General features: G+C 70.3%; 98 protein-coding genes and 2 pseudogenes (2 of these 100 cut by a window edge). 57 read left to right on the top strand and 43 right to left on the bottom strand.

Translation table 11 applies throughout. The features are described 5' to 3' along the window. From ACIBNE_RS38200 to ACIBNE_RS38155, 10 genes are all read left to right on the top strand, one after another. Positions 1–145 carry the end of a 4Fe-4S dicluster domain-containing protein gene (locus ACIBNE_RS38200; protein WP_399280122.1) on the top strand. 1,004 nt of this gene lie to the left of the window's left edge, so the window shows 145 of its 1,149 coding nt (coding positions 1,005–1,149); the start codon falls outside the window, past its left edge; it ends in the stop codon at positions 143–145. Next, positions 142–606 (top strand): Crp/Fnr family transcriptional regulator, encoded by a 465-nt coding sequence (locus ACIBNE_RS38195; RefSeq protein ID WP_399280120.1) that lies wholly within the window; start codon positions 142–144, stop codon positions 604–606. Before ACIBNE_RS38200 ends, ACIBNE_RS38195 begins: the two co-directional genes overlap by 4 nt. After that, positions 603–1,409 carry an FAD/NAD(P)-binding protein gene (locus ACIBNE_RS38190; RefSeq protein ID WP_399280118.1) on the top strand — a complete coding sequence of 269 codons (807 nt, stop codon included), beginning with the start codon at positions 603–605 and terminating at the stop codon, positions 1,407–1,409. Before ACIBNE_RS38195 ends, ACIBNE_RS38190 begins: the two co-directional genes overlap by 4 nt. A 1-nt stretch (position 1,410) precedes the next feature. Further along, on the top strand, positions 1,411–2,175 hold the full coding sequence (locus tag ACIBNE_RS38185) for an oxidoreductase (protein WP_399280116.1): 765 nt from the start codon (positions 1,411–1,413) through the stop codon (positions 2,173–2,175). Next, positions 2,172–3,503: a Ni/Fe hydrogenase subunit alpha gene (locus ACIBNE_RS38180; RefSeq protein ID WP_399280115.1), complete on the top strand. Its 1,332-nt coding sequence runs from the start codon at positions 2,172–2,174 to the stop codon at positions 3,501–3,503. Before ACIBNE_RS38185 ends, ACIBNE_RS38180 begins: the two co-directional genes overlap by 4 nt. Positions 3,504–3,581: 78 nt before the next feature. Then, complete coding sequence (locus tag ACIBNE_RS38175; protein ID WP_399280114.1) at positions 3,582–4,259, top strand: CBS domain-containing protein; 678 nt, start codon at positions 3,582–3,584, stop codon at positions 4,257–4,259. Then, positions 4,256–5,350 (top strand): hydrogenase formation protein HypD, encoded by a 1,095-nt coding sequence (gene hypD / locus ACIBNE_RS38170; RefSeq protein ID WP_399280112.1) that lies wholly within the window; start codon positions 4,256–4,258, stop codon positions 5,348–5,350. The genes ACIBNE_RS38175 and hypD overlap by 4 nt, the downstream gene beginning before the upstream one ends. Further along, complete coding sequence (hypE, locus tag ACIBNE_RS38165; RefSeq protein WP_399280110.1) at positions 5,347–6,381, top strand: hydrogenase expression/formation protein HypE; 1,035 nt, start codon at positions 5,347–5,349, stop codon at positions 6,379–6,381. The genes hypD and hypE overlap by 4 nt, the downstream gene beginning before the upstream one ends. Positions 6,382–6,500: 119 nt before the next feature. Beyond that, positions 6,501–7,190, top strand: coding sequence for a response regulator (locus ACIBNE_RS38160; protein WP_399280108.1), 690 nt, complete (start codon positions 6,501–6,503; stop codon positions 7,188–7,190). Between the two features lie 272 nt (positions 7,191–7,462). Beyond that, positions 7,463–10,855, top strand: a complete 3,393-nt coding sequence (locus ACIBNE_RS38155; protein WP_399280106.1) for a S8 family serine peptidase — start codon at positions 7,463–7,465, stop codon at positions 10,853–10,855. 43 nt (positions 10,856–10,898) lie between these two features. Here ACIBNE_RS38155 and fxsT read toward each other — a convergent pair whose 3' ends face one another. Together fxsT and ACIBNE_RS38145 are read right to left on the bottom strand one after the other, a co-directional pair. Then, positions 10,899–13,232 (bottom strand): FxSxx-COOH system tetratricopeptide repeat protein, encoded by a 2,334-nt coding sequence (gene fxsT, locus ACIBNE_RS38150; protein ID WP_399280104.1) that lies wholly within the window; start codon positions 13,230–13,232, stop codon positions 10,899–10,901. Between the two features lie 647 nt (positions 13,233–13,879). Further along, positions 13,880–17,395 (bottom strand): NB-ARC domain-containing protein, encoded by a 3,516-nt coding sequence (locus tag ACIBNE_RS38145; protein ID WP_399280102.1) that lies wholly within the window; start codon positions 17,393–17,395, stop codon positions 13,880–13,882. A gap of 372 nt (positions 17,396–17,767) precedes the next feature. On the opposite strand from ACIBNE_RS38145, the gene ACIBNE_RS38140 reads away from it, so the two are divergent. After that, positions 17,768–18,100: a hypothetical protein gene (locus ACIBNE_RS38140; protein ID WP_399280101.1), complete on the top strand. Its 333-nt coding sequence runs from the start codon at positions 17,768–17,770 to the stop codon at positions 18,098–18,100. A 319-nt stretch (positions 18,101–18,419) separates the two neighbouring features. Here the strand turns inward: ACIBNE_RS38140 and ACIBNE_RS38135 are convergent, their stop codons facing one another. Continuing rightward, a complete protein-coding gene (locus ACIBNE_RS38135; protein WP_399280099.1) occupies positions 18,420–19,253 on the bottom strand; it encodes a helix-turn-helix transcriptional regulator in 834 nt (277 codons plus the stop codon). 117 nt (positions 19,254–19,370) lie between these two features. Between ACIBNE_RS38135 and ACIBNE_RS38130 the strand changes: the two genes are divergently transcribed. Next, entirely contained in the window at positions 19,371–20,435 is a 1,065-nt protein-coding gene (locus ACIBNE_RS38130; protein ID WP_399280097.1) for an aldo/keto reductase, read from the top strand. A gap of 25 nt (positions 20,436–20,460) precedes the next feature. On the opposite strand, the gene ACIBNE_RS38125 is transcribed toward ACIBNE_RS38130, so the two are convergent. After that, positions 20,461–20,883 (bottom strand): hypothetical protein, encoded by a 423-nt coding sequence (locus ACIBNE_RS38125; RefSeq protein WP_399280095.1) that lies wholly within the window; start codon positions 20,881–20,883, stop codon positions 20,461–20,463. A gap of 435 nt (positions 20,884–21,318) precedes the next feature. On the opposite strand from ACIBNE_RS38125, the gene ACIBNE_RS38120 reads away from it, so the two are divergent. The 4 genes from ACIBNE_RS38120 to ACIBNE_RS38105 all read left to right on the top strand — a co-directional run bounded on the left by ACIBNE_RS38120 (position 21,319) and on the right by ACIBNE_RS38105 (position 23,155). Beyond that, positions 21,319–21,723: a hypothetical protein gene (locus ACIBNE_RS38120; RefSeq protein ID WP_399280093.1), complete on the top strand. Its 405-nt coding sequence runs from the start codon at positions 21,319–21,321 to the stop codon at positions 21,721–21,723. Between the two features lie 149 nt (positions 21,724–21,872). Continuing rightward, entirely contained in the window at positions 21,873–22,649 is a 777-nt protein-coding gene (locus ACIBNE_RS38115; protein ID WP_399280091.1) for a hypothetical protein, read from the top strand. A gap of 8 nt (positions 22,650–22,657) precedes the next feature. Continuing rightward, a complete protein-coding gene (locus ACIBNE_RS38110; RefSeq protein WP_399280154.1) occupies positions 22,658–22,960 on the top strand; it encodes a hypothetical protein in 303 nt (100 codons plus the stop codon). Between the two features lie 39 nt (positions 22,961–22,999). Then, positions 23,000–23,155, top strand: a complete 156-nt coding sequence (locus ACIBNE_RS38105; protein WP_399280156.1) for a hypothetical protein — start codon at positions 23,000–23,002, stop codon at positions 23,153–23,155. A gap of 128 nt (positions 23,156–23,283) precedes the next feature. Here ACIBNE_RS38105 and ACIBNE_RS38100 read toward each other — a convergent pair whose 3' ends face one another. Then, positions 23,284–25,383, bottom strand: a complete 2,100-nt coding sequence (locus ACIBNE_RS38100) for an NACHT domain-containing protein (protein ID WP_399280089.1) — start codon at positions 25,381–25,383, stop codon at positions 23,284–23,286. 416 nt (positions 25,384–25,799) lie between these two features. Between ACIBNE_RS38100 and ACIBNE_RS38095 the strand changes: the two genes are divergently transcribed. From ACIBNE_RS38095 to ACIBNE_RS38070, 6 genes are all read left to right on the top strand, one after another. Then, positions 25,800–26,540, top strand: a complete 741-nt coding sequence (locus ACIBNE_RS38095; protein WP_399280087.1) for an alpha/beta hydrolase — start codon at positions 25,800–25,802, stop codon at positions 26,538–26,540. 379 nt (positions 26,541–26,919) lie between these two features. Next, positions 26,920–27,075, top strand: a complete 156-nt coding sequence (locus ACIBNE_RS38090) for a hypothetical protein (protein WP_399280085.1) — start codon at positions 26,920–26,922, stop codon at positions 27,073–27,075. A gap of 245 nt (positions 27,076–27,320) precedes the next feature. Further along, a complete protein-coding gene (locus ACIBNE_RS38085; RefSeq protein WP_399280083.1) occupies positions 27,321–28,694 on the top strand; it encodes an aspartate aminotransferase family protein in 1,374 nt (457 codons plus the stop codon). A gap of 89 nt (positions 28,695–28,783) precedes the next feature. Continuing rightward, on the top strand, positions 28,784–29,428 hold the full coding sequence (locus ACIBNE_RS38080) for a nitroreductase family protein (protein ID WP_399280081.1): 645 nt from the start codon (positions 28,784–28,786) through the stop codon (positions 29,426–29,428). Positions 29,429–29,444: 16 nt separating this feature from the next. Continuing rightward, positions 29,445–30,452: an aldo/keto reductase gene (locus tag ACIBNE_RS38075; RefSeq protein ID WP_399280079.1), complete on the top strand. Its 1,008-nt coding sequence runs from the start codon at positions 29,445–29,447 to the stop codon at positions 30,450–30,452. A gap of 60 nt (positions 30,453–30,512) precedes the next feature. After that, positions 30,513–31,688: an acyl-CoA dehydrogenase family protein gene (locus ACIBNE_RS38070; RefSeq protein WP_399280077.1), complete on the top strand. Its 1,176-nt coding sequence runs from the start codon at positions 30,513–30,515 to the stop codon at positions 31,686–31,688. Between the two features lie 79 nt (positions 31,689–31,767). Here ACIBNE_RS38070 and cs1 read toward each other — a convergent pair whose 3' ends face one another. From cs1 to ACIBNE_RS38050, 4 genes are all read right to left on the bottom strand, one after another. After that, entirely contained in the window at positions 31,768–32,742 is a 975-nt protein-coding gene (gene cs1, locus ACIBNE_RS38065) for a clavaminate synthase Cs1 (protein ID WP_399280075.1), read from the bottom strand. Positions 32,743–32,744: 2 nt separating this feature from the next. Next, complete coding sequence (gene speB, locus ACIBNE_RS38060) at positions 32,745–33,695, bottom strand: agmatinase (RefSeq protein WP_399280073.1); 951 nt, start codon at positions 33,693–33,695, stop codon at positions 32,745–32,747. A 92-nt stretch (positions 33,696–33,787) separates the two neighbouring features. Beyond that, the gene (locus tag ACIBNE_RS38055; protein WP_399280071.1) at positions 33,788–35,335 is read right to left on the bottom strand and encodes an asparagine synthase-related protein; all 1,548 of its coding nucleotides are present in this window, start codon (positions 35,333–35,335) and stop codon (positions 33,788–33,790) included. A 3-nt stretch (positions 35,336–35,338) separates the two neighbouring features. Next, positions 35,339–37,054: a thiamine pyrophosphate-binding protein gene (locus ACIBNE_RS38050; RefSeq protein WP_399280069.1), complete on the bottom strand. Its 1,716-nt coding sequence runs from the start codon at positions 37,052–37,054 to the stop codon at positions 35,339–35,341. 487 nt (positions 37,055–37,541) lie between these two features. On the opposite strand from ACIBNE_RS38050, the gene ACIBNE_RS38045 reads away from it, so the two are divergent. The 3 genes from ACIBNE_RS38045 (at position 37,542) to ACIBNE_RS38035 (ending at position 41,618) form a co-directional block, all read left to right on the top strand. Continuing rightward, positions 37,542–39,650 (top strand): BTAD domain-containing putative transcriptional regulator, encoded by a 2,109-nt coding sequence (locus ACIBNE_RS38045; RefSeq protein WP_399280067.1) that lies wholly within the window; start codon positions 37,542–37,544, stop codon positions 39,648–39,650. 246 nt (positions 39,651–39,896) lie between these two features. Further along, complete coding sequence (gene argJ / locus ACIBNE_RS38040) at positions 39,897–41,060, top strand: bifunctional glutamate N-acetyltransferase/amino-acid acetyltransferase ArgJ (RefSeq protein WP_399280065.1); 1,164 nt, start codon at positions 39,897–39,899, stop codon at positions 41,058–41,060. A gap of 21 nt (positions 41,061–41,081) precedes the next feature. Next, positions 41,082–41,618, top strand: a complete 537-nt coding sequence (locus ACIBNE_RS38035; RefSeq protein WP_399280063.1) for a flavin reductase family protein — start codon at positions 41,082–41,084, stop codon at positions 41,616–41,618. A 103-nt stretch (positions 41,619–41,721) separates the two neighbouring features. On the opposite strand, the gene ACIBNE_RS38030 is transcribed toward ACIBNE_RS38035, so the two are convergent. After that, positions 41,722–44,619, bottom strand: a complete 2,898-nt coding sequence (locus tag ACIBNE_RS38030; protein ID WP_399280061.1) for an AfsR/SARP family transcriptional regulator — start codon at positions 44,617–44,619, stop codon at positions 41,722–41,724. Between the two features lie 266 nt (positions 44,620–44,885). Between ACIBNE_RS38030 and ACIBNE_RS38025 the strand changes: the two genes are divergently transcribed. Both ACIBNE_RS38025 and ACIBNE_RS38020 read left to right on the top strand, forming a co-directional pair. Beyond that, entirely contained in the window at positions 44,886–45,680 is a 795-nt protein-coding gene (locus ACIBNE_RS38025) for a DeoR/GlpR family DNA-binding transcription regulator (RefSeq protein WP_399280059.1), read from the top strand. 539 nt (positions 45,681–46,219) lie between these two features. Then, positions 46,220–48,145, top strand: a complete 1,926-nt coding sequence (locus tag ACIBNE_RS38020; RefSeq protein WP_399280057.1) for a hypothetical protein — start codon at positions 46,220–46,222, stop codon at positions 48,143–48,145. 523 nt (positions 48,146–48,668) lie between these two features. Here ACIBNE_RS38020 and ACIBNE_RS38015 read toward each other — a convergent pair. The 10 genes from ACIBNE_RS38015 to ACIBNE_RS37970 form a co-directional block, all read right to left on the bottom strand. After that, positions 48,669–49,085 (bottom strand): CBS domain-containing protein, encoded by a 417-nt coding sequence (locus ACIBNE_RS38015; protein WP_399280055.1) that lies wholly within the window; start codon positions 49,083–49,085, stop codon positions 48,669–48,671. After that, the gene (locus ACIBNE_RS38010; RefSeq protein ID WP_399280152.1) at positions 49,061–49,612 is read right to left on the bottom strand and encodes a hypothetical protein; all 552 of its coding nucleotides are present in this window, start codon (positions 49,610–49,612) and stop codon (positions 49,061–49,063) included. Before ACIBNE_RS38010 ends, ACIBNE_RS38015 begins: the two co-directional genes overlap by 25 nt. Before the next feature lie 40 nt (positions 49,613–49,652). Then, positions 49,653–49,829 carry a hypothetical protein gene (locus ACIBNE_RS38005; protein ID WP_399280053.1) on the bottom strand — a complete coding sequence of 59 codons (177 nt, stop codon included), beginning with the start codon at positions 49,827–49,829 and terminating at the stop codon, positions 49,653–49,655. A 522-nt stretch (positions 49,830–50,351) separates the two neighbouring features. Then, complete coding sequence (locus tag ACIBNE_RS38000; RefSeq protein ID WP_399280051.1) at positions 50,352–50,618, bottom strand: DUF4235 domain-containing protein; 267 nt, start codon at positions 50,616–50,618, stop codon at positions 50,352–50,354. Further along, on the bottom strand, positions 50,615–51,055 hold the full coding sequence (locus ACIBNE_RS37995; protein ID WP_399280049.1) for a DUF3618 domain-containing protein: 441 nt from the start codon (positions 51,053–51,055) through the stop codon (positions 50,615–50,617). Before ACIBNE_RS37995 ends, ACIBNE_RS38000 begins: the two co-directional genes overlap by 4 nt. Beyond that, positions 51,052–51,471, bottom strand: a complete 420-nt coding sequence (locus ACIBNE_RS37990) for a phage holin family protein (RefSeq protein ID WP_399280047.1) — start codon at positions 51,469–51,471, stop codon at positions 51,052–51,054. Before ACIBNE_RS37990 ends, ACIBNE_RS37995 begins: the two co-directional genes overlap by 4 nt. Positions 51,472–51,518: 47 nt before the next feature. Next, positions 51,519–52,589 (bottom strand): YihY/virulence factor BrkB family protein, encoded by a 1,071-nt coding sequence (locus ACIBNE_RS37985; protein ID WP_399280045.1) that lies wholly within the window; start codon positions 52,587–52,589, stop codon positions 51,519–51,521. Positions 52,590–52,949: 360 nt separating this feature from the next. Beyond that, positions 52,950–53,207, bottom strand: coding sequence for a hypothetical protein (locus tag ACIBNE_RS37980; protein ID WP_399280043.1), 258 nt, complete (start codon positions 53,205–53,207; stop codon positions 52,950–52,952). A gap of 162 nt (positions 53,208–53,369) precedes the next feature. Continuing rightward, a complete protein-coding gene (locus ACIBNE_RS37975) occupies positions 53,370–53,927 on the bottom strand; it encodes a hemerythrin domain-containing protein (protein WP_399280041.1) in 558 nt (185 codons plus the stop codon). 134 nt (positions 53,928–54,061) lie between these two features. Further along, the gene (locus ACIBNE_RS37970; protein WP_399280150.1) at positions 54,062–55,879 is read right to left on the bottom strand and encodes a thiamine pyrophosphate-requiring protein; all 1,818 of its coding nucleotides are present in this window, start codon (positions 55,877–55,879) and stop codon (positions 54,062–54,064) included. A 1,184-nt stretch (positions 55,880–57,063) separates the two neighbouring features. Here ACIBNE_RS37970 and ACIBNE_RS37965 point away from each other — a divergent pair. Together ACIBNE_RS37965 and ACIBNE_RS37960 are read left to right on the top strand one after the other, a co-directional pair. Next, entirely contained in the window at positions 57,064–58,359 is a 1,296-nt protein-coding gene (locus ACIBNE_RS37965) for an NAD(P)/FAD-dependent oxidoreductase (RefSeq protein ID WP_399280148.1), read from the top strand. Positions 58,360–58,541: 182 nt separating this feature from the next. After that, the gene (locus ACIBNE_RS37960; RefSeq protein WP_399280039.1) at positions 58,542–58,970 is read left to right on the top strand and encodes a hypothetical protein; all 429 of its coding nucleotides are present in this window, start codon (positions 58,542–58,544) and stop codon (positions 58,968–58,970) included. Positions 58,971–59,252: 282 nt separating this feature from the next. Here ACIBNE_RS37960 and ACIBNE_RS37955 read toward each other — a convergent pair whose 3' ends face one another. From ACIBNE_RS37955 to ACIBNE_RS37945, 3 genes are all read right to left on the bottom strand, one after another. Next, the gene (locus ACIBNE_RS37955; RefSeq protein ID WP_399280037.1) at positions 59,253–59,780 is read right to left on the bottom strand and encodes a 2'-5' RNA ligase family protein; all 528 of its coding nucleotides are present in this window, start codon (positions 59,778–59,780) and stop codon (positions 59,253–59,255) included. A gap of 90 nt (positions 59,781–59,870) precedes the next feature. Then, positions 59,871–60,443, bottom strand: a complete 573-nt coding sequence (locus ACIBNE_RS37950) for a hypothetical protein (RefSeq protein WP_399280035.1) — start codon at positions 60,441–60,443, stop codon at positions 59,871–59,873. A gap of 118 nt (positions 60,444–60,561) precedes the next feature. After that, positions 60,562–60,717, bottom strand: coding sequence for a hypothetical protein (locus ACIBNE_RS37945; protein WP_399280033.1), 156 nt, complete (start codon positions 60,715–60,717; stop codon positions 60,562–60,564). A 394-nt stretch (positions 60,718–61,111) separates the two neighbouring features. Between ACIBNE_RS37945 and ACIBNE_RS37940 the strand changes: the two genes are divergently transcribed. After that, the gene (locus ACIBNE_RS37940) at positions 61,112–65,239 is read left to right on the top strand and encodes a GDSL-type esterase/lipase family protein (RefSeq protein WP_399280031.1); all 4,128 of its coding nucleotides are present in this window, start codon (positions 61,112–61,114) and stop codon (positions 65,237–65,239) included. Between the two features lie 339 nt (positions 65,240–65,578). Further along, positions 65,579–66,061, top strand: a complete 483-nt coding sequence (locus ACIBNE_RS37935) for a cupin domain-containing protein (RefSeq protein WP_399280029.1) — start codon at positions 65,579–65,581, stop codon at positions 66,059–66,061. Here the strand turns inward: ACIBNE_RS37935 and ACIBNE_RS37930 are convergent. Beyond that, the gene (locus tag ACIBNE_RS37930; RefSeq protein WP_399280027.1) at positions 66,031–66,435 is read right to left on the bottom strand and encodes an SsgA family sporulation/cell division regulator; all 405 of its coding nucleotides are present in this window, start codon (positions 66,433–66,435) and stop codon (positions 66,031–66,033) included. The genes ACIBNE_RS37935 and ACIBNE_RS37930 overlap by 31 nt on opposite strands. A gap of 301 nt (positions 66,436–66,736) precedes the next feature. Here ACIBNE_RS37930 and ACIBNE_RS37925 point away from each other — a divergent pair, with 301 nt between their 5' ends. Beyond that, positions 66,737–67,537, top strand: a complete 801-nt coding sequence (locus ACIBNE_RS37925) for an alpha/beta hydrolase (protein WP_399280025.1) — start codon at positions 66,737–66,739, stop codon at positions 67,535–67,537. A 15-nt stretch (positions 67,538–67,552) separates the two neighbouring features. Here the strand turns inward: ACIBNE_RS37925 and ACIBNE_RS37920 are convergent, their stop codons facing one another. The 4 genes from ACIBNE_RS37920 to ACIBNE_RS37905 form a co-directional block, all read right to left on the bottom strand. Next, positions 67,553–70,321 (bottom strand): AAA family ATPase, encoded by a 2,769-nt coding sequence (locus tag ACIBNE_RS37920; RefSeq protein ID WP_399280023.1) that lies wholly within the window; start codon positions 70,319–70,321, stop codon positions 67,553–67,555. Between the two features lie 153 nt (positions 70,322–70,474). Next, on the bottom strand, positions 70,475–70,963 hold the full coding sequence (locus tag ACIBNE_RS37915) for a TetR/AcrR family transcriptional regulator (RefSeq protein WP_399280146.1): 489 nt from the start codon (positions 70,961–70,963) through the stop codon (positions 70,475–70,477). A 219-nt stretch (positions 70,964–71,182) separates the two neighbouring features. Then, positions 71,183–71,761, bottom strand: coding sequence for a maleylpyruvate isomerase N-terminal domain-containing protein (locus tag ACIBNE_RS37910; RefSeq protein WP_399280021.1), 579 nt, complete (start codon positions 71,759–71,761; stop codon positions 71,183–71,185). A 333-nt stretch (positions 71,762–72,094) separates the two neighbouring features. Continuing rightward, positions 72,095–73,153 (bottom strand): alpha/beta fold hydrolase, encoded by a 1,059-nt coding sequence (locus ACIBNE_RS37905; protein WP_399280019.1) that lies wholly within the window; start codon positions 73,151–73,153, stop codon positions 72,095–72,097. Positions 73,154–73,417: 264 nt separating this feature from the next. On the opposite strand from ACIBNE_RS37905, the gene ACIBNE_RS37900 reads away from it, so the two are divergent. Then, positions 73,418–74,860: an aldehyde dehydrogenase gene (locus ACIBNE_RS37900; protein ID WP_399280017.1), complete on the top strand. Its 1,443-nt coding sequence runs from the start codon at positions 73,418–73,420 to the stop codon at positions 74,858–74,860. A gap of 247 nt (positions 74,861–75,107) precedes the next feature. Then, positions 75,108–75,557, top strand: coding sequence for a peptidase inhibitor family I36 protein (locus ACIBNE_RS37895; protein WP_399280015.1), 450 nt, complete (start codon positions 75,108–75,110; stop codon positions 75,555–75,557). Positions 75,558–75,850: 293 nt separating this feature from the next. On the opposite strand, the gene ACIBNE_RS37890 is transcribed toward ACIBNE_RS37895, so the two are convergent. Together ACIBNE_RS37890 and ACIBNE_RS37885 are read right to left on the bottom strand one after the other, a co-directional pair. Continuing rightward, positions 75,851–76,519 (bottom strand): response regulator, encoded by a 669-nt coding sequence (locus tag ACIBNE_RS37890; protein ID WP_399280013.1) that lies wholly within the window; start codon positions 76,517–76,519, stop codon positions 75,851–75,853. Then, positions 76,516–77,694: a sensor histidine kinase gene (locus ACIBNE_RS37885; protein WP_399280011.1), complete on the bottom strand. Its 1,179-nt coding sequence runs from the start codon at positions 77,692–77,694 to the stop codon at positions 76,516–76,518. Before ACIBNE_RS37885 ends, ACIBNE_RS37890 begins: the two co-directional genes overlap by 4 nt. Positions 77,695–77,958: 264 nt before the next feature. On the opposite strand from ACIBNE_RS37885, the gene ACIBNE_RS37880 reads away from it, so the two are divergent. Beyond that, entirely contained in the window at positions 77,959–79,233 is a 1,275-nt protein-coding gene (locus tag ACIBNE_RS37880) for an alpha/beta hydrolase family protein (RefSeq protein WP_399280009.1), read from the top strand. A 93-nt stretch (positions 79,234–79,326) separates the two neighbouring features. Here ACIBNE_RS37880 and ACIBNE_RS37875 read toward each other — a convergent pair whose 3' ends face one another. After that, on the bottom strand, positions 79,327–79,935 hold the full coding sequence (locus ACIBNE_RS37875) for a phosphoribosylanthranilate isomerase (RefSeq protein WP_399280007.1): 609 nt from the start codon (positions 79,933–79,935) through the stop codon (positions 79,327–79,329). A gap of 121 nt (positions 79,936–80,056) precedes the next feature. Between ACIBNE_RS37875 and ACIBNE_RS37870 the strand changes: the two genes are divergently transcribed. The 6 genes from ACIBNE_RS37870 to ACIBNE_RS37845 all read left to right on the top strand — a co-directional run bounded on the left by ACIBNE_RS37870 (position 80,057) and on the right by ACIBNE_RS37845 (position 84,604). After that, positions 80,057–80,758 (top strand): ribonuclease H, encoded by a 702-nt coding sequence (locus ACIBNE_RS37870; protein WP_399280005.1) that lies wholly within the window; start codon positions 80,057–80,059, stop codon positions 80,756–80,758. A gap of 303 nt (positions 80,759–81,061) precedes the next feature. Further along, positions 81,062–82,081 carry an MDR family NADP-dependent oxidoreductase gene (locus tag ACIBNE_RS37865; protein ID WP_399280003.1) on the top strand — a complete coding sequence of 340 codons (1,020 nt, stop codon included), beginning with the start codon at positions 81,062–81,064 and terminating at the stop codon, positions 82,079–82,081. 71 nt (positions 82,082–82,152) lie between these two features. Further along, positions 82,153–82,563 carry a MerR family transcriptional regulator gene (locus ACIBNE_RS37860; RefSeq protein ID WP_399280144.1) on the top strand — a complete coding sequence of 137 codons (411 nt, stop codon included), beginning with the start codon at positions 82,153–82,155 and terminating at the stop codon, positions 82,561–82,563. Between the two features lie 504 nt (positions 82,564–83,067). Beyond that, positions 83,068–83,652 (top strand): sigma-70 family RNA polymerase sigma factor, encoded by a 585-nt coding sequence (locus ACIBNE_RS37855; protein WP_399280001.1) that lies wholly within the window; start codon positions 83,068–83,070, stop codon positions 83,650–83,652. Then, positions 83,649–84,404 carry an anti-sigma factor domain-containing protein gene (locus ACIBNE_RS37850; RefSeq protein ID WP_399279999.1) on the top strand — a complete coding sequence of 252 codons (756 nt, stop codon included), beginning with the start codon at positions 83,649–83,651 and terminating at the stop codon, positions 84,402–84,404. The genes ACIBNE_RS37855 and ACIBNE_RS37850 overlap by 4 nt, the downstream gene beginning before the upstream one ends. Positions 84,405–84,451: 47 nt before the next feature. Then, a complete protein-coding gene (locus ACIBNE_RS37845; RefSeq protein ID WP_399279997.1) occupies positions 84,452–84,604 on the top strand; it encodes a hypothetical protein in 153 nt (50 codons plus the stop codon). Between the two features lie 540 nt (positions 84,605–85,144). Here ACIBNE_RS37845 and ACIBNE_RS37840 read toward each other — a convergent pair. Then, entirely contained in the window at positions 85,145–85,795 is a 651-nt protein-coding gene (locus tag ACIBNE_RS37840; protein ID WP_399279995.1) for a fasciclin domain-containing protein, read from the bottom strand. A gap of 228 nt (positions 85,796–86,023) precedes the next feature. Here ACIBNE_RS37840 and ACIBNE_RS37835 point away from each other — a divergent pair, with 228 nt between their 5' ends. Beyond that, the gene (locus ACIBNE_RS37835) at positions 86,024–87,679 is read left to right on the top strand and encodes a sulfite oxidase (RefSeq protein WP_399279993.1); all 1,656 of its coding nucleotides are present in this window, start codon (positions 86,024–86,026) and stop codon (positions 87,677–87,679) included. Between the two features lie 132 nt (positions 87,680–87,811). On the opposite strand, the gene ACIBNE_RS37830 is transcribed toward ACIBNE_RS37835, so the two are convergent. The 3 genes and pseudogenes from ACIBNE_RS37830 to ACIBNE_RS37820 form a co-directional block, all read right to left on the bottom strand. Continuing rightward, positions 87,812–88,507 (bottom strand): hypothetical protein, encoded by a 696-nt coding sequence (locus ACIBNE_RS37830; protein ID WP_399279991.1) that lies wholly within the window; start codon positions 88,505–88,507, stop codon positions 87,812–87,814. Positions 88,508–89,065: 558 nt separating this feature from the next. Beyond that, positions 89,066–89,356: pseudogene (locus ACIBNE_RS37825) on the bottom strand (transposase); the annotation flags it as partial. 16 nt (positions 89,357–89,372) lie between these two features. After that, positions 89,373–89,518: pseudogene (locus ACIBNE_RS37820) on the bottom strand (IS701 family transposase); the annotation flags it as partial. 154 nt (positions 89,519–89,672) lie between these two features. On the opposite strand from ACIBNE_RS37820, the gene ACIBNE_RS37815 reads away from it, so the two are divergent. Continuing rightward, the gene (locus tag ACIBNE_RS37815; RefSeq protein ID WP_399279989.1) at positions 89,673–90,242 is read left to right on the top strand and encodes a hypothetical protein; all 570 of its coding nucleotides are present in this window, start codon (positions 89,673–89,675) and stop codon (positions 90,240–90,242) included. 174 nt (positions 90,243–90,416) lie between these two features. Here the strand turns inward: ACIBNE_RS37815 and ACIBNE_RS37810 are convergent, their stop codons facing one another. Continuing rightward, positions 90,417–90,548 (bottom strand): hypothetical protein, encoded by a 132-nt coding sequence (locus ACIBNE_RS37810; protein WP_399279987.1) that lies wholly within the window; start codon positions 90,546–90,548, stop codon positions 90,417–90,419. Between the two features lie 1,335 nt (positions 90,549–91,883). Here ACIBNE_RS37810 and ACIBNE_RS37805 point away from each other — a divergent pair. Next, positions 91,884–92,747, top strand: coding sequence for a hypothetical protein (locus tag ACIBNE_RS37805; RefSeq protein ID WP_399279985.1), 864 nt, complete (start codon positions 91,884–91,886; stop codon positions 92,745–92,747). A gap of 353 nt (positions 92,748–93,100) precedes the next feature. Further along, entirely contained in the window at positions 93,101–93,739 is a 639-nt protein-coding gene (locus ACIBNE_RS37800; protein WP_399279983.1) for a DUF6518 family protein, read from the top strand. Positions 93,740–93,936: 197 nt separating this feature from the next. On the opposite strand, the gene ACIBNE_RS37795 is transcribed toward ACIBNE_RS37800, so the two are convergent. Next, positions 93,937–94,320 (bottom strand): tetratricopeptide repeat protein, encoded by a 384-nt coding sequence (locus tag ACIBNE_RS37795; RefSeq protein ID WP_399279981.1) that lies wholly within the window; start codon positions 94,318–94,320, stop codon positions 93,937–93,939. A 515-nt stretch (positions 94,321–94,835) separates the two neighbouring features. Here ACIBNE_RS37795 and ACIBNE_RS37790 point away from each other — a divergent pair. From ACIBNE_RS37790 to ACIBNE_RS37775, 4 genes are all read left to right on the top strand, one after another. Beyond that, entirely contained in the window at positions 94,836–95,531 is a 696-nt protein-coding gene (locus tag ACIBNE_RS37790; RefSeq protein WP_399279979.1) for an RNA polymerase sigma factor, read from the top strand. Between the two features lie 3 nt (positions 95,532–95,534). Next, positions 95,535–96,848 carry a M48 family metallopeptidase gene (locus ACIBNE_RS37785; protein WP_399279977.1) on the top strand — a complete coding sequence of 438 codons (1,314 nt, stop codon included), beginning with the start codon at positions 95,535–95,537 and terminating at the stop codon, positions 96,846–96,848. Between the two features lie 200 nt (positions 96,849–97,048). Beyond that, positions 97,049–98,302 carry an IS256 family transposase gene (locus tag ACIBNE_RS37780; RefSeq protein ID WP_399279975.1) on the top strand — a complete coding sequence of 418 codons (1,254 nt, stop codon included), beginning with the start codon at positions 97,049–97,051 and terminating at the stop codon, positions 98,300–98,302. Positions 98,303–98,370: 68 nt separating this feature from the next. Then, on the top strand, positions 98,371–98,931 hold the full coding sequence (locus tag ACIBNE_RS37775; protein ID WP_399279973.1) for a GNAT family N-acetyltransferase: 561 nt from the start codon (positions 98,371–98,373) through the stop codon (positions 98,929–98,931). 868 nt (positions 98,932–99,799) lie between these two features. Here the strand turns inward: ACIBNE_RS37775 and ACIBNE_RS37770 are convergent. Beyond that, positions 99,800–100,393, bottom strand: a complete 594-nt coding sequence (locus ACIBNE_RS37770) for a TetR/AcrR family transcriptional regulator C-terminal domain-containing protein (RefSeq protein ID WP_399280142.1) — start codon at positions 100,391–100,393, stop codon at positions 99,800–99,802. Between the two features lie 79 nt (positions 100,394–100,472). Between ACIBNE_RS37770 and ACIBNE_RS37765 the strand changes: the two genes are divergently transcribed. Then, positions 100,473–101,720, top strand: a complete 1,248-nt coding sequence (locus tag ACIBNE_RS37765; protein WP_399279971.1) for an FAD-dependent monooxygenase — start codon at positions 100,473–100,475, stop codon at positions 101,718–101,720. A 343-nt stretch (positions 101,721–102,063) separates the two neighbouring features. Here the strand turns inward: ACIBNE_RS37765 and ACIBNE_RS37760 are convergent, their stop codons facing one another. Both ACIBNE_RS37760 and ACIBNE_RS37755 read right to left on the bottom strand, forming a co-directional pair. Then, positions 102,064–102,906 carry an NAD(P)H-binding protein gene (locus tag ACIBNE_RS37760; RefSeq protein ID WP_399279969.1) on the bottom strand — a complete coding sequence of 281 codons (843 nt, stop codon included), beginning with the start codon at positions 102,904–102,906 and terminating at the stop codon, positions 102,064–102,066. 62 nt (positions 102,907–102,968) lie between these two features. Then, positions 102,969–104,153, bottom strand: coding sequence for an epoxide hydrolase family protein (locus ACIBNE_RS37755; protein WP_399279967.1), 1,185 nt, complete (start codon positions 104,151–104,153; stop codon positions 102,969–102,971). Between the two features lie 63 nt (positions 104,154–104,216). Between ACIBNE_RS37755 and ACIBNE_RS37750 the strand changes: the two genes are divergently transcribed. Continuing rightward, positions 104,217–105,212 carry a helix-turn-helix transcriptional regulator gene (locus tag ACIBNE_RS37750; RefSeq protein WP_399279965.1) on the top strand — a complete coding sequence of 332 codons (996 nt, stop codon included), beginning with the start codon at positions 104,217–104,219 and terminating at the stop codon, positions 105,210–105,212. An 829-nt stretch (positions 105,213–106,041) separates the two neighbouring features. On the opposite strand, the gene ACIBNE_RS37745 is transcribed toward ACIBNE_RS37750, so the two are convergent. Continuing rightward, entirely contained in the window at positions 106,042–106,386 is a 345-nt protein-coding gene (locus ACIBNE_RS37745; protein ID WP_399279963.1) for a hypothetical protein, read from the bottom strand. Between the two features lie 285 nt (positions 106,387–106,671). Here ACIBNE_RS37745 and ACIBNE_RS37740 point away from each other — a divergent pair, with 285 nt between their 5' ends. Both ACIBNE_RS37740 and ACIBNE_RS37735 read left to right on the top strand, forming a co-directional pair. Next, positions 106,672–107,337, top strand: coding sequence for a class I SAM-dependent methyltransferase (locus ACIBNE_RS37740; RefSeq protein WP_399279961.1), 666 nt, complete (start codon positions 106,672–106,674; stop codon positions 107,335–107,337). Continuing rightward, positions 107,334–107,696 (top strand): sulfurtransferase TusA family protein, encoded by a 363-nt coding sequence (locus tag ACIBNE_RS37735; RefSeq protein ID WP_399279959.1) that lies wholly within the window; start codon positions 107,334–107,336, stop codon positions 107,694–107,696. Before ACIBNE_RS37740 ends, ACIBNE_RS37735 begins: the two co-directional genes overlap by 4 nt. A gap of 344 nt (positions 107,697–108,040) precedes the next feature. Here ACIBNE_RS37735 and ACIBNE_RS37730 read toward each other — a convergent pair whose 3' ends face one another. Next, positions 108,041–108,229, bottom strand: coding sequence for a hypothetical protein (locus ACIBNE_RS37730; RefSeq protein WP_399279957.1), 189 nt, complete (start codon positions 108,227–108,229; stop codon positions 108,041–108,043). 178 nt (positions 108,230–108,407) lie between these two features. Between ACIBNE_RS37730 and ACIBNE_RS37725 the strand changes: the two genes are divergently transcribed. The 3 genes from ACIBNE_RS37725 to ACIBNE_RS37715 all read left to right on the top strand — a co-directional run bounded on the left by ACIBNE_RS37725 (position 108,408) and on the right by ACIBNE_RS37715 (position 111,869). Continuing rightward, positions 108,408–108,614, top strand: a complete 207-nt coding sequence (locus tag ACIBNE_RS37725; RefSeq protein ID WP_399279955.1) for a hypothetical protein — start codon at positions 108,408–108,410, stop codon at positions 108,612–108,614. Between the two features lie 1,166 nt (positions 108,615–109,780). Further along, entirely contained in the window at positions 109,781–110,749 is a 969-nt protein-coding gene (locus ACIBNE_RS37720) for an FG-GAP repeat domain-containing protein (protein ID WP_399279953.1), read from the top strand. Positions 110,750–111,329: 580 nt separating this feature from the next. Beyond that, positions 111,330–111,869, top strand: coding sequence for a hypothetical protein (locus ACIBNE_RS37715; RefSeq protein ID WP_399279951.1), 540 nt, complete (start codon positions 111,330–111,332; stop codon positions 111,867–111,869). A gap of 1,293 nt (positions 111,870–113,162) precedes the next feature. Here ACIBNE_RS37715 and ACIBNE_RS37710 read toward each other — a convergent pair. Next, entirely contained in the window at positions 113,163–113,732 is a 570-nt protein-coding gene (locus tag ACIBNE_RS37710) for an EF-hand domain-containing protein (protein ID WP_399279949.1), read from the bottom strand. Between the two features lie 577 nt (positions 113,733–114,309). Here ACIBNE_RS37710 and ACIBNE_RS37705 point away from each other — a divergent pair. After that, positions 114,310–115,343 carry the 5' portion of a hypothetical protein gene (locus tag ACIBNE_RS37705; RefSeq protein WP_399279947.1) on the top strand. It continues 235 nt past the right edge of the window, so 1,034 of the gene's 1,269 nt are visible here — the first part of the coding sequence; it begins with the start codon at positions 114,310–114,312; its stop codon lies off the right edge, out of view.

Genomic DNA, 115,343 nt, shown 5'->3' with positions numbered 1-115,343 from the left:
CACCTGGCACGACCAGTTCGACAGCAGCGGCTGCACCGGCTGCGGGCGCTGCATCACCTGGTGCCCCGTCGGCATCGACATCACCGAGGAGGTCTCGGCTCTCACCGAGGAGGTCTCGGCTCTCACCGAGGAGACACAGTCATGAGCACCGACCTGCAGAGCCGTATGACGGTCGCCCTGTCCCGGGAGCACCGCGATCTGCTGATGAGGACCGCCCGTGAGGTCAACATCGCCCAGGGGACCCGGCTGTTCGACGAGGGCCGCGCGGCACACCGCTTCTGGATCGTCAGGACCGGCACGGTCACCCTCGACATGCACGTGCCGGGTCGGCGCCCGCCCGTGATCGAGTCGCTCGGAAGCGGCGAACTCGTCGGCTGGTCCTGGCTGTTCGCGCCCTACCAGTGGCAGCTCGGCGCGGAGGCGATGACACCGGTGCGGGCGCACGAGTTCGACGCCACCGTGGTCCGGCTGATGTGCCGGGAGGACCCCGAGCTGGGCCGGGAGGTGGGCCTGTGGGTCGGCCGGGTCCTGGCCCACCGTCTCCAGGCGGCCCGCACCAGGCTGCTCGACCTGTACGCGCCCTACGGCGGCGGGCCGGCGCGATGAGCCCCCCGCCGGTGCCCTACCGGGTCGTCCGCCGCTGGTGGGAGACCCCGGACACCAACACCCTGCGCCTGGAGCCGGTCGACCGCGAACTGCCCCCGTTCTCCCCGGGCCAGTTCGCCATGGTGCACTGCTTCGGCCGCGGCGAGATCCCCGTATCGGGCAGCGCCATTCCCACCACCGGCGGACTCGGCTTCACCGTGCGCGCCGTGGGAGCCGTCTCCGAAGGGCTGTACGAGGCCCGCACCGGAGACGTCCTCGGGGTGCGCGGCCCCTACGGCACCGGCTGGGAACTGGAGAAGGCCCAGGGGCAGGACCTGCTGGTGGTCGCGGGCGGCATCGGGCTCGCCCCCTTGCGCCCGCTCGTCCGCCACGCCGCGGCCGACCCCCGCCCCTACGGGCGGCTCAACGTCCTGATCGGCGCCCGCACCCCAACCGATCTGATGTCCCGGGTGGAGGCCCGGCACTGGCCCACCACGTACACCGGCGTCACCGTCGACCGGCCTGACCCGTACTGGCGCGGCAACGTGGGGCTGGTCACCGGGCTGATCGCGCGGGCCCGCTTCGAGCCCGGGGCCACCACCGCGTTCGTCTGCGGTCCCGAGCCGATGATCCGGGCCGCCGCCCGCGAGCTGGCCCAACACGGCGTGCCCGCCGGGCGGATCCGGGTCTCGCTGGAACGGAACATGCGCTGCGCCACCGGCACGTGCGGGCACTGCCAGCTCGGCCCGCTGCTGCTGTGCAGGGACGGCCCGGTGATCGGCTGGGACGTGGCCGAACCCCTTCTTCTGGTGAGGGAGTTGTGACATGGGACGCCCCACGCTCGCGGTGTTCAAGCTGGCCTCGTGCGACGGCTGCCAGCTGACGCTGCTGGACTGCGAGGACGAACTCCTGCCCCTGGCCGACCAGGTGGACATCGCTCACTTCCCCGAAGCGACCGGCGCCACGCGCCCCGGCCCGTACGACCTCACCCTCGTCGAGGGATCGGTGACGACGCCCGAGGACGCCGTGCGCATCCGGGAGATCCGAGCACGGTCCCGGCACCTGGTCACCATCGGCGCCTGCGCCACGGCCGGGGGCATCCAGGCCCTGCGGAACTTCGCCGACGTCGACGAGTACGCCCGTACCGTCTACGCCCGCCCCGACCACATCGACACGCTCGCCACCTCCACCCCCGTCTCGGCGCACGTGGACGTGGACTTCGAACTGCGCGGCTGTCCGGTCGACCGCACCCAGCTCCTCGAAGTGGTCACCGCCCATCTGGTGGGCCGCAAACCGGACGTTCCGCGCCACAGCGTCTGCTTCACCTGCAAGCGGCGCGGCCTGGTCTGCGTCACCGTCGCCCACGGCACCCCCTGCCTGGGGCCCGTCACCCAGGCGGGCTGCGGCGCACTCTGCCCGGCGTACGGACGCGGCTGCTACGGCTGCTTCGGCCCCAAGACCGACCCGAACCTCCCGGTCCTGATCCCGCTGCTGCGCCGCGACGGCATGGACGAACGCGACACCGAACGTTTCCTGCGGACGTTCAACGCCGCGTCCTTCCACGAGTTCCACGAGGGGGCCCGCTCATGACTCACCGCGGCTCGCGCGTCCTGCACGTCGGCTCCCTCGCCCGCGTGGAGGGCGAAGGAGCCCTGCGGCTGCGGATCCACGAGGGAACGGTGTCCGAAGCGCAGCTCGACATCTACGAGCCGCCGCGCTTCTTCGAGGCGTTCCTGCGCGGCCGCGCCCACACGGAACCACCGGACATCACGGCCCGGGTGTGCGGCATCTGCCCGGTCGCCTACCAGATGAGCGCCTGCGCGGCGATCGAGGACGCCTGCGGCATCACCGTCGACCGGCCCCTGCGGGAGCTGCGGAGGCTGCTGTACTGCGGGGAGTGGATCGAAAGCCAGACCCTGCACGTCTACCTGCTGCACGCCCCCGACTTCCTCGGCTGCGACAGCGCCCTGGACCTGGCCCGCACCCAGAGGGCCGCCGTCGAGCGGGGGCTGCGGCTCAAGCAGGCGGGCAACGCCATCCTCGAACTGCTCGGCGGGCGCGCGGTCCACCCCGTCAACGTCCGGCTCGGCGGCTTCCACCGCTGCCCCGCCACCGCCGAACTGCGTCCCCTGCGGGAACGGCTGCGCGGCGCGCTCGACGACGCCCGGGAGACCGTCCGCTGGGCGGCGGGCTTCGAATTCCCCGACGCCGAGACCGACGCCGACTTCCTCGCCCTGGCCGCGCCGGGCACGTACGCCGTCGAAAGCGGCACGCCGACCGTGCTGCGCCGCGGCGGCACCCCGACGGCGTTCCCCGTGCACGACTTCCTCTCGCGCGTACGCGAGGAACAGGTGCCGCACTCCACCGCCCTGCACGCGCGCCTCGACGGCCGCCGCCACCTCACCGGCGCCCTCGCCCGCTTCGCGATCAGCGGCCGCTGGCTCTCGCCCGCGGCCGTCGAAGCCGCCCGCGAAGCCGGCCTCGGCGACCCCTACCAGGGGGCCTCCTGCCGCAACCCGTACCGCTCCGTCCTCGTACGGGCCGTCGAAGTCGTCTACGCGGTCGGCGAAGCACTGCGGATCATCGAGACGTACGAGCCGCCGCGGCGCCCGTACGTGCCCGTGCCACCCGCCGCGGGAACCGGGCACGGGGCCACCGAGGCACCGCGCGGGCTGCTCTACCACCGCTACCTGCTCGACGCCGACGGCACGGTCCGCGACGCCGTCCTCGTCCCGCCCACCGCACAGAACCAGGGCGCGATCGAGGCCGACCTGCGCGCCGTCGCCCAGGCCGCTCTCGACCAGGGCGACGTCGACGACGACGCGCTGACGGGGCTGTGCGAGCGCGCCATCCGCAACCACGACCCGTGCATCTCCTGCGCCACCCACTTCCTCGACCTGACCGTCGAACGCACCTGACCGTCGAACGCACCTGACCGTCGAACGCGACGGACGGCACACGCATCTGACCGGCGTACGCATCCGAAGGAGCCCGCCATGGAAGCCTCACCGCGCACCGTGAGCGACGTGATGACCCACACCGCCGTCGCCGTCGGCCGCGACGCCCCCTTCAAGGAGATCGTCAAACTGATGGAGCAGTGGAAGATCAGTGCCCTGCCCGTCCTGGCGGGCGAAGGCCGGGTCATCGGCGTCGTCTCCGAGGCCGACCTGCTGCACAAGGAGGAGTTCCGCGACAGCGACCCCGACCGCTTCACCCAACTGCGCCGCCTCTCCGACCTGGCCAAGGCCGGGGCCCTTACCGCGGGCGAACTGATGACCAGCCCCGCCGTCACCGTCCACCCCGACGCCACTCTCGCCCAGGCCGCCCGCATCATGGCCCAGCGCAGGATCAAGCGCCTGCCCGTCGTCGACGGGCAGGATCTCCTGGAAGGCGTGGTCAGCCGCAGCGACCTCCTCAAGGTGTTCCTGCGCGGCGACGAGGACATCGCGACCGAAGTGGCCAACACCGTCGTCGCCTTCCTCTTCCCTGGCCAGGGCGTCACCGTCCGCGTCGACGAGGGCGTGGTCACTCTGGGCGGCGAGATCCGAAACAAGGAACTGGTGCCGGTCGCCGCGCGCCTGGCCCGCGCCGTGGAGGGCGTGGTGGACGTCAACATGGACTTCGACCGCACCACCCGCAACCCCTCGGGCGCCGCGCAACCGCCGACCCCGTGAAGTACCTGGCCGAGTACCGGGACCCGGCACTCGCCCGGCACCTCCTGGACCGGCTGCGAGCCGTCGCGACCCGGCCGTGGCGGCTCATGGAGGTCTGCGGCGGACAGACCCACACGCTCGTACGCCAGGGCATCGACGAGCTGCTGCCCGCCGGGATCCGCATGATCCACGGCCCCGGCTGCCCGGTCTGCGTCACCCCGCTGGAGACCCTGGACCGCGCCATGGCCGTGGCCGCCCGCCCCGGCGTGGTCCTCGCGAGCTTCGGCGACATGCTCCGCGTGCCGGGCAGCGAAACAGACCTGCTCGCGCTGCGGGCGCGCGGGGCCGACGTGCGGGTCGTCTACACCCCCATGGACGCCGTACGCATGGCCGAGGCCGCCCCGGACCGCGAAGTGGTCTTCCTCGCCGTGGGCTTCGAGACGACCGCCCCCGCGGCGGCCATGGCCGTGCTGCACGCGGCCCGGCTGGGACTGGAGAACTTCTCGCTGCTCGTCAGCCATGTCCTCGTACCGCCCGCGATGACGGCCCTGCTCCAGTCCCCGGACTGCGAGGTCGAGGCGTTCCTGGCAGCCGGGCACGTCTGCGCCGTCATGGGCTGGAGCGAGTACGAACCGATCGCCGCCCGGCACCGGGTTCCGGTCGTGGTGACCGGATTCGAACCGCTGGACCTGCTGGAGGGCGTCCTGATGGCCGTCACCCAGCTCGAAGAGGGCCGCCACGAGGTCGAGAACCAGTACGTGCGGGCCGTGCGCCGGGACGGCAACACCGCGGCCCGCACCGCCGTGGCACGCGTGTTCCGCGTCACCGACCGCGCCTGGCGCGGCATCGGCACGCTCCCGGCCGGCGGCCTCGAACTCGCCCCGGCCTACACGGCCTTCGACGCCGCCCGCCGCTTCGACGTCACCGCGCTGCACGCGGTCGAGGACCCCCGGTGCATCGCGGGCGCCGTCCTCACCGGGGCCCGCCTGCCCACCGACTGCACCGCCTACGGCACCCGCTGCACGCCCCGCACCCCGCTCGGCGCCCCCATGGTCTCCACCGAGGGCACCTGCGCCGCCTTCCACGCGGCAGGAAGGACCAGATCCACATGACCAGCGAATGCCCGGCCCCGTACACCGAACAGGAGCGGGTCCTGCTCGGTCACGGCGCGGGAGGCCGCCTGACCGCTGAACTCCTCGACCAGCTCGTCCTGCCTGCCATCGGCGGGAACCCGAACGCGCCCTTCGAGGACGCGGCGGTCGTCCCCGGCAGCACCGAACTGGTCATCAGCACGGACTCGTTCGTCGTCAGCCCCCTCGCGTTTCCCGGCGGCGACATCGGTTCCCTCGCCGTCCACGGCACGGTCAACGACCTGGCCATGCGCGGCGCCCTGCCCGTGGCCCTGTCCCTCGCCGTCATCGCGGAAGAGGGGCTGCCCCTGGCGGAACTGCGTTCGGCCCTGATCTCCGCGGGCAAGGCCGCCCACGCCGTCGGGGTCCCCGTGGTCACCGGCGACACCAAGGTCGTGGGCCGCGGCGCCGCCGACGGACTGTTCCTCAACACGACCGGCATCGGCCGCCGCATCCCCGGCCTGAGCCCGTCGGCCGCCCGTGCCCGGCCCGGCGATGTCATCCTTCTTTCGGGCCCCGTCGGCCTGCACGGCACCGCGGTCCTCTCCGTCCGCGAAGGACTCGGCTTCGAGGCCGACATCGCCTCCGACACCCGGCCCCTCCACCGTCTGGTGCGGGCCCTCGCCCCCTGCGGACCGGCGGTGCACGCACTGCGCGACCCCACCAGGGGCGGACTCGCCGCGGCCCTGAACGAGATCGCCCGCGACTCCACCGTCACGGTCGAGATCGAGGAGGGCGCGCTTCCGGTCCCCGCTCCGGTCGCAGCCGCCTGCGACCTGCTGGGCCTCGACCCGCTCACCGTCGCCAACGAAGGCTGCATGATCGCCTTCGTCGCCCCCGACGGCGCACGCTCCGCGCTCGCCGCACTGCGCTCCCTGCCGGAGGGCGCGCAGGCCATGCGCATCGGCGAGGTCACCGCCGAGCCCGGGGGACGCGTCGTTCTCCGCACACTCGTCGGGGCGCGACGCCTGGTGGAGCTGCCGCTGGGGGAGCAGCTGCCGCGCATCTGCTGAAGGACACCGGAAGGGGCCGAACTACCCCTGTTCACCGCGACCTCAGTGGAGAACGATCGGGCACGCACGGCTCACAACGGGGAACGAGTACGGGCCGACACGACACCCCTGAGGCAGGCATGAGCACGGATCGCACCTTCAGCGCGCAGCACCCCGTCCGAGTGTTCCTGCTGGACGACCACGAGGTCGTACGACGCGGCCTGCGCGACCTTTTGGACGGTGAACCGGACATCGACGTGGTCGGCGAGGCAGCGACCAGCGAACAGGCACTGACCCGCGGACCGGCGCTGCGCCCCGACGTCGCGGTGCTCGACGTCCGCCTCCCCGACGGCGACGGCATCACCGTCTGCCGAGAGCTGCGCTCCCGCATGCCCGAACTGGCCTGCCTGATGCTCACCTCGTTCGACGACGACGACGCGCTGCTGGACGCGATCATGGCCGGGGCGGCGGGCTACGTCCTGAAGCAGATCAAGGGACCCGACCTGATCGGGGCGGTGAAGACCGTGGCCCGGGGCGAGTCCATGCTGGACCCCGCCACCACGGCACGCCTGATGACGACGTTGAGAGGCCCTGCGGAACCAGCCGCCGATGAGGATCGGCGCATCGCCACCCTCACCGACCGCGAACGGAACATCCTGGCACTGATCGGCGACGGCCTCACCAACGCTCAGATCGGCAAACGCCTCTACCTGTCGGAGAAGACGGTGAAGAACAACATCTCCCGCCTCCTGGCCAAACTCGGGGTCCAACGCCGAGTCCAGGCAGCCGTCGTCGCCACTCGTCTCAGCCAGAAGCCGCAGTCCCCCTGAAGCGACTGCAGGAGCGGCATCGCATCACCCCGGGTCCTGTTGGCTCTACTTCATTCGCTGTAGGCGGCGTTGATGCTTTCGGCAGGGAGCGCACCATCTCATTGAAATGATCACCGCGAGTCACCAGCATTAATCGGCAGCGTGCCGTATGTGTCCTACGTGACGGTTGACGAAGGCCGTACGCGACGCTCACATTCATGAGGCCCACCCCCGCATCCCGGGTGAAATGATCACCAGGAGGCACCTGTCTCCGCCGAGGAGAAGGAAGAATCATGAGGCGTCAATATTATCGCGGCAGCCGTCTGGTGGAAGTTGAGCAGCTGGACGAGGTCGTCGCCGTTCTGGTGGCCGAGGGAAGCCGAGAACGATTAGAAAGAGATGCCCTCGGGGCGAGTGCGGAGCTGCGGCTGCGAGAGGCCGGAGTGGACGAGGAAACTGTTGAATTATTCGCCCGTGCGCGCTGGTTGTTCGTTGACCCCAGTGGTTCAATGCGTGATGCCCTGGAAACTGGCGAAGAAATTCCTGACGTTCTCTCTGTTGGGAAAATCATCAAACGGCGTGGCGACAGAATAGGCGTGGCGACCGACCTGTTGAATGTGCGGCTGGATCCGGCGCTTTCCCGCGTGCAGGCCGAAGCCGAGCTTCAATCCGAAGGGTTGGAGATCGTAGCAAAGCTGAACTTCGCCGATAACCTGTACGAGGTCCGTGCGACGTCGTCCGTCGACTCGCTCGCCGCGTCGCTCGCCCTGCACGAAAACCCCCGCTTCATATTCGCTGAACCGTCGTTCATCGAATGCATTCCCCAGCGTTTCAGCCCCGCAGATCCCAGGTACGCCGATCAATGGCAGTGGAACAACACCGGGGCGTCGGGGGGCACCACCGGAGCGGACGTCGACGCGGAAAAGGCATGGGATCACACCTTCGGAGCGGGGATCCGCGTAGCGGTCATCGACAACGGTTTTCAAGCCGATCACGAGGATCTCGCTGCCGGGGTCGGTCCCATGTCGGGCTACTTCAGCAACACCGTCATGGGCGTCACCTTCAACCAGGGCACCGCCGGAATGCCCGACAGCGACCACGGCACCTTCTGCGCCGGAATGGCAGGAGCCCGACGTGGCAATGGAGTGGGAGGGGTCGGTGCCGCCCCCGACTGCGACCTGATGCTCGTGGGCTGTCTGGGTGACCAGGTCGGCACCCAGACGACGCTGGCTCGGGCGGTGGCGTATGCGGCGAATCCTGCGACAGAGCTTCCCGCGGCAAGTCCCGCGGACGGCGCCGACATCCTCGTCTCCAGTCTGGGGCCCAATGGCGCCGAGTGGGATCTGACGCTCACGCTCGAACTCGCCCTTGAAGGCGCGGCCGCGAACGGCCGTGAAGGCCGGGGGCTAGCGATTTTCTGGGCCGCGAGCAACGGGCGGAACGTGAACGTCATGCTGGACGAGGTGGTTTCTCACCCTGACGTGATCGCCGTGGTGCGGTCCAACCGCAACGACCTTGAGGACAACGCGGCCCGAGGGCCGGAAGTCGAACTGATTGCCCCCGGGGTGGACGTCTTCAGCACTGATTCCGGGAACTCCTACCGTACCTGGACGGGCACGAGCTTCGCGGCACCGTGCGCTGCGGGCTGCGCCGCGCTGGCGCTCTCGATGGCGCCGGACCTCACCCGCGACGAGTTGCGCGACGTGATGCGCAGGTCGGCTGATCAGGTCGGAGGAGTGGCCTACGACGCGGCCGGCCACAACGACGACTACGGCTTCGGGCGGGTCAACGCCTACAAGGCCGTTGTCCTGGCCGTCAGGGAGGTGCAGTTGCTGACGCCCTCCGTGGTGTTCAACGACGTGCCGGAGGGCGAGACGACGGCGCGTGCGGTGGTGTGGGAGGTCGCCGGTGTCGAAGACCTCACCTTCGAGGTGGTCTCGGGCCCGGTGGTGCTGTCTGGACCGGCGGGTTCCTTCTCGACGTTGCTCGGGACGTCCTTGACGGTTCCGGCACCGGGGGCCGGGGCTGTCGGCCACGCGCGAATGTGGCTCGTCCACACGGGCGGTGCGATCGGATCGTCCGCCACGGGCGAGGTCGTCGTGAGGTGTGTGCAAACAGGCGAGCGGTGGACGGTCTCGCTGTCGGGCAACACGATCGCGCGTCCGACGGCAGCCGTGGTGATGGTGCTGGACAAGTCGGGATCCATGGACTGGGACGCGGGTGACGGTCGCACCCGCGTGGAGGTCCTGCGGGAGTCCGCACAGGCGCTGGTCGATGTGCTCCGTCCCGACACCGGCGTGGGAGTGGTGAGCTTCGACCAGGACGCCTCGGTCGTCATGGACGTGGTCGGAGCAGGGCCGGAAATCTTCGGACCGGGACGCGCGAGGGCAACGGCCGCGGTGGCCGGCCACACACCCAATCCGGCGGGTGCCACATCCATCGGAGACGGCGTGGAAGCGGCGGGACTGCTCCTCGACGCGGTAACCGGGTCCTACGACAAGACAGCGATGGTCGTGTTGACCGACGGCCAGGAGAACGCCCCGAAACTGATCGCGGACGTGGCGGGCAGCATCGACGACACCGTGTTCGCGATCGGGCTGGGCACACCCGCGGCCATCAACCCGGAGAAGCTGACCAGCCTCACCAACGGGACCGGCGGCTACATGACGATGACCGGTGTGCTGTCGTCGGACGAACGCTTCCTCCTGGCCAAGTACTACCTGCAGATCCTCGCAGGCGTCACCAACGAGCAGGTCGTCCTGGACCCGGGCGGAAACCTCCCCGCAGGAGGAAAGACAACCGTCCCGTTCACCCTCAACCGGGCCGACTCCTCCGCGGACGTCATCCTGCTCTCACCCGCCCCCCACGTCTTGAAATTCTCCCTGGAAACCCCGTCGGGCCAGATCATCACACCCGCGGTTCCCTCCGGCGTCTCCTACGTCACGGGACGGAACGTCGCCTACTACCGGTTCAACCTACCCGTGGTCGGCATCACCGGAAAAGAACAGTGGTCCGGCAAATGGCTCGCCCGTCTGGTATGCGACAAAGCCGCCTTCATCGACTACCTGAAACAACTCGAAGAGCGGAACCCGCGCGAGCACAAATACGCATCCACTCACGGACTCCAGTACTCGCTCGAAATCCATGGCCGGTCCAGCCTCGTCCTGACGGCCAGCCTGAGCCAGTCCGGCATCACCCCGGGATCGATCATGCACCTCACGGCACGGCTGACCGAGTTCGGGCTGCCCATCGACGAGGACCGGGCCGCTGTACGCGCAGAACTCACCGGCCCCACAGGGCCCCGGCTCCTCACTCTCGATCCCAGGTCCAACGGCACCTACACGACTGAGATCACCGGGACGGACCACGGGCTCTACCGCTTCCGCATACTCGCGAACGGCAAGACCCTCCGGCTCGAACGTTTCACCCGGGAACACACCCTCACCGGCACCATCTACACCCCTCGCGGACCCGAAGACCCAAAACCGGACGTCGAGAGCAATCCGCCACGTCTCGGGCAGCTCAGGAACTCTTTCGCACCATCCAGTCTGATGGCCGCCATCCAGAATGACCCGCAGCTCGCCAACACATTGGACGCTTCCCTTCGCCAGCACCAGGCGTCCCTGCCCGAACTGCTCGCGTACCTGGAACAAGAATCGGCACGGCCGTCCAAAGGCTCCGAATAGGACGGTGTCCGCCCGGCCGCGCGCCGCCTCTTCAAATCCCCCTTCAGCCCTGGCCGGTCCGCGGGGGCACGTCTTGCTCACGCCACCGCCGCAGCACCCTCAGACGGGCCACGGTGCTGGGATGCTCCTCGCCCAGGGCCTGCCGGGAGTCCTCGACGGTACTCGCCAGCAGCCGCACGGCCTCGTCCCGGCGTCCCGCGTCGCGGTAACTGGTGGCGAGGTTGGCGCGGACGCTCAGGGTGTCGGGGTGCACAGGTCTCTGGAGGTGCTCGCTGTCGGCGAGGACCTGCTCCAGGAGCGCGATGGCTTCCTCGGTGCGCCCCGCGTCCCCGTAGCTGGTGGCGAGGTTGGCGCGGGAGCGCAGGGTGTCGGGGTGGTCGGTGCCGAGGAGGTGCTCGCGGTCGGCCAGTACTTGTTCCTCCAGTGTGATGGCTTCGCTGGTGCGTCCTGCGGTCCGGTAGCTGGTGGCGAGGTTGGCGCGGGAGCGCAGGGTGTCGGGGTGGTCGGTGCCGAGGAGGTGCTCGCGGTCGGCCAGTACTTGTTCCTCCAGTGTGATGGCTTCGCTGGTGCGTCCTGCGGTCCGGTAGCTGGTGGCGAGGTTGGCGCGGGAGCGCAGGGTGTCGGGGTGGTCGGTGCCGAGGAGGTGCTCACTGTCGATCAGTACTTGTTCCTCCAGCGCGATGGCCTCGCTGATATGCCCTGCGGTCCAGTAGCTGGTGGCGAGGTTGGCACGGAGGGTCAGAGTGCTGGGATGCTGGTGGCCGAGCAACTGCTCGCTGTCGGCCAGGATCCGCTCCAATAGCGTGGTCGCTTTGTTGGTGTGTCCTGCGGTCCAGTAGCTGTTGGCGAGATAGGCGTGGGCGGCGAGGACATCGGGGTGGTCCGCTTCCAGTGTTCTCTCCGCGGCAGCGACCTGCCGCTCCCAGTAGCGGACCGCGGTCGCGGGGATGCCGTTGCGCCAGTGACTTTCCCCGGACCGGTAGAGAAGCACGTGCCCGTCCGGCTGCCACAGACGGTCGCCGGCCAGCGGGTAGAGGTGATCGGTGTTGGCGCGCAGGACCGCGGCACGCGCCATGTCGTGGTGGTCTTCTCCCGGCCACAGTTCCCACAATCCGTCGGCGACCGCCCGCACCACAGCACCCGTCCTCTCCGCGGGGAGGGCTTCGCGTGCGGCGCGCGCGGTCAGTGCGTGGATCCGTACCGTGCGTTGCGGGTCCTCCCGGCGGATGGTGATCAGTCCGTACCGGTGCAGCAGCCGCATCGCCCTGCGCGCGGTCGCCGGATCCACGGCCGGGACGAGGTCCCTGCCCCCGGCGCGGGTGAGGTGGCCGGTGACCGCGGAGGTCTGCCAGAACTCGGCCGGATGCCCGGCCGGGTCGAGGAACGCCGCCAACTCCAGTGCGGGCCCGGCGAGGCCGACCGGCTCCGCCGCCTGTGCCGCGTCCAGTGACAGCAGCAGCGCGGCGGCGATTTCCCGCTCGTACGCCTCCCCGCTCCACTTGGCCGGCAGTACTTGAGCAAGTCGCTGTGCCTGGTCCCGGAAGTGCGCGACGTAAGCGGCACAGGGCTGGTCCTCGTTGATCATCCAGGCGGCCGCGTATCCGAGTGCGAGCGGCAGGTGCCCCAGGGCGGCCCCGACCTCGTCGACGGCTTCGTCGAGAAGATGACCGGCGTCAGCGAGGGGGAGCCGTTCGCGCAGGAACGCCGCGGCTTCGGTGGCCGTGAAGGGAACGACATCCAGGACGTGGCGTCCGCCGCCGCTGATGTCGGCGCCTTTCAGCCGGGTGATGATCACCGCCCGGTGCCGCGTTCCACCGGTATCGGACTCACCTGACGCCTGCCCGTCGCCGATGCCGGAGGCACTGGTGGGTGGCCACCAGCCGCGCAGGGCGGCCGGGTCGATGACGTCGTCCAGGACCATCAGCCAGGATCTGCTGGTCGTGGCGGCCCAGTTGAGGAACGCCCGTGCGTCGGATTCCACGTCCTGTCCGGCCGCGCCGGGGGCTTGGACGAGCACTGCGGCGGTCGCGTACGCACCCAGCAGCTGCTCGGGCCGGGTGGCATCCGCCCACAGGACGAAGTCGGTGTTGTCGTGTACGGCGCGGTGCGCGAGGGCGGCGGCGAGCTGGGTCTTGCCCACCCCGCCCCCGCCCGAGAGGACCTGGCTCAGCACGACCGTACCCGCAGCGCCCTGGACGCGGTCGATCCGCTCCCGCAGGCCGGTCCGGGGCTGGTGGGCAGTGACCAGGTCGGGAACGGGACCGATCCGCAGCGGCCAGTTCACTTCTGCTCTGGGTGGTGGGGGAGGAGCCTGCTGGATGAAGGTGCCGATCGATCCGGCCTGGGCGACAGGGCCGTGCACCGTGGTTCCGGACATGCTGTTGCCGGCCCGGACATCCTCGTCCCGGTCCGGGCCTGGACCCGCCCTGCCCAGGGGCCCCTGCCCGCCGACAGTACCGGGTCCCTCTGCCTGGTCTGCCATCAACTCCACCCCCGAACACGGCTGTTCGCCGCCGTGCTGCTTCCACGGTAAAGGCCCGTCCTGCCCCGGGGACGGGGAACGCCCCGGCAGTGAGACAGGACCGTGACCACGCGGCCCCGGCACTCGCCCATGGAGGGCGATCTGGGGCCAGCCCCGGACCGTGCGGCGAGACCCACGGTGGGCTCCAGGCCGTCGAGCAGCCGGGGATGGTTCTGACAGCGAGAGCCGTAAGCCTTGTCGGCGATGACCTGGTCGGGTCTGCGGCGGGGTCGGCCAGGTCCGGTGCGCGGGACGCGGACGCGTTCCAGGAGGCGACGCGCGCGGATGATGGCGGAGCTGATCCGGACGGGTCGGTCGATGTCGTCGGCCTCATCGAAGACGGCTTCGACCGTCGGCGCAGGTCTCCATCGGGGCGCAGGACGACGGGCGGGTGAAGCCGAACGTCGACGAGCGCGGCGCCCTCGGCGACGGCACCACTCGGATGAGCTCGTTTCGAAGATGCGGAACAGGACACGGCTCGGTGTCCCTTGGTGGGTGCCGCCTCATGGGCGGAACTCGTAGGAGTACAGGCCGCGTTCGCCGACGGCGACGAGCCCGCGGCCGTAGGGCAGCCAGGCGCAGGACGTAAGCGGCGTTTCGGCGCGGACACCGGCGACGGTCCGGCCGGTGGCGGCGTCCCGGACGCGGAGCAGGGAGCCGGCGGTGGCGATCCACTTGCCGTCGGGGGAGACGGCGAGCCCGCTCACGGGGCCGTCGGGGTCGGTGACGTTGGTCAGGAGGACGCCGGTGAGCGGGTCCCACTGGCTCACGTCTCCGCTCAGGGACGTGGTGAGGAGGCGGCTGCCGTCGGGCGTGACAGCGAGGCCGGTGAGTTTCTCGCCGCGGTGGATCTGGACTTGGCGGCCGACGACGGTGCGGCCCTCCGCGAGGCGGACCACCTGCACCAAGGACTCGGCACCGGTCCGGCCGGACCGGTGCCGGTGGCGCAGCACGGCCAGCCAGGTCCCGTCGGGTGCGACGGCGACGGTGTGCGCCCGGCCGGTGGCGTCCCACGGCCCCGGCACGGTGGCGGTCCGGGTCTCCAGGAGACGGTTCCACAGCTGGAGCGCTCCCGCGGAGTCCGCGACGGCGAGCCACCTGCCGTCGTGGGCTACGGCGAGGGCCTGCGCGGTGATGGAGGGGCCCAGCGGGAGGACGGTGGGGTCCGCGGCCGTCGACTGGTCGATGGTCTTGATCTCGACACCGTGCAGGTGGCCTGCCGCGTACCAGTTGCCGTGGGGCGCGAAGGCGACCGGCCCTCGGTACTCCCCGAGGCGTGACGACAGGGGGTCGCTCCAGGTGTCACCGTACGGGTCGCAGAGCCGGGTGCTGCCGTCGCGGTGGGCGACGGCCAGCCGCCCGGCCTCGTCGGCGACGGTGACCGTCCGCATTCCCTCGCCGTCGCCCGAGCGGATTCGCTCGGGCCCCCAGCTGTTCCAGACCCGTACCGTCCCGTCCTCTCCGGTGCTGATCACCCGGTCGCCGTCCGGCGTGATCGCGACGGCGTGGACCGGGCCGGTATGGGCGGTGTAGCGGGCGCGGCGTTCCCGTGTCCGCCGGTCCCAGAGCGCGACGGTGCCGTCCTCGCCGCCGCTGGCCAGCCATGTGCCGTCCGGCGAGACCGCCACCGCGGTGGCGGGGCCTTTGTGCGCGGAGATCTGCGACGTGTGGTGGGGCGGCGTCTCGTTCCAGATCTGCAGCGTGCCGTTCGCCTCGGCGGAGACGATCCAGCTGCCGTCCCGCGCGACGGCGATGGCGTTCACCGGAGCGCCTGCGGTGGGACCGCGGTCCTGCACCTGGGCGAGGTCCGCGGACATCAGCCGGACTCGTCGGAGGCTGCCGACGGCCAGCCACACACCGTCGGGGGAGAACGCCACGCAGGTGTGCTCGTCACCCTGCTGGACGTCCTGGGCGAGGTGGTTCCCGCCCGAGGCCCAGACCTCCAGGGTGCCGTCCGTGGCGACGGTCGCGATCCGGCTCCCAGAGGTCGCCAGGGCCCGCACCGACGCTCCGCGGCCGCCGACCGGCCCGAGGGTTCGCGTCGGTGGGGTGGCCCGGTCGAGCGTCCAGGTGTGGAAGGTCCGGTCCGGTCCGCCCGTCACCAGTCCGGTGCCGTACGGGGCGACCGCGAGGACCCTGAAGCGTCCGGGGCCCCGGACGTCCACGGCGAACTCGCCGCCGCTGTCCGGGTCGAGCCCTCGGGCCATCCCGTCGGCTCCGACGGTGACGAGCGACGTGCCGTCGGACCGGACCCCGACGGACCATACGGGTCCGGCATGGCCGAGGAAGGTGCGGAGCAGAGCCGGTTCGGGCAGGTCCGGTGGGGTACTGCGGTTGCGGAGCAGCGGCCGGGCCGCGATCTCGGGCGCGGTCTGCCGGCCCTCGATCCGGTCTCGCCACAGTGGCAGCGACTCCAGGCGGCTGTGCAGGACGTTCGTCAGGAGCTCGGGAGGGTCGGTCGGGGTGAGGAGGTGGGCGGCTCGGGTGAGGTCGTCGGCGAGCCGGGCCGCGTGCCGCGTGGGGACATCGAACAGGTCGGCCCAAGCCGCCATCGGGCCGTGTTGGTGGAGCCGGGTCTCGATCCAGCGCAGGTCGCTCGCGATGCGCTCCGCGTCAGCCGTCCGCCCCGCGGCGAGCAGGTGCTCGATCGCGTGGTCGAGGACGTATCCCTCGGACGACTCCCAGGGACGGGGACCGAAGGCGTCGGCGAGCGTGCCGTGCAGGGTGGTCAAGGCCGGTTCGCCCAGCTCCTTCTGCAGGTAGTCGCGGAGCACGTCGTGGATCGCGACGCGGCCGTCGTGGTCGGGGGTGAGCGAGACCAGGGAGAGCTGGTCGAACGCGGCGCAGAGCGTACGGCTCTCGTCCTCCGTCAGACCGCCCGTCGCCGTCCACAGGCGGGCGATCAGCGGTACGGGGATCGACTCGTCCTCCGCGAAGACGGACACCTCCGCGAGGCGCCGGTCACTGCCGGGCGGCAACAGGGTCCGGGCCGCCTCCACCGTGGCCCGGACGGCCTGCGCGCGGCGGGCCGGATCGTCCAGGTCCAGCGTGGCCGGGTCGGAGTCGACCACGACGGGGCCGTGCGCGAGGAGCCTGCGCAGGATCTCGCCCGTCGCGTGCTCCGGATCGCTGCCGGTGGCGATGCGGCGGCTGATCAGCCGGTTGGTGAGGCGCAGGAGCAGGGCCCAGCGTCCGGTCGCCTCCAGGAGGTCGCGGACGAGGGGTTCGGGGAGCGCGGGCAGGTCCCAGGTGAGGACCGCGCGGGCCTGGGCGGGGGACATCTGGTCGACGCGGACGCGTTCGGTGCCGCGGGGCAGGGCGCCGGGGACGCGGGTGGTGACGAGGCGGACGCAGCCGGCGCCGCCGCGCAGGAAGGGGTCCAGCTGTTCGGCGTTCCAGACGTCGTCGAGGAGGAGCAGGGTGCGGGGGCGGCGGTCGAGGAGCCGGCCGAGGTGGTCGCCCGCCAGGCCCGGGTCGTCGAAGGCCGTCGTGTCGCCGGTGACGAAGCGGGTGGCCTCGGCGACCTTGGCGGCGATCGCCGCCCGGCTGCGGACGTCGCGGCCGATCGTGATGACGTAGATCCGGCCGCGGAAGTGCCGCCGTACGCGCGGACTCGCGGCCACCGCCTGGGCGAGGACCGTCTTGCCGAAGCCGCCGGCGCCTTCGAGGGCGGTCGTGATGGCGATGGTGCGGCCGCCGCGCCGGGTGCGGCACACCGCCTTGACGGTGCGGGCGCGTTCGGTGCGGTCGATCACCCAGTCGGGAACGGTCAGCGCGGACGGTGTGGGCGGATCGTCGGCGACCGCGGCGGGCCGCTCCTGCCGCCAGGTCAGGAGGACGGCCATGAGGATCGCGGCGGCCGCGAGTCCGGCGACCCACCACCACGGCTGCTGCCGGATGTGGTCGAGCGCGCTGGGCCAACGGTCCTTGGACGTGGCCGCGTTGGCCGCGAGCGAGGCCAGGACGGCCAAGGCCGCCGCGATTCCGGCGAGCGATGCGCCCTTGACGGCACCGCGCACGGGCCACCTCCCTGTTCCCCGACTGCCCTGACGATAGCCAGGGGGCGAGGCGGGTGTCAGCCGGTGACGGCTGGGGCGTGCGTCGAAAGCGCTGTTCGCCGTGCTCATCGGTGGCTGGACACGCGAGCCGGGGGTGACGCGCGCCACCTCTCCAGGCACGTAGTTGAACACGCTCAACGAGTCTGGCAGGAGGGCCTGATGGCGGGTGGAAGCAGGCTGCGTCCGCGGGTGGCAGCCCTTGGCGGCTTGAAGGCGATGTTGGCCGTTCTGACTGCATGCGCGGGTCCCTGTCAGCACTACGGGGGAACGGGGCTCCACGACGCCACGGCGGCCGAAGTGGCCGGGAGTTGGGAAAACGTCGAGGGAACCCGCATGGTGCTCCGCGAAGACGGAACAGCCCTTATCGAGAAGCTCGACGGGAAGTGCTTTGACTTCGAGGACGGCTGGCGTCTCTCCGGTACGGGAACCTGGCAGCTGACCGACGACGACGGACAGGTCGTCCGACTCGCGCTTACGACCCGGACCCGAGTCGTGAGGCGCCTTCCCGCACCTGTAGCTTCCCCCTCGACTCCGGAGCCCCCGTCGACATACTCGTGGTTCTTCTATGCGGACCGCGATCAGCACGATGGGCTGGTGCTGTTCTTCATGTACGGCGACCCGGACATCGGGAACACGTACGTGCTGACGCGCGAGACAGGGGCATAGCCATTCGTTGATCGCTGCGACCAGCACGGTCGCCTCATGGCGGACGGCGAGCTTGCCGTACCGCGCGGCGGCAGCGCGGTTCCTGCGGGAGGCGTACACCTTGTCGGCCCGCACGCGGTCGGGGCGAACACGCGGCCGGTCCGGCCCGATGCGGGGCACGCGGACTTTCTCCAGCACGGGTTCGAACTGCGGCGAGTGTCCCCGCGCTGTCCTGCCGTGATGGCGATCGACATGGGCTTCTGGCCCTGCTCGACGGCCAGGTGCAACTTGGTGGTGCACCCGCCGCGCGAGCGTCCCAGCCCGTGATCATTCTTCGACGTCACGGTGAGCGCAGCCGGTCCAATGCCGACCGGCTCTCGTCGTCCGCGGCGCGGCAGATCATCAACCGCTGGTCTGGATCCTGGAGTGGCACAAGCACTTCGAAGTGCACGGCGATCACACCTGCGTCCGGGTGCCGTATCACCTTGTGTCCGCGGCCGTTGACCTGCACGTCCCGCTCGGCCCACAATCGCGCGAAGTCCTCGTTGTGGATGGTGCATTGGGTGATGAGGTCGGTCAACGCCCGGTCCTCAGGGTGCGCGGCCCAGGCTGCGCGCAGGTGGGCGATTCCCTCCCGCACGACACGCTCGCGGTCGACATAGAGCTCGCGTATTTCAGGGTGCACCAGGCACAGCCACATGGCATTGCGTTGCGACGGCGGCAGGGTGGCGAAATCGAGCAGCAGCCCCGCCATTTCGCGGTTCCAGGCCAGGACGTCGTAGCGGTGGTTCATCAGCATGGCCGGCAACGGCGACAGGTCGGTGACCAGCCGGGCCAGCGGGGCCGAGGCAGTGGTGGCGGGCTTGTCGGCGTTGCGGGGGCGCTGCTGGGCCAGGTTGAAGAGGTAGGCGCGTTCGTCGGGGGTCAGACGCAGCGCCCGGGACAACGCCTCCACCACATTCACGGAGGGCCTCAGCCCCCGGGCCTGTTCCAGCCGCGCTATGTAGTCGACGCTGACCCCGGCCAGTTCGGCGACCTCTTCACGACGCAGTCCCGGGGTCCGCCGAGCCTGCTGACGCGACGGCAGGCCGAAGTCTTTCGGGTCCAGGTGCTCGCGCCGGGCCCGCAGGAAAGCGGCCAGCTCCTTCGTCGTGTCCACGGTGCGGGTCGTCATGGTCGATCCAACAGCCTGGGTAGGACTGGTGTTCCCAGGAAGTTCTTTCCCTTACCCCCGGCTCGCGGCGGTCACAGACTCGTTCCCGATGGCGAATTACAAGCACAGGAGGACACGATGTCGCTCACTCTCGATACCTACCGGCTGCTGGGCCGCTCAGGGCTGCGGGTGTCACCGCTGGCGCTGGGCGCGGCGACCTTCGGCACCGAGTGGGGCTGGGGTGCCGAGCGGGACGAGGCGCGTAAGCTGTTCGACCTCTACGTCGAGCGCGGCGGCAACTTCGTCGACACCGCCAGTACCTACACCAAGGGAAGTTCCGAGCGCCTGCTGGGTGAATTTACCCGCGAAAACCGCGAAAGTCTGGTGCTGGCAACGAAATACACCACGCTGCGCCGGCCCGGCGACCCGAATTCCGGGGGCCCTCACCGCAAGAGCCTGTTCGCGTCGGTGGAAGCCAGTCTGCGGCAGTTGAATACGGACTACATAGATCTGCTCTACCTGCACGTGTGGGACTTCACGGCGCCGGTCGAGGAGATCCTGCGCGGCATGGACGATCTGGTCCGACAGGGCAAGGTCTTGTACGTGGCGATCTCCAACGCCCCGGCCTGGCAGGTGTCGCGCATGCAGGCGATCGCCGGCCTACGCGGCTGGTCGCCGCTGGTCGCCCTGCAGATCGAATACAGCCTGATCGAGCGTACCGGGGAACGCGATCTGATCCCGATGGCACGCGAGATGGGGTTGGGGGTGCTGCCGTACTCGCCACTTGCCGGCGGGGTGCTCACCGGCAAGTACAGCCGCGACGACCTGAACACCACGAGCACCGCGGTCGACGACGAAACCCGTAGAAATTTCAATATCGCCAACGGCGCGCTCACCGAACGCAACTTGTACATCGCTGATGTCGTGAAGGAGGTCGCCGGGGAGATGGGCCGCACAACGGCCCAGGTCGGGCTGGCCTGGACCCTGCAGAACCCGGATGTGACGGCATCGCTCGTCGGTGCCCGCACTCCCGCGCAGCTGGAGGACAATCTGGGAGCCCTGGAAGTCGACTTCACGGCCTCCCAACTGGCCCGCCTCAACGAGGCCAGTGCGATCGAACTCGGCTTCCCGCACGACATGCTCGCCAGTGACAGGATGCGCACGGTGGTCCACGGTGACATGAACGTCGAAACCCGCCGCTGACACCCGACCAGGCCCCGGGGCAGCACTAGCTGTTCTGTCCCGAGGCTGTCTGGAATTCTGCCACGAGCCGGTGCGCGTAAGCGTTCTCAGGATCAAGTCGTTCTACTGTTTCGTGGGCTTCCTGGAACTGGTCTCTTTCGCACAGCAACTTCACGAGGTGATACAAGGCGCTACTGTCGCCAGCCTCGGCACGGTGGCGCAGCGCGGTGTCCATCCCCCGCTCGTGAAGCGATCTGTTGAGTCGCCGGCGCGCGTGGACGTCTGTGAGTGCGAGTTTGGTGAGCTGGTCGAATCGCTCCGCACGAATGAGCAGATCCATGTGCCACAGATGATTGTCGTGCGCGTGAAAGACGCTGGAGTAGCACTCGGCACGAGCGCTCACCAGCGAGATGGCCGCATCCCAGTCACCGCTCTGTTCTGCCTCTTGTACCTGCTCACGCCATTCCACAGGGCGAGTATCGCGCAGCGCTTCCCACAGCGAAACCGAGAACCAGTACCGGCGAACATCCTTCGGACGGCTCCGGGACGGGCATGTGATGGTGCTTCAGGCTCCGCACCAGGGTGGTGTGGATCGTGGGCGAGGCGGCGGTGGCCAGCACCATCAGCTACCGGCAGAAGTAGTGGTGGCCGCGGAAGTGTTCGTCGTGAACCGGTGCACTTTGTGATGAAACAGGGGCAGAAGGGGTGCAGCGGCAGCTTCACAGTCCCCCCTCCGCACTGCTGGAACTGTTGCCTGCTTCGGTCTCGCCAGCCACTCACCACGAAGCTTTGCTCAACGATCGAGATCGACCTTAACGCCTACTGCGAAGCTGCGTCAGATCCTGGGATTCGAAGGCACCCGTCTCGCCCGCTGGCTCTCCGCGTACTGCGAGATGATGCACTGGTGGATCTTCGTTACTTCAATCAGACCGGGTGGACCGCCATCTTCAGCGGCACTGAGACCGAGACCGGCCGGATGGTCCGTGTGGAGGCGTGGGACCCGGCAACCGGGACGGCCCTGGTAGTCGACGCCAAGCGAGGTGCCATGCGCCCCGTCACGGACTACGAGGATTTCTCCCATCTGGAGAAGGCCGACCAGATCGTAGCGGCAGTGCCCGGTGGCGGGTGGCGGGTGCACTGGACGGACCAGGGCCCGGGGAACACCCCTGTGACGGAGCAGGTCCTTGCGTGGCTGATCACCGCGCAGGGAGGGGCGGTGGCCATCACGGTGGACGCTGACGGGCATGTCGAGGATGCTTACGATCCTGATGCCTACATCCCGCCGGGGGAGGAACTGGGGACGGCTTGAGGGGGCTCTTCAGCCGTGGGGCGGCGTCGTGGATTTCGACGGCATCGACGGCCGCCCAGTCCAAGTCACGAGGATCCGGCACGGCTTCTGAGCACACCCGGCACCGGGACACTGTGGCGCAGCTCCCGCCCTCGGCGGAGCTTGCCCCGGTGCTCGGTGTGTACGCGTTGCGGGTGACGACGCCGCGCGACTCCACCGCGGTGACCGACCTCGGGCTGAAGACCGCGCTGCACCCGCCGACCTATGCCGTACGCGATGAGGAGACCGGCGTCCTGCGGCAGACCGACGGCAAGATGCCCGGCTTCCTGAGCACGGACCCGATCGGCCTGGCGCCGCCCGGTGCCCCCGACGGTCACCCCTTCCTCAACGCCCTGGACCTTCCCCGCTTTCACGTGCGCGGACCCGGCGAGCGACTCTTCGAGAAGTCGTTCAACTGGGCGCGGCCGATGGCCGACGAGGAGTGCACGCTGCACCACCTGGTCGGCCTGACCGCCGGCCTGGGCGTGGGCGCGGCCGAGCACGTCTCGGCCATCGTGTTCGGCCCGAAGCTGCCCAGCAGGCGGCTGGTGGATCTGCCCCACGTCGACCTGTCCCGCGTGGAAGCTCGGCATGGACAGGTGGGTGGACCTGGAGGGCAGCCTGCTTTCTTCCAGGTCCACTCCCAGCGTCGAGCACCCGACCGGACCGGCCTGGTACGAGACGGCCACCGCCGCCCATGCGGTGGATCTCGGCCACGAGGTGCGCCCCGGCAACGGCCGCTACCTGGACGCCTGGTCTGCCCGGCTGAGCGATGCCTGCCTCACCGCCATGGCCGTCCTCGGGGTCGGCGCGGACCTGGAGTCGGCCGAGTTCGCTCAAACGTATGGACGTTCCAAAGATCAAGCGGAGTGGGGCGGCGCATCTGGTCCGGCATCATGTCCTGGTGACCACATGGATGCGCTGCTACTGGGACGAGGAAGACATCTGGTTCTACTTCGAGATCGACGCGGATGGCTGGGTAACCAGGCAAGTCGAACTCCAAGGACCAACGCTCACCCCGATTGCAGCCGCCTCCCTCGCCGAGTGGCAGCAGGCCCATGAAGCGGGCCGCCTCGATGAGTACGACAGCAGGTTCGGGATCACGGCCGAGCTGCCCGTCTCGGAATGGGAAGGCCACGACCCCGACCGACTCACCTCCGAAGAGTTCGAGGAAATCTGGCGGGCTGCCCGTCGGCAGATCGCATCCCAGCCCAGCTGAACTCTCGGCTCCACGGCAGCTTCTTGGCACCATCTCGGCATGACCCCGCCCCTTCCCCGCACTGTCCGAGCCGTCGACACCGCTCAGCTCCTGGAACTGGCTCAAGAAGCCGCCATGCACAGTTTCAGCCAGCGGCTCCCGATCGACTGGCTCCAGGAGTACCTCGCCGAAGACGCGACGCACTACCGCTCATGACGGCCAGGTGGACACGCTTGATCACTGCCTGTTCGTTCGGGAAGTGCCGCTCGGGAGGCTACGGCCTCGCGGATCTGCGTGTTCACTGACCTGGCTCAGCCATGGCGGTACTCGCGGTGTCTGGCCCGTTAAGGCTGGGCGGCAAGCCATTGCTGTAGTTCCCGGTGGCGGAACTGGTAGGCGTTTCCCGAGCGCCGCAGCAGGCCGGCGCGGTAGCCGTAGGCGAGCAACGTGGTGAGGTGGAACGGCAGAACCTTCCGGGCGCACCACAGGAAGACCACGTAGCGGCGTGCTGACCGGAGCCCGACTATCAGCCCAGGTATCAGCCCGAACGCAAGCCCCAACGGCAGGCCGAACGCGAGCCCGCCTGCCAGCCCCAACGCCAGCCCGACCGCCAGTCCGAACTTCGCGTCCTCCTGCATTACCTCTCCAGGGGCGGCGATGCGCCTCGGGTCGGCCTGCGCCCCGATCGCCAGGCCGACCGCCAGCCCGTACGCAAGCCCGATCACCAGCCCGTAGGTCAGCCCGGCCCCCAGTCCGACCGCCAGCCCGGCCGGTAATTTGGCTGTCAGCCCGGCGGTCAGACCGCCCGTCACCCCGAACGTCATCCCCAACGCGAGCCCGAAGGCCAGCGCGGCCAGGGAACTCCTCGAATTGACGCGGAGGGCCTGCCAACTCCATCTGCGCGGGAGGCTGCTGGTCTGACTCCCCGCCATCCACGCGGCGACACCCGGGTACACGGCGAACGTCGCGGTAAGAAACGTACTGATGGGCCACAGCAGCAGGATCGCGGGCAGGCAGGCGAGTATGACCGTCAGTGTCGTGAATGCCGCGTCCCAGGCGCGTACGCGGGCGTGACCGGCTATCGGCCACAGCTCGTACAGATGGATGTCCGTGCGCGCGCCGGCACCGGTGCTTGAACCAGTGGCCAGCGGTGCGGAGTCGAGATGCCTGGCGATGCGGGTGAGCCAGGTCCGGATCTGGTCGTCCTGGTAGCCGCGGGGCGGCGGATACAGGTTGAGGGTGGCGGGGATCAGCAAGGCGAGCAGGTGCTCGTCCAGTTCCTGCGGGGTGGACAGGGCGCGCAGCGGCGCTGGGTCGGTAGTGCGGTAGACGGTGGCAGCCAGGGACAGACGCCACGGTGTACTGAGATGCCCGGCCAGCAGGCCGGGCGAGTTCGTGCGCAGCTCCTGCAGGAGTCCGGTCCAGCGGGTGTTCCCCTGGGTACGGGCGGCGAGGTAGGCGCGGGCGCGGGCCGGGGTCACGGGCTGGATGGCAATTCGGGTGGCAGGGGTGAGCCGGGCCGGCGGCCGCGACGGCGCCGTGGCCGCGAGCGCTTGGTAGTGGGCGGTGCGGCAGAGCAGGATCAGCGGGGCGGGATCCTTACCGTGGCTGTAGGCGTTGAGTGCCTTCAGCGCAGTCCTGGCGCGGGGGGCATCGGGGTCGGGCAACTGGCGGCCCTGGGGGTCGCAGACCGGGTTGCCGTCCGCATCCGTCAGGCCGGGGTCCATCTCATCCAGCCCGTCCAGTACCGGCAGGATCCAGTGGCCGTGCACCAGTTGGTGGGCACGCGGCAGGGGCTGGTCGTAGGACGTGGTGAGGTGAGTGGTGAGGAAGTCCTCCAGCGGCAGCGCCGGATCCCACTGGGCCAGCGACAGGCGCACCGGCACCGGGTCGGTGGCGCCGCGGGTTTTGATCAACTCGGTGAGTAGCTCCAGCGCCAGGACCGTTTTGCCTGCGCCGGGTTCGCCGGTGATGACCAGCCGCCGCGCTTCGGTGCTGTTGTAGTAGGCGGCGATGGCCGGAATGTTGGGGGTTCCGTCGCGCAGTTGTCCGCGAGCCAGGGGCCCGGACGCGCTGGCCGGTGTCTCCCGGGTGAAGCGGACGTTGATCAGGTGGCGGTCTCCGTCAGCGAGGTCGGCACCCTGCAGGTCCAGGAGCTCCTTGCCCTCGGCCTGGGCGACGGCGTCGGCGAGGGTTCGGGCCGCGGACTCGCCCAGCGCGGCGGTGTCCGCCCGCTGCCCCAGCCCGGCCCTGGCCAGGAGCAGGCCGGCAATCGCCACTACGAAGCTGGGGACCACGAAGGCGAACGTGACCACGTTCATGACGCTCTCGCCCCGGCGCAGCTCCCGAAGGCCCCAGCCTGCGGCGACCAGCGCCGCCACCGCCCCGACCGTACACAGCGCCGTCCAGATACGGCGCTCCCGCCGCTCCACACCCATCACCATGGGCACGAGCATCCCAAGCAGCCGACTCGCTTTCAGCCGCCGCCGCGAATCCGTTACCCAGCGGCGACAGTCGGTCCGGGTTCGCGGCACCGCTCGCGGGTCCGGGTCCGGATCCGGGTCTGGGGCCGGGATGGCTGGTGTCACCGGGACTCAGGGTGCTCACGCTGGTCATGGGCGGCTGTCTGCGCAGCAGATCGTTCGTCAACGGTTGATCGCCGGTTCTTCGGCCGCACAGCTCCACAAAATCCGTTGGCGGAACCACCGCGGCCACTGGTACTTTGCCGGAGGCCGTGCAAACGAGCGAGGAGGTGGTACCCGTGAACGCAGTAACGACATGGGTGCTCTCCTCCGGGGTCACGGTCGGGCGATAGGTCGTCCGGGAGCGCCGTTCGATGGCACTCCCGAAAGGCACGACCATGCAGTTCACTTCTGAGCAGCGTCTCGACGACGCTGTCCTTGAGCGCGAATTCATCCTCGGCGAGATCCCCGGAATCCTGTGGACGCCACGGTCCGCATCCGCGTCCGCACCGGCGCCGCTGATCCTGCTCGGCCCCCCTCCTCTCGGGCTGCGCACGACGTATCCCCGACTGGCGGCCCGAGCCCGGCACTGCGCGGCGGACGGCTTCGCCGCGGCCACCATCGAGCTCCCCGGAAGCGGCGACCGGCCCCGCCTGCCCGCCGCCGAGCAGGCCCTCGCCGACCTGCGCCGGGCCATGGAGGCCGGCGGGCCGGTCAGCGACGAGATCATCGACGCCCTCATCCTCCCCCTGGTCGACAAGTCGGTCCCGGAGTGGCAGGCCGCCCTGGACGCTCTCCTGGCGCTGCCCGAGATCGGCGGCCCGGTCGGGTACTCGGGGGGAGTGATATCCATCGGCACCCGGCTGGCGGTGGTCGAGCCGCGCATCTCGGCCGCTGTGCTGTTCGCCGGGAGCTTCGTCCCTCGTGCCATGTTCGATGAGGCCCGCCAGGTCACCATTCCCCTGCACGTCCTGCTGCAGTGGGACGACGAAGGGAACGACCGGCAGGCGGCCCTGGACCTGTTCGACGCCTTCGGTTCCAAGGAGAAGACGCTGCACGCCAATATGGGCGGGCACACCGGTGTCCCGCAGTTCGCGGGGGACGCCGCGGGCCAGTTCTTCACCCGACACCTGAAGTGACGCCGGGCCGTCGGGCCACCAGCAGACGGTAGCCGTGTCGGCCAGGATTCCGCTCATCCGGGAGAGGGACCGGGTCCCTCCTAGGCTCGCCACACCACGGGCCCCTGCCGCTCTTGGCAGGGGCCCGTACATTCCGGAGCCATGAGCTGCTCGACGTCCGCGGAGCTTCGAGTGCTGCCCAACTCGTGTGCCTCTTGAGCGGGGGAGTGAGCAGCTCGCCCGGGAGCGTGGCGAGGCTGTTGGACCGGTGACGGCCCGACAAGACCGCATCCTGCCCACCTGCGCGCGGGCGGCCTCGATGCGTTGGCCGACCTCGGCCTCCGGGCCTGGACAACGACATCCGCGCCCCGTGATGGTCACCGGCTGCACCGGTCGTGGCATGCGCAAGCTGGTCCCCGGCCAGAAGGACGCCAGCCGCGTCCTCGTCGTTGGACGTGCACGGGTCGAGCACGGCTTCGCCCACCTCAAGAACTGGCGGACCCGCACCAGGCTCCGCGCCGCACCCGCCCGTGCCACCCATGAGCAGCGGACGTGAGCACTGGGAGTGGCGGCCGTGGCGGCCGAAGCGGCGCTTGCAGCATGCTCGGTGCTCCGCTCGCGCTCCGTGCCAGTGGCCTGCAACCCCCGGCTGTAAGACTCGCCGTGATTTAGCCGCTCGTCGTGGCCACGCCCCTCCCGCGTACCTCCTGGTACTCCCGAGGGCTTCCCTCTCCAGGCACCGGCACATGGCAGCCGTCGGCGTGCCCGCGCCTCGGGACCATCCACAAAGGAGCTTGCCTCATGCCCGCATCATCGGCGGTACCCCTGTCCGGTCCGGACCGGACGGCACAGTGGGTCGCGTCCGACAGGGACCGGCTCATCCATCCCAACCTCCCGAGCACCCGCACGGACCGCACCGTCATGGTCGAAGGACAGGGGTGCTACGTACGCGACAGTTCAGGCAGGAGGTATCTGGACGCCGCGGCGGTGCTCGGCATGATGCAGGTGGGGCACGGGCGGAGCGAGATCGTGGAGGCCGCCGCCGCCCAGTTGGGCACCCTGGAGTGCTTCCACCTCTGGGAGTCCATGAGCAACGACAAGGCGATCGAGCTGGCTGTGCGGCTGACCGGCCTCGCGCCCGACGGCCTGGGCCGCGTGTTCTTCACCAGCGGCGGAGCGGAGGGCAACGAAATCGCCCTGCGCATGGCGCGGTACTTCCACTACCGCAGGAACGAGCCCGAGCGGACGTGGATCCTGTCGCGGAAGACGGCCTACCACGGCATCGCCTATGGCGCAGGAAGCGTCTCGGGACTGCCCGTCTATCACGAGGGCTTCGGCCCTCAACTGCCGCACGTGCACCACCTCACGGCCCCCGACCCCTACCAGACCGCCGCCTACGACGGCGAGGACGTCACCGAGTTCTGCCTGCGCGAACTGCGGGAGACCATCGAACGGATAGGGCCCGGCCGGATCGCGGCGATGATCGGCGAGCCCGTCATGAGCGTCGGCGGAGCGGTCGTCCCTCCGGCGGACTACTGGCCTCGCGTCGCCGAACTGCTGCGCTCCCACGGCATTCTGCTGATCTTCGACGAGGTGGTCACGGCGTACGGCCGGACCGGGCACTGGTTCGCCGCCGAACACTTCGGAGCGCGGCCGGACCTGCTGGTGACGGCCAAGGGCATCACCTCCGGCTACGTCCCGCACGGCGCGGTGCTCGTCACCGACGAGGTGGCGGCCGCGGTGACCGGCTCGACCGGGTTCCCGATCGGGTTCACCTATACCGGTCATCCCACCGCCTGCGCGGTCGCGCTCGCCAATCTGGACCTGATCGAACGGGAGAAGCTGCTCGACAACGCGACGACGACCGGCAGTTACCTGGCCGACCGGCTCGCACCGCTGGGAGACCTGCCCGTGGTCGGTGACGTCCGTCAGACCGGTCTGATGCTGGGCATCGAACTCGTCGCGGACAAGACGGCTCGGACCCAACTGCCCACCGGCACGGCCCCGGTGGCGCAGGCGCTGCGGGAGGACGTCGGCATCATCCTGCGCGGCAACCCGCGGTCCCTCCTGATCAACCCGCCCTTGGTGATGGACCGGGCCGTCGCCGACGAACTGGCCGAAGGACTGCACGAGGTCCTTTCCCGCGTCGAGCCGGACGGCCGCATCCGCTCCTGACCCGGGCCGAGCCACGAGGCGATCCGTGTCGCCCCTGCCACTGCCCCTCCCGTCCCCTGCCCTTCCCTTTCCGAGCGAAGGAACAGCTCATGCCCCTCATGGAACTCACTCCGGACGAACTCCTCACGACCACCCGCTCCGTACGCAAACGGCTCGACCTGACCCGGCCGGTCCCGCTGGAGCTCGTCAAGGAGTGCGTCCGCGTCGCCCTGCAGGCACCGACCGGAAGCAACCGGCAGACCTGGCACTGGATGGTCGTGACGGATCCGGCGCAGCGTGCCGAGATCGGCCGCTACTACCAGCGTTCGGTCAAGGAGTACTTGCGGTCCGAGGGGAACTGCGGGTCCCTGTTTCCCGAGGACGCGGCGCGCCACGCTGTGCAGCGGCGTGTGGGCGACAGTGTCGCGTACCTGGGAGACCACATGGCCGAGGTACCCGTACACGTCATCCCATGCCTCGATGTGAACGAGGCCCCCGAGTACAACGAGGCGGGAAAGTGGGGGTCGATCATCCAGGCCGCCTGGAGCTACATGCTCGCCGCTCGGGCACGCAGACTCGGCACCGCCTGGACCACCCTGCACCTGATGTACGAGAAGGAGATCGCGGAACTGCTGGGCCTGCCGGACGGTGTCGTCCAGGCAGCACTGATCCCGACTGCCTTCTCCATCGGTACGCGGTTCAGCCCTGCCGCACGTCAACCGCTTGAGCACGTCCTCCACGTCGACTCCTGGTAGGCGGAGGAGCGCGAGCATGAGGAAGGACGACGGCACACCGCTGCCGACGCGCAGGCTCGGTGCGCTGACCGTGCCCGCACAGGGGCTGGGCTGTCTGAGCATGAGCTCCTTCTACGCGCGGGCCGACCCCGCCGAATCCCTCGCCACCGTGCACCGCGCGATCGACCGGGGCGTCACCCTGCTGGACACGGCGGATGTCCAGGGACTCGGCGAAGGCGAGCGGTTCCTCGGGAGAGCCGTCGCGGGCCGGCGGGATCGTGTGCTGATCTCCACGAAGGTCGGCCTGGAGCGCGACCGCGACGGAGCGTTCCTGGGGGTGCGGGGCGACCGCGCCTACATACGGGACCGCTGTCACGGTTCGCTGCGCCGTCTCGGCGTCGACCACCTCGACCTCTACGTCAAGCACTGGGTGGCTCCGGGGGAGCGGGTCGAGGAGGCGATCGGGGCCCTGGCGGAACTCGTCGCCGAGGGCAAGGTGCGCCATCTGTGCCTGTCCGAGGTCTCCGCCGACACCCTGCGCCGTGCCCACGCCGTACACCCCGTCACCGCGGTCCAGAGCGAGTGGTCGCTGTGGAGCCGGGGCATCGAGGCCGAAGTGGTGCCTGTCTGCCGGGAGTTGGGGATCGGAATCATCGCGTCGTGTCCTCTGGGGCGAGGTCTGCTGAGCGGACGGATCGCCTCGGCCGCCGACCTCGGCCCCGCAGCGGACTTCCGGCACTCCCTGCCGCGCTTCAGCCACCCGAACCTCGCGCGCAACCAAGCGATCGTGCGGGCGTTGCGGCCTCCGGCCGCGCGTCACGGCCTTTCCGTCGCCCAGCTGGCCCTGGCCTGGCTGCACCACCAGGGCGACGATGTCGTACCCATCCCGGGCACCTGCCGCCGCGACCACCTGACGGAGAACCTCGGCGCGGCCCTCGTCGCGCTGTCTGACGAGGAGCGGCAAGCCGTCGCGTCCGCAGTGCCTCCGGAGAGCGTCCACGGCGAGCGGTATCCACCCTTCCTTATGCGGCTCGTCGACAACTGAGGCGCCCCAACCGAGCCGCCCGAACCGAGCCGCCCCGGCACGAGCGGAGGACGAGAGAGCGTGAAATTCCTGCAACTTGACCACGACGTCTGCGAGAAGCTCCTGCCCGGTCTGACGGGGCGCCTGTCCGACATCCCGTTCGACCAGCTGGAGTCCCTGGAGAGTCCCGCCATCGCGCTGTTCAAGGAGCACGGCGGCACCAACCTCCTGATCCCCCGTGAGTACGGCGGCATCGGCGCCTCCGCGCTCGATGCCGTCCGGGTGATCCGTGCGCTGGCGTCGCTTGCGCCGTCCCTGGCGGTGGCCACGGCGATGCACCACTTCTCGATCGGCATGCTCTTCTCCGTCGGCCCGTACTACGAGAGCGGCACGGGCCGGGGGAACGGTACGGGCCGGGGGAGCGGCACGGGCAGCCGTATGTCCGTCCTCGACACCGTCGCGAAGAACCGGTCGCTCATCGCGTCCGGCTACGCGGAGGGGCGCTCCGGACGCGGCATCCTCACCCCGACGGTCGAGGCCCGTGAGACCAGCGGGGGTTATCTCGTCAGCGGCTCCAAGAAGCCCTGCAGCCTCTCGCGTTCGATGGACCTCCTCACCGCGAGCGTCGCGCTGCGCGGGGACGGCGGCGGCACCGAGATGGGGCTCCTGGTTCTCCCCGCTGACACCCCCGGCATCTCCGTGCACGACTTCTGGTCGACGTTCCCACTGGTCGGCGCGGAGAGCCACGAGGTCCGCCTCACCGACGTGTTCGCGCGCGCCGAGCACATCCTCCGCGCGCCGACGAACTCCGCGGAGAAGCTGGACGAGCTGAACGAGGCCGGTGTGATCTGGTTCCAGATGATCGTCGCCGCCTCGTACACGGGAGTGGCCAGCGCGCTGGTCGATCTCGTCCTGCGCCAGGAGCGCGGCTCGGCCGACGAACGCGCCCGCCTGTGCCTGCTCATCGACTCGGCGGCGTCCCTCGTGGAGGGGATCGCGCGGCGGATCATGGACGACGACCTCGGCAACGACTGCGCCGCCGCCTCACTGTTCACCCGCTTCTCCGTGCAGGACATCCTCACCAGGGCCGTCGGCCAGGCGGTGGAGATGCTGGGCGGCATCGCCTTCATCACCTCTCCGAGGATCGCCTACCTGGCCTCCGCCGCGCAGGCCGTTGTCTTTCATCCCCCGTCGCGCATGAGCATGAGCGAGGCGGTCGTCGACTACTTCGCGGGAAAACCGCTGTTCTTCGCCTAGCCGCCGCGGACGGCCGGGAGATCCGGCGCATGGGTGTGGGGGCCGCTTGGGAAGGCGGCCCCCACACCCATGCGCCGGATCAGTGGCGCGGCACGAAGTCCACCACGTCGCCGGCCCGTTCCCCGCCGGTCAGCCGGCCGTCCCGGCCGGTGCGGATGTAGACGCGGTGCAGCCACCGGTCCCTGCCGTCCCAGCGCGGTGCGAACGGCGTGCGGGCGTGTGTCGTACGGAAGTTGTCCACGACCAGGAGGTCGCCCGGGACCAGGTGCACGGCCTCGCGCACTTCGTCGAGGGCCTTCGAGAGGACGGAGACGGCCTCGACGTCGGTGGCGTCCCGGGGCGCGAGCAGCTCCCGGTCGTAGCCGAGGAACGGGTCTCGCGGATCGCCGTAGAGGGGCTTGACGTCGGCGATCGCTCCCGGGTCGTCGACGCCGCCGCGGAAGGCGACGTCCACGCAGCAGGGCAGGGGCCTGTCGAAGAGACGTGCGCGGGTGTCCTCCGGGAGCAGCGGCAGCGCCTTGCGGACGGAGCCGACGAGGGTGGCCGCCTTGCGCTCGTGGTCCGCCCGGGAGCAGGCGAGCAGCACGTAGTCGGGCTGGTGCACGTGGTAGGCCATCTCCGTGTGGAACTCCAGCAGGGTCTCGGAGGTCTCGGAGGAGAGGTAGTGGGCGCCGGGCGACGGATAGACGTCGTGGTACACGGTGCCGGAGCGCAGTTCGCGGTAGCCGGTGTGCAGGCCGAGCCGTCGGCCGATGACCGCGAGCATGGCCTCCTGGTTCAGCAGGGGCCGGTCCACGGGTGCGGGGGTGCTGTCGGGGGTGCGGGGCAGGGCGTCGTCGTCCTCCACCGGCAGGCCGCGCAGCAGCAGGTATCCGTCCTGGTTGCCGTCGTCCCCGAAGTCGTCCAGCGCCGCCGCCAGGGGAGCGGGGAGCGCGTCGGCGGCCGTGCGTGCCGCGTCCAGGAATCCATGGAGATCGGAACGGGGGATCCGCGGCAGCCGTCCGGCCAGCGCCAGCAGGTCCGCGGCGTGCGCGGAGCAGTCGAGCACGGTCATGATCAAGTCCTTTCTCGGGAGCGGGCGTGGGCGCGGGCGTACTGGTAGAGCAGCTCCGCGCCGATTTCGGTGGCCAGGACGGCGGTGATGCCGCCGTGGTCGTACGGCGGCGAGACCTCCATGACGTCGAAGGCCACGGGCCGCAGGTCACCGATGCCGCGCAGCAGGGCGAGCACCTCGCGCGAGGTGGGGCCGCCCGGGGCGGGGGTGCCGGTGCCCGGAGCGAATGCCGGGTCCACGACGTCGACGTCCACCGACACGTACAGGGGCTTGTCACCGACGCGGGCGCGGACCAACTGCTGGGCGCTTTCGGTGCCGAGCCGGCAGAACTCGTCGGAGGTGACGATCCGTACGCCGTGGCCGCGGGCGTAGTCGAGCGAGTCGGGCCGCGGATTGTGGCCGCGGATGCCCATCTGCACCGTGCGTTCCGGGTCGATGAGCTTCTCCTCGATGGCGTGCCGGAAGGGCGTGCCGTGGTGGTACTCGCCGCCGTAGAAGGCGGGGTTGGTGTCGGAGTGCGCGTCCAGGTGCAGGACGGCGACCGGCCCGTGCCGGGAGGCGACGGCACGCAGCGCGGCCAGCGTCAGTGAGTGGTCGCCGCCGATCATGAGGAAGGCGGCGTTGTCGGCGAGGAGGCGGCTCAGCCGCTCCTCGGCCGTGGCCATGGCGATGTGCATGTTGAACGGGGTCAGGTCGATGTCCCCCGCGTCGACGCAGTCGATCAGATCGAACGTACCGGGCCCCCGGTCGATGCCCACGCCGTGGATGAGCCCGGATTCGGCGCGTACGGCGCGCGGCCCGAAGCGCGCCCCGGGCCGGTAGCTGGTTCCGCCGTCGTAGGGGGCGCCGATGACCACGACGTCCCTGCCGCGCGGTTCGGGGTCGTGCGGCAGGCGCATGAACGTGGGGATCTGCGCGTAGCGCGGCGAGACGGTGGTGTCGATGCGTTCCACGGTGCGGTCCCTTCCTTCTCGTGCGGACCGCGGCCCGGTCGTGGGCGCCGGTCGCGGGGCGGTTCGTGGGATCGGCGCGGTGGTGGTCGGCGTCATCGCGGGACGGGGCGGGCGCGGTGCGCGGGCCGGTCGGCGACCCGTTCGACCACCGTGTCGAGGGCGACGTCGTCCGGATGCCGTCCGTCGACGACGACCTGGTCGAAGATCTCCTCGACGACCAGGCGTTTGGCGTCGTGCACACGGTCTTGGGGGATGCCGGCGTCCGTCAGGAGCCGGGAGAACGACGACGTGGTGCCGGACCCCTCGTGCACGCCGATCTTGGGGCGGACGACGACCTCGTGCGGCAGGACGTCGCCCAGGGCGGCGCGCAGCACCCACTTGTCGCGTCCGTGGCGGCGTTTGAGCCCGGCCTCCAGCGACACCAGGACATCGAGGACGTCGCGATCCCAGTAGGGGTGCGTGGACCAGTGCCCGGCGATCGCGGAGAGCGTCGGCGTCATCTCGTTGAGGCCGTCGAAGGTGTCCATGTCGTGGCAGACGGCCGTGTCCAGCTGCGGCAGCCGGTTCTCGCGGTGCATGCCGCCCAGGGGGATGTCCGCTCCGTAGCCGGTGAGGATGCGGCGGCCGGTGCCGTCGCCGCCCGTCGTGCCGCCCAGCCGTAGGTACAACGCGGTCAACGGCAGCAGGTACTCGATGACGTCCGGGTCCAGGCATTCGGCCGCCCAGACCGCGTGCGGCAGTCCGCGCAGCAGGTCGGAGGTCGGCACGGTGATCTCCCGGTGCACGGAACCGATGTGCCGGGCGACGACGCGCGCCTGCGGAAACTCGTCGGCTTCGTCGGTGCCCATCGAGACGGTGTCGATCGGTCCGGCCGACCGGCCGACGGCCAGCACCGCGACCGCGGAGGAGTCGATGCCGCCCGAGAGCACCACCAGCGGGGTGCCCGCTCCCGTGCGGGCCCGCACCGCACGCTCCAGTGTGCGGCGTACGGTGCCGACCGCCTCGTCCTCCGGCAGGATGCGGCGGGCCAGTGGTGGCGTCCAGGTGCGGTGCGGGACGCACGTCCCGGTGGACACCTCGATGTCGAGGACCGAGCCGGCCGGCACCTGGTGGGTGCCGGGCCGTCGGCGCACCGGCCGTCCTTCCGGGACGGGCCGTCCCTGAGGGGCGGCCCGCAGCGCCTTCGCCTCCGTCGCCGCCAGCACCTTTCCAGGCGCGACGAAGACGTACAGGGGCACTGAGCCGGCGTGATCCGTGGCGAGTACGACGTGCCCGTGGTCCGTGAGCAGCGCGGCGAACCGGCCGTTGAGGAGCCGGAAGGCATGGATGCCGTAGACGTCGAAGAGGGCGACGACGAGCGCGGCGTCGCTGCCCGGCAGCACGCGGCCGGGCAGCAGGCCGATCAGGTCCTCCTGGTTGTACAGCTCTCCGGCGAAGACCAGAGTCCTGCCCCGGTCGCGTGCGCAGGCCTCGTCCGGAGCCCCGGAGTGCACAAGGGCGATGTGCAGGCTGCGGTCCGCCGTCCGCTCGTGCCACCTGGCCAGGGAGCCGCGGGCCGCGAAGACCGGTTCGAGCGGCCGGGCGCCGTCCCGGCGGACCTCGGCGAGGAAACCGGTGGCGGCGGGCAGGTTCGTGGCCATGACTCAGATGGTCAGGGCGGCGAAACCGCCGGCCTGGAAGTCGTAGTTCACCGGTACCTCGATCAGGAAGGGCCGTCCCAGACCGGCCCCCTTGCGCAGTGCGGCGAGGAGTTCCTCGCGGCTGGTGGCCCGGATGGCCTCCACGCCGTTGGCGCGGGCCAGGGCGGTGAAGTCGACGCCGGTGAACTTCACCGCCGGGTCGTGGGAGCGGTGGTGGCCGATGTTCTGGTACAGCTCGATCAGGCCGTTGGCGTCGTTGTTGACGACGACGGTGACGATGGGCAGGTTGAGCCGGGCGATGGTCTCCAGGTCGGCGCTGTTGGAGTGGAAGCCGCCGTCACCCGCGATGAGGAAGGTCGGCTGGCCGGGCCGGGCCAGCTGGGCGCCGATCGCCGCGGGGATGCCGTACCCGAAGCTGGAGCAGCCGGCCGAGGTGAGGAAACCGAACGGCTGGTCGGCACGGGCGAAGAGCACGCCGTAGTGGCGGAAGAACCCGATGTCGGAAACGATGGTGCCCTCGCCCGCCTCGGCGGTCTCCGCCATGACGGTGTTCATGGAGTCCATCACCTGGTGCACGCGCAGTCCGTCGTCGTAGTGACGGGGGTCGGCCAGGAACTCCGCGATCCGCTCCCGCAGCGGCGAGATGTCGTGCGGGGTCTTCGGGGCGAGGCCCACGGTGTGGTGGTCCAGGTGTTCCACGAAGGCCCGTACGTCGGTGACGACGTCGAGGTCTGGACGGTAGACGCGCGGTACCGGGTTGGGCGTGGGCGACACCCTGACCGTCGTCTTGTGCGCGCCGCGCCGCCACATCGAGGGGCGCAGGTCCTCGGCGTAGTCGTAGCCCAGGGTGAGAACGAGGTCCGCGGGGCCGAACAGGGTCTCCAGCGCGGGGAAGGACAGGATGCCGTCCATGTAGCCGGTGACCGCGCCGTAGTTCAGCTCGTGCTCGTGCGGCAGCACGCCCTTGGCGATGTACGTCGTGATGACCGGGATCCTCAGCCGCTCGGCGAGGGCGCGCAGGGCGGGCACGGCTCCGGAGCGGATGGCGGCGGCGCCGACGACCAGGACGGGCTGCCGCGCCGCCCCGACCAGCTCGGCCGCCTTCGTCGCGGACTCCTGCCAGCCGTCCTCGACCGTGCCGAGGGGTTTGGCCGGGGTCCTGGCCGGGGGCCGCGGCCGTGAGGCGTCGACCTCTCTGCCGAGCAGGTCGACGGGCAGCGAGATGAAGCTGGGCCCGACGGGCTCGGTCATCGCCGAGGTCATCGCCGAGTCCACCAGGTCGTCTATGTCGTCGGGCCGTTGGAGTTCCGCCGCGTACTTGGTCATCGGACGCATGACCGACACCGAGTCGAGGCACTGGTGCGTGTGGTTGGGGAAGATGTCGTGCGACTCCGACTGGGCGGCGAGCGCGACGACCGGCGACCGGTCGAGGACGGAGGTGGCGACGCCGGTGGTCAGGTTGGTCATGCCGGGACCGAGCGTGCCCCAGCACGCCTGGGGCCGGCCGCTGATGCGGGCCAGCACGTCGGCCGCGACGCCGGCGGTGAACTCGTGCCGGGTCAGCACGAAGTCGATGCCGTCCGCCTCGTCGAAGAGGATGGACGCGGCCTCGCGGCCGACCACCCCGAACACGGTGCGCACACCGTGGTCGTGGAGGCGTCGCAACAGGGCGTGGGTGGTGGTCGGGCCGGTGGTGGGGCCGGTGGAGACTCGGGACATGGCAGTTCCTCTGCGTCAGAGCGGACGATGGTCGCGCCTGGGGTGCTTCCGGCATACGGCCTGTGCGGAGCCGAGGAGGTTCCTGGGCTGCCACTGGCCACTGTGCCGACCACGCCTTGCAGAGGAGTGGGCGCCGCTCTTGCACGGTCCCTGCGGACGGCTGAGGCCGTACCGGCACCCGTCGGCTCCATTTCGTCCGTCGGCCATGCGGGCATCGGTCGGGCACCAGCGGCCGGTGTTTCGGGCACGGAGACGTACGTACCTCTTGGCCCGGTGGCAGGACAGGGTGCTTCAGAGCCGTCGGCGCGGGCATCCGGAGCGCCGTATTCAGGCAAGGGCAGGCACAGACGTCCTGTTCCGGGCAGGGATGACGCCCGTTCGTCAGGGGGAAGGTGGGGGAACCGCGGTTCAGCCGCGCGTCACGCAGAGAGGACTGGATGACGCAGTGAAACCGACGAGCCATGAGTCCAGAGCCGATGTGCGTGAGTTGACCGGACCACCGCCGATCGGCGCGTTGGGCGCCCTGTCCGTGAGCGTCGACAGCCGGTCTCTGGAGCTGGGACCGCCGCGCCAGCGCGCGGTCCTCGCCCTGCTGCTGATCGGCGCGGGCAGCGTGGTGTCGGTCGACGCGATCATCATGCAGATCTGGGGCGACACGCCACCGGCGACTGCCAACGCGACCTTGCAGTCCTACGTCTCCCGCCTGCGCAGGCTCCTCGCCGACTGTGTGCTCCCCGACGGGACCAGTCCCCGACTGCTCTACCAACAACCGGGGTACGCGCTGGTCATCGACCCCGAGCACGTGGATGCGCACCGCTTCGAGCGAGCGGTGAGGGTCGGAGGCCGGCTGGCTCAGACGGGCAGCGTCGAGGAGGCCCACGCCGTACTGAGTTCGGCCCTTGGCACCTGGGCCGGGACCCCGTACGAGGAGCTGAACGCGTACGACTTCGCCGTGCAGGAAGCCGGGCGGCTCGAACAGCTCCGGCTGAGCGCGGTGGAGTCGTGGGCGCAGTGCGCGCTCCGGCTGGGGCGCGAGGAGGACGTGCTGCACCCGCTGGCCGTGGAGGCGCAGCGCAACCCCTTGCGCGAACGGCTCATCGGGCTGTACATGCACGCCCAGTACCGGCTCGGCCGACAGGCCGACGCCCTGCGGACGTACGAGGACACGCGTCGCGCCCTCGCCGAGGAGATCGGCACCGACCCGGGCAGGCCACTGGCGGCGCTGCACGCGGCGATCCTGCGGCAGGACTGTTCTTTGGACCGTTCTTTGGACCGTGCGTCCGAGGTCCCCGAACGGGACACGCGGACCGGTGTCCCGGGCGAGACGGCGCCGGGTTTCCCGGGGCGGCCGCCCCGCCTGGGGGCCGCCGCGGAATCCGCCCGCGTCACCTCTCGGCCCCGCACCGGCCGCGGGGGAGACGCGACGGTGCAGCGGCGGGGAGAGGAAGCCGATCAACCGGTGTTCGTCGGGCGTGACGACGAGCTGCGGACCCTGCTGGAGTGCGCCGTCGGCGCGTTCCACACGTCCGGCCGGGTGGCGTTCGTCGTCGGTGAGGCCGGAATCGGCAAGACGCGGCTGGTGTCCGAGCTCACCCGGACGATCCGCGGCGGCGCGCGTGCTGCCTGGACCTCCTGTTCGGAGAGCGAGGACAAGCCGGACTACTGGCCCTGGACGACGCTGCTGCGCCGCCTGAAAATGCTCTGGCCCGAACGGGTGCGCCGACTGCCCGACTGGATCCGGCACAGCCTCGCGCACCTCCTTCCCGAGATGTGCTCGGAGCTGTGCGATCCGACGGACCACGAACCGGGCGCTCGATCGATGACGGCCCCGCTGTCGCGGGACGGCCGGTTCACCCTGCACGACGCGGTGTGCCAGGCACTGCTGCGTACGGTGTGCGAGCCGACGGTCCTCGTCGTGGAGGACGTGGACCGGGCCGACGCGCCGTCGCTGGCCGTGCTGAGGCTCTTCGTGGAGCAGCTGCGCACCGTCCCGGTCCTCCTGGTGGTCACCACGCGCACGTTCCAGCTGGCCCATGACGCCGAGCTGCGGCGGGCCGAGGCAGTCATCCTCCAGTCGCTGGACGCGCGGCGGATCCTGCTCAACCCCCTGGACCTCTCGGGCACCGAGTCGCTGGCGAAGAGGACGCTGGGCGACAGCCTGGAGCCGCATCTGCTGGAACGGCTGCATCGGCGAACCGCCGGCAATCCCTATTTCCTGGGCTACTTGCTGCACGTGCGGACGCAGGGGCTCGGCGTGGGCCTGGACGCCAAAATCCCTCATGAGCTGGCCGGCGTCGTGCTGCAACGCCTCTCGGGGCTTCCGCCCGGGGTGCGCCGTGTCCTTGAGCTCTGCGCGGTCATGGAGAACGGTTGCGAGCAACGTGCCGTGGAGGCGACGCTGCGGCACGAGGGCATCTCCACGGACACGGTCGTCATGGCGCTGCGCGGAGGGCTGCTGGAGCCCGACCCGTCCGGCGTCGCACGGCTGCGCTTCGTCCATCCGCTGGTGCGCGAGGCGGTCCGCCATGACCTGGAGCACGGGCGTCCGGCGCTGCCGACGGGCGAGGGCGTGACGGCGCTGTCCGTCGGCTACTGACCTTCGCGGTTCGGGGAGACGCCACGGCGGTGCCGGGACCGCACTGATCGCGGCCCCGACACGACGTCACTTCCGGCCGTACGGTTCAGCGGCCGCGCGAGCGGCGGGACGCGGGGCCGGGCCCTGCCTCTTTCAAGGCAGTTCCAGCAGACGCTCCAGTGGGCGACAACCGAGGTGTGCCACGATGGCCGGGCAGGCGCCGGGCTGGCCGGCACCAGTGAGGTTCGAGAAGGGATCTCCGGTTCGATGCATGCCTCTTCTCCCAAGGGTTTCCTTGTTCACCACGGCCGGGCCGGCATCAAGGACGCACGCCCGGACTTCGCCGTGATCGCCTCCGAGGTGCCCGCGGCCACGAGCGCGGTGTTCACCCGCTCCCGCTTCGCGGGACCGAGCGTCCAGATCAGCCGGGAAGCGGTCGCGGACCGGATCACACGAGGCGTCGTCGTCCTGTCGGGCAACGCCAATGTCGCTACCGGGGCGAAGGGCCGCCAAGACGCAGAGGAAGTGCGCCGCCAAGTGGCCGAGGCCATCGGGGCCGACGAGAACGACGTGCTGATCGCCTCGACCGGACTGATCGGCCACCGCTACCCCATGCCCGCGCTGCGCCGCCATGTGGCCTCCCTGCGCTGGCCGTTCTCCGGTGCCGACTTCGACGCGGCGGCGACCGCCATCATGACGACCGACACCCACCCCAAGATCCGCCGCGTCCGCTGCGGTGACGCGACGCTGGTCGGCATCGCCAAGGGAGTGGGCATGATGGAGCCCGACATGGCGACGCTGCTGACGTTCTTCTGCACCGACGCCGAGGTCGACCCCGTCGAGCTCGACGAGGTCTTCCGCCGGGTGATGGACCGCACGTTCAACGCCCTGAGCATCGACACCGACACGTCCACCAGCGACACCGCGGCCGTGTTCGCCAACGGCCTCGCGGGTCCCGTGGACCTGACGGAGTTCGAAAGGGCCCTGGGAGCCGTCGCGCTCGACCTGGTCAAGGACATCGCCCGCGACGGCGAGGGTGCCACCAAGCTCATCGAAGTGCGGGTCACCGGGGCCAGGGACGTCGCACAGGCCAAGCGCGTGGCCAAGGCCGTGGTCAACTCTCCGCTGGTGAAGACCGCCGTGCACGGAGCGGACCCGAACTGGGGGCGGGTCGCCATGGCGGTGGGGAAGTGCCAGGACGACCTCGACATCGACCCCGAGCGCGTGACCATCGCCTTCGGGGGCCAGCAAGTGTATCCGGGAAGCCCCGGCCCCGAGGAACTGGAACGCGTCGCGGAGCACCTCAAGCAGACGGACGTCGGCCTCCACGTAGATCTCGGCGTCCAGCCGGACTCCACCGCCGAGTTCACGGCCTACGGCTGCGACCTCACCGAGGGATACGTGCGCCTCAACGCCGACTACTCGACCTGAAGCCCCCGGCTCGGTGACGTCATGACCCGTGCCTTCGACTCCGTGGCCCCTCCGGACACGGAGCACGCATCGGACTTCCGTACAGTACTGGGCCGTTGTCCCACGGGAGTCGCCCTGGTGACGGCGCCCGCACGGTGCTCCGGGGTGGACCCGCCCGGGATGGTCGTCGGCACCTTCACCTCGGTGTCCCTGGATCCGCCCCTGGTGGGATTCCTGCCCGCACGCACGTCGACGACCTGGCCCCTGATCCAGGCCGCGGGCCGGTTCTGCGTCAACGTGCTGAGCGCCGGACAGAGAAGCGTGAGTGAGGCGTTCACCGCGAAGTCCCCCCGCCGCTGGGAGATCCCCTACCGTCGGTCGCCCTCGGGCTGCCCCCTGCTGACCGACGCCGTCGCCTGGGTCGACTGTGCCCTGTACGAGCAGTACGAAGCGGGGGATCACTGGTTCGTCACGGGCGTGGTACGGGCGATGGGCACGGGGAGGAAGGGGCCGCCGCTGGTCTTCCTCGGCGGCGACTACGGGACGTACGCTCCGCGCGCCGTTCGGAGCCTGCCGTGAAGGAGGGTGTCGCCGACCGTGGCTGCGCCGGGCATCCGGGCTGTCCCAGCGGCCCGCCCCTCGCGGATTCCAGGAACGCGAGGCATGGAAACCGCTCCGTTCCTCAAGGAGGATCCGCCGACGCGTCGTGCAGCTTCTTCAGCAGTTGGCCGGTGTCGGGGTGGCCCCACTCCGCGAGGATGGCCGCGGCCTGCTCCCAACTGGACTGTGCGGCGGTGTGGTTGCCCTGTTCGTGCAGCGTGTCGCCGATGTGGCCGAGGGTGTCCGCCTCAAGGGTGCGGTCGCCGACCTCTCGGAAGAGGACGAGGGCCTGGCGGTAGCAGGACAGGGCTTGGGGGTACTGCCCGAGATGGTGGTGGGCGTATCCGAGGCTGTCCCAGGCGGCGGCCTCGCCGTTGATGTCGCCGGTCTTCTGGTGCTGGGCGACGGCCGTGGAACACTGCGTGAGAGCTTCGTCATGGTCGCCGCGCAGGATGTGGGTCCAGCCGATCTCGTTGAGCACGCCGGCCTGCCTGCTGATGTCGTCCGTCGCGCGGTAGTGGGCGAGGGCCTGGGCGTAGTGGTCCAAGGCCTCCTGGTGGCAGGCGCGGCTGTTGGCGAGGAAGGCGAGGCTGCGGAGCGTACGGGCCCGGCCGTTTCGGTGACCGAGGGCGGTGAACAGGTCCAGGGCGCGGCCGAGGTGGAACGCCGCGTCCCCGTCCGCATTGGCGCGGTGCAGCGCGAAGCCCAGCGTGCGATGGATGTGGGCCCGTCCGAGTCGGTCGTCGTGCCGCTCGGCGGAAGCCAGGGCCACGCGCTGCACGGTGAGCTGTTCCTCCCTGAGGCCCCGCCGGTCCAGGAAGAGCTCCAGAGCCAGCGCCAACTGCCAGGTGTGGACGGTGAATCCGACAGCCGCGGCGCGTTCGACGAGGGCCAGCAGCCCGGGAAGTTCGACGGCGAGCCATCCAGCGGCGGGCTCCCGTCCCGTGAGGGGCTGGGGAGCGCTGCCTGAGCGGTGTGGAGGGGGCGTCTCGCGTTCGGCGCGGTACGGGAAGAGCAGGTCCACCGCTGTCCGCGCGGTACGCAGCGTGTGGTCGAGGAGCCTCCCGAGTGCCTCCCGGCGCTCCTCTTCGCTCTCCTCTTCGTGGAGGAGTTCGGCCGCGTAGGCGCGCAGCAGATCATGGCTGGTGTAGCGGCCCGGAGCGCGCTCGGCCAGGAGGTGGGAGCGGGTCAGGGCGGTCAGTGCCGTGCGGGCCTCGCCCGGCGTCAGGCCGGCGAGGCTCGCTGCGGCGGACCGGGAGACGTCGGGGCCGGGGTGGAGTGCCAGAAGGCGGAAGAGCCGGGCGGCGGCAGGGGCGAGCGCCCGGTGGGACCAGGAGAACACGGCGCGGACGTCGGCTTCGTCGCCGGAGAAGGCGTCCAGACCGCCGTGGCCCTCGCGCAACTCGGCGGCGATCGATGTGAGCGGGAGGGCGGGGCTCGCGTCGACGCGCGCCGCCACGATGGCGAGCGCCAGGGGCAATCGGCCGCACAGGGCGACGACGCCCTCGGCGGCGCCCGGTTCGGCGGCGAGCCGATGAGCGCCGATCCGCTGGGACAACACCTCGTGTGCTTCGGCGTCGCCGAGCGGTTCCAGGGTGAGCGAGTGGGCACCGTCGGCGGCGATCAGTCCCTGCAGTCGGCTGCGGCTGGTGATGATGACGAGGGAGCCGGGTGAAGCGGGCAACAGGGGGCGCACCTGCGCGGAGTCACGGGCGTTGTCGAGCAGGACCAGCACGCGCCGATTCGCCAGCAGGCTCCGGTAGAGGGCGGACTGGGCATCGGGTCCTGTGGGCATGCCGCGTGGATGTACACCCAGGCCGTGGAGGAAGGCGCGCAAGACATCGCCAGGCTCCACGGCGGCTCCGGCGGGATCGAAGCCCCGCAGGTCCGCGTAGAGCTGACCGTCGGGGAAGTGGCGGGTGACACGGTGGGCCCAGTGCACGGCCAAGGACGTCTTGCCGACGCCCGCCATCCCCTCGATCGTGGTGATCACGGTGGCCCGGTGGGCGGTGCCTGGCGGGTCGATCCTGGGCAACAGGGCCATGACGCGCGCGAGTTCGCCGCGCCGACCGGCGAATACCGGGAGGTCGGCGGGGAGCTGGGCGGGACGGATCACTGGAGCGGGGGTACCGGGCGGCGGCGTGGGCCGCAGGTCGCGACGGGCGTCCGGCGCGCTGCCTGGGTGCGGGCCCGGGGGCGTACCGGATGGCCGTACGCCGGAGGGATCCTGGTCGAGCACCCGCTGCTGTGCCTCTGTCAGCTCGCGCCCGGGAGTGATGCCCAGCTCATCGGCCAGTCGGTCCCGTGCGGCACGGTAGGCCGTGAGTGCCTCGGCCTGGCGCCCGGCGGCGGCCAGGACGAGCACGAGGCGAGCCTGGAGGGGTTCGTCCAGAGGGCGAGCGGCGGCGGCCCGCCGCAGCGGGGCGAGGACGCGGTCCGGTGCACCGGCTGTCAGGGCGTCAACGGCGGCGTCGCGCACGACGCCGACGCACTCCTCCTCGACGGTGGTGAACGCCGGGTGCGCCCGGACGTCCGGGGGAACGCCGTCGGCGATGGGCCCGCGCCACAGCGGGAGCGCTTCGTCGTACAGGGTGGTCGCGGTCTGTGGCGACCCCTCGCCCGCCGCCTGCCTGGCTCGTGCCGCCAGACGGCGGAAGACCAGAAGGTCCAGACAGTCGGCGTCGATGTCGAGTCGGTAGCCTCCGGAGCAGCGCACCACTGCCCCGGCCTCCCCGTCTCCGGCCTTCGGCGCCTCGGGGCTCAACAGGCGCCGCAGCGAGCCCACATGGTGGCGCACGACGTTCGCCGCGCTCCTCGGGGGACCCTGCGGCCACAGCACGTCGACCATGTCGCTCAGACTCACCGGTGAGCCCGCCCGTACCAACAAAAGCGCCAGCAGCGCCCGTTGCTTGGGAGGCCCCAGAGCGAGCTCCGTGTCACCCCGCCACGCCCTGACCGGTCCGAGCACCGTGAACCGCATAGTCGGAACTGTAGTCGGACCCATGGTGCCCGCCCGGTCACCGTGGGCTGCTCGGCCCGCCGCGAAGCCCTTTTCGACACTTTTTCGACACACCACCTCGTCTACGCTCGCGACGGTGCGGCGGCCGGAAAGACATGCGTGCCAGGGAGTGGACTGAACCGGCTGCTCCCGGGCCCCGTACAGGTGTGAAGCGTGAGGGTGAAGGACGGCCGACCGGACTGATGGGACCGGGGCCCGGCCGGAGCGGACACGAGGGAGGGCCACACATGACAGATGCGGTCATAGGACGCACGGCCGTCGCGGAGGGCGAAGAACGCCGCCGCCGCATCGTGGCCAGCGCACGTCGCACGGGATTCGTCGACGTCACCGCGACCGCCGCCGACCTGGGAGTGTCCAAGGAGACGGTACGGCGTGACTTGAGCGTGCTGGAGCGGCGCGGGCTGGTGCGGCGTACGCACGGGGGCGCGTATCCGGTGGAGAGCAGGGGTTTTGAGACGACGTTGGAGTTCCGCACCGGGATGCACGTCGCGGAGAAGGCACGGATCGCGACGGCCGCCGCGGAACTCCTGGGGGACGCCGAGACGGTCTTCATCGACGAGGGCTACACGCCGCAGCTGATCGCCGAGGCGCTGCCCGACGACCGCCCGCTCACCGTGATCACCGCGTCGCTCATCACGGCCCAGGGCCTGGCGACGAGGCCGAAGGTCACCGTCCTGCTCCTCGGAGGCCGGGTCCGGGGCCGCACGATGGCCACCGTCGACCACTGGGCGGCCCAGATGCTGTCCGAGTTCGTGATCGACCTGGCCTACGTGGGAGCCAACGGAATCTCCCGCGAACACGGCCTCACGACCTCCGACCCGACGGTCAGCGCCGTCAAGCGGCAGGCCATGCGGGTCTCGCGCAGACGGATCTTCTCCGGGGTGTACTCGAAGTTCGGCGCGGTCAGTTTCTGCCGCTTCGCCGAAGCGCGCTCCTTCGAGACGATCGTCACCGACACCCGGCTGTCGCCGACCGAGGCCCGGCGTTACGCGCTGCTTGGACCGGAGGTGCTGCGGGTGTGACGCCGGATTGCCGACCGGCGCGGAGCGGGCCGGCACGCCGGGCCGGTCGCGTCCCTGCCGCCGGGGCCGCACGCGGCACCCGGAGGGGCCGGCACCGCGCGGGGGTCCGGTCCGAAGGCCGCCCGACGGTGTCAACGGGGAGCGTCAAGACGTCCCCCCGCGGCGCGACAACCGGGCCATGGACGTACGCCGTTGTGCGTTTGCGCCACGGACCAGCCCGTTTTCCGGGACGGACCCTTGACCGGGTGCGCCGAGGCATTGTCCTCACGGCGAAGAACGGGGCAGAGGAACGTTGCTGCAGGGCGCGCGACCTGCTGCGCCCCCGTGACACGGCGCGAAGGCCGACCTGGGCGGAGCACTCACTCGAAAGGGGCAGCGAGTTGCCCCTCGGGTGCCGGGATCCGTCCAATGGATCGCCGATATCCGTCCCCATGCGCGGAGTCGGGCATCCGGTTCCCGAAGACATCCGTCCATGCCCGGCTGCCCATGGACGCCAGAGGCCGGGCTGCCTGCCCGTCATCTCACGAGGAGCCCCTCACGTGACCGAGAAGAACCAGCCCGAGGCGGCCGCGGGTCCGGCCGGAACCCACGCGGACGGGACCGCGACCGCCGCGTCCGGGAGCGAGCCGCAGCCCGTCGTCCCCACGCAGCAGCGGCGCGACACCGGAGCCCCGGAGGAGGCGAACGGGGTCGGGCCCCGACCCGGCCCCGCCGCTTCGGACCCCGCCCCTTCCAGTGCGGCCTCCCCGGGCGCCGTCTGTGCTTCCTCCGCCGGTGCGGACGGAACTCCTGACGGCCCTCCGGCCTCCGCCGTACCCGCCCCGGCCGTCGACGACCACGCAGGTCGTACCCCGGCCGTCGGCGACCACGCAGGACGCACCCCGGCCGTCGGCGACCACGCAGGACGCACCCCGGCCGTCGGCCGCAACGGGCGGGTGATCGCCCGCTCGCGGACCGGCGCCGGGCTTGTCCCTTCCCCGTCGGACCGCCCCACCTCGGCGGCCCCCGCTCCCGATACCGCCACCGGATCCTCTGAAGGCGACGTCCCGTCTGATGGCGATGTCCCGTCGCCCGGTTCCGGAAAGCGCTGGTCGCGACGGGCCAAGGCGGTGCTCGTCGGCGGCTGCGGCCTTGCGCTCGCCGCCGTCGCCACCCCTCTCCTGCTCAGCGCTGTGAATGGCGCCGACACGTCAGGGGCCGACGACTCGCCCGCACCCGCACCCGGGCCTCCTTCGGACTCCACCCGGAGCGAGGCCGCTTCCGTGCTCCGTGCCATGGCCCTGACGACGGCCGCCATCGGCTACGCGCCCGGCATCACCGACAGCGGTTCCCCCGGACGCGGCACGCTTGCCAAGGCTCGTCAGGACAGCCTTCGGTTCGCCCTCGCCGCTTGGGCCGCAGGCGGTTCCCCAGCCCGGGACGACGGCCTGTACGGGACGCTGCTGCGCTCCAGCGGCACGTCTGACGGCGTGGTGACGACACACGTCGGCCTCGCCCCGCGCGGCGAGGTGCTCGCCGCCGACGTCGCGCCCGAAGGGCACAAGCTGGCGGTTCTCACGAGGCGGAGAGAAGAGGGCGGAGCCAGGATGCGGGTGCTGGCCTTCGGCAAGGACGCCGCCGCCCCGAAGTGGTCGACGGTGGGACCCGCCGTGGACCCGGCCTCGGCCTTCGCCATCAGCGACTGCGGTGGCATGCTCGCCTTCGCCGAGCCCGACGGCCACCGCGAGGTGTGGAACATGATGGGCGCCGAACCGGAGAAGGTGTTCGAGTCGAACGGCAACGGCGTGGACCGCTCGGCGGGCGAACGCCAGTTCCTCGACTTCAACAACGACACCCACCGCCTGCTGTACGCGTACGGTCCGCCCGATGCGCTGCGCGGTGAGGTGATCGCCGTGCACGAGGCCGTGCCGTTCGTCGAGACGGGCGTCACGTTCCCCCGTGGCCGCCAGTCGGGCGAGGTCCGACTCAACGGTGTGAAGGCGACGGCGGTCACTGTGCCCGCGGGCTCCGACGGTACGTTCCTGTCCCGCTACGGCGAGCGCGTCTCCGCCGGCTCGGCGAACGGAATCCTCACCGACGCCTCGCACCGGTACATCGTGGAACGCCACGGCAGTGCCCAGGACGTCTACGCCGTACGTGTGCACCTGCCGCTGCTCAACCGCACGTACCAGGCCGTCCTGCCCGCGGGAGCCCGTGCGGCGGCGATCTCCGGGGGAAAGCAGACCATGGTGGTGCCCGTCCGCGAGGACGGGAAGACTCTCCGGATGCTCGTCCTCACCGACGGTGCCCTCTCCGTCGTGGACGGCTCCCGTGTCAACGACCCGGACAGGGCCACGCTGCCCAAGGGCGACACGCTCGTCTCCCGGGCCTGCGAGACGTCCCCCCAACCCCTCACCGCCCGCGAACTCTCCGCGCTGCCCGCCGCCGCACGCGCGTCCGCCGCCGCGGCCTGGCCCTGCCGCTGAATCCCCTGGCAGGAACAGCCTGAAGGTGTCTTGCCGGCCCGTATCTCCACGCCACCGGCGGATCAACGATCTCGCTCCAACCGCCCTGTGATCACGGCCGGTTGCAGGACCTGTCCGGAGGTCAGGCGGCCAGCGCCGCAAGCTCCGCTTTCGCGTGCTTGGTGACCCGGATGGAGAGGGGGGGCTCGTTGGCCAGCGCGTCCCAGCGCCGCCAACTCCGCACGCAGTGTGTGCGTGAACGGGTCGGCACAGTGCCGGGCGTGGTCGACGAACGCCCCGGCTCCACCTTCACGACGTCCTCCCCACCGTTCCCGGAACCGGCGCTGTGCCCAGAGCTGCCTACGCTGATCAACGCGTACCGTGCCCGGTCAGTGGTACCTCATTGCCGTCGAGGCCATGGCGAGGAGGAGTTCCGCACAGGTCGTGGTCTGCTCCTGGACGAATGGGTCCGTCAGATCGGCGGCGGCACGAACTTCAAGCGCTGGAAGTCTCTCGCCCACCGCAGTCACGCAGTCGGACGCTGCTACTCGTTCGAGAGGGCCTTCACCAGGTCGCCGACCTGGGGGTCGGGCAGCGTACGGGCGACGTCGGCCAGCGCGACGATGCCGACCAGGCGGTGCTTTTCGATGACCGGGAGGCGTCGAACCTGGTGCGCGGTCATGGTGCGCAGGATCTCTTCGGCACTGTCGTCCGCATCGATGGTGACCACTTGGTGCTGGGCGAGGTCGCCCGCGGTGACCTCTCCCGGGTCCTGGTCCGCGCCGAGGACCTTGATGACGATGTCGCGGTCGGTGACCATGCCCTTGAGCCGGTCGTCCTTCCCGCAGATCGGCAGCGCCCCGACGCCCAGCTCGGTCATTTTCCTGGCTGCCTGCAGCACGCTCTCCCGTTCGCCGATGCACTCGGCGCCGGGCGTCATGATCTCTCGCGCGGTGGCCATGGTCTGCTCCTGTCTGGAGGTCCTTGTCCGTCGTTGGACGCCGGGCGAGTACCCGGTGCACCGACGGCAAACCGGCGCACGCGCCGACCTGAGCGGAGCGGTGGGCGTGCCGCCGCAGGCTCCGCACCGGGTTCGCTGTGGGGGCACCACGGCGCACCGCCCTCGATCCGCTGGAGCAGGATGCCCTCGCGGACGGCCCAACGGCAGATCGTCAACGTCCTTCCTCGGGCCCGTGAAGCCGGGCAAGCTGCTGGAACGTCCGTGACGTCGCGGCGATGGTGTGCGGCGACCGACTCCCACCTGCACCGGGCCGCGACGTCGCGCGGCTGGTGGCGTACCGCGCGGCGGGCGACGTGCACCGCCTCGGCTGTGGGCGGGGCCAGGTCGTCCAGGTACTCGCGGGTCAGCCCGCTCGCTCCCAGCGGCAACGAGGCCGCGGAGTCCGACAGCCTGCCCCGGCCGACGGCGATCTCCAGGGGGCCGCCGTCGATGTCGAACAGGCCCAGCGGACCGGCCCGCCGTCCCAGCGAGCGCCGGGCCGCGAGGAACGACAGCTCCGCCTCGACCTCACCGGGCGGCGTGCGGCCGTACCCCGGCCTGCCGGTGTACTTCGTGCAGGACTTCCGTGCGGTTGGGGGCGTCTCGCGCCAAGGCGGCGGCGAAGGCGAACGGCTCGGCCGGACGCAGTCGGTTCTTGGCGGTGCGCACCGGGCGCGGGGCGCCGCTTCGCGTGTCCGCGATCATCGGCGGCACCGTGTTTGAACCCGCGTCCAGGACACCGGTTCTCATGCCGCCCCGGGCGCCCGTACCCAAGGGTCACGTACCGGCGGGACGAGTCACCGGCGCCCGGTGGGTTCCCCTGGCCGGTTCGGATCACCGGACGGCGGCATTTCCCCGCTCGGTCCCCGCGGACAGTCGAGGCGTGTGGAAACCGTTCGCTTTTGGGACGAAGCCGCTGCGCGGCCGGGTGGGGATACGCCGCGCGCGATCTGTGCGTACGTCCGGCGCTCCGTGTGAGCTCACCGGCCCGTAGCAGGCGGCACGGGGGCCGGTCGGGGCGAAGGGGAAGCCATCGGGGTGCGCTCTGCCCACAGACGGGAGTCGTGAGGGCGCCGCTGTGCGCAGGGGGTGGATTCGACCGGCGACAGCGGGAAGCGGGGCACGCGGTGGCGCAGCGTCAAGCGCGGCGATCGGCAATTCCTCGGTGCGCCGCGATGCGCCGATGGTGGAACCGCGTCCGCGCGGGCCGCTCCCCGCACGGCGGGGTCAGCCGGGCCAGGTGCCGGTGAGGCGCCGGGTGGCGTCGGCGCCGGCCCGGTCCACGACGGCCTTGACCACGGCGAAGACCGCTCCTTGTAGGGCAGCGGCGAGGAGGATCTCATGCCAGCCGCGCTCCTCATCGGTGGCGTGAGGCGCCTCATCGTCGTGCCCGAGTGTCTTCCACACCTGCTTGAAGGCGAGGCCGGCCAGTGCGCCGGAGGCGATTCCCAGCGCCATCCCGACCGGTTTGTAGGCGATCTTCACCGCGTTCACCGTGGCCTCCTGCGGGAACGGCGGACCAGGAAGAGAGCGCCCAGCACGGTGGTGGAGCACAGCAGCACGGCGCGGTGGGATCGAACGGTGCGGATGGCTTGTCCGGTCTGACCGCGGACCGTGGCCATGGATTCCCCGGTGAAGAATCGCCGGGCGTGCTCCGTTCGCACGCGCACCTGGTGCACCGGCCCTGACGCCTTGTCGTGGGTCAGTCGGCCGAGCCGCGCGGACTCCTCGCCGACGCGGGAGGCGAGCTGGACGGCCTTGGCCCCGGCCTGATCCTTCACAGCGACGGCCTTCTTCCGGGTGCGGGCCTTGACATCGGCCTTGGCGGCCAGGGCCGCGACGGTCCGGCCCAGTTCTCGGCGGGTCTGCTCGACTTGTCCGCGCAGGTCGTCAGGTGTGACGGCAGCCCGGTCGGCAGGGGAGTGAGTCATGGGTTCGCCTTCTTCTTGATTTCCGCGATATCGGCCTTGACGTTGTCGACGGTCTGCTGGGTCACTGACGGCCCCGCCCTTCTGATGTGGCTCCTCCCCGCAGCTGCCAGCACCCCGGCGGCCACCGCGAGGGCACCGGCGACGATCAGCGCCGACATCCACACCGGCAGCCCTTCGGCGATCGCGGCGATCGCGGTGGCCACCAGGGCCTGCGAGGTCAGTGCGCCGAGCAGGGCGGCGCCGCCGAACAGACCGCTTCCCCTGCCGAAGCGTTTGCCCTTTTGAGCCATCTCGGCCTGCGCCAGACGCATCTCCTGGCGCACCAGGTCGGAGAGTTGCCGTGTGGCGCGCTGCACCAACTCGCTCGTCGGGGCTTCGGCCTCCTCACGGTGGCTGTGGGGATCGGTGGTGGTCATGGACGGTCACCTCGTTTTCGGCTACGGGTCGTGGTGGGGCGAGCGGCTCATTCGAGGCGGCGACGGTCTTCATCGTTCCACGCGCGCGTGTCGCGCGGCTCGACGTACGGTTCTTGCTCCGGCGGATGTCCCCCTGCCGCGGCCCGCTGGCGGGCTGTCTCCGCGTCGAACTCCAGGCCGAGCAGGATGGCGATGTTGGAGATCCACAGCCAGACCAGGAAGACGATCACACCGGCGAAGGTGCCGTAGGTCTTGTTGTACGAGGCGAAGTTGGCCACGTAGAACGCGAACCCGGCGGAGGCGATCATCCAGATCACGAGGGCGAGGGCGCTGCCTGGAGTGATCCATCGAAAGCCGCGGATCTTTGCGTTGGGGCCGGCCCAGTACAGGATCGCGATCATGAGGGTGACCAGGACGACCAGGACGGGCCATTTGGTGATTTCCCACACCGTCAGGGCCGTGTCGTCGATGCCCAGCAGTTCCCCGCCTCGGCGGGCCAGGCCCCCGGTGAAGACCACGATCAGTGCGCTGATCACCGCCAGTACCATCAGGACGATCGTCAGGGCCAGGCGCAAGGGCATGACCTTCCATACGGGTCGGCCCTCGGGCACGTCGTACACGGCGTTGGAGGATCGGATGAACGCCGCGACGTAGCCGGAGGCGGACCAGACAGCCAGGATCATGCCCGCGACGGCCATGACCGACCCGATCCCGGTATTTCCCTGCAACTGTCGCACCGCGTCGCCGACGACATCGCGGACGGCCCCGGGAGTCAACTGCTCGACGTTGTCCAGTATCTTCTCGGTGGCCGACCGCCCGGCCACGCCCAGCAGCGAGACCAGTACGAGCAGCGCGGGGAAGAGCGAGAGGACGCCGTAGTAGGTCAGTGCCGCCGCCCGGTCGGTGAGTTCGTCGTCCTGGAACTCCTTGAAAGTCCCTCGCAGTACCGCCCACCAGGCCCCCTTCGGTAACTGGGTGGGGGAGTCGGGTGCCTTGCGCTCCACTTCCGGGCCCGGACCGAAATCCTCCGGCCCGTCCCGGTGGTTCGGCGTCTCGGCCCTCTGCTCGTGCGAGCGGCTCCGGCCGTGCTGCCGCCGGGGTTTCATCGGCTTCGCCATACGGGGCGAGTAACCGCGAGTCCTGTGATCACGCCATCAATAGCCGGGTGGCGAGAAGTGAGGGCGACGAGGCTGGTCATTCCGCCCTCGGGGTCGTGCGGCGGAAGGACGCAGGTTTCCGCGGTACCTGGGCCAGATCCGACGCGCCACCGTCTGAAGTGCCGTGCTGCGCGGTGGTCCCGCGCCGTTGGCTGGTTGAGCGCAGTTTCGTCGGCCGGGCCGCTGCCGAGGGCTCTCCAACAGACCACGGGTATCTTGCCGCAAGCCGGGAAGAGGCGGTCGACCTCACCACCACCGTGCTCCTGCCCCACCGGGCAGGACGCTTCCTTCCAGGTGTCCTGTGTGGGGGGGCGGGGAGCGTCAGGCCGGGGATTCGTCTGGCGCCGGACGCTCGGGGTGCTCGTTGTCCGAGGACGGCGTGTTCCGGCCGGTGCCCGCCTCGTCGGTGTCGGGGACGTCGGGATCCGGGCATTCGTCCCGTGCGTGCCGAGGGACGTTCGTGTTGGATTCCCACGGAGTGCCGGTGGTCTGCGCCTGCTGGTCAGGCAGGTCCCTCGGTACGGGTTGCGGTGCGGGTGCTCCGTTGCTTCCGGGGCCCTCCGGGCGCTGGCCGCTCACGGGTCCCCCTTCCTCGGTCGAGTCCTGGTCCATCGGAATGCCGCGACCGCCGACACGGGCGTCCGGACATCGGCGGGCGTGACGGAACGAGTGCCCGACCCGAATTCCGTAAACCCCCGGGACTGCCGCCGTCCGTCGCGGGCTAGTTGTCGGCGTACGTGGTCACTTGCCCCGACCGGTGACGTAGTCGCGTACGCGGTCGACCAGACCGGTGCCGGGCGCCAGGAGCTTGTTGAGCGGTGGGGTGCGCGGAGCGCTGGGATGCGGATGGGTCGGGGCGGTCTTCTTCGCCGAGCGGATCTTGTCGCCCAGTTCCATGAGCCGGTCGTCGGACCAATCCTGCCGCAGTTTGACGAAGAGGTTCTCCTCTTCGTCCCGGACGTGTGCGGTGACCTCCGTTTTGAGCCGGGCCACGAGCTGGTCGAAATCCTCGGCGTCGGCAGCACGTTGCTCCAACTGCTTCAGGAGCTTCTCCACACGTGAGTGGTCGGCGAGCTCCCGGTCCGCGAGTGGACCACCTCCGGGCAGGTGCTCGCGTACGGCGGGATAGAGATACTCTTCCTCGGCCACGGAGTGCCTTACCAACTCGATCGTCAACCGGTCGGTCAGCCGCTTGCGTTCGCCGCTGCCCGGCGGGGCCTTCTCGATCTCCGCGAACAGATCCTCGACCTCACGGTGATCGGCCGTAAGCTCGGCGATCACATCTCCACCGTGCCCCATGGCACACCTCGCTCTCTTCACCACTCGTTTCCTGGCTACGTGCCTCCTGGCCGACCGGTCGATCCGACCGTCGGCCGACGCCCGGGTTCCCCGTGATCCTCGGCCCTAACGCGTGGCTCTCAAGGGGCCGGCCGTCACCGTTTTCCCCCGGCGCCGGGCCGGTCGTCGCGGTGCCGGTTCCCGGGCAGCATTTCCTGCACCTTCGCCTTGATGCCCTGTCGGATCATGCCGGTGCGGTCGCTGTCGCCCTTGAGGATCGAGGCGGCGGCCGCCTCGATCTGGTCGAGCGTGGCGTGGGGCGGGATCGGGGGGACGGCGGGGTCGGTGCGGAAGTCGATGACGAAGGGCCGGTCGGCGGCCAGCGCCCGGCGCCACGCACCGTCGACGTCGCCGGGCTTCTCGACGCGTACGCCGCCGAGCCCGAGGGAACGGGCGAAGTCCGCGTACGCGACGTCGGGGATGGACTGCGAGGGCAGGAACTGGGGCGCGCCGGACATGGCACGCATCTCCCAGGTGACCTGGTTGAGGTCCTGGTTGTTGAGGACGGCGACGACCAGCCGCGGGTCGGACCACTCGTACCAGTATTTCGCGACGGTGATCAGCTCGGCCATGCCGTTCATCTGCATGGCCCCGTCCCCGACCAGGGCGATGGCGGGCCGGTCCGGGTGCGCGAACTTCGCCCCGATGACGTAGGGCACTCCGGGCCCCATCGTTGCCAGGGTGCCGGAGAGCGTGCCGCGCATCGTTCCGCGCATCCGGAGGTGGCGGGCGTACCAGTTGGCGGCCGAGCCGGAGTCGGCCGCGATGAGCGAGTCGTCGGGCAGGAGCGCGTCGAGGGTGTGGACGACGTACTCGGGGTTGACCGGGTCGGCGTCGACGGCGGCCCGGCGCTGCATGACCTCCCACCAGCGGGCCGTGTCCTTCTCGATCTTCTTGCGCCACTTGCCGTGCTGTTTGCGCTCCAGCTGCGGCAACAGGCGGCGCAGGGTCTCGCGGGCATCGCCGACGAGATTGACCTCGAAGGGGTAGCGCAGGCCCACCATGTGGGGATCGATGTCGATCTGTACTGCGCGGGCCTGGTCGAGGCTGGGCATGAACTGGGTGTACGGGAAGTTGGAGCCGATCACGAGCAGTGTGTCGCACTCCCGCATCAATTCGTAGCTGGGCCGAGTCCCGAGCAGCCCGATCGCTCCGGTGACGTACGGCAGGTCGTCGGGCAGCGCGTCCTTGCCCAGGAGCGCCTTCGCCACTCCGGCCCCCAGGAGATCGGCGAGTGCCTCGACCTCGGTGCGGGCTCCCCGGGCGCCCTGGCCGATGAGCACGGCGACCTTCTGCCCGGCGTTGAGCAGCTCGGCGGCCCGGGTGACCTCGTCGGCCTCAGGCACGGCTGTGTAAGCGGGCATGCCCAGGCTGGACGGCACCATCTTGAACGCGTGCGTCGGCGGCGTGTGGTCCAGCTCCTGAACGTCTGCCGGGATTATGACCGCGGTGACCGAGCGCCGCGCGTGGGCGGTGCGCATCGCGCGGTCGATGACGTTGGGCAACTGTTCGGGTACGGTCACGGTTTCGCAGAAGTCCGAGGCGACGTCCTTGTACAGGCTGGCGAGGTCGACTTCCTGCTGGTAGGAACCACCCATAGCACTGCGGTTGGTCTGCCCGACGATCGCGACGACGGGTACGTGGTCGAGCTTCGCGTCGTACAGGCCGTTGAGCAGGTGGATGGCGCCCGGCCCGGATGTCGCCGCGCACACTCCGATCCGGCCCGAGAACTTTGCGTAGCCGACCGCCTCGAAGGCGGACATCTCCTCGTGCCGTGCCTGGACGAACTCCGGCTTGTTGTCGGCCCGTCCCCAGGCGGCGAGGAGCCCGTTGATCCCGTCTCCCGGGTAGGCGAAGACGTGCTCGACCTGCCACTCGCGCAGCCGGTGCAGAACGTAGTCGGAGACCTTCATCGACACGGGAGTGACCTCTCTGTGTGTGTGCTGTGGGCAGGTGGGGCGATGGATCGCTGTGCCCGCGGTTCTCCCGCTGCTCGTCGGGCAGCGAGCAGGCCCGCGGCGCTCAGGGCGCCCCCCTCACCCGAGCGGGGCACGACCAGCCCGACGGGTGTCTGCCGGTGGTCGCACCCCTCCGTGGAGCGGGCCCTGGCTCCCCGCGTCGAACCGCACCTCACCCTCGGCCTCGTCGCGCAGGGCCGACTCCGGACGAGCCGTGTCCAGGGAGGTGGTAGAGGAGTGACGGGCAGCATTACCGGCCATGCCCTCGTCCGCCTTTCTCGTCGACACGTCGCACGTGGGGCCGGCCAACCCCGTGCGGTGCCGCGAGTACCCCTCCTCAAGCCCCTCACACCGGTCCCGGCACTCAGCCAGGACCCGGCGGGCCCGTGCTCCCGCCCCCTAGCCTCGCCCCGGATTTCTCCAGACAAGGGCCGGGGTCCTGCGTCTGGCCGGTGATCGGCGCACTGACGCAGGTGGTGCCCCTCCCGTTGGAACAGTCGCAGTTCGAGGTGGCCGAAGCCCCGTGCATCACCGCCGCGGCCGGACCCCATGCCCGGACGGCGCCGCGCCAACGGCGCGGCCTCGTTTGGTCCGCCCCTCCGAGGGGACCCGGAGCCCATGAGAATGTCTGTACGTCGCAGTGCGCGGCAGAACCGGGTCCTGCCGTTGTTGGAACGACTGGAACGGGAGTCGCGCGCGGACGGGGCGATCGACGCGCTCCGGGCGGGAGTGCGCTCCTTGCCGCTGGGGCGCGGTCGTCGTCTGTTCCACGGCAGGTGGTTGGCCGCAGCCATCCTGGGCCCGCGCCCCGGCCGCTGCCGCGAGGCGGACCTGCTGGTCGGCGTCGGCATCACCGCAGTCGTTCCCGAGCCGACGGCGGGCGGCGTCGACTCGGCGGAGCCGCGCCGTTCGCAGCGGCGGGCCGGATTGGTCCACGCCGTGTCCAACACGGCCGCCGTCGCCCTGCCACCACTCTCCGTATGCCGTACCCCTGTTCGCCCTCACGGCAGCCCGGGGCCGCGGCGACGTGCCCGCCGGTCCACGGCGCCGTCCGGGCCCAGCGGGCACCGGAGGGGCCCGGACACAGCAGCCCCAGGGAGGCAGCAGTGACCGTCCACACTCCTCACCGCCCCCGCATCGTGGTCGTCGGTGCAGGATTCGCCGGATACCAGGCCACCCGTGTCCTACGGCGGAGACTGCGCGGCCGGGCACGCATCACCTTGCTCAATCCCACCGACTACTTCCTCTATCTGCCCCTGCTGCCCCAGGTCGCCGCCGGACTCCTGGAACCCCGCAGGGTCACCGTCTCGCTGACAGGAACCCTCCCAGGGGTGCGGTTCGTCCTCGGAGAAGCGGGTCGCATCGACCTGGAATCCAGGACCGTGCACTACACGGGCCCGGAGGGACTCGGCGGGGAACTTCCCTACGACCGGCTCGTCCTGGCCGTCGGCAGCGTCAACAAGCTGCTCCCGGTGCCGGGAGTGACCGAGCACGCGCACGGCTTCCGGGGCATGCCCGAGGCGCTCTACTTCCGCGATCACGTCATCCGGCAGATGGAACTGGCCGCCCAGGGGACGGACGACCCCGCGCTGCGGGCCGCGCGGCGCACCTTCGTGGTCGTCGGCGCGGGCTACACGGGCACCGAGGTCGCCGCCCACGGCGTCATGCTCACCGGAGCCCTCGACCGGCGCGTTCCCGCCCGCTGGATCCTCCTCGACATCGCTGACCGGGTGCTGCCCGAGCTGGATCGCAGGCTGTCGGTCACCGCTGACCGGGTTCTGCGCAGGCGCGGTGTCGACATCCGTACCGGCACTTCGGTGAAGGAGGCGACCGGAGACGGAGTCCTTCTCGACGACGGCGAGTCCGTCCCGACCCGCACGTTGATCTGGTGCGTGGGAGTGCGCCCCGACCCGCTCGTCTCCGAGCTGGGCCTCGCGGTGGAGCGGGGGCGGCTGCTGGTCGGGCCCGACCTGAGGGTGCCGGGGCATCCTGAGGTGTACGCCTGTGGTGACGCCGAGGCCGTGCCCGACCTCACCCGGCCCGGTGCACTGACCCCCATGACCGCGCAGCACGCGGCACGGCAGGGCAAGCTGGCGGGCCGCAATCTCGCGGCGTCACTCGGATACGGAACCGCACGTCCGTACAAGCACCACGACCTCGGGTTCGCCGTCGACCTCGGCGGAGTGCAGGCGGCCGCGAATCCGGTCGGTGTCCCGCTCTCCGGGGCGACCGCCGGGGCTGTGACCCGCGGTTACCACCTCGCCGCGATGCCCGGCAACCGCGTGCGGGTCGGAGCCGACTGGCTCCTGGACGCGGTACTGCCCCGCCAGGGTGTCCAGCTCGGACTCGTACGCTCCTGGTCGGTGCCCATCGACAGCTCCGCGCCCGAACAGGCCCGTGTACCGGGGAGCCCGGCATCCGACACGGAGAGCTGATCGCGCGGGTCCGGCCACAGACCCGGCCGCCAGTTCGGGAACGACGGGACGGCGGCACGGACCGGTCGCGCGTTTGAGCCGTCACGGCCTGGGGCACCCGGGGTGCCCTGCACGGTTCGTCCGGTGCACACGGCGCCGGCGCCGCGCGTTGGTGCGAGAACCCCGGCGAGGAGGCGTGACGCATGAGCCAGACGGAGAAGACCAGCCGACCACAGGTGCAGGCTTTGCTTGACCGGTGCACGCCGCAGGACGCGTACACGGTGATGGCGGTGCTGCGCGACCGCTTCGGTGGCGATCGCGCGATCGGCGGCGATCCCGGTGTGCCGCGGAGCCGGTCGCAGGTATGGACGGTGGTCCTCGTCGCCGAGGAACAGGTCGTGGGGCACAGGGAAGAACGCGAGGAGTCGGCCACAGGCCGGAACGGGAGCGGCGGCACGGCGCACATGACGCACTTGCACGGCACCGTCGACGCGGCTCTGCAAGGCCCGCCGGTGGCTGTGCGGCGCGTCCTCACCGAGTTGCGCGGTGCCTTCGGCGTTCGTGCGGTCGGGCAGGTGGCAGGGGACCAGGAGATCGAGGTGCAGGTCCGGTTGGAGAGCGGCACCCTGTAGCGGGGAGGGGCAGCCGTCGGACAGCGCACCGGGAGGGAAGAGGGTCCACCAGGAATCGGCGCCGCCACTTGGGGACTGTGTCAGCAGCCACACGCGAGTTTCGGGCGACCTCCACGACCAGCGGTGGACAGGTGCCGTTCAGGAACGGGGACTCCTTCTCGGCATCCGGTCCACTGGCCGTCGCCGATCCGGATCGCTCCCGGCCCGAGGTGGCCGACGCTGTACCGAGGACGGGGAGCTGCGGTCTCCGGCTGTGGTCGCGGCCGGGGTGAAGGCTGGTGGCTACGGCTGGTCTGGGACGCCGAGCGGCACGGTGAACCGCGGCCGCCAGCCTTCCTCCGTCAGTACCGCCAACAGGATCGCCGTCGCACGGGTGCGCAGCGGCAGCAAACGGCCGATCGCTGTGCGGACGTGGGCGGCTGTTGTCGGGTTGTCCGCCCCCATGGAGACAGTGACGTGAGCGGTGGACCGAGCCCCGAAGCGGCCGCCGTACGGGCGCACCCCGGGCCACTGGGCGCGGAACGCGTCGACGATCGGCTGGAGCTCCGGAACGGTGACGGCGACGAATCCGGACTCCGTCACGATCTCCTCCAAGAGCAGCTCAGCTGCTGGGAAACGCGCAGCCAGGGAACGTACGTCCTTCTCGTCCTGATCCGTCAGCGCCGATTCCGGCACGAACGGGTAGAGGAGCGAAACATGCGCGGGCACTCCACGGCGCACCAGAGCCGGGTCGATGCGCCACGCCGCGTCGAGGAGCGGTCCGGCCTCGGGCAGGACGATGACGACGGCGGTGGTCCCTGGCGCTGGCACGCCGTCATCATCGCAGGCAGGTCCGTCCCTGCGCGCGTTGCCCCGGGAGGTGGGCGAGAGGAACGGGGGAGACCGTTCGCAGGTGCGATCTCAGGTGGTGTCGGGCGACGTCACCAAGGTGTACAGCACGGACCGCTGCTGCTTGTGGCGCTGGATGCGGCCCTTGGACACCAGGAACTCCAGGGCGTTGCGGACCACTTGCGGGGTCGGATTGCGGCTCGGGTGCTTCTCCAGGAGTTCATCCCGCAGTTCCTTCGCCGCGCGGGGCTCGTCATGCTCGCCGAGCAGATTCATCAGCAGGTCCCCGAGCAGCGGCTCTCCCGATGTGCCGCGCGCGGTCCTCCGCGTGCGGCTCTTCGCTCCGGTCGCAGGGGTGGACGTGCCGCTCGGCGTCGCGGGCCGCTCGGCCGCCGCGATGGTGCCGTCGCGGTTCGCAGGTGTGACGGCGGGGTCATCCTGCGTCTGCACCGGCAGACGCGATGGGTCCGCGAAGCCTTCGTACCGCTCGGCGAGGACGAGTATGTCCGTCAGCAGTGCCTCTTCCTGCCGCAACACCTCGACCTTCTTCGTCAGCTCCGCCTGAAGCCTGCGGTTCTCCTCCAGTTCCGACGCGACCTGCTCGACGTACCGCGATCGGAGTTCGGCGGCTGAATGGCTGCTCACAACCGGTCACTCCCTCGATATGGATGGTGCTGCGCATGGTACACACACCGAGGGTGTTGTGCAGACGGGTGTTGATACATGTGAGCGGCAACGACATCGTTCGCCGTAGGCGTCGTGCCTACGCTACGGGGTGTGTCACGGGCGCGGTCTTCTTCCGCGCGCGGTAGGCCGCGGCCCCGATCCTGTCGTCGCACTTCTCGTCACCCGGTGTGATCGTCTCCACGGGCCCGGACTCCAGGAACCAGGCGTTGAGCCGCTCCGGTGTCACGGACATCTCGCACCGGGCCCCGCGGTTGGGGCGACCGGACCGGTACGGCTGGTGGGCACGGTGAAGGACAGGTCGCGGAATACGGAGGCGACCTCCGCTGCTCCTCGATCCCATTGGGCCGGTCCCCAAGGAGCTCTGGGACGTCCGCAGAGTAGCAGGTGTCGAGCATCTTCATGTGTGTGTGAACATCGACATGTGTCGAGCGATGACCGAAACCCTGTATGTGTGTCATGGGTGCGTTGACGGTCCGGAGAGACACATGCCAGCATCGTCACCTGTTGAAGAGGTTCGCCTCTTCCTCCCTCCCCCGTCCACCCAAGGAAAGAGAGACAGAGCCTTGTCCATACGTACGCCGGGGCGCGGATCCCGGCACAGACCGACTGCCCGGCGGGTGGGTACCGTGGCGCTGGGCCTGTGCCTGGCGCTGCTCGCCTCGCTCGTAGCGCTGGTCGCGCCCGCCGCTCCCGCGCAGGCGATCGAGCGGCTGGCCAAGACGGCCATCACGTTCAACATGCAGGGCGGCACGTCCTGGTACGACGTCAGGGCGAATCTGCTCGCCAACTCCGACGTGGTGGCGCTGCAGGAGGCCACGACGGCTCCGTACGAGAAGTTCACGGCCGAGGCCGAGGAGATCGGCGACAACCTCGACGACACCGCGAAGACGGTGAAGGGCTATCCCAGCCTCAAGTACCGTCTCTACGCGAAGAAGTGGGGCGGCCAGGGGTCACGGCAGCCGGACGGCGTCCTGCTCTATCTGAAGATCCTCGACCAGAACGCCTGGGGGCCGGACCCCACCAAGCCCGCTCCCGGTGGCACTCCGGGCACCGACCCGGACGATGAGGAGGAGCAGGAGGAGGGGACGCCGGGGACGCCGGTCAAGGACCGCAACACCCAGAAGTCCATGGCGATCTACCTGCGCGACGTGCCCAAGGACATCGGGGACCTCAAGGCCCGCGTGAAGATCTTCCCCGCCGAGTCCCCGAACAACAAGTGGATCAGGACCCGCCCCGCGTTCGGCGTCGAGGTCGGCGGCACCTGGTACTTCAACATCCACGCCGCGTCGATCCGGTCCGGCGAGAAGCCCAACCCGCACGCCGTCGCCCTGGTCAACACGATCAGCCGACAGATGGCCGGCAAGTCGTGGCGTGCCATGGGCGACTTCAACAGCCTCGCGGACGTCACCCGCGCCACGTTCCCGAACACGTTCTACGCGACGACGAACAGCAAGCCGGACGGCCCGCCGATCTACACGCAGAAGTCCGAGTACGCGCTCGACTACATGATCTCCAGCGACCAGCTCCAGGACCTCCACGTGGCGCGGAGCGACCAGCGTGGCCATTCCGACCACTGGCCGGTGAGGTTCGCCACGAACGGCGGCGCGGACTGCAGGACCGCGTGGAAGTTCGCGAATCCGACCATCTACAACCCCACGGACGCGTCCCGCGTCGCGCGTGCCGCGGGGGACGCCTGCGGTCTGCCGACCGCGGTGGTCTCCATGGGGGACAGCTACATCTCCGGTGAGGGAGGGCGCTGGGCGGGCAACGCCGCGGCCTCGGCGAACGGTTCCGCGTGGGGCACCGACCGTGCCGCGGTGAACTGCAACGGCGAGGAGAGCGTCTGCGACCACGACACGTCCAAGGTCTACGGCGACACCTCGTACGACAAGGGCGGCAGCGCGTGCGACCGCTCGGACTCCGCCGAGATCAGGGGACTGGCCTACCAGGACGTGCCGGGGGAGAGGCGGTTCAACATCGCCTGTTCCGGCGCGACGACGGACAACGTCACGACGACCGGGTTCAAGGGGCAGCGGCCCCAGGTCGATGACCTGCGCGACATCGCGCAGAACAACGACGTACGGCTGGTGGTGCTGTCGGTCGGCGGCAACGACCTGAAGTTCGCCGACATCCTCCAGGACTGCGTCAAGGCGTACTTCTACCCGTCCCTGTTCAACAAGGGCTGCCGCGGCGCCAAGGAGAAGGAGTTCGCCGACGGGCTGGCCCCGGCCAGGGCCAAGGTCGTCCAGACGGTCGCGGCGATCCGCACGACGCTGCACGACGCGGGCCAGCCGGACGGCTCGTACCAGATCGTGCTCCAGTCCTACCCCAACCCCCTGCCGCTCGGCCGTGACTACCGCGACCCGGAGAACGCCCCGATTCCTCCGGCCAACTACAGCCGCTATCTCCAGGGCGGCTGCCCCTTCCTGGACGCGGACAGCGACTGGGCGCACAGCTCGGTGGTTCCCCGGATCAGCGCCATGCTGCGCGGCGCGGCGAACGAGGCCGGGGTGTCCTTCCTGGACCTCCAGGACGCGTTCGCCGGGCACGAGCTGTGCAGCAGGACGACGCAGCAGGCCGGTTCGGGCCACAAGCTGTCCTCCCCGCTGCCGGCCGAGCGCGCCGAGTGGGTGCGCTGGGTGCCGTACGTGGTCGAGGGGCTCAAGGACCTGCCCTGGCAGGCCCAGGGCAACCAGCAGGAGGCGATCCACCCCAACCACTACGGCCAGCTGGCCCTGTCCGCCTGTCTGACGAAGATCGCGGCGCAGCTGAGTGACGTCCCGGTGTTCTCGTCCTGCGTGGGCAAACCGTCCGCGCGGCCCGGGGACGTCGACGGGACGGTCGACAACAGCACGTCGCTGAGCCGCAGCAACCGCCGCGATCCCGTCGCGGGCCTGCCCGACTGGAGCCGCGTCGGCTACCGCGCCGGTGAGGTGCTGCCGGGCGCCGCTTCCCGCAACCCCGACCCCGCCTGCCACCTCACGCCGTCCGCCCTTGAGCAGCAGTTCAAGGTGAAGGCCGACGACGGACAGGACGACACGGCAGGCCTCCAGGGCGCCATCGACAGGATCCGAAACTCCTGCACTCCGTCGGCGAATCCGGGCAGGCTGTCGGTCATCGAACTGCCCAAGGGCGTGCTCAACGTCAGCAAGCAGCTCTCCGTCGACGCCTCCTACCTGCTCGTCCGGGGACAGGGGTCGGATCCGGCGAACGGCTCGCGGATCGTCTTCCGCCCCGACGAGAACACCCGCTACGACGCCCTGACCGAGAACGGAGACCGCTGGAACCAGAACGGCATGACCCACAAGTGTGCGTTCACGACGGGCAACAACGTCGGTACGGGCGGGTGGATCTGGCCGGGGCGCGGGCTCTTCCGGGTGCAGACCAGGGAGGCGGCCGAGAAGTACAAGTCGATCTGCGGCTTCCCCGACAAGATTCCGGAGAACCGCCGCGACCTCTTCGAGGGTTCGGTCAACCAGCACTGGGAGTCGGGGGTCGCCGTGGCGGGATCCGCGGCCGACGCCAACTACGCGGCGCGCCAGGGCGAGCGGACCATCCAGCTGAACGCCAAGGCGAAGATGGACCTCTTCAAGCCGGGCGGCGATCTGTGGGTGGGCGCCGCCAACAGCCTGAAGTTCTACCAGGAACAGCAGGTCGCGGGCGCCTCGGCGGACGACGGCAGGCTGGAGAACCTGCACATGCGCCAGCAGGTGTTCACCATCACCGCGGTGGACGCGGGCAAGCACACCGTCACCATCGACAAGCCATTGGAGTACGACGTGCCCGTCGACTCCACGTCCGACGGCTCCCCGCCGCTGGGGGTGGGCGGCAAGCCCTACGCCAGCAAGGTCACCGCGCTGAAGATGATCACCGACGTGGGCTTCGAGGACTTCTCCTTCACCCAGGACATGACCGGCCTGCCCAAGCTCAGGGGCGGTACGTACCAGCTCGACCCGGCCAAGGCGGTGCACAACTACGGAAACATGGCGCCCGAGTACGCCATGCACGGCATCGTCTTCAAGTGGGCGTCCGACTCTTGGGTGCGCGGCGTCCGGGCCGACATGGTGGGCTCCCACCCGGTCGTCACCGAGGTGGCCAGGAACATCCAGCTGGAGCGGAACGTCTTCGACGGTTCCTGGAACAAGGGCAAGGGCGGCAACGGCTATCTGCGGGGATCCCGGGTCTGGGACTCCCTGTACGCCTTCAACACCAGCCGCAACCTGAGGCACTTCACCTTCCAGTGGTCGGCTTCGGGCAACGTCGCCGTCGGCAACGACTTCGACTCCGACCTGAATCTGCACGGCGGCTGGGAGCGCCGCAACCTCTTCGAGAACAACACGGTTCACGTGCCCTACAACCACTCGTCGGGCGAGTGCGAGGCCAACTGCGGCGGTGAGGGGGGCGCGGGGGACAAGGGCACCTGGTGGCCGGTCTACTGGGCCGCGGGCAGCAAGGGCGTCGGCTGGTCGGGATCCAGCGGTCCGCAGAACGTGTTCTTCCACAACACGCTGACCAAGCAGCTGACCCAGAACGGTCCGTACGAGCCCTACTGGCCCTACGCGGACCGCTCCAAGGTGTTCCAGTTCGGCTCGGCGGGCGGGGACGCGAGCACGTTCCAGCACCTGAGGACGGGCGCGGGCCCCATTCAGGACTGGGCGGAGAACGAGAGCAACAACTACACAGGGGGCAACGGGGTCAACGCCTCCCGTACCGACCTGAGCAATTCGCTCTTCCTGCGCGACTACCGCTCCTGAGGCCAGGCCAACCGGCCAGCACCCCCTGTGCGCCCGCTTCCGATGAGCTTCGGCTCGCCGGAAGCGGGCGTTTCGCATGCGGTCCCGCAGGCACAGAAAATCACCGATCCAACAGGTAACTCTGTCTGGATCGGTTCTCGGTGAACCTGCGGCCGCGCGACACCTCCATGAGCTGCTGCGCTCGGGCACACACGCTCATACGTATATTGGTGACAGTCACCCTTGTATGTGTTTCAGGAACATGGTTGCCTTGAGGTGTGAAGGGTCGCCGCTCCCTCCGCGCGGCTTCGGCCTTCCCCCTGCCTTCTTCCCTCCTTCTTCTACGAGTGGAGAGATCCCATGATCAACCGACGTCATCTCCTGCGTACGAGCGGCGCGGCCGCGGCCGGTGCGCTGAGCGCCGCCACCCTGTCGGCCGCTCCTGCGGCGGCGGCGCCCGCCCGGAGCGCCGCCACCCGTACCGGGGACCCCGATCCCACCGGGGGCGTCACCCGCACTCTGCTCCAGAAGACCCCGTCGCCCGCCGAGGGGTGGGACGCCGTGCAGACCCTCGTGGAGATACCGCGGCACAAGGAGTCGGGGCGGCACAGCCACCCCGGTATCGAGGTCGGCTACATCGTTCGCGGCGACGTGCTGATGGAGTTCGACGACCGGCCGCCGCTGCGGCTGCGCACCGGAGACCCCTTCCTCATCCCGGACGGTGTCATCCACAACGCCCGCAACATCGGCAAGGTGACGACGATGATGCTCTCCACCTATGTCGTCGACGAGACGAAGCCGCTGGTCACCACCTACGAGCACGAGGCGGGCACGGCGGCGTAGGTGTGGTCGAGCCACTCCGCCAGGGGCGGTACCGGCAGTTCGAACAGGGCTGCCATGTCGTCGGAGGCCAACTGGAGCCACGCGGTGGCCCGGCTCGCCACGGGCGACGGCCAGACCTGGACGTCGCCCGTGCCGCTTCTCTCGTACAGGCCCCGCCGCAGCAGATCCCGCCCGATCCGCCACCTGACGCACGGGCCGCCCGCGATGCCGAACTCCGCCCACACGGCCGACGGGGTGTCCGGGTCGAAACCGAACTCGGCTCTGATCGGCTGGCGGGCGGAGACGTCCAGCAGGCGCTCGATGTCCAAGGTCAGCCGGGGACGGGCGGGTCGTGCCGACCGGCCGGTCCGCGCAGCCGGTTGATAGCCGCTCATGACGCGTGGGTCCTTCCCTGGGGCGGAGGATGGCTCGACCCACTGTCGCGCCTCGCGGGAGCGCGCGCATACGTCAGTTGACCGTCGTCTTCACCCCGCCGTGACGCACATCCGGCACACGGGAAGCGTCTGCTTCGAGGCGTTCTGCCCGATGTGCGTACCGCGCTCGGCGTCGGGCCGAGCGCGTCGGGCCGGCAACATTAAGTCATTCGACTGTCGTCCACGACCGGCTCCTGAACCATCCTGGAACAGTCACCGCCGCGCCGGTGCCGGATGGTCGTCATGCTCGGAGGAGCCAGCCGTGAAACGTACTCCCGTCGTGTTCATCCATGGCGCGTGGCTGCACGCGCTGTCCTGGGAGCCATGGGTGGAACGCTTCGCGAGCCGGGGGTTCCTCGCCTGCGCACCCGGCTGGCCGGGTGCGCCCGAGACCGCTGGGGAGCTGCGCGGATCGCCTGGAGTGCTCCGCGGGATCGGTCTGGACGTGCTCACCGACCACTACGCCGGCATCGTCCGCTCCTTCGACATCGCGCCGGTGATCATCGGGCACTCGGTCGGCGGGCTCATCGCCCAGCACCTCATCGCGGCCGACATCGGACGCGCCGCCGTGGCCATCGCGCCCTCCCCGGTCAACGATGTGCCGCAGCTCGAACTTCCTTTTCACGTGGGACAGTTGACTGAAGACGCCGAACAGGTGGTGTCCCTGTCGCCGGAGCGTTTCCATCAAGTCGTCGCGAACACCGTCGCGGTGGAAGAGGCGCGTCTCCTCCACGAGCGCTATGCGGTCCCCGCGCCGCTGTGCCTGCTCAGCGACCTGGGGTACGGGGGAGGGCACCGTAGCCCTCGGGCGGCCGCGGACGTCGTCAACGCACGGCGCGGCCCGCTGCTGCTGGTGTCGGGGCAGGAGGACCGGCTCGTCCCGGACGCAGCCACCCGTGCGGTGTACAAGCAGTACGGCGACACCACGGCGGTGACCGACCTCAAGCAGTTCGCGGACCGGGCCCACTCGCTCGTCATCGACGGCGGCTGGCGCCTGGTCGCCGACCACGTGCTGCGCTGGCTGTCCGAACGGGGCGTGCGCGCCCGTCCACCGGAGAGCTGAGCGCGTCACCCGCGGTCAGCCCTCCCGGCCCTCCGGCATCTTTCCCAGCGCGTCGCGGAGCGCGGCCCGCGAGGTGATGCCGAGCTTGGGGAAGACCCGGTAGAGGTGGGAGCTGACGGTGCGCGGCGACAGGTGCATGCGTGCGCCGATCTCCTTGTTGGTCAGGCCTCCCGCGGCGAGGTCGGCGATCCTGCGTTCCTGCCACGTCAGGGTCGCGAGGTCCGCTACGGAGGTGGGCGTGGCGGCACCCGCCGCCCGCAGCTCGGACGTGGCCCGCTCGGCCCAGGCCGGGGCGCCGAGCCGCTGGAAGGCCTCGGCGGCGAGGGTGAGGGCGGGGCGTGCGGCCCTGCGCCCCTGGGCGTGCCGCAGCCGGACGCCGTGGGCGAGGCGGATCCGGGCGAGTTCGAAGGGGAACGCCGCACCTGCGGGGTGGCTCTCGGCACGCTGGTACAGGGCATCGGCCTCGGCGGGGTCGGTGGCCGTCATGGCGAGTGCCCCGTACGTGATGAGGGCGAGACGCGGGGAGACGGCAGGCAGCCCGGCCTCGTCCGCGGCGACGGCGTGGCGGCGTGCCTGCTCGGTGCGGCCGGTGTGCAGGGCGGCCTCGACGAGATCGAGAAGCGTGCGCGAAGCCTGGTGGGACGAGGGTGTGAAGGTGCCGGGAAGCGTGATGCCGATGGCATGGAGGTACGCGGCTTCGTAGTCGCCGTCGGTGAGCGCGGCCATGGTGCCGATGGCGTCGGCGATCTGGGTGAGGAAGCCGACGCCGCGCGGGCGGGCCCAGGTGTCCACGGCGGCCTGGAGCTCCCGGGCGTGCTCGGTCCTGCCGCGCATCGCCGCGAGGAGACCGATGTACGCCTGGGTGTGGTGGACGAAGAGCGCGTTGTCGTGCGACGTCGTCAGCTCCAGGACCTGGTGGCCGGTCCGCTCCGCCGCGTCCCACTCACCGGCCGACATCTGGTCGAGCATGACCAGGTGGAGCATGGTCATGGCCGAAGCCGCGGCCCCGGTCTCCGTTTCGCGCCGCGCGGTGCGCTGGAGGTGCGGACGGTACGGGCCGAGGCCGTCCACGTGGTAGGCGGCGACACACAGCCGGGTGGTGTCCCACGGTTCGAGTCCGCGCAGATCGGCACAGGCGCGTTCCACCCGCTCGTACACGCCCGCGCCGCGCCGTACCACGTCGCTCCAGGCGTCCTGGTAGATGCGGGAGTTGGGGGCCACCAGGCCGTCCATGGAGCCGAGGAGCTCATGGGTGCGCCGCCACGAAGTCTCGTCGCTCGCGTACTGGCTGATGGCCAGCAGGACGTTGATCAGCCGGGTGAGGTCCTCGCTGGGCTCCCGTGCGCCGCCGTCGCGTATGTGCTCGATCGCGGCCAGGACCTGGCGCTGCGAGGAGCGGACGTCCCCGTCCTCGTACAGCGCGGCGTACGCCGATGCCATCACCGACGCGGGTGACTCGCCGGTCCCCGGTGCGGTGTCGTGGCGTACCAGCTGTCTGGCCCGGTCCAGCAGACTGGCCTGGCCCGCGACGAAGGCCGCGCTGCCGAGCCTGCGGGACCGTTCCGCGTGACTCTCGCTCAGCTCGGCGGCCCGGGTGAGCCAGGACACGGCGGCCAGCGAACCACCGCGCAGGGTCGCGGATTCGGCGGCCGACTCCAGCGCGGCGGCGACCTGCTCGTCGGGGTCGACGGTGGAGGCCGCCAGGTGCATGGCGCGCCGTTCCACGTCTTCGCGGTGCACCTGGGCGAGGACCGCGTGGGCGGCGCGACGCTGGTTGGGGGTCGCCATCTGGACGACCGTCGAGCGCACCAGGGGGTGGCGGAAGACGAAGTCGTCGCTGAGCGGATCCAGGTCGAGCAGTCCGCAGGCCGCCGCGTCGTCGGCGTCCCGCAGGCGGTAGCGCCTTCCGCGGGTGTGTGCGGTGGCCGGGCCCGCTCCCACGCCGTCCAGGGCTCCGCGCAGGAGTTCCGCCCGTACGGCGTCGTCGAGGGCCTCGATGCGGGCGCCGTACACGTGCTGGAGGCGCAGGGGCAGGGGTGTGCCGGTGAAACCGGGCAGGTCCGCACGGCTTTGCCGCGCGTGGCCGCCGCGCAGCACGTGGGGCGGCAGCTCCAGCAGCGCCAGGGGGTTGCCCCGGGCCTCGTCCAGGACGAGGCGCCGGGTCCGGGGGTCGAGGCCGGGGGCGTGCGCGTCCAGGAGCTGTTCGGACGCCTTCTCCGACAGTGTGGTGACGGGCAGTTCGGGCAGTGCGGCCGTGTCGAAGCCGGAGGGCACGTCGGAGCGGAGGCCGACGACGAGTCGGACGGAGCTGCCCGTGAGCCGGCGTCCCACGAAGCCGCACACCTCGGTGCTCGCGGTGTCGAACCACTGGCCGTCGTCGAGCGCGAGCAGGACGGGAGCCCGCGACGCCGCGAGGGACAGCAGGTCGAGTACGGCGATGCCGAGCGTCATGACGGAGGGCGGCGGGCCCTCGTTCCTGCCGAAGACGACGTCGAAGACCCGCCGGTGGCCGTCGTCCAGCCGGTCGATGGAGGGGAACAGCGGGTACAGCAACTGGTGCAGCCCGGCGAACGGCAGCTCCGACTCGGCCTCGACGCCGGCCGCCCGTACCACCCTGTGCCCCGCGTCCGACGCGAGCCCGGTCACGTGGTCGAGCAGGGCGCTCTTGCCCACGCCCGTGTCGCCCCGCAGTACGAGGGCCCGGCCCCCGGCGGCCGTCACGAAGCCGGACAGCGCCTCCTGTTCGCGCTCCCGGCCGATCATCGCCCCGTCGATCGACTTCATCGTCCCCCACTTCCTCCTCCGCCCATCTTGACGCAGAAGAGCGGATGCCCCCAGGTGCCTTGGCACCTGGTGTGGCCGAAAACGTTCTTTCCGTGTGGTCGAGCACCTTGACCAGGTCATCGGGCACATGTGCACACACGGGTGGTCGCGGTGTCAGCTCGCTCCGAGGCCGTGGAGCAGGGTGTCGACGACGAGGTCCGCCGCCCGGCCCGCGCTCAGCCCGGGGCTGTGCCGTGACACCAGGTGCATCAGCTGGGGCAGCAGCGCGCCCGCCCAGCCTTCGGGCTCGCCGGGGCGCAGGAGGCCTTCGTCGACGGCCCGCCGCAGGAAGTCGTCCACCTCGCGCACGGAGGCGTCCCTGCGGTGGCGGATGGTGTCGTCGGCGAGCATCCGTGCCAGGTCGACGGGCCAGGCGCGGTTGACCTCGATGACGTTCTCGACGTAGCGGTGCAGGGCGACGGCGACGGGCGCCTCGCGCAGCCGGGCGTCGACGATGGCCTGTTCGACGGCGGTGAGGCGGGCGTCGTAGATGGCGGCGAGGAGTTCCTCGCGGGAGGCGAACCGGCGGTAGACGGTGCGCCGGTCGACACCCGCCTCGGTGGCGATGCTCGCGATGCTGGCGCCGGGGTCGGTGGCGAGCATCCGGGCCCCGGTGGTCAGGACGGTTTCCAGGTTGCGCGCTGCGTCGGCTCTCACCGCATGGAGTCTAGCCGGGGAACGGGGAGTTTGACGCACTCAGTGCCTCAACTCCGTGCGGATGGGCGAGGGAAACGCTGCACTCGTGTGACAGCTGGTGCTGTGACCGGGAACGGTCATCGTGTTCGGAGTTCGGGCTCATCTTGGCGGGCCCGTGTGGACCGATCAGTCGGAGACGGCTGCTTGCCAGCTCCAGGAGGCGCGGCGGGGGCGGTCGCCCAGCTCGCCGCGGCCGGTGCACCAGAGGAGGACCTGGGCCGGGTCGCCGGGCGGGGCGTCGGGAAAGAGGCGGTAGAGGACCTTCGTGGACAACGGTGCTGGTGGCAGCCAGGGCACGCCCAGCCCTTGGGTGATGTCGTAGGTGTGCAGGAGGATTTCGGCGACGCCCATCGCCGCGAAGCCCGTCCGGTCGCACGGCCCCCAGTGCCACGCCCGCAGCCCGGGATCGGCTGTGGCCAGAGCACTGCTGAGCAGCCCCGCGCAGGCGGTGACCACCTGGAGCACCTCGCGTGGGGCGGTGTCCGGGCGGACGGCGAGGTCGAAGGGGAGGTAGGCCCCGGTGGGGCGGCCCGCCACCTGCCCGGCGTAGGCCAGCAGGTCGTGCGCGATGTGGGCGGCCGTTGTCCAGCAGCTCCACTCCAACGAACCCGCCGGCACCGACCAGTCCTGCGTGTCGTGTGCGCCGAGTACCCCGGCCATCTCAGCCACGGCCTTGTCGATGTCCTGGTCGTCCAGATAGCGCATCCCGAGATGCTAAAGCAGTGGCCCGGGGACCGTGGTCAGGCTGTCGCGTCCGCGAGGGGCCGTCCGCCCCAGCGGATGCCTCTCCCGCTGCGGACGCGGGCGCGTTCCTGGTCGGTCAGTCCGCGGACCTTGACCGGTTGTGCCGCCAAATCTCCCCATGCCGGTGGGACATCACCGCGACATCCAACCGGCACCAGCCTGCCCCGCCACCACGACCGGCAACCCGGCGGACCTTCCCGGTCACAGCATTAGGAGAGGGAACGTGTGCGCGATGCCCGGCAGGCGTCTGGTGGACGGGTGGCGGGCACCTGCCGGGCACCGCACACCCGGGGGTCAGAGGCGATCGGCGTCGACGACCGCCCGTGCGAAGGCGGTCGGCGCTTCCTGCGGCAGGTTGTGCCCGATACCGGTGAGGGTGCGGTGCTCGTAGGGCCCGGTGAAGCGGTCCCGGTAGCTCGCACCGCCGTCGCCAGGGGTGAACGGGTCGAGGGCCGCGTCGAGGGTGACGGTGGGCACGTGGATCGGCGGCCGGGCCGCGAGCGGCTTCTCGTAGCGGTCGTAGCGGGGGTCACCCTCGATGAGGCCGATGCGCCAGCGGTAATTGTACAGGACGACGGCGGCGTAGTCCGGGTTGAGGAAGGCCTGGGCGGTGCGCTCGAAAGTGGCGTCGTCGAAGTGCCAGGTGGGGGAGACGAGCGTCCATACGTAGCGGCACAGGGCGATGCGTTCCTCCTCGTTCTCCATGGCCTTCTTGCCGCGCTCGGTCGCGAAGTACCACTGGTACCACCAGTTGTGCTCCACGGCTGCTGCCGCGGGCTCCAGCTGTGCCTTGACGTTGGTGATGAGGTAACCGCCGGTGGAGACGAGCGCCTTGACGCGCTCGGGCCACAGGGCGGCGATGATGCCGGCGGTGCGCGAGCCCCAGTCGAAGCCCGCCAGCACCGCCTTCTCGATTTTGAGCGCGTCCATCAGGGCGATGACGTCGAGGGCCACGGCGGACTGTTCGGCGGTACGGGGCGTACGGCGGGAGAGGAACCTGGTGCCTCCGTGGCCGCGCAGCTGGGGGACGATGACGCGGTAGCCCCGGGCGGCGAGGAGCGGGGCGACGTCGACGAAGCTGTGGATGTCGTACGGCCAGCCGTGCAGGCACAGGACGACCGGCCCGTGGGCCGGTCCGGCCTCGGCGTAACTGACGTCGAGGAGGCCGGCCTTGACGTGCCGCATCCGGGCGAATCCGGTGTGGCCGCCGGGGGCGACGGTCTGCGCGGGGTGGCTGTCCGTCAGGTGCGGGACGGCCGCGGCCGACGCCTGGGTGTGCACACCCGGCAGGGAGACCGCCGCCGCTCCGGTGCCCAGTCCCACGGCCTTGCTGAAGGTACGCCTGTTGATCACTTGAAGCCCTCCGTGATGTGTGTCCGTTCCCTCGGGGACCGGACCGGCCGCACACACTCTCGTCCACGGTGTTTCCGGAGGCATCAGTCACATGACGGGCGAAGTGGCCGAGTGCACCCGCCTCGGAGGTTGAGTCATTCGGCTGAGGTGTCTCACACCGTCCACTCGTAGTTTCTTGTCCCACTAAGAAGTGTAAGTGCTACATTTATGTGACAGTTAAATGGTCCCATCGACACGGCGCACAGCACTGGACAGGGGAAGCACATGATCACTTACGGTCGGCTCTTCATCGGCGGCTCCTGGGTCGAACCCAGTGACCCGGCCCTGCTCGACATCGCGTCGCCCCATGACCGGTCGGTGGTCGGCCGCGCCGTGCAGGCGCGGCCCGCGGACGTCGACCGGGCGGTGGCCGCGGCGCGGGCCTCCTTCGACGCGGGCACCTGGCGCCTGGTCCCGCCCGCCGAACGGATCGCCGTCCTGCGGAGGTTCAACGCGCTGCGCGAGGAGCACGCGGAGCCGATCGCACGGCTGATCTCGCTGGAAAGCGGCTCGCCCGGCTGGTTCACCCGTGCGGGACAGCGCGGCCTGAGCTGTCAGGCGAACGCCTACCTCAAGGCCGCGGAGGAGTTCGCCTGGGAGGAGACGCTCGTCCCGTCGGACCGGGCGTCGACGGCGCGCTCGGTGGTGCGGCGCGAGGCGGTCGGGGTCGTGGCCGCCGTGATCCCGTGGAACTCCCCGTTCTCCTCGGCCACTTCGAAGCTCATCCCCGCACTGCTCACCGGGAACTCCGCGGTCCTCAAGGTGTCCCCGGAGAACTCGCTGAGCACGGGTTTCCTCGCAGAGCTCCTGGAGCGGTCGGGGCTGCCCGAGGGAGTGGTCAGCGTGCTGCCCGCGGACCGGGAGACCAGCGAGTACCTGATCTCGCACGAGGACGTCGACAAGATCGCCTTCACCGGGTCGACACGGGCCGGCCGCCGGATCGCCTCGATCGCGGGCGAACGGCTCAAGCGGGTCAGCCTGGAGCTGGGCGGCAAGTCCGCCGCGCTCATCCTCCCCGACGCCGACATCGAACGGGCCGTGGCGGGCGTGAAGTTCGGCTCCCTGCTCAACAACGGCGAGTCCTGCATCGCCCAGACCAGGATCCTGGCGCCGCGCGGCCGCTACGAGGAGGTCGTGGCAGGGCTGAAGGGCCTGGTGGAGTCGTTGCGGGTCGGCGACCCCGGCGACCCGGACACCTTCATCGGCCCGATGATCCACCCCGAACACCAGGAGCGCGTGCGCGGCTACATCGAGCTCGGCATCGAGGAGGGGGCCAGGCTGGTCACCGGTGGCCCGCAGGTCCCCGCAGGCCTGGAGCGGGGCAACTACGTCACCCCCACCGTCTTCGCCGACGTCGACACCTCCATGCGCATCGCCCAGGAGGAGATCTTCGGTCCGGTCCTCGTCGTCATTCCGTACGACGACGAGGACGACGCCGTACGCATCGCCAACGACTCCGAGTACGGGCTCTCCGGCGGCGTGTGGTCGACCGACGAGGAGCACGCCCTCGCGGTCGCCCGCCGGATCCGCACGGGGACCGTCACGGTCAACGGTGCGTCCGTCGGCTTCGACGGTCCCTTCGGCGGCTTCAAGGCCAGCGGCATCGGCCGGGAGTACGGGGCCGTAGGCCTCGGCACGTACACCGAGTACCAGACCATCACGGTCTGAACCCCGTTGTGGGCGGCCGGTCGTGGGGCGCGGGCCTCTCGTCGGGCCCTGACCGCACGGTGGCTCAGCGCCGACTGCGGCAGGACCGGCTGGGAGTCCGATGTGCCTCCATCGAGTGTGCCTCCATCGAGACACATGGAGAAACATACGCTCACACGTATCTTCTGCTAGCGTGTGCGCCGCAGCCACACATAGTGACTTTGCCGCATGCCTCCCTGTCTGGGCACAATCCCGAAAGCGGAAAACCATGAAGCTGAATTCCTTCAAGCTGGCGGCCACCGCCGTCACGAGCGCGGCCGCCGCCGCGGCGATGCTCTTCTCGGCGACTCCCGCCTCCGCCGACAACGCTCCGTACAGCGACTGCCCCGCTTGGGCGCTCTGCCTCTACCAGCACGGTGGCGGAACGGGCTCGAAGGTGGTCGTCACGCCTCCCGCGGCGGGCGGCAACACCAAGATAGTGAGGCTCACCAACACCCACTTCCTGAACAAGGAACCGGCCGACAACGCGGTGTCGTCCTGGCTGAACAACTCGCAGTGCCAGATCGAGTTCTGGGACGACCCCAACGGTGAACTGCATCCCTCCGACCTGGACTTCGCCGAGTCGTGGCACTGGGGTCTGAAGCGCGATTACGGCACGGGCTCCTCCCAGTACTACAACAACGACAGGCTCTCCTCCCTCCGGTTCTACTGCCCGTAACCCTCCGTCGCCACGCCCCCGCTGCGGCCACTCCAAGCCGAACTCCGGTCCACCCTTCGCCATTTCGAAGGGTGGACCGGACGGCGGGCTTCTCGCGTCCGGCGATCTCGGACAGGACGACCGGTTCACCGCGCCGGTCCGCATCAGGGCCCAGGGCGCGGTCGAGGTCCTGCGCGGCGTCGACCACGACCGCCACGACATCGTCTCCGCGCACCAGGAAGCCCCCGGCCACGCATGGAGTGGGATGTCGACGCCGCCTGAGCCGCCGGTCCCCGCCCGACGGCCACCCGCGCCTATCTCGGCCCGACCAGCCCGCACTCGTACGCGAAGATCACCGCCTGCACCCGGTCCCGCAGACCCAGCTTGGCCATGACCCGGCCGAGATGCTTCTTCACCGTGGGCTCCGCGAGACCGAGGGCGGCGGCGAGTTCCGTGTTGGTCAGGCCGCGGGCGGCCCCCAGCAGGACCTCCCGCTCGCGCGCGGTCAGCACGCGCAGCCGCTCCGCGTCGCCCCCGCCGTCGTCCCCTCCGGCGGGGAGCCGGTGCGCGAAGCGGTCCAGCAGCCGCCGGGTCACTCGGGGGGAGACCACGGCGTCCCCCCGGGCCACGTCGCGGATCGCCGACAGCAGCTCCTGCGGACGGCTGTTCTTCAGCAGGAAGCCGCAGGCCCCGGCCCGCAGCGCGTCGAAGGCGTACGCGTCCAGGTCGAAGGTCGTGAGCACCAGCACCCGCGTCCCGGGCACCTCGCGCAGCAGCCGCCGGGTCGCCTCGATGCCGTCGGTGCCCGGCATCCGCACGTCCATCAGCACCACGTCCGGCCGCAGCCGCCGCGCCAGCTCCACCGCCGCCGCCCCGTCGGCCGCCTCCCCGACCGGCTCCATGTCCGGTTCGGCGCGCAGGATCATGCCGAACGCCAGCCGCAACAGCTCCTCGTCGTCCACCAGCAGCACCCGGACGCTCACGGCGAGTTCCCGGGATCCAGCCGTACGAAGACCCGCCAGCCGCCGTCCGGCCGCGGGCCCGCCTCCAACACCCCGCCGAAGGCCGCGGCGCGCTCCCGCATCCCCGCGAGACCCCGCCCGGACGCGGCGGATCCCGGCCGCCCGGTGCCTGCGGCCCGCCCTTCGTCGGTCACCTCGACCGTGACCGCCCCCGGCGCGCAGGACACCCGCACCTCGGCGCGCGATCCCTCCGGGGCGTGACGCAGCGCGTTGGTCAGCGACTCCTGTACGAGCCGGTGCACGGTCAGCTGCGCCGCGGCCGGCACCCCGGCGGCCTCGCCGTCCACCCGCAGGCGGGTCGCGAGGCCCGCCGCCTCCATCCGCTCGCACAGCGCCCCGAGCTGCCCGATCCCCGGCGGCGACCGCCGGTCGTCCCCGGGCCCCGCGTCGGGACCGGCGTCCTGGAGCAGGCCCAGCGCCCGCCGCATGTCGGTCAGCGCCTGCCGCCCGGTCTCCGAGATCCGGGCCGTCACGGCGGAGGCGTCGGACGGCCGCGCGTGCCCGAGCGCGTCCGCCAGTGCCACCACCACCGACAGGCCGTGCGTCACGCTGTCGTGCAACTCCCGTGCGATCCGGGCGCGTTCCTCCTCCACCGCCCGACGCTCCCGCTCGTCGCGGTCCTGTTCCAACCGCGTCAGCCGCTCCGCCCGCGCGGCCCGTCGGATCCGGGCGGTCGCCCCGAGCAGCACGCTCGCGGCGACCGCTGCCGACATCGCGGCAGCCGAGGCGAGAAAGCGGCCCTCGGGCGCCCAGCGCGCCGCCGCCAGCACCGCCCCGGCCGCCGCCACCAGAGCCGCCGCCCACACCGACCGGGTCGGCGCTCGCGCGGTCACCGTCCCGAGGGCGACCAGCAACGCCGCGTCGGCCGGCAACTGGACACCCAGCAGCCACTGCGCGAGCGCCGCGGCGGCGATCACCGCGAACGCGGCCCGGGGCGCCCGCCGCCGCCACACCAACGGCAGCACCAGAGCGGTCTGCAGCACGAAGCCCGTACCGTCCGCCACCCGCCCCGGCCCGAGCGTCAACAGGAACAGGGCCGCCGCGAGCGCCGCGTCCGTCACCAGGGGCGGCACCCGCCCCGGCAGCCGGGCGAGGGCGCCCGGCGGGCCGATCCGTACCGCGACGGTCTCGGTCATCGTTTCCTTCCTCGCGTGCGCGTCGTCCGGCGTCTTCGCCGGAGCCCCACGGTAGGGCCCCCGCGTCCGCCGAAGCGTCCGCCCACCGGCGGAGGCCGAGGGGAGACCCCGGGACACCGGGGGCTCCTCCGTGCGGAGGAGCGGACGCGTTTTGGGGCGCCCCGCGCCCACCCGCGAGATCGTTCCCCGGCAGGGCGCCCCGCACCCCCCGGCGGCGGAACCCTGGTGGCGACCCCGCAGCCGTACCACCCGAGGAGCCCGCCCATGCCCCCGACCCGCCGCGCCCTGCTCGGCACGCTCGGCGCCGCCGTGCTCGCCACCGCGGCCGCCGCCCCTGCCCTGGGAAGCCGCCCCGCCCCCTTCCCAGGAGGCCGTCCCGCCGCCCCGACCGGGGGCCACGACCCCGGGCATACCCCCGTCCCGCTGCGCCTGCCCGCGCCCACCGGGCCCTGGCCCGTCGGCACCGTCGCGCTGCACCTGGTCGACGACAGCCGCCCTGACCCCCTGCTTCCCGCCAAGCCCTACCGTGAGCTCATGGCCGGCCTCTGGTACCCGGCGGAACCCGACGCCGGGCACCCGACGGCTCCCTGGCTGCCCCCGGCCGCCGCGGCCGACTGGGACGCGCACTCCGCACCGGCCCTCGGTGTTCCCGTCGGCGCCGCCGACTGGCGGGGGGTCAGGACCCACGCCCGCACCGGCGCGCCCGTCGCCCGCAGCGCCGGCCGGCTGCCCGTGGTGCTGTTCTCCTCCGGCGACGGCGGCTCGCGCGCCCTCGGCACCACCCTGGTCGAGGAGCTGGCGAGCCGGGGCCACCTGGTCGTCGCCCTCGACTCCACGTACGAGGCCGAACAGGTCGAGTTCCCCGGCGGCCGGGTCGAACGCGCCCTCCCGCTCCCCGACGACCTCACCCCGGAGGTCATCGCCGCCCTCCTCACAGAGCACTCCCGGGCCCGCCTCGCCGACGCCCGCTTCGTCCTCGACGTACTCGACCGGCTCGCCAGCGGGTACCGCTCCGGCACCGGCACCGGCCTGCTCCCGGAGGGGCTCGCCGAAGCCGCCGAACCGGACAGGACCGGCGTGCTCGGGCAGTCCCTCGGCGGCTCCGTCGCCGCCCAGCTCGCCCACGACGAGCCCCGCGTCCGCGCGGCGGCCGACCTCGACGGCGCTCTCCTGGGACCCGTCGCCGACAGCGGCCTCGCCAAGCCCTTCCTGCTGATGGCCTCCGGTACGAAGACCCTGCGCACCGAGCCGAGCTGGGCCTCCTGCTGGGCGGCGTCCACCGGCCCCCGGCACGCCCTGCGGCTGCGGAACGCCGCCCACGGCTCGTACACCGACCTCCAGGTCCTCCTGCCCCAGCTCGTCCGCCGCCTCCCGGTCCCCGACGCGGCCGGACTCATCGGCACCGTCGACCCCCGGCGCTCCCTGGCCGCCCAGCGCACCGCCGTCACCGCCTTCTTCGGGCGGTACCTGACGGGACGGCCCACCGGATTCCTCGACCGTCCCGGCGCCGACTGGCCGGAGCTGGAGGTGCTGCGCTGAACCGGCTCGCCCGGCACCCCTTGCGGCGCCGGGCGGCACGCCCTTCCGGCCTGCAATGCCGATGGGGGCTGCGGAAAGGGCGAGCGGGGCCGATCAGACGTGCTGGCGGGCCGCCGCGATGAACGCCCGGATCAACTCAGGTGATTTCACGCCGGGTTCGCTCTCCACGCCGCTGGAGACGTCGACGCCCCATGCCCCCGTGGCCTTCCGGGCGGCGAGGACGTTCCCCGGGTGCAGGCCGCCGGCGAGGAGCCAGCGGCCGCGCGGTGCGGTGAAGGCGGGGGAGGCCCAGTTCCACGGTTTGCCCGAGCCCGGGTCGGGGGCGTCGAGGAGGAGCAGGTCCTCGCCCAACGCGCCGCATTCGACGGGCTGCTCGGCGGCCGCCGTGGCCCGCAGCAGGGTCCGGTCCGCCGCGCGGAGCGCCTCGTAGTACTCCGGGCCCTCGTCCCCGTGCAGCTGCACGGCACGGATCCCGCTCTCCTCGGTGAGGCGCAGTACCTCGTCCAGCGGCTGCTTGCGGAAGACGCCGACGGTGAGGACGTGTTCGGGGACGCGCCGGGCGAGGCTCTGGGCGGTGGCGGCGTCGATGGTGCGGACGCTGCGGGCGAAGACGAAGCCGACGGCGTCCGCACCGGCGGCCACGGCGGTGTCCACGTCCCGCTCGGTGCGCAGGCCGCAGATCTTGACATAGGGATCGCTCATGCGGGGAGTCAACCAAATCGGGTACGCGCCGCGCGAGCCGCGGACTCGGGAGCCCAGAGGCCGGGCGTGATCTTCGGGGCCGGTGGTCGCGGCGCCCCGCGCGGCCTGGCACCATCGAGGGATGTCTGACTTGATCATCGCTGCCTGTGACGGAGCCGCGAAGAAGAATCCCGGACCTGCGGCCTGGGCCTGGGTGGTCGCTGACTCCGAGGGGCGCCCGCAGCGCTGGGAGGCCGGTCCGCTCGGCCATTCGACCAACAACGTGGCCGAGCTGACCGCCCTGGCGGAGCTGCTGGAGGCGACGGACCCGGCGATCGCGCTGGAGGTCCGCATGGACAGCCAGTACGCGATGAACGCGGTCAGCAAGTGGATCGCCGCCTGGAAGCGCAACGGCTGGCTGACCGCGTCGAAGAAGCCCGTCGCCAACAAGGAGCTCGTCGTGCGCATCGACGCGCTGCTCCAGGGCCGCGACGTAACCTTTCGGCACGTTGCCGCGCACCGCGTGGACGGCGACCACCTCAACGCGATCGCCGACGTCGCGGCCAGCGACGCCGCGACCACCCAGGAGCCCGCCGGGACCGCCCACGGCGCGCTCGCCGTTCCCGAGCCGCGCCCCGAGCGCATGACGTCCGGTGCCGAGGCCCGCCCGCGCAAGGCCGCCGCCGGGCGTACCGCGGGCGGCAAGGGCAGGAGCGGCGGCGCCGGCCCGGTCATCAAGGCCAAGTTCCCGGGCCGCTGCCACTGCCAGAAGCCGTACGGGGCCGGGGAGAAGATCACGAAGAACGCGCACGGCTGGGGCCATGTGGAGTGCCGCGACGCGTGAGGCCGACACCCGGGAGGGTGGAACGACTGCGTCCCGCGTGCGGGACGCAGTCGGTGATCTTTTCTTGGCGCACTCCCGGACGGGTGGGCCGAGTGCCGGGACAGCCGCTGGAACGTGGCCGTCCAGCACACTATGAAGTGGGTCAGCCGCGAGATCGGACGCCGCGTCGACATCGTCCAGATCTTCCCCAACCCGCCGGGCCGCCTCCACAGGGACCGCTCTTCTGCTGCGGAGTTGCCCCTGACGCGCGGGTCAAGGTCTACGGTTCCGCCGACCTGACCGATCCTCCTCCTGGAGCCCACCATGGCCACCCACCGCGAGATCCGGCTGCGCACCCGCCCCGAGCACGGCCTCCCGGCACCCGAGCACCTCGCGCTCGTCCATGCCGCCCTACCCGCACCCGCCGCTGGCGAAGTCCTCGTCAGGAACCGCTGGTTCGCGGTCTCCGCCGCGCTGCGGACCCTCATCGCCGGCGGAGTGAAGGGTGCCCCCTTCCCGCCCGTCGACCCCGGCTCGCCCCTCGTCGGCGCGGCCGTCGGCGAGATCGTGTCCGCCCCGGACGACAGCGGGCTGCGTCCCGGGGACCTCGTCTCCCACTGGCAGGGCTGGCGCGAGTACGCGGCTGTGTCCGCAGCCGACTGCACACCCCTCGGCGACTCGCTGCCCGATCCGGTCGCCCACCTCTCCCAGGGCTGGACCGCGTACGGCGCCCTCACCCGCGGCGCGGAAGTGCGCGCCGGGGACACCGTCCTCATCACCGGAGGGGCCGGGGCGCTCGGCACGATGGCCGGGCAGATCGCCCGGCTCCTCGGCGCGGGCCGTGTGATCGGCAGCACGGGCTCACCGGCCAAGGCCGAACGGCTCGTCGCCGAACTCGGCTACGACGCGGCCGTCGTCCGCGGTGCCCCTACCCCCTTCGCAGCTCAGCTCGCCGAAGCCGCGCCCGACGGCCTCGACCTCATCCTCGACACCGTCGGTGGCGAACAGCTGAGCGCCGCCGTCGCCGTCGCCCGCCCCGGAGCGCGGGCCGTCCTCGTCGGCGCGCTCTCCGGCCAGCTCGATGCGGACGGGCCCGGAACCACCGCGCGCGTGGAGCTCGATTCGTACCCGCTCATCCTCAAGCGGGTCTCCCTGCGCGGCTACAGCCCGCTCGACCACCCCGAGACCGAGGGAGAGTGGCGGGACCGGTTCGGCGACTGGCTGCGCGCCGGGGCGATCACCTTTCCGCACGTCAGAGTCGTGGGCATGGAACGGGCCGCCGAAGCGTTGCGGGAAGTGATGGAGGGGCGGCATCTCGGCGCGGTCGTGGTCGAGTTGTCGTGACGGCGACGGCGACGGCGACGGTCGCGGCAACGGCGACTATTACGGTCGCGACCGCGATGAAGGGCGGGCAGATGCGGATCGGTGACGCGGCGGCAGCGGCGGGGACCACGCCCCGGGCCCTGCGCCTCTACGAACAGCGGGGCCTCCTCCCGCCACCGGACCGTACTCCTACCGGCCAGCGGAGCTACGGCCCGGACGACGTCGCGCGCGTCCGGGTCGTGCGAGAACTCCTGGCTCTCGGGCTGACCATCGAGGACGTACGCCTCTGTGTGGATCGCCTGCCCCTTCTGGACGTGGACGCGATCCGCTCCCGGCGGGTGCCCGAGGGTGTCTGCGTGCGGGCGTCCCCGGTCGTGAGCCGCCGAATCGCGGCTCTGGACGCGGAGATCGCCCGCCTCACGCGCCAACGGGACGAGCTGGCATCGCGCTCGGCCCCACCAACGGGCCCCGGCCTGGATGGCCTCACCACCGAACGCGGCTGACGGCTGTTCAGCGGGCCGGACGGCCGGGCTGATGCCGGGGTGAGAGCCACTTGGTGGCCGAGGGTCTGGAGCTGGCGGCCGAGGCAGCGGGTTTCGCGGGCGGGGTCGAGGCGGCGTCGGTCCCAGGCAGCGCAGCGCTCCAGGTGGGAGGCGGGACCGGTCGTCGGCCTGGTAGCAGCACAGGCCGGCCACCGAGGCGCGGCCCCGAACCGCGCCCACGCGGCGATGACCTGAGGATTCCGGAGCCCTGATCCGCCGCACCGCATGGCGGGACGTCACCCGGACGGGGGAGTGCGCCAGGGGTACGGGGCTCCTGATCAGTTCCCTCCCAGGCGGGGTGCTGCGCGCGTACCTACTGCCCCAGGCCGTCGCCCTGGAACACGGCCTCCTGCGGCTGCTGTCGCCTCGCCGATCACCAGCCCGAAGAGTTCAGCCGCCCCCCGACCAAACCCAAGGTGCTTGAGTTCCGGATTAGGTCTGGAGTAACCCAACCGTGGAGGGCCCGTGAAAGAAGCTGTGTTCATCGGCGGTGTTCCGTCCGCCGAACCGGACCTGCAAGAACTGGTGGGCCGTGTCGCCCTCGGCGACGAAGGCGCGTTCGCCTCGGTGTACGACGTGGTGGCCGGTCCGGTCTTCGGCGCGGTGCGTGCTGTCCTGCGTGACCGGGCGCAGTCGGAGGAAGTGACGCAGGAGGTTCTCGTGGAGGTCTGGCGCACGGCTCCCCGCTACCGTGCCGAGCGCGGGACGGCGATCAACTGGATCCTCACCCTGGCGCACCGGCGCGCGATCGACCGGGTGCGTTCGGTGGAGGCCGCGGCGGAGCGGGACCACAAGGCCGCGCGCCTTGACCACACGCCGGACTTCGACCAGGTGACCGAACAGGTCGAGGCACGTCTGGAGCGCGAACAGGTGCGGCGCTGCCTGCGCACCCTGACCGAGATCCAGCGGCAGGCCGTCACCCTTGCGTACTATCGTGGGCTGACCTGCCGTCAAGCGGCCGAGGCCCTGGCGGTACCGCTGGGTACGGTCAAGACGCGGCTGCGGGATGGTCTGATCCGGCTGCGCGACTGCCTGGGGGTGACCGCGTGAACCCCGCTGACCTGCACACACTGACCGGTGCCTACGCGGTGCACGCGCTGTCCGACGAGGAGCGCGTTGCGTTCGAGCGGCACCTCGCGGACTGCGGGGCGTGCGCCCAGGAGACCGCCGAGCTCACCGCGACCGCCGCTCGACTGGGCCTGGCTGTGACGGCAGTACCCCGTCCCGCGCTCCGCGATGAAGTGCTGCGCCGGATCACCACGGTACGCCAGGACTCTCCGCAAGAGGCCGTCCTGCCCCGGCCGGGCGGGGTGGCCGCAGTGTGGAAGCGGCCGGTGCCGCGGTGGGCGCTCGCGGCCTGTCTCGCGGCGGCGGCCATGCTCGGCGGCACCGCTGTGTGGCAGCACCAGCGTGCGCAGAGTGCTCTGGAGCAGGTCCGGCGGGCGGAGCAGGGCGCAGACCGGATCACCGCTGTGCTCGCGGCGCCGGACGCCAGGTCCGGCTCGGCGGAACTGGGCGGCGGCGCCACGGGCACCGTCGTCGTCTCCAGGAGCCGGGACAGGGCCGTGTTCGTGGTGTCCGGGATGGCGCCTTTGCCGCGTGGGAAGGCCTACCAGCTGTGGTTCGACGACGGCGGGACCATGCGGGGCGCTGGGCTCATGGACGCCGGGCGTCGCGACCAGGCCGTGCTGCTGAGCGGAGCCGTCGGCAGGGCGTCGGGCATGGGCGTCACCGTCGAGCCCGCAGGCGGCTCGGACCACCCGACGTCCGCTCCGGTGGCGCTCCTGCGCTTCCCCGGCTGAACGTGCGTCTTCTCGTACGGCCGGGAGGGAGGGAGGTACGGGCCGCGGTGAACGCGCAGGATCCCGTGCGTGTCGGCCCTGGGGACTGGAGCCGAGCCGACGTCTCGCCCCTGCCGACGACGCGACAGTGGCGCGTCGTGGTCGACGGGCACCTGCCCGACGGCCTCGGCGCGCCGTTCCACGACGGGAGCCGGGGCTGACCGCCGCGCCATCGCAGTCCCCGCACTCAGCCCAGGAGCAACCATGGCGCACGCTGATGTCCCTGACCTGCTCTCCGCCGCAGACCACCATGAGCGGTCCACGCCGTCCCCTCGGACAGTGTGCGGTGACGGGTCAGCACCCCGACCCGTCACCGCACACTGTCCGGGTCCCTCACCCGTCTCCGGACGAGTCGTCTCCTCGGGCTCGCCGAAGGCGCCGCCAGCCACCCTCACTACCCGAAGGCATCCAAGACATGCAAGGCGGTCGACGGCCTTCCCTCGACCGTGCCGTCGTCCAACAGACGACCGGCGCGCCGACCGTACGGCTGGGTTTCCCCGTACGACAGGACCTCACCCGGCCGTGTGCGGCTACGCCTTCATCTGCGACCGCTCGCTCCATGACGTCGCGTACGACATCGTCCACCAGCAGGCTGGGCTGGAGGCCCAGCCCGCCTGGTGCTTCCGCGAAAGGTCGCCCCGGCCGCCTTGCCTACGGCCGGGGCGAGGGAGCGGGCGGTCCAGCCGTCGGCCGCTGTCGGGTCAGCTCGTGGGCATGAGGACGGTGTCGATGATGTAGACGTTGGCGTTGGCGGTCTTCACGTTCCCGCACACCACGTTGGCCGTGCCGTTGACGTTGTAGGACTCGCCGGATCCGGCGGTCGTCAGCTTCGACTTCTCCAGGGTCTCGAACGAACCGCTGCCCAAGTCTCCGGGGGCGAGCTTCTGGCCGACCACGTGGTAGGTCAGGATCTTGGTGAGCTGCGCCTTGTCGCTCAGGACCTTGTCCAGGTCCGCCTTCGGGATCTTCGCGAAGGCGTCGTTGGTCGGGGCGAACACCGTGATGTCCTTGGCGTTGTTGAGCGTGTCGACCAGACCGGCCTTCTTCACCGCAGTCACCAGGGTGGACAGCGCGGGATTGTTGGACGCCGCGGTCGCGACCGGGTCCTTGGCCATCCCGTCGAACGAACCCGCGCCGTCCTTGGGCACCGTCGCACAGGCCGGACCGAACGGCTCGCTCATCGTTCCCGCGCCGTCCGAAGAACCAGTCGTGTCCGATTCCTTCGACGCGGTGTCTGCGGAACTGCTGGACGCCTTGTCCTTGGAGTCGCTGTCGGAACAGGCGGCCAGGGCCAGTGGGAGCACTCCGGCAACAGCGACGGCAACGGCGACACGACGCACTCGACTCTGCATGACAATCCCTCATCCATCAGATCCGTGAGGGCCCTGTGCCCTCGTCACCCGTAATCCGGCACGGTCCGCCCCGGGGATTGGTCCCACACCCGAAAGAGTGAGCAGTCCTGCGTACTCCCGCCGCGGCCCCAGCCTGACCAGTACGTCTGTGTCACCATGCCGCCGCGCCGCGTGCTCCGGTGGAGCGAGCGACCAATCCGCGCACGGATCCGGAACGGATTACCCGACATGGACGAGGACACGACACCACACCGCCCGCGCGGCATCCGGCGCCTCGCGCTGGGCGCCTTGAGCGGCCTGCTCTCGGGCTACGCGGCACTCACCACCGCAGAGCTGGCCTCCGCTGCGGTCAGGCCCGAAGCAGGGCCCGTCATCGCGGTCGGCGGGGCCGCGATCGACCGCACGCCGCCCGAGGTCAAGGACTGGGCGATCCGGCAGTTCGGTACGAACGACAAGCTCGTGCTACAGCTCGGCATCCTCGCCGTACTGGCCTCCCTGGCCGTGGCCCTCGGCATGCTCGCGACCCGCCGACGCCCGCTCGCGGCGCTCGGCGTCCTGGCCCTGGGCGCCGTCGGCGCACTGGCCGCGACCGGACGCCCCGACTCCACCGGCGTGAGTGACGCCCTGCCCTCCATCGCGGGCACGGCCGTCGGCGCCGCACTGCTCTACCACCTCACCGGACGCTTGTGCCGCGCCGTCACGGAGCGACCGCCCGCCGCCCCGGCGGACACGGCATCCACGGGCCGTAACAGCGACGAAGCCGGAGGTGGCGGCGAGGACGCAACCGGTTACGAATGGGACCGGCGCGGGTTCGTCCTCGCCGCGACCGCGGCGGCCGTGGCGTCGACCGGCGCCGGTCTGGCCGGCCGGGCCCTGAACGACGCACAAGGGCAGGGCGCTGTCGCATCCCGCAACAACGTGGTCCTGCCCGCCCCGGCATCGGCCGCACCCCCCGTCCCCCGAGGAGCCGCCCTGCGTATCGACGGCATCAGCCCGTTCACCACACCCAACGATGACTTCTACCGTGTCGACACCGCCCTGGTCGTCCCCAGGATCGACACCACCACCTGGCGGCTGCGCATCCACGGCAAGGGAGTGGAGCACGAAAAGACCCTCTCATTCGAGGACCTGCTGAACATGCGCCTCATCGAACGCGACATCACCCTCACCTGCGTCTCCAACGAAGTCGGCGGACCCTACGTCGGCAACGCCCGATGGACCGGAGTCCGTCTCGCCGACCTGCTCGACCAGTGCGGAGTGCGGCCACCTTCCCGGGGCGGACCCGCCGACCAGCTCGTCGCACGCTCCGTGGACGGCATGACCATCGGCAGCCCCGTCGAAGACGTCATGGACGGCCGGGACGCCATGCTCGCCCTCGGTATGAACGGCCGACCGCTTCCCTTCGAACACGGCTTCCCCGTACGCATGGTTGTACCCGGGCTGTACGGCTACGTATCGGCCTGCAAATGGATCCGTGACATCGAACTCACCACCTTCGACGCCTACGACGCGTACTGGGTCAAGCGAGACTGGGCCCAGCGCGCTCCCGTCAAAACCCAGTGCCGCATGGACACACCCAAACCGTTCGCCCGCCCCAAGGCGGGCACGGTCATGGTCGCCGGAGTCGCCTGGGCCCAGCACCGCGGCATCGACAAGGTCGAGGTCCGCGTCGACGACGGCCCGTGGGAGGAGGCCCGCCTCGCCGCCGAAGACACCCGGGACACCTGGCGCCAGTGGTCCCACCCCTGGCAAGCGACCAAGGGGAGCCACACACTGACCGTCCGGGCCACCGACCGCACCGGCGAGACACAGACGCAGAAGCGCACGCCCACCATCCCCGACGGAGCCACCGGCTGGCACTCGGTCGTCGTCACCGTCGACTGAACAGCGCCCCGGAAGCAGGAGTGGGCAGCGCCGCGTGGTTCGCCCGACGGCTGCCGACCAGTGACGACGTGCCCGTGCCGGCCGCCTGCCCGATGGGGGCGGACGGACGGCACGGTTGTTTCATGCCGGAGGTCAGGCCTTGCGGAGGGAGAAGGCGCGAGTGGTGCCGACACAGCTGGTGGTGCTGGACGAGGCCGTGACGATCCACCCGGTCGGGATGGGCGAGTAGGAGCACACGAGGGCATACGTCTGGTTGGTGACGTTCTCGAGTGTGTACTCGACACCGCTACCAGCGCAGCTGGTGCTGCTGCCCGCGGCCGTGACGACCCATGCGGCCGGGATCGGGGAGAAGGAGCACGTCCAGACGCGGGTCTGGCCGGCAGTGTTCTTGATGGTGTAGTCCACGCCGCTTCCCGCGCAGTTGCGGCTGCCGCTGTACGAGCCCGTGACGACCCAACCGGTCGGGATCGGGGAGAAGGAGCACACGCTGAGGGTGGTGGTCAGGCCGGCGGTGTTCTTGATGGTGTAGTCGACGCCGCTTCCGGCGCACTTGATGCTGCCGCTGTACGAGCCCGTGACGGCCCACCCCGCAGGGATGGGGGAGAAGGAGCACACGTCGAAGTACGTCTGCCCGTTCGAATCGCTGATGGAATACTCGACGCGGGTGGCGGGACAGTTGCGGCTGGGGGTCGAGTGCGTGATGACCCAACCGGCGGGTACGGGCGTGTTGGAGCAGATGGTCGTGCTGGCGGTGGCCTGTTGCGGGGACGCCTGGGCATGCCCCGTCGTGCCGGTCATCACCCCCAGGAACATCAGTACGACCGTCATCAGGTGGGGTATGCGAGTCCGTAAGGTCTTCAAAACCTGCCTCGAATCTTCTTGAAAGCTACATAGCTTGCACTTATGTCGACCGGATCGTGTCAGATTTGTGTGGGCGTAACCAGAGTGCTTCCGCGGTTCAGTTGTGGCTGTCGGTCGGTGCCGCGTACGGCGGGGCGGGTACAGGCGCCCCGGCGACGGTCCCATGAGGTCCGAAGGAGACGTGCGGCGAAGTCGCCCGAACTGCTCCAGGTCAGTTCCACGCTGATGTGGAGGGGATGGCGCGCGGAACGGCGTCCCAGAAGGCGCGGACGGAGGCGCCGTGAAATCGCTCTCGGTGTGGACCTGCGCCAGCGGCGCGGTCCCGAGACCTGACGCTGCGGTGCCGGATTTCCGCGGTACTCCAGGGTGGTCTTCGCGACGGTCACGTCCGCTGGAGTCGTGTCTCGACGCCCACTCGGTGATGTCGTTTTGAGGTCATGCGGTGAGTTCGGCCGGGATGGCGGGTTCATCGGTGTCTGACTCGATCGGATGGAGGCGGGCCTTGGGGAGGAGTTCGCGTCCCATCTAGCGGCGGGCGTCGGTCCATTCGTCGTTCTGCTCGGCCAGAACGGCGCCGACGAACCGGGGCACGGCGGGTGCGGTCGGGGAAGATCCCGACCATGTCGGCGCGGCGGCGGATCTCCTTGTTGAGCCGCTCCGGGGGTACGACCAGATCTGCTTCCAGATTTCGCGCGGGAGCGGGGCGAAGACGAGCAGGTCGTGCCGGGCGGTGCCCAAGTGGGCTGCCACCTTGGGGGACTTGGCCTCCAGCACGTTCACGATATGTCGCATCTGGGCCTTCACGGCGTCGGTGCCGGGCCGTTCGAAGGCGGTAGGAGTTCTCGTCGGGGCGGCGAGCGATCACCCAGTACTGGCGGTCTTCCCGACCCCGGGCCGAATCTCCACTCTTGCCCAGTCGAAGATGCGGAGCCCGTGCGGGCCGGTGCCGCCGCGTCCCGCTTGCCTCGAACAGCCAGGTCACCAGCCGGTTCGGGTTCCAACTACTGTGTCCCGTCAGATGAGTACCGGTAGGAGGCGCCGGAGCGTCCATCGGTGTCTGCCCCATGTGTCGTTGCCCTCATCAGGGGTTATGAACCCGGGAAACAGTTCGTTCCGTCCAAGGGGGAGAAGGGTGAGTCTCGCTAGTCAGGCACTGCCTCTCGTTGGTGTCGCTATCGGAGCAGCGGTATCTCTGGCTGTCTCCGCCGCCACCGAGCGCGCTCGGTGGCGGCGCCAGCAATCCGTCCGATGGGACGAGCGGCGCCTCAACGCCTATGCGGAATACGCCCACACCGTCAAGCAACTCAGCAGCTGGTACACAGGGCTGGCCATCTCTCGGGGACTCACTACCGGGGCGACACCGCTGGAGCCGACCGATGAGGTACTCAAGGAGATCGCAGAGACAGAGGCCCACCGATCGGCGCTCGCAGAGGCCCTCTGGCTCCTTGGCGACGTGGACAGCAATACCGCCGCCATCAAACTGAACCACGCACTCTGGCACATCGAGTGGCTGGCCCGCGGTATACCGACCACCGGGATCGCCACATGGCCTGAGGCGTACCGAGAGTTCCGGAAGGCGCGCACGGAATTCCTGAAGGCCGTGCGCTGCGATCTCGGTGTCCAGGGGACGCGGATCGCCCACGACGTCCCATGGCCTCCACCGTGGCGCCCTTCGAACGACCCGGGAGCGGGAGGTTCCTGAGCCAGCGGCCTGATTTGCTCCCAAGCCCCCTGCGGTGAAACCCGGTTGGCCGGGTGGCCCGAGGGGGAGACCCCCGCTGGCCACCCGACCTTGCTTTCCCGGCCTGCGCCAGCGTTCTCCGTTCCACTTGATGCCTCCTCGCCGTCCGGGGCCTTGCGTACTGGGTCAGTGTGGTTACTGATGGCGGGTGGGCCTGGTCGGCGGGCTCCGGCACTGTCCGGGGTGCGAGGAGCGCGGCGTGGCATAGCGTTCCAGGGCGGTGCGCAGGCGGTGGCCGAAGTGCAGGTCGTACAGCACGTCGTACACCGCTTCGACGCATCGTCTGGCCGTCCGCGGGCGAACGGCGCGGCAGCGTCCAGGAGTTCGGTCTGAGCTTTGGTGCGTTCGAGGGGCCCTGGACCGGCGGGAGCAGCCGCGTCCGTCTCCTGTGGTTCGTGGTGGGCCACGGATGCTGTGGTGTCCGTCCTGGCGGCGGTGAAGTTGGGGATGTTCCTCGACAACGTACGGCGGCGTGCTGGCAAGCCCATCGCGGAGCAGCGGGCTGCTGAACTGGACGAATTCGGCACGTGCTGGTGACGGTGGCGGGGCGTGTTCTGAGTGGCGTGCTCCGGTTTCGCGCTTCTGTGCGCGTGGTGGGTACCGGCTTGCGCCGTGGCGGTATAGAACGGATGTCTCTATAGAGAAAATATGTGCTGTTTAGCAGGGGCTGTCTTTCCCCGTGGTGCGGTGCGGTGGCCGGGTTCGCTGGGCCCGGGGCGGCGTAATCCTTATGTTCTGTCGGTTCGTCGCGGGCATACGGAGTGGGTCGCCCGGTACGGGTTGGAGGAGGCCGGAGGGCTGGAGCGGGCGGCCTGGTGCCATCCGGATGCGGAGGAGGGCGAGTTGGGTCTGCTGGCCGCGTGGTACTCCTGGGCCGGGCAGCCGCCTGCTGTGCCTGTGGCGGTTCGTGATCGGGCGCGGTGCAGCTTGTGGGCCAGGACCGTGGCGGGCCGATCCGGGCAGTGGCGGCGACGCTTCGCCGAGCGTACCGAGGAACTGCGCAGTGGGGGACCGGTGTCCGAAGAGCTTCCTGCGGGGGATCTGCTGGGGCACCTTCAGGTACGGCGTCCGTTCCGTCGTTGGGCGGTGCTGCTCGTCGAGCGATCGACTGGGCGTCGTATCTCACCGCATGCCGAGAGCGCTCTGGCGGATGTGTCCGTGCTGACACACGACTTGGGCAGGACCACCGACCGGCCGGATGCTCTGCGGGCGCTGGCCCGGTTGCTTCGGTGTGATCGGTCCGCTGCGGTCGCGGCGGCCCGGAGCCTGCGCTCGGCCCGGCTGGACACGTTCGAGGCGGTGGGCCCCGATCCGGGTCTGCTGGACTGGCTCGCCGGGGACGACCGGTTGTGCCGTGCCCGTGTGTCCGCAGGTCCCGGTCCCGTGTGGGCCGGTCCCAGGGGGCTGGGGACTTCGGCTGTCCGGCCCGCTCCCCCTCACCCCCGCCCGCGCGCGTCGCACCGCCCCGCCGGTCCCGCCGGTCCGGGACGTACGACGCCCGGATACCCCTTCCTGCTTCCCGCCTTCACGCTGCCGTGGCCCGCCCGTACCAACCCCCATCTGGAGCGGGCCCGCCGCGAGGCCAAAGACTGGGCGCGGTCGGTGGGACTGCTGAGTCCGGTGGTGCTTCCGCCCGGCCCGGCGATCTGGACGGAGGAGAGCTTCGGCAGTGACGACTGGCCCCTGTTCGCCGCTCTCACCCACCCTGATGTCACGGCGCGGCGCCTGACGGTGATAGCGCAGTGGGATGTGTGCCTGCTGGCCCTCGACGACTACTTCGTCACGGCCTACAAACTGCCCAGGGACCCGGTAGGGGCACGGGTGTTCGTCGAGCGGGTTCCCCTGTTCATGCCCGTGCGGGGTGGTGGGTCGGTCCCCGTTCCGGCCAACCAGGTCGAGCATGCCCTGGCGGAGCTGTGGCAGCGCACGTCACCCGAGATGCCGACTGAGGCGCGGGAACGGTTCGCCCGCTGGGTGACCGAGTTCGTCGCGGCCAATCTCGACGAACTCGATGCCGCACTGTACGGGCACGTCCCTGACCCGGTGCACTATCTGGAGTTCCGGCGGGCGAGCGCGGGCACGGACCTCTCCGTCGGCCTCACCGGCATCCGCCCCGCCTCAGGACCGGCCCTGCGGCGTCTGGAGGACGCGTTCGCCGACACGGTCGGTCTGCGCAACGACATCTACTCCTACCGCAAGGAGATCGACGAGGAACGGGAAGTGTGCAACGCCGTCCACTGCTTCTACCACCTGCTCGGCGGGAGCCTCCAGGACGCGGTGGACGTCACCTACCGGCTCTTCCAGGAAAGGATCCAGGAATTCATCCGAGTCAGCGAACACGAGACTGGCCCCGAGCACACCGGCTACGTGACCGCGCTGCGGGACTGGATGGCCGGCGACAACCAGTGGTACCGGCACACCGGCCGCTACCGGCAGGGCACCAGCCGACACCTGCACCCGGCATGACTCCCGCGTGCGGCCGGTCCCCGCACGCCGACGGCCGACTCCACAGCTCCCGGACGTCGCCGCCCTCGGCACGGACAACCCGGCGGTGAAGTCACCGAAAAGCGACTCACTCCAAAAGCCCCCACACGGGCCTCACCCTCTACCGCGTCCGCGACCTCCTCCAGGACACACTGAAGTGCTGGACCGGTACCTGCACCGCCTGCCACCGCCCGCTACCTCGCCCCCATCAGCAGAAAGCCGCAAGATCACCGTGAAACTTGACGGAGCCCCATGAGGGACGGGCGACCGATGGGTGCCTGGGCCCCCGAGTAGCTATACATCGAGTGTATACATCATGTGTATAGTTTTGGGGCATGGCCCCTGTGACCGCATCCTGTTCCGAAACCCCTTTCACCGTCCTCGCCGCGACCGCTGGCTTCGGACTGCTGCTCGGCTGGGCAACATACAGCCTGCACGGTACGACACCCGTGTTGGATCGGGTGACCAACTCGACGACCACCTGGATCATCTGGACTGCCGCGGCCGGTGCGCTGATCCTTGGTCGGCGGCTTGCCGTCTGGGGCGGGGCGTTGATGATGCTCGCCACCTGCGGCGGATACTACGCGGCGTCCGCTCTTGGAGACACTTTCGGGAGCGGAGGCCTCGGTACTGCCGCTGTGTGGTCGGTGGCGGGGCTGGTCGGAGGACCCATGCTGGGGTGGGCAGGGTGGACAGTGCGACGAGGTCGGGGCGACCTGCGGCCGGTAGCCGGCGCGGTCATCGCGATGGTGGTGCTAGGCGAGGGGTGCTGGCTGGGTCTGGGGCTCCATTACTGGGGGGAAGCGGTCGCCTTCCTAGCCGTCGGAGTGCTGCTCACCGCTCTCCTGACCGTCTACCTGGCGCGTGCCGGTGTGCACCGGTACTGGCTGTGCGCCGCGCTCGCTCCCGTGGGCGCTCTCGTCTTCTACCTCGCTGAGAAGGCAGTCCTCAACGACCTGCTCGGATCGGTGTGACTCTGTCGTGCTCTTCGCTCGATCGCATGTGTTGGTCACGGCCATTCGTTGATCACTGCTACGAGGACGGTCGCCTCGTAGTGGACCGCGAGCTCGATGCCCCTGCGGATGAAGGAGCGATGCTGGCGGTTCCTGTCCGGCCAACCGGTGTGGTCGCGGGGACAAGAAGTCGGTAGATCGCTCGCACGGGCCGCCGGTCAGCATCGAGATGAGGCCTTCGAAGTTTTACGGGAGGCCGCGTACGGATCAGGCACGGGAAAGGCATCGTACGGTTCCGTCGAGGGCTCTTCTTCGGGAGTGAACCGCATCGGTTGGCTCCTTCGAGTCGACGGGGAAGAGCCCCTGGAACGCCGGGATTCGGCCCGGCCGGTGTCCGGCTCGCCGCGGGCAGTGAGGGTGTCGGGGTGCTTGGATCCGAGGAGGCATTCGCTGTCGGCCAGAATCTGTTCTTCCAGTCGGAGGGCTTCCCCGGTTCGTCCGGCGTCCCGGTAGCTGGCGGCGAGGTCGGCGCGGGCGTTTAGCGCGGAGAGGCTCCTGTCCGGGGGCGGGGCGGGTAAGTGGGCGAGAGCAAGGGATGCCACGGATGTTCGCTGGCTGAAACTTGGTGTGCTGACTGTGTTCTGAGCGATGGTCGGGCAGCGACTGGCCACGGACTGGCGACTGTCCTCACGTCAGTAGCCGCAGCTGAGAACAGGAGGAGCGGTTCGGACGAGGGGTGACGCGCGAGGGATTGGAGCAGCCGATGACGATCACGGTCCGGCTGCGCGAAGCCTGTATGACGGCTCGATTGGCACGGTCTGAAGGCGCTGTTCCGGTCCGTCGGTACCGCGTGCGGCCGTACTGCTGGAGACTGAGGCAGTCAATTGCCGTTCGGGAGTAAACGCACGGGACTCACAGGGGTCACTACCAGTGTCCTTACCGGCGTTCCTGGGAGGCAGCCAGTGCTGTCCGCGTTTGTAGAGCCAACCGTTCTGTCGGCAATGCTGACCGTCATCGTCGAGGTGGTACGTCTGTTGCAGTCAAATCGCTCCGCGCCTCCTCCGCAGCCGGTGGTGATCTGCATCCACCGGGCGCAGCGTGGTGAGGGAGAGGACAAGTGACAGAGGTGGGCGAGGAGACGATGCAGGCGCGTGAGTCGATGCACGACTTCTACGAGCGCATGTGCCCGAAGCTGATCAGCCGTGCTCGCAAAGCGTGCCGCAACATGCAGGACGCCGAGGATGTAGTGCAGGAGTCATTTGCGGCGGTTCTGCCCAAGTGGGAGGAGTACAGCCGGTACGAGTCCCCCGACGCCGTCGTGCAGCTCGTCTTGAACCGTCGGCTGTGGAACCTCCAAAAGAGACGCGAGCGTTGGCTCGGTCGCGTGCGTCTTGCCCCCCTGCCCGCCCCCACCCCTGATCCGCAGTTCAGCGCTGAGACCAGCGAGTTGCTCGCGGTGCTGGGGGAACTGCCCCAGCGGCAGCGCACCGTTCTTGTGCTCCATGCGTGGAACGGGCTGTCGACGCAGGAGATCGCGGACGAGCTCGGGATCTCCGTCAGCACGGTGAGGGTCCATATGTACAAGGCGCGGACGAGCCTCAAGCGTTGGCTCGACCTTGAGGAAAGTGAGGCCGATCGCCTCGATTTCCTGCCGGCAAGCGGCGGGGACGAAGTGGCGCTGGCGGCCGTCCGCCGCGCTGGGGAGGAACTGCTCGGCCATCTTGAGGCGGACCGCGCCATTCAGGAGCGGATCCTGGCTGCGCTGAAGAGCACAGCAGCCCGGCAGGGGTGGCTGTTCGACGGCGAGAGGTGATCCTTGACGCCCCAACGCCGCTGGACAGAGAAGCTGGCGGGTGCCCTGCGTACCACGGTCGCCCGCCTGCTTCTGCTGTGCCTGCATTCGATCATCGCCGGCCTCGTGGTGGTCTACGTGCTGGGCTGGCACAGGATGGTACAGCCGCATGTGGCCACGATGGTTTCGGGATTCAACGAGGGAGGATCCCTGAGCAACGCGATCGAAGGCGTGCGGCGGATGGTGCGCTGGAGCGTTGTCATCGCATTCCTGTTGTCCCCCATAGTCGCCCCGTTCACCAGCGCGGTCCTCCTGAGGCGGGCGCAAAAAAGCACCTGCCCCCCGGGCTCAGTGGAACTTGAAGCGACGGACGCTCCGGATATTTGGAACATGGTGCGCGAGCTCGATACGCACTTCGGCACGCGCATGAATGGCACCTCCATCTGGCTCACGCCCGACGCGAACGCCACCGTGGTGGTCTCGCTGCAGCGAGGCCACCCCCACAGCAAGACCCTCTATCTCGGTGTGCCGCTCCTGGCGGGGGTGGACCGTGAGGAACTGCGTGCCATCCTGTGCCACGAGCTTGCCCACTGCGCCGGGCGCCATTACAACTTCGGAGTACTGGCCCTTCGCAGCTCCAGGAAACTGCGTAACCTGGACGCGGCGCTGGGCATCGCGGTGGCGGTCAGATCGGCCGAGTGGGGCTACAACTGGCTTGTGCGGGTGAACGCCCGGTTCTTGAGGCTGCTGTTCCGCGGTTACAGAGTGCTGTACGACTTGGTCACCCGGCCCGTCCGACATCAACAGGAGCGCGAAGCCGACCGGGTCGCGGCGCGATACGTGGGCCGTGGAGTGATGAGACGGGCACTGCTGCGGGCCGGTGAGACCAAGGTGGAATGGCAGACGTACAGCCGGGCATCCGCCCCACGAGTGAGCCAAGACTGCTTGGTGGAACTGTACCGATCGCTGGACGACCGCCTCCCCGCCCGTACCGGCCACCGGACGCGCCAGCCGAAGGTGGAGAAGACTTCCTCACACCCCGCCCTCTTTCAGCGCGTGGCAGCCCTTGGGGCGGGGCAGGAGGACAATCCGGTGTCTACGGGAGCGCCCAGTCTCCAGCTTCTGGCATCGGCAGCCGACGAAACCGGGCCGCGATGGCCGACACTGCCGCAACCAGCGCTGTGCGAGAAAATATCGGGCAGATCGGCCAGGCGACCCCAAAGGGGCCGGAATCCGACAGCACCCAAAATCTCACGCTGGGGGCCAGCGGCGATGATCAGTTTCACCTTGTTCGTGCTGTCCAAAATCATCTTGCTTGTCGAAAACTGGCCCTGGTGAAGAAATTCCGCCTGATCGGCAAAGGGCCGCCCCAATCGGAGTGATGATCCGGGCCGTGAGGGGAGTACGGCAGCCTGAGCGGTGCTCAAGACTTGTGGATCGGCCTCGGGTTGGCACGCGAAGAGTGTGCCAACCCGAATGATCCTGTGATGGTCATCGAGTAGGCCGACGTTCGCTGCGTCGGTCGGGAAGGCACGCCCGTGCTCACGGTAGTCAGCGAAGACGGAACGACGCCATACGGCTCCCTGATTGACGAGATCGTGTGTGAGGGCGCGAGGCGGATGCTGGCCGCAGCCCTGGAAGCAGAAGTCAACTCCTACATAGCCGAGTTGGCCGATCAGCGAGACGACTCCGGCCGCCGCCTGGTCGTACGCAACGGATTCCACCAGCCGCGGAAGGTGACGACCGCGGCCGGGGCGATCGAGGTGAAGGCACCGCGGGTCAACGACAAGAGTGTCGACGGGGCCACCGGAGAACGCAAGCGGTTCTCCTCGGCGATGCTGCCGCCCTGGGCTCGTAAATCCCCGAAGATCAGCGAGGTGCTGCCGCTGCTGGATCTGCACGGCCTGTCGTCCGGTGACTTCGTGCCCGCCTTCGAGCAGTTCCTCGGCTCCTCCGCCGGCCTGTCGCCCGCGACGATCACGCGGCTGACCGCGCAGTGGCAGGCCGACCACAAGTCGTTCATGGACCGCGATCTGTCCGCCACGGACTACGTCTACGTCTGGGCCGACGGCGTTCACCTGCGCATACGCCTGGAAGAGGCGAAGCCCGCTGTCCTGGTCATGGTCGGCGTGTGGGCTGACGGCACCAAGGAACTGATCGCGATGACCGACGGCTACCGCGAATCCTCCGAGGCGTGGGCGGGACTACTGCGGGACGCTGCCCGCCGGGGCATGCGGGCCCCCGTCCTGGCCGTCGGCGACGGGACGCTCGGCTTCTGGAACGCGTTGAACGAGGTGTTCTCCGAGGCCCGCCACCGGCGGTGCTGGGTGCACAAGACCGCGAACGTCCTCGACGCGCTGCCGAAGTCGGCCCAGCCTGCGGCCAAGCGCGTGATCCAGGAGATCTACAACGCCGAGGACAAGGAGCGCGCGGCCAAGGCCGTCGCCGCGTTCGCCAAGCAGTACGGGGCGAAATATCCCAAGGTTGTCAAGCGGATCACCGACGACGAGGAAGAACTGCGGGCGTTCTTCGACTCTCCCGCCGAGCACTGGATCCACCTGCGGACCACGAACCCGATCGAGTCGATCTTCGCCACTGTGCGCTTGCGGACCAAGGTCACCAAGGGCGTCGGCAGCCGGGCCGCCGCCCTGGCCATGGTCTTCAAGCTCATCGAGTCAGCCCAGGAACGCTGGCGGGCGGTGAACGCACCCCACCTCGTCGCTCTGGTCCGGGCCGGCGCCCGCTTCGAGCGGGGCGTCCTGGTCGAACGACCCGAGGCCCGCGCGGCATGAATACCACCGCCTGCCACAGGTCGGAAAATCAGTGGCAGGCCCGGCCCATCCGTGGTGAAGATCGCGGCATGCCCAACTTCCTGGAGACCGACCGGCTCGCCCTGCGCGCGTTCACGGTGACCGACGTCGACCACCTGCTCGCCCTGGACAACGACCCCGAGGTCATGCGCTTCATCAACGGCGGCCGGCTCACAAGTCGGGAGGCGATCGAGACCAGGACCCTCCCGCGGCTCCTGCACGACTACCCATGCTGGAAGACCCGCGGCTACTGGGCCGCGCAGGAGAAGACCACCGGCACCTTCCTGGGCTGGTTCGAGTTCCGGCCGTTGGAGGAGCACAGCCCCGCCGTGGTGGAACTCGGTTACCGGTTGAACCAGGCGGCATGGGGGCGCGGCTATGCCACCGAGGGGTCCCGGGCCCTGGTCCACAAGGGGTTCGCGGAACTCGGGGTCGAGCGGGTCACCGCAAACACCATGGCCGTCAACACCCGCTCCCGTCGCGTCATGGAGAAATCGGGCCTGTCCTTCGGCCGGAACTTCACCGGGGACTGGCCGGAGGCGATCGAGGGCTCCGAGCACGGTGAAGTCGAGTACGAACTCACCCGGACCGAGTGGGAGCAGCCTCGATAGATCAACGGCCCAATCTGCAACTCTTGACAATTACTCCGGCAGCCTCAGGCTCCCCTGTTGAGCGGCGGGCGATGAAGGAGCGGGCGCTGTGCGCGGTGCGGGGCTGTTGGGCGGCAGACGCAGCACGCCGTCGGAATTCAGCGCTAAACCCTTCAAAAACAGGGCGGTTGCCTCCATTGGTGGAGGTCGCCGCATGGGATGGCGACGAGGCCGGTTCCGCTGAGATGGAGATCGACGGGGGCACCTGGTGCCTTCGGGGTGGGGAGGGGAGGCGCGCGGGAGGCCGGAGAGGGATCCGTGACTGGGTGGCCGTCACAGGCGCTGGGCGGCCCGGTGCCGGTGGGGTCGCGGTCCCGGGCGGCCGGTGGTGCTGCTGGGGGCCGAGGACGACGTCGTAGCGCGCGGCGGTGAGCGTCTTCGCCGCCCAGCGGGCCCGCTCGGCCTCCCGTATTCCGCCTGTGTCGAACGGCGGCCGAACTCAGTGACCACGACGAGCGTCGGCAGAGAGGAAACTTGCCCGCCGGAAGGCCTGGGCGGCGAACTCGTCGAGCGGGCAGTGGACTTCGAACGGGGCGGCGGGGAGCGCGGTGACTGCAGGTTCGTCTCCGCGAGTGCCCGTACCGGTACCGACGTGGACTCCGCGGCCTGAGTAAAGGTTCTGACGGGTGATCATGAGCGCGAGCGCCATCCCGGAGGCGTACGTGTGCCACTTCCCGTCGTGGCGGCAGACCGGCGGAGTGGTTCGGAGAAGGCGTGATGCCCTTCCTTGTGTGGTGGCGGGATCCTCCCAAGGGGTGTCCGGGGCGGCTGGCCGGTGACCGCCACCCCTCGGCGGGCGCTCACCTGATACCTCCCTACGGGGGAGCGGTCAGGTCGGCGTCGGAGGGTCGGTGGCGCGGCCGGAAGCAGCGCTGCGCTGGTCGAGGCCGTCGAGGATGAGCGCGAGGCCCGCCTCGAACGCCTCCTCGTGATCGAGGACGGGGACGTCGTCCGGCAGAGCCTCGGCGTTCGGCGCGTCCGCGTCCGCCTGCTCCTCCAGCACGCAGCCGACGGTGAAGCGGCTGACGGCCAGCATCGCCATCTGCGCATCCCGCTCGGGCACGCCGGAGGCCACCAGGAAAGCGATCTTGCGGCGGATCCGGTCGAGGTCGTTGGTGGGCGTGCTCCCGGCGTGCAGCCGGGCACCGTCACGGCGTGTCAGCAGCGTGCGGCGGAAACTGCGCGAGTTCTCCAGGAACCAGTCGCGCCAGTCGTCCTCGGGGGAGGGGAGCGGCGCGTCGGCGTGCGGGGCCATGGCCACCTCCGCCATGGCGGCAAGGAGGTCCTTCTTGGTCTTGAAGTGGTAGTAGAGCGACGGCTGCTCGACACCGAGGCGCTTTGCCAGCCGCCGGGTGCTCACTGTTTCCAGGCCCACCTCGTCGAGCAGGATCAGTGCTTCCGTGACGACGGTCGCTCGGTTCATCTTGGTCACGTTGACAATCTATCGCCGATAGAAGACCGTGAAAAGAATCAATCACCGATAGATTCTGGGGTGGCCGGGCATGTCGACCAAGATCGTGAAGCGTTCGCTGCGGATCCTCGTCGCCGGCGGCGGCATCGCCGGGCAGGCGCTGGCCTTCTGGCTCACCCGCGGCGGTCACCAGGTGACGGTCGTCGAGCGCTTCCCCGCGCTGCGCGCCTCGGGCGCGCAGGTCGACCTGCGCGGGCAGGGCATCGAGGCAGTCGGGCGCATGGGCCTGCTGGAGACCGTGCGCAGCCGACTGGTGGACGAGGCGGGCGTCGCCTTCGTCGACTCCCGCGGCAGGCCGAAGGCGACGATCATGGCGAACACCTCCGGCAAGGGACGTCAGACCCTGACCTCCGAGTACGAGATCATGCGCGGCGACCTGGTCCGCATCCTGCACGAGGCGACCGCGGACGGCACCGAGTACGTCTTCGGCAAGAGCGTCGACGGCTTCGGCCAGGACGCAGACCGGGTCACCGCGCACTTCTCGGACGGAACCTGCGGCGAGTACGACCTGCTGATCGGCGCTGACGGGCAGGGCTCGCGCATCCGGCGGGCGCTGCTGCCGGAGGGCTTCGACCCGTACTGGCGTTTAGGCATCCACACGGCCTACTGGTTCGTGCCGCGCATTGCCTCCGACACCAGCATCCGTGACACCTGCATGGTCCCGGGCGGTCGGCAGATCATGCGGCGCAGCCACAACCCGACCGAGACCCAGGTGTACTTCGTGATGCGCGAGGAGTCGGCGGAAGCGTCCGCGGTCCACCGCGCTTCCGTCGAGCAGCAGCAGAAGTTCTGGGCCGGGCGGTTCAGGGACGCCGGATGGCAGACCGACCGGTTCGTCGAGGGCATGAAGGACAGCCCGTTCTTCTACTCCCAGGAGATGGCCCAGGTACGCATCGGCAGCTGGTCCAAGGGCCGGGTGGTCCTGGCCGGTGACGCGGCGCACTGCGCATCCCCCTACAGCGGCATGGGGATCTCCGGCGGACTGGTCGGTGCGTACGTCCTGGCCGGGGAGATCAACCGGCACGTGGGGGACCTGCCGACCGCGCTGGCGAACTACGACCGCGTCCTGCGGCCCTTCGTCGACGAGATCCAGGGCAAGGTCAACCCCCGCATCCTGCGTGTGGGCATGCCCACGACCAGGCGCGCCATCAGCGCCTTCCAGAACGCCACCGCGCTGGCCTGCTTCTTCCGCATCCCCGCTCTGGTCGCACGGTTCTCCACGGCGGACCGCGGCGGCGACTGGCAGCTGCCGGTCTACGGCGGCACTCTCGCGGCCTGATGCCGCCCTCGTGCTCCAGGGCGCGACGGGCCACGTGAACGCGGTGACGGCGCACGCGGCGTCGTTGTGGAGGTGAAGGGGAAATTCCCTTACGCGTTCCACGTCGTGAACGTCGCGGGAGATGCCAACTTCCTGACGGTCGGACGGGACATGCCGACCAGGTGTCGACACGGCGGAGCTTCCGCTGTTGAGGACGGACTGAAGACGGACGGAGTTCGCGGACGATGGCCCGCAGGCCGTCGCCTCCGGTCGCCCCAGCGCCCGCGCCGCCGTGCCGCCCTCTTCGTCCGTACGGCTGAGGTCGTCCGGGCTGGGGCGGCGGATACCGCCCCAGCCGTACGGATCAGCCGCCGAAGTCGGCCCGGTGATCCGCGGCCCACTGGGCGTAGGTCCGCGCGGGGTGCCCGGTGATCTGTTCGATGACGTCGTTCACCTGCGCGGGCTTGCCGACCGCCTGCGCCATGAGAGCGAACAGCGCGGCCAGGAACTCGGGGTCCATGAACTGGCTCATCTGCTCCAGCACGGGCTCCGGGGCGAGGTCCTCGACGGTGAGCGGACGCCCCAGCGTCTCGCCGAGGACGCGGACCTGCTGCGACTGGGTCAGCGACTCGGGACCGGTCAAGTCGTAAGCCCGCCCGGTGTGCCCGCCGCCGGTCAGGATCCGCGCGGCCACTTCAGCGACGTCCCGCTCGTGCACGGCGCTGAAGGCCGCTTCGGTGTACGGCGCGCGTATGACATCACCGCCCTGGAGCTGCATCGCGAACGTCAACGAGTTGACGGCGGGGAACAGCAGCCGCAGGAAAGTCCACTCGATCCCGGACGCCTCTACGGCCCGCTCGACGTCGCGGTGGTACTCGGCGATCACGTCAGGCTGCCGCTCGGCGCCTGGAACGACCGCTCCCGAGGACAGGAACACGATCCGCCGCACTCCGGCCCGGCGCGCGGCTGCCAACAGCGGAGCGACATCCATTCCGTACTGCAGAACCAGGAAGACGGCCTCAACGCCGGCGAACGCGGCAGGCAGCGTCTGGGGCTCGGTCAGATCGGCCCGGACGACGTCGACTTCCTGGGGGAGCCCGGCCCGCTCCGGAGTGCGGGTCAGCGCTCGCACCGGGGCACCCGCGGCGACCAGCTCCTCTACCGCCTGACGTCCGAAGTGAGCCGTGGCACCGATGACCAGATACATGGGGTTTCCTTTCGTATGCATAAACAGGGGTATCAAAGGGTTCGCCGGTAACCGGCGGCGGATCAGCGAACCTTGCCGAAGAACTGCCGGATGTCGCCGACGAGCAGATCGGGGGCGTCGTGCGCGGCGAAGTGGCCACCGCGGTCGTAGACGTTCCAGGAAAGGATGTTCGTGTGATCGCGGTCTGCGAACGCCCGTATGGACTGGAAGTCCCAGGCGAAATTGGCCAGACCGAGGGGCACGGTGGTCGGCGCGGGCACAGAGGTGCCCCGGCCGTTCGACTTCTGCTGTACGGGAGCCGCCGCCGCGTCCTCGTAGTAGAACCGGGCGGCTGAGGCGGCCGTGTTGGTCAGCCAGTAGACCATCACGTTGGTGAGCACGTAGTCCGGGTCGAGCGAAGCACCGAGCAGCTGCGCGTGCCAGCCCAGCAGGCCTGCCGGGGAATCGGCCAGGGCGTGCGCCAGGTTCTGCGGCTCGGTGGACTGGAGCTTGTCGTACGCGCCCCGGTTCTGAACGAACCACTCGGCGAACGCGAGCTTGCCGCGCTCCTCCTCGGAGAGACCAGCCAGCTCGGCGGGGTCACCCGACGGGAACGAGAAGACCTGCGTCACGTGCACGCCGCAGACGCGCTCGGGGTCGACCCGGCCCACCTCGGGCGAGATCAGCGCCCCGCCGTCGTTGCCGACCGCGCCGTACCGCTCGTACCCGAGCCGGCGCATCAGCTCGGCCCAGGCTCGGGCCACCCGGTACCGGTCCCAGCCACGCTCCCGGGTCGGCCCGGAGAAGCCGAAGCCCGGCACCGACGGAATGACGAGGTGAAAAGCGTCCGCCGGGTCGCCGCCGTGGGCCCGCGGGTCGGTGAGCGGGCCGATCACGTCAAGCCACTCGACCACCGAGGTCGGCCAGCCATGGGTCAGGACCAGCGGCGTCGCGTTCGGCTCCGGCGAGCGCACGTGCAGGAAGTGGACGTTCTGGCCGTCAATCTCAGTGGTGAACTGCGGGTAGGCGTTCAGCCTAGCTTCCCAGGCCCGCCAGTCGTAGCTGGTGCGCCACCGCTCGACCAGCTGCTTCACGTAGTCCACGGGCACGCCGTACTCCCAACCGGGCGGCACCGGGCCGGCCGGCTCCGACCCGCTCGCGGGCAGTTCCTCCGCCCACCGGGTCCGCGCCAGTCGCTGCTGGAGATCGTCGAGATCGGCCTGCGGGACGTCGATCCGGAACGGGGTGATCGTGCTGTCGTTCGTCATGGTCATCAGCGTAGGATCCATTTAGGCAAGATCTGTTCCTAATGAACCGGCAGGCTCCGAAGAATGTTGGAAACCTCGGCGCGGCTGCTGCGCCTCCTCTCCCTGCTCCAGACGCCCCGTGACTGGACCGGCGCCGAACTGGCCGACCGGCTGGCGGTCAGTACCCGCACGGTCCGCAACGACGTGGAACGCCTGCGCAACCTCGGCTACCCGGTGCACGGCACCCGAGGTGCGGTAGGCGGCTACCGGCTCGGCGCCGGCGCCGCACTGCCACCCCTGCTGCTCGACGACGAGGAGGCGGTCGCGGTGGCGATCGGGCTCCGCACCGCCGCCGGGGGCACCATCACCGGGGTCGAGGAAACCTCGCTGCGCGCACTGACCAAGCTGGAGCAGGTGCTGCCGGCCCGCCTCCGGCGTCGCGTCGACGCCCTCAAGCAGTACGCCGTCGCGGTGCCGCGCGACGACCTGGGACCGCGGGTGGACGCCGACACGCTGAGCGCTGTCGCCGCCGCCTGCCGGGACCACGAGCGCCTGCGCTTCGACTACCGGAGCCACGACGGCTCCGAGAGCCTGCGCGAGACCGAACCGTACCGGCTGGTCAACTGGGGGCGCCGGTGGTATCTCGTCGGGTTCGACATCGAGCGGAGCGACTGGCGGACGTTCCGGGTGGACCGGCTCCACCCGCGCACCCCGACAGGCCCCAGATTCACCCCCCGCGACCTCCCCGAGGAAGCCGTCGACCAGGTACGCCGGGGCGTGTCGTCGGCCGCCTGGCGGTACCGGGCCCAGGTCGTCGTCCACGCACCGGCCGAACAGCTCGCCGAGCGGATCAACCCCGCCATCGGCACCATCACGCCGGTCGACGACACCCGCTGCCTCCTGGACACCGGCGCGGACAGCATCGAGGCGCTCGCCGTTCATCTCGGCCTGCTCGGCTTCGACTTCACCGTGACCGAACCCACGGAACTCGTCGAACTCGTGCGTGCGCTCGCAGACCGCTACCACCGTGCCACCGGGCCACGGCCGCAGGTCACTAGGGCCTGGTGCGAAAGCGGCTGAGGAGGCAGTTCCGCGCGCCCTCGTCGCTAGGCTGGTTGCGACGGCGATGCAGGGGGCAACGGTGGGGCAAAAGGCACGACGGACTGCGGGGACGCAGTCCTTCACGGATCTACTCCGGCATCCGAGTCGTCTCATCGAACAGTTCACAGGAGACGCTCGGCATCGCGCCGAAGCGGACGTCATCGCGTTGCACGCGGGGGAGACTCGCGAGGTCTCTGCGTTCGTCCGTGACGGCCACCGCTTGCGGCGGGGGTCGTTGATTCTCGATCCTGCCGCAGCGTCGCCGGTGATGTGGCGGCCGTTTCGATTCCTCGGGGGACCCGGTGAAGACGTCGCCTTGGTTGCTCCGTTCCACGTTCATGGGGCCAGCCCGGTCACCGGCCCGGGAAGTGGGACGGTCGACAAGGGGGCGTTTCGTCTGCTGTCCCTTCAAGCCGCTGACCGCTACTGGGAACTCGCCGTCCCCGCTGCGGACGTCGCTCTGGTCCGTGCTGCGCTGCGCGGGGATGGCAGCCGAAGGTAACCAGAGAGCCACTGCTGATGGGCAATAGGCCGACGAAGTACGTCACAGCCACTCGTTGAGGATCGCGACCAGCACGGTCACTTCGTAGCGGACGGCGAGTTTGTCGTACCGGGTCGCGACGGCGCGGTGGCGGTCGGGTAGCCGGGTCATGGCAACATGACCCGGCTACGCGACCAGTGGCGCGGAATCGCCACCCGCTACGAGAAGACAGCCACGATCTACCTCGGCGGTCTCCACGTCGCGGGCATCTTCCTCTGGTCCGCACGGTGATCCGGGCGAGAGCCCTGTCGTGGGGCGGCGCGGGCCTTACTCCTCGGGGGCGTATACGAGTGACTTGAAGGTGACGAGATCGCCGCTTTCGGTGGCGGGCTTGAGGATCACCTTGGTGCCCTGACAGTCTTCTTCGCTGTAGACGGCAAGGTAGGCGCCGGTCTGGTTGTAGGGGCCGAAGGCAGTCTCCGGGTGTCCGTCCAGTTCGGTGGTGTTGTAGCACCTGTTCGCCGTCGGGTCGTTCAGCTGACCATGGGACGGGCTCTGTGGGTCCCCGTACTTGTAGTGGAGGTTCCCGTCCACCGCGTGAGCTGAGGCAGGCAGGGTCAGGACCAGAGCGAGGGCACCGAGGGCGGTGCCGAGGGTGTGAGGAGGACGCATGAGGCGACTTCCTTCTGGTCGGTGGATGCCGACCGGCGGCCGACCATCCGAGACGATCATGGCGGCGCGGCTGTCCGCGAAGACCGCAACACGAAGGCGCACCGGAGTGAGAAGTGATCCGCGAGCTCACGCCTGGCTTCCCGTCCGGCAGATCGAGACGGTCCTCATCTACCTCGCTGCCGTCTTCATCTGGTCAGCAAGGCGATCCGAACGAAACGTCCTAGGCTGGCGGTAGGAGCCCGGTGCCGGCCGGGACCGAAAGGGAGGAATGGGAGCAGGGCGGGCATGAGCGGTGACGGGCGGGAGCTGGCCGGGGCCCAGCGGGAGCACTGGCAGGACACGTACCGGACGCACCCTGGTATGTACGGGCAGGAGCCCAGCGCGCCCGCGCGCCGCGCCGCCGCCGTCTTCCGGGCGGCCGGGGCCGCGGACGTGCTGGAACTGGGCGCCGGGCACGGCCGCGACGCCCTGTTCTTCGCCCGCGAGGGCTTCTCCGTACGGGCTGCCGACTTCTCCGCCACCGGCCTGGAACAGCTCCAGCTGGCCGCCGGGGCGCAGGGGACGGCCGGGCGGGTGCGCACGCTGGTGCACGACGTGCGCGAACCGCTGCCGCTCGCGGACGCCTCGGTCGACGCGGTCTTCGCGCACATGCTGCTGTGCATGGCGCTGTCCACCGAGGAGATCCGCGCCCTGGCCGGGGAGGCCCGCCGAGTGCTGCGGCCCGGCGGCACCTTCGTCTACACCGTGCGCCACACCGGGGACGCGCACTACGGCACCGGCACGCCGCACGGCGACGACGTCTTCGAACACGGCGGTTTCGCCGTGCACTTCTTCCCCCGCGCCCTGGTCGACGACCTCGCCGAGGGCTGGACCCTCACCGAGGTACACGCCTTCGAGGAGGGCGACCTGCCCCGCCGCCTGTGGCGCGTCACGCAGACGCTGCCCCGATGAGCACCCCGCCCCCGCCCCGCCCCGGGCCCGCTATCACCGTCGACGGCACCGGACTGCTGTGCGTGACCCTGCTGCTGCGGCTGCGCGCGGCGATCCAGGACGCCGGGGCGGGCACGCTCGTCCACGTGGTCGCCACCGACCCGGCCGCGCCGCTCGACCTGCCCGCGTGGTGCCACATGACAGGACACCACTACCTGGGCCCCGTCCTCGGCGAGCGCCCGGTGTACGCGCTGCGGCTCACCGCGCACCCACGCACCACCCGCCCTGACAGGCCCTGGCACACCGCCGACCACGGCTCCATGCTTTCCCAGCCCCCACCGGGCGAACCCGCACTCCGCCGGGACAACCAGGCCCGCTGAGGCCGACACCCACCACGGCCCCAACCGGACCCCCTCCCATCCGCTGAGCAGCCCTCACCACAGCCCAGGACCTTGCTACGTCCAGGCGAACTTGCTCAGGGTCTTCCGCCACGTTCCGCGCACGGCCCGCCGTGCGCCTGCTCGACCCGCTTCCGCAACCCGGCCCGGGGCTGGTAGGCGGGGACCAGGTCCGGGACCACGCCGATACGAAGAGGCCAGGCCACGTCTGCGAACGAGGACGGGGGAGGGGCATGGGGGATGACAACATGCGCCGGGCCGTCGGCTGATGCGCCGTTTTCACTGGCGGTGCTGGTGGCGGTGCGGAGCTATTTCCAGCAGTTCCTTCACGGGGAGGTCGAGGGCTTGGGCGAGTGCGGCGATGGTGCCGGGGCGGGGTCTCCATCACGCGGGGCCTGGTAGACGATGCTGCGTGAGCGTCCGGCGCGTACGGCGAGCTGGCTCTTGGCCAGTCCGGAGGCGGCCAGGGCGTTGTTGAGCCGTACCCGCAGGGCCGATAGTTCCCCGTCCCTCATGGCCCCCTGCCCTTTCCCGGCTGTCTCCACCCGCCGCCAGCCTCGCGAGTGCCCGTGCCGCTCCGGGGGCACGGGTGGCATCCGGGAATGTCCATTATCGGCCGGGCCGGAACCCGCCGGACAGCTTTTCGCGGACCTTGGACTACGCCATCTCCACCCGCGTGAAGGGAAGTTGACCATGTCCGGTCCGTCCGTCGTGCTGATTGTCCTTGTCTCCGTGCCGGTCCTGTTGATCGTGGTGCTGGTGGCCGCGTTGGCGGGGAAGCTGGCCCGTTCGGACGGTGCGACCTACCCCGCCGCCTTCACCAGGGCTGGCGCCGTCTTCGCCGCAGGTCTCACCCTTGCCGCGGTCCTCACCGGCGCCCTCGCCCAAGTCCTGCGGTGAGGGCACACCGCAGGGTTGTTGGCATCCATGCCGATAGCCCCGCCTGCCCAGCCCGGCACTCCCTCCAGTCGGCCAGCACCCAGTTTCTCCGCGGTCACCAGCGCATACCGAGCTGGTCGAGTCCGGCCCGCTGCGCCGGGTGAGCTTGTCGGCCCGCCGCCGGACGTTGCTGAGCCATTACCGGAACACCTCGGCTCGCGCGGAGCGCACGTCGCGAGCTGAGTGTTGTCGCCTCGCAGCGCTGGACCACCTCCAGCGCGGCCCCAGTGTGACGGGCACGCGTGATTCGGAGATCAGGATTTCCGCGCGGGTGGGGCAGCCGTCGTGGTCGGCGTCGACTCGGTGTCGGGACGCCTTCCTGGTGTATCCCTCCCGGGACTCCTCGGCGAGAGGGGGGACAGGTGAGGGCCTCGGTGAGCGGCAGCGTCTCCTCCAAGACGACGGGGCCGTCTGCGGGCGGAGGGGTGGGCGGCACTGCGCTGTCGGCGGTGACGGGGCGACGGGGGTGACGGCGCGAAGGTGAAGCGCGGTGAGGGCGGCGCAGCTGACGGCTCGCCACGTCTGGCAGGTCATGCCTCGTTGCTACTGGTGCCGAGCCGGTCCGCGCGGCGCTTCGGGCCCCAGGTCACCCTGGGCTGGGAATCGTCGTATCGGAGAGACGGTCCCCTTCCATGGCCGACCCGAGATGGCTGGCCCGCGCTTTCGCACCTACTTCCAGCGGACGCGATCGACGAACGTGTCTCCGTCGGGGGAAGCCCGCGATGAGCGTGAATTCTTCGGGTGGTCGAGGCTGCGCCGGTCCCGTCGTCGTTGCCGAGGAAGCGCGGCGCAGGTCCTCCAGGGCGCGGGTGTCGACCGGGGTGATGGCGTCAGTGCCGATCGCTCCGGCACCGTACGCGCACTGCTCGGGCAGCATCACTCCCTTACGCCGCGGCGCCGACGAATACGAGTCCGGATTGCCTTTATGGCTGAAAACTGGTGAGCGGAATTCCCCTGAAAAGATGCCAGGATCCTTCAGGGATCCGCAGTTCGACGGTGGCCGTCGAGGGGCGATCTGGCTGGAATGCGGCCGATTGGGTTGGCCGGAGCGTTGCTTACATGCGTGAATCGCGGTCTCCTAGCATTCCTAGCCGGTCAATTCCTTCGCTTCGGATCAAGGAGACTTCATGTCCGACTCGTTCAGCTCCCAGCGCCCTCTCGGTGAGCGTGGATACCGGCCCCTCAGACACTCGGTGACCCTCACCGCCATCACGATGGCCGCCGTCGCGTCCGTGCTGCTCAGTTCCACCACTGCGTCCGCCGCCGTCATCCCTGACCGGTCGGAGATCATCAGTAAGGAAAGCGGTGTGCTTTACGGCTTCCACAACAACGGCACCAATTCCAACGGCACCGTCAACTGGGGTCCGAAGACGTCGATCGGACAGGGCTGGGGCTCCGTCGCCGACACCGCGGTCTACTTCGCTGACCTGAATGGCGACGGATGGGACGACCTCGTCAGCAAGGAGAGCGGGGTCCTCTACGGGTTCACCAACAACAGCCGCAATGCCAACGGCACCATTAATTGGGGTCCGAAGACGTCGATCGGGCAGGGCTGGGGTGCCGTTTCCAACGACGCTGTCTACTTCGCGGATCTGAACGGCGACAACCGGGATGACCTCGTCAGCAAGGAGAGCGGGGTGCTCTACGGGTTCACCAACAACGGCACCAATTCCAACGGCACCGTCAACTGGGGTCCAAAGACGTCGATCGGACAGGGCTGGGGCGCTGTAGCCGACGACGCCGTTTCCTTCGCGGATCTGAACGGTGACGGCCGGGATGACCTCGTCAGCAAGGAGAGCGGGGTGCTTTATGGGTTCACCAACAACGGCTACAACTCCAATGGCACCGTCAACTGGGGATCGAAGACGTCGATCGGACAGGGCTGGGGCTCCGTAGCCGACAACGCCGTCTACTTCGCCGACCTCACGCTCGACGGCCGATCGGAGATCGTCAGCAAGGAGAACGGGGCGCTCTACAAATTCACCAACAACGGCTACAACTCCAACGGCACCGTCAACTGGGGGGCCAAGACCCAGATCGGACAGGGCTGGGGCGCTGTCTCCAACGACGCCGTCTACTTCGCAGAGATCTCCTGACCCGCACCGGAACGCGCTGACGAGGATCCCGTCAGCCGCGGAACCGTTCGCGCGACGCCAGGCTTCCGCAGCACGGTCGACCGATCGACCTGGCAGCACCCCTCCACCGGCAGGAGCCGGGACAACTCCGACCTGCACGGAGTCCGCGTTGCCGCCACCACAGCGGCCTGACAGCAGGACCCCGAACCGCGGCAGGGGGCCGCTCCGCCTGACAGCGGCCCCCTGCTTTTATGCACGAGGACGGGGCGCGGGTCTGAGGGCCGTGAACTGCGCATCGCAGTTGGCCATCCGGTCGTGGCTCGACGCGCGACGCGAGGTCACTTCATGCAGGCGCATACCGAGATTGTCCAGACCCGGCCCGCCGCATTCTGGATCCCACCGCCACGGCGCCCTCGCCAGCGTCTCCCAGTCCCGGCGGCCCGGTCATCAGGGTTGGCCGCAGCCGCAGCCGCAGCCGCGGGCGGGCGGCAACGGTCTGATCCCCGCGGACGGGATGCCGCCCTTCGCGGAAGGATCCTCCCGCAACGGATCGCGGTGACCTGGGCACGTGAGCCGCGGAATGCGGGTAGCGTCACGCGTGATGGAGGTGGAGCCAGTGGATGCCGGACTGCATCACCCTGACTACCCGCCCAGAACACCGCCGCCGCCCAAGCGGCCGGTCGCACCGCAACGCCCGGAGCCGGACACCACGCCGACACCGAAGAAGACGGCCCTGGCCTTACGCCGCCCGGCCGCCGTCATCAGTAACCGCCGCGCTGCCTCCTGGGTGCTGGAGAACGCCCCCTGGTCCCCGAAGAAGGCCGCCCGGCACGTCGTGGACCAACTCGCCACCTGGGGGCACACCGGCACCACGTCCCAGCAGGACACCTGCACCGCCGTGACCCGCGAACTGGCCCTGGCCGCCCTCAGCGACGGGGGCAAGAAGATCACGGTGCACGTGGCAGACCAGGACGACACAGCCCTGGTCCTGGTCCTCTCCCACCAGGACGGACCGGCCCCCGCCCCCGCCCCGGACCTCCTCACCCGGCTCCACGCGCTCGGCGCGCTCTCCTGCGGCACCGAGACCGAACGCGACGAACCCGGCAACCGCCGCTGGGCCCTCCTCGACCTCGCCCACTGAAGACGCCGACAGCACCGCCAACAGAACCGGGGAAGACCCTGGCAACGCCTCCGAACGCGCCGATGACCCTCTTCTCGCCGCGCGAGGACACGCGGGTCAGGGTGCGGGTCGGAACGGTGCCACAGTGACCGTGCTGTCCTCGCCGGTCTCAGTGTGCTCGGCGAGGAGACACAGCAGCCGTTCCACACTGACCCCGTGCCGCGCCGCGAGCGCCCGCCCCCGTCGCCCTGCCAGCCCGGACAGCCACAGCGTCGCGTGGAGCTCGTCAACCCGGTCCCGCTGCTCATGCTGCCAGGCAGCGTCCCGCTCCCGCCGGGCGACCGTACGGGCCGACTCTGACGTTGGTGCGACGCGCCCCACCCACTCCCGCTCCGCCGCCCACGCCGCGCGGGCCTCGTCCAGGGCCAGGCCCTCGGCCTTCTGCTGGGCTGCCTCCCGCGCCGGTCCTGCGGCGACCGCATCGGCCCCCGCCCCCTGCGCCCCCCGCCAGCAGCGTCGCCAGATCCGGCGAGAAACCGTCCATGCCGGTCATGCCGCCCCTTCCCGTCACCGGTACTCGGCAGGCCGACCTGTGCCCGAGACCATGACACATGCAGCGAAGCTATCAACTAGCAGAAAAGCAGGGCAGGTTGTGTATGCCTGCAAACCGGAATGGGCGTCCGCGTCGCGCCCGGTGTGGCGTTGTCAGCGGCGGGTGGCAGGCGTGATACCAAAATCGGCCGCCACCGGGGGCGCCGCCTTCCCCAGGAGGTCGTCATAAAGCCCACTGCCGTGGACAACCTCCGGATCGTCGGACGCAGCCCCGACAGCCGCGGACACGAGTCCGCTGTCTCCTGCAACGACGCGGCCGCGGCCGCGGAGCAGGAGAAGGACCGCCTGGAAGCAGGCGGCGATGTCGTACGGGTCGTACGTCCCGCCCGGCGAGAGGGTCCCCGAGGCAGTTCTGGACGAGATGCGCGGCGAAGACGCCTGAACCAAGTCCTCACTGTCAGCGTCCCGCTGACGCGGCCAGAGGTCCGGACGGCACTGCGCCCCGGCCGCCGTGGAGGGCGGGACCGGGGTGCAGCGGCATGGTCCGGTGCGGGTCAGCGGGGAGCCGGTACGTGACCCCAGCCGGTGTCGGGAACGCTGCCCCAACCGGGATTACGCAAGTGCCATCCGGTGTCGGTCGCAACGCGCTCCCCACCTTCACGTCGCGCACCTCGGAGGCGGTAAGCGCGATCACGACCGACCCTTTTCCCGCCACCGTCGCCAGTACCTGCCCGGACCGGCCGGCACCGTGTGGGTGCGGGTTCAGGTGCGGGGGAGGTCCAGCGGCCCCATCCACCAGTTCCCGTTGTCGCCGGGGTCGGTGCTGATCCAGTAGTCGACGAGCGCGCCGGTGAACTCGGCAGGTGACAGGGTGCCGTTGCCGTCGGCATCGAGGCGGGCGAACGCCTCGTCGGCCTCCTCCCGGGTGAGGCCGGGGAAGTGCCCGCGCTGGAACGCGAAGAACTCACCCGGGCTGATCTGTCCGTCCCTGTCGAGGTCGGCGATCTCCAGGTAGGTCTCGGCGACCTGCCCCAGAACCGTCCGGGCGGTCTGCGGGTCCCGCGCGAGATCGTGGCACGAGGCGATGAACTGGCTCCTGGAGATCCCCGCGGCACCGGCCGCAACGAACGGCAGGTGCACCTCCCGCCAGATCCGCAGGTAGGCCCCGGTGATCCGCTCCGCCTCCGCGGAGTCCTGCCCGTACCCCAGCGAGACGGCCACTCGCCGGCCCATCTCCACATGGTCGTCCTCGGTGAGCTCGCCATCACCGTCCACATCCAGGTGGCCGAAGCCCTTCTCGAACTTCGCGGTCAGAAACTCCCGACTGTCCATCACCACTCCTCACCGGCCCGCACATCCCACACGGCAGGGCACCCCTACGCACCCCACACCCGTAAAAACGACAAGATGACCATAGGGTTACGGTGTCGACGTCCCGGAGCTGGCCTCCACTTCCCACACCAGGAACACAGGCCTTGCCCCACCACCGTCACGAGCGCATTCAGAGCTGTTCTTAGTTCGGCCCGCCGCTTGGTGGTGAGTGGCTGCGACGTCTCCAGCAGGCCCCACCGAGGCGACCTGAAATGGGACCACTTCGTGAAGAGGGCCGCGTATCCGGCGGCGGTCTCCCGACCGCTCCTACCGACCGGGCCGGATGAAGGCCGTTGCCCTGGGCGGGGGACCCGCGCGTGCCGCGGGTGCACCCGGAGCAATCCGGGCCCGAGCCCGGGTGACCTGCCCGCGCCCGTCCTCCAAGCGCGCCAGCGTGCCCTTGTCGACGGGCCTCCACGTCCGGCCCTGATTCGGTCGTCATGCAAGTGCGCCAGACCGTGCGGCTGTTATCCGCCCCGGTGGGCCGATTTCGGCAGATCTACACTGAGCTGCGAGAACGCTACGGGGGAACAGGATCATGGGCGTGGGTACGGGGACGAGCAATGCGGTGGACGGCCAGTCCTCCCTGATTTCCGCGGTCCAGGCTGGAGACACGGATCTGGTGAGGATCCTCCTTCACGAGCACAGCGACTCCGAATGCCTGGACGCCGCGTTCTGTCTGGCCGTCCGGATGCACGCCGGGCGCATCGCCCAACTGCTGCTCCAGTACGGTGCGGATTCAGGCCAGAGCCACCCCGATGACCTCATCCCCCTGAGCGAGGCGGTCGACTCGGGGTCGCCCGCTCTGTTCGAGGCGCTCCTGGACCACGAGATCCGCGGCAGGTATCCCGAGAGCGAACTCCTGGAGGCCCGGGACCCCGCGCGCCGCTGGCACGGGACGGGTGTCGAGGCCGAGCTGCGACGCCGTACCGGATCCCGGGACGCTGTCGTCCGTAAGCGGGTTCAGGACGGCGACTACGACAGCGTCGTCGAGCTCACCCTTGGTGGTACGACTGCGAGGGACGGTCATGGGGCGATCCTCACGTACGTCGAGGAACTGCTCGGTGTACGAACCTCGTTTGAGGAGCTGATGGACCGCGCGTTGGCCCAGGTCGATCAGCAGGACCATGCAACGTGGAGCCGTGCCACCCTCCAGTTGGGTGGACGGCGAGAGGAGGCGACCTGGACTGCTGCGGCGGTACTGCGTACGAGCCCGGACCCGTCCCGCCGATTGTTCGGTGCCGAGGTGCTCCGCCTTATTCATCTGTTCGACGACAGCGACGAGGACGCGTTCGCTGGTCCCGCTCTGGACCTCTTCACCGGCTGGGCGGCCGCCGAGACGGACGTCGCCGTCCTCACCGAGGTGCTGGTCGCCCTTGGAGAACACAGCGATCCACGCGCGGAGGCGGCCCTTCTGCCCCACGCCGGCCATTCAGATGCCCGGGTACGGTGTGCGGTGGCGCAAGGGCTCAGCGCCTTGTTCTCGCCACCGGCCTTTTCCGACGATGCTCGCACGGCGTTGCTGGGGCTGATGGCCGATCCGGACGCGATGGTTCGGAAGACCGCCTGCCG

This window comes from Streptomyces sp. NPDC050504, assembly GCF_044458065.1.
GTDB lineage: Bacteria > Actinomycetota > Actinomycetes > Streptomycetales > Streptomycetaceae > Streptomyces.
The sequence above is the reverse complement of the archived record's forward strand: the minus strand, read 5'-3'. Positions and strand labels throughout refer to the sequence as shown.

Bases quoted from the DNA above. Each gene is read 5' to 3' on its own strand.
- ACIBNE_RS38175 (WP_399280114.1), top strand. From the start codon at position 3,582: ATGGAAGCCTCACCGCGCACCGTGAGCGACGTGATGACCCACACCGCC.
- ACIBNE_RS37725 (WP_399279955.1), top strand. From the start codon at position 108,408: ATGTCCGGTCCGTCCGTCGTGCTGATTGTCCTTGTCTCCGTGCCGGTC.
- ACIBNE_RS37830 (WP_399279991.1), bottom strand. From the start codon at position 88,507: ATGACGGTCGTACTGATGTTCCTGGGGGTGATGACCGGCACGACGGGG.
- ACIBNE_RS38155 (WP_399280106.1), top strand. From the start codon at position 7,463: ATGAGGCGTCAATATTATCGCGGCAGCCGTCTGGTGGAAGTTGAGCAG.
- ACIBNE_RS37745 (WP_399279963.1), bottom strand. From the start codon at position 106,386: ATGCGTCCTCCTCACACCCTCGGCACCGCCCTCGGTGCCCTCGCTCTG.
- ACIBNE_RS38110 (WP_399280154.1), top strand. From the start codon at position 22,658: ATGCGCTGCTACTGGGACGAGGAAGACATCTGGTTCTACTTCGAGATC.
- ACIBNE_RS37750 (WP_399279965.1), top strand. From the start codon at position 104,217: ATGTTGGAAACCTCGGCGCGGCTGCTGCGCCTCCTCTCCCTGCTCCAG.
- ACIBNE_RS37870 (WP_399280005.1), top strand. From the start codon at position 80,057: ATGTCTGACTTGATCATCGCTGCCTGTGACGGAGCCGCGAAGAAGAAT.
- ACIBNE_RS38105 (WP_399280156.1), top strand. From the start codon at position 23,000: ATGACCCCGCCCCTTCCCCGCACTGTCCGAGCCGTCGACACCGCTCAG.
- ACIBNE_RS37860 (WP_399280144.1), top strand. From the start codon at position 82,153: ATGCGGATCGGTGACGCGGCGGCAGCGGCGGGGACCACGCCCCGGGCC.
- ACIBNE_RS38190 (WP_399280118.1), top strand. From the start codon at position 603: ATGAGCCCCCCGCCGGTGCCCTACCGGGTCGTCCGCCGCTGGTGGGAG.
- ACIBNE_RS38160 (WP_399280108.1), top strand. From the start codon at position 6,501: ATGAGCACGGATCGCACCTTCAGCGCGCAGCACCCCGTCCGAGTGTTC.
- ACIBNE_RS38100 (WP_399280089.1), bottom strand. From the start codon at position 25,383: ATGGTGATGGGTGTGGAGCGGCGGGAGCGCCGTATCTGGACGGCGCTG.
- ACIBNE_RS38005 (WP_399280053.1), bottom strand. From the start codon at position 49,829: ATGATCGCGGACACGCGAAGCGGCGCCCCGCGCCCGGTGCGCACCGCC.
- ACIBNE_RS37915 (WP_399280146.1), bottom strand. From the start codon at position 70,963: ATGCTCGCCACCGACCCCGGCGCCAGCATCGCGAGCATCGCCACCGAG.
- ACIBNE_RS37995 (WP_399280049.1), bottom strand. From the start codon at position 51,055: ATGACTCACTCCCCTGCCGACCGGGCTGCCGTCACACCTGACGACCTG.
- ACIBNE_RS38015 (WP_399280055.1), bottom strand. From the start codon at position 49,085: ATGGCCACCGCGCGAGAGATCATGACGCCCGGCGCCGAGTGCATCGGC.
- ACIBNE_RS38055 (WP_399280071.1), bottom strand. From the start codon at position 35,335: ATGGCCACGAACCTGCCCGCCGCCACCGGTTTCCTCGCCGAGGTCCGC.
- ACIBNE_RS37875 (WP_399280007.1), bottom strand. From the start codon at position 79,935: ATGAGCGATCCCTATGTCAAGATCTGCGGCCTGCGCACCGAGCGGGAC.
- ACIBNE_RS37720 (WP_399279953.1), top strand. From the start codon at position 109,781: ATGTCCGACTCGTTCAGCTCCCAGCGCCCTCTCGGTGAGCGTGGATAC.
- ACIBNE_RS37755 (WP_399279967.1), bottom strand. From the start codon at position 104,153: ATGACGAACGACAGCACGATCACCCCGTTCCGGATCGACGTCCCGCAG.
- ACIBNE_RS37710 (WP_399279949.1), bottom strand. From the start codon at position 113,732: ATGGACAGTCGGGAGTTTCTGACCGCGAAGTTCGAGAAGGGCTTCGGC.
- ACIBNE_RS37880 (WP_399280009.1), top strand. From the start codon at position 77,959: ATGCCCCCGACCCGCCGCGCCCTGCTCGGCACGCTCGGCGCCGCCGTG.
- ACIBNE_RS38135 (WP_399280099.1), bottom strand. From the start codon at position 19,253: ATGACGACCCGCACCGTGGACACGACGAAGGAGCTGGCCGCTTTCCTG.
- ACIBNE_RS38195 (WP_399280120.1), top strand. From the start codon at position 142: ATGAGCACCGACCTGCAGAGCCGTATGACGGTCGCCCTGTCCCGGGAG.
- ACIBNE_RS37715 (WP_399279951.1), top strand. From the start codon at position 111,330: ATGGAGGTGGAGCCAGTGGATGCCGGACTGCATCACCCTGACTACCCG.
- ACIBNE_RS37945 (WP_399280033.1), bottom strand. From the start codon at position 60,717: ATGTCCGTGACACCGGAGCGGCTCAACGCCTGGTTCCTGGAGTCCGGG.
- ACIBNE_RS37985 (WP_399280045.1), bottom strand. From the start codon at position 52,589: ATGGCGAAGCCGATGAAACCCCGGCGGCAGCACGGCCGGAGCCGCTCG.
- ACIBNE_RS37900 (WP_399280017.1), top strand. From the start codon at position 73,418: ATGATCACTTACGGTCGGCTCTTCATCGGCGGCTCCTGGGTCGAACCC.
- ACIBNE_RS38030 (WP_399280061.1), bottom strand. From the start codon at position 44,619: ATGCGGTTCACGGTGCTCGGACCGGTCAGGGCGTGGCGGGGTGACACG.
- ACIBNE_RS37895 (WP_399280015.1), top strand. From the start codon at position 75,108: ATGAAGCTGAATTCCTTCAAGCTGGCGGCCACCGCCGTCACGAGCGCG.
- ACIBNE_RS37885 (WP_399280011.1), bottom strand. From the start codon at position 77,694: ATGACCGAGACCGTCGCGGTACGGATCGGCCCGCCGGGCGCCCTCGCC.
- ACIBNE_RS38140 (WP_399280101.1), top strand. From the start codon at position 17,768: ATGGTGCTCCGCGAAGACGGAACAGCCCTTATCGAGAAGCTCGACGGG.
- ACIBNE_RS37930 (WP_399280027.1), bottom strand. From the start codon at position 66,435: ATGAGCGGCTATCAACCGGCTGCGCGGACCGGCCGGTCGGCACGACCC.
- fxsT (WP_399280104.1), bottom strand. From the start codon at position 13,232: ATGTCCGGAACCACGGTGCACGGCCCTGTCGCCCAGGCCGGATCGATC.
- ACIBNE_RS37800 (WP_399279983.1), top strand. From the start codon at position 93,101: ATGGCCCCTGTGACCGCATCCTGTTCCGAAACCCCTTTCACCGTCCTC.
- ACIBNE_RS37730 (WP_399279957.1), bottom strand. From the start codon at position 108,229: ATGAGGGACGGGGAACTATCGGCCCTGCGGGTACGGCTCAACAACGCC.
- ACIBNE_RS38025 (WP_399280059.1), top strand. From the start codon at position 44,886: ATGACAGATGCGGTCATAGGACGCACGGCCGTCGCGGAGGGCGAAGAA.
- ACIBNE_RS38180 (WP_399280115.1), top strand. From the start codon at position 2,172: ATGACTCACCGCGGCTCGCGCGTCCTGCACGTCGGCTCCCTCGCCCGC.
- ACIBNE_RS37740 (WP_399279961.1), top strand. From the start codon at position 106,672: ATGAGCGGTGACGGGCGGGAGCTGGCCGGGGCCCAGCGGGAGCACTGG.
- ACIBNE_RS37935 (WP_399280029.1), top strand. From the start codon at position 65,579: ATGATCAACCGACGTCATCTCCTGCGTACGAGCGGCGCGGCCGCGGCC.
- ACIBNE_RS38050 (WP_399280069.1), bottom strand. From the start codon at position 37,054: ATGTCCCGAGTCTCCACCGGCCCCACCACCGGCCCGACCACCACCCAC.
- ACIBNE_RS37835 (WP_399279993.1), top strand. From the start codon at position 86,024: ATGGACGAGGACACGACACCACACCGCCCGCGCGGCATCCGGCGCCTC.
- ACIBNE_RS38130 (WP_399280097.1), top strand. From the start codon at position 19,371: ATGTCGCTCACTCTCGATACCTACCGGCTGCTGGGCCGCTCAGGGCTG.
- ACIBNE_RS37765 (WP_399279971.1), top strand. From the start codon at position 100,473: ATGTCGACCAAGATCGTGAAGCGTTCGCTGCGGATCCTCGTCGCCGGC.
- ACIBNE_RS38085 (WP_399280083.1), top strand. From the start codon at position 27,321: ATGCCCGCATCATCGGCGGTACCCCTGTCCGGTCCGGACCGGACGGCA.
- cs1 (WP_399280075.1), bottom strand. From the start codon at position 32,742: ATGACCGTGCTCGACTGCTCCGCGCACGCCGCGGACCTGCTGGCGCTG.
- ACIBNE_RS37910 (WP_399280021.1), bottom strand. From the start codon at position 71,761: ATGCGCTATCTGGACGACCAGGACATCGACAAGGCCGTGGCTGAGATG.
- ACIBNE_RS37975 (WP_399280041.1), bottom strand. From the start codon at position 53,927: ATGGGGCACGGTGGAGATGTGATCGCCGAGCTTACGGCCGATCACCGT.
- argJ (WP_399280065.1), top strand. From the start codon at position 39,897: ATGCATGCCTCTTCTCCCAAGGGTTTCCTTGTTCACCACGGCCGGGCC.
- ACIBNE_RS37735 (WP_399279959.1), top strand. From the start codon at position 107,334: ATGAGCACCCCGCCCCCGCCCCGCCCCGGGCCCGCTATCACCGTCGAC.
- ACIBNE_RS37970 (WP_399280150.1), bottom strand. From the start codon at position 55,879: ATGAAGGTCTCCGACTACGTTCTGCACCGGCTGCGCGAGTGGCAGGTC.
- ACIBNE_RS37990 (WP_399280047.1), bottom strand. From the start codon at position 51,471: ATGACCACCACCGATCCCCACAGCCACCGTGAGGAGGCCGAAGCCCCG.
- hypE (WP_399280110.1), top strand. From the start codon at position 5,347: ATGACCAGCGAATGCCCGGCCCCGTACACCGAACAGGAGCGGGTCCTG.
- ACIBNE_RS37865 (WP_399280003.1), top strand. From the start codon at position 81,062: ATGGCCACCCACCGCGAGATCCGGCTGCGCACCCGCCCCGAGCACGGC.
- ACIBNE_RS38080 (WP_399280081.1), top strand. From the start codon at position 28,784: ATGCCCCTCATGGAACTCACTCCGGACGAACTCCTCACGACCACCCGC.
- ACIBNE_RS38090 (WP_399280085.1), top strand. From the start codon at position 26,920: ATGCGCAAGCTGGTCCCCGGCCAGAAGGACGCCAGCCGCGTCCTCGTC.
- ACIBNE_RS37760 (WP_399279969.1), bottom strand. From the start codon at position 102,906: ATGTATCTGGTCATCGGTGCCACGGCTCACTTCGGACGTCAGGCGGTA.
- ACIBNE_RS38185 (WP_399280116.1), top strand. From the start codon at position 1,411: ATGGGACGCCCCACGCTCGCGGTGTTCAAGCTGGCCTCGTGCGACGGC.
- ACIBNE_RS37770 (WP_399280142.1), bottom strand. From the start codon at position 100,393: ATGAACCGAGCGACCGTCGTCACGGAAGCACTGATCCTGCTCGACGAG.
- ACIBNE_RS37775 (WP_399279973.1), top strand. From the start codon at position 98,371: ATGCCCAACTTCCTGGAGACCGACCGGCTCGCCCTGCGCGCGTTCACG.
- ACIBNE_RS38035 (WP_399280063.1), top strand. From the start codon at position 41,082: ATGACCCGTGCCTTCGACTCCGTGGCCCCTCCGGACACGGAGCACGCA.
- ACIBNE_RS37840 (WP_399279995.1), bottom strand. From the start codon at position 85,795: ATGCAGAGTCGAGTGCGTCGTGTCGCCGTTGCCGTCGCTGTTGCCGGA.
- ACIBNE_RS38095 (WP_399280087.1), top strand. From the start codon at position 25,800: ATGCAGTTCACTTCTGAGCAGCGTCTCGACGACGCTGTCCTTGAGCGC.
- ACIBNE_RS37920 (WP_399280023.1), bottom strand. From the start codon at position 70,321: ATGAAGTCGATCGACGGGGCGATGATCGGCCGGGAGCGCGAACAGGAG.
- ACIBNE_RS37960 (WP_399280039.1), top strand. From the start codon at position 58,542: ATGAGCCAGACGGAGAAGACCAGCCGACCACAGGTGCAGGCTTTGCTT.
- ACIBNE_RS38075 (WP_399280079.1), top strand. From the start codon at position 29,445: ATGAGGAAGGACGACGGCACACCGCTGCCGACGCGCAGGCTCGGTGCG.